Annotated in this window: 82 protein-coding genes, 5 pseudogenes and 1 riboswitch (1 of these 88 running past the window's edge); of the genes and pseudogenes, 60 read left to right on the top strand and 27 right to left on the bottom strand. The window is 44.7% G+C overall.

The window, feature by feature from the left end; translation table 11 throughout:
• A protein-coding gene (locus tag NST40_RS08155) for a phage holin family protein (RefSeq protein WP_036683548.1) crosses the window boundary here: on the bottom strand, positions 1-32 show its beginning. It extends 316 nt beyond the left edge of the window; 32 of the gene's 348 nt are visible here — the first part of the coding sequence; the start codon lies at positions 30-32; its stop codon lies beyond the left edge, outside the window.
• A gap of 152 nt (positions 33-184) precedes the next feature.
• Here NST40_RS08155 and NST40_RS08160 point away from each other — a divergent pair, with 152 nt between their 5' ends.
• The 3 genes from NST40_RS08160 (at position 185) to NST40_RS08170 (ending at position 3760) form a co-directional block, all read left to right on the top strand.
• A complete protein-coding gene (locus NST40_RS08160) occupies positions 185-2551 on the top strand; it encodes an endonuclease MutS2 (RefSeq protein ID WP_076277654.1) in 2367 nt (788 codons plus the stop codon).
• Positions 2552-2582: 31 nt separating this feature from the next.
• Positions 2583-3002: a DUF350 domain-containing protein gene (locus NST40_RS08165; RefSeq protein ID WP_036683543.1), complete on the top strand. Its 420-nt coding sequence runs from the start codon at positions 2583-2585 to the stop codon at positions 3000-3002.
• 212 nt (positions 3003-3214) lie between these two features.
• The gene (locus NST40_RS08170) at positions 3215-3760 is read left to right on the top strand and encodes a hypothetical protein (RefSeq protein WP_081387621.1); all 546 of its coding nucleotides are present in this window, start codon (positions 3215-3217) and stop codon (positions 3758-3760) included.
• A gap of 439 nt (positions 3761-4199) precedes the next feature.
• On the opposite strand, the gene NST40_RS08175 is transcribed toward NST40_RS08170, so the two are convergent.
• Positions 4200-5450 (bottom strand): FAD-dependent oxidoreductase, encoded by a 1251-nt coding sequence (locus NST40_RS08175; RefSeq protein WP_076277655.1) that lies wholly within the window; start codon positions 5448-5450, stop codon positions 4200-4202.
• Between the two features lie 176 nt (positions 5451-5626).
• On the opposite strand from NST40_RS08175, the gene NST40_RS08180 reads away from it, so the two are divergent.
• The 11 genes from NST40_RS08180 to NST40_RS08230 all read left to right on the top strand — a co-directional run bounded on the left by NST40_RS08180 (position 5627) and on the right by NST40_RS08230 (position 14223).
• Positions 5627-5860 carry a spore coat protein gene (locus NST40_RS08180; protein ID WP_036683535.1) on the top strand — a complete coding sequence of 78 codons (234 nt, stop codon included), beginning with the start codon at positions 5627-5629 and terminating at the stop codon, positions 5858-5860.
• 30 nt (positions 5861-5890) lie between these two features.
• Positions 5891-6274, top strand: coding sequence for a spore coat protein (locus NST40_RS08185; RefSeq protein WP_076126401.1), 384 nt, complete (start codon positions 5891-5893; stop codon positions 6272-6274).
• A 257-nt stretch (positions 6275-6531) separates the two neighbouring features.
• Positions 6532-7032, top strand: a complete 501-nt coding sequence (locus NST40_RS08190; protein ID WP_036683529.1) for an Lrp/AsnC family transcriptional regulator — start codon at positions 6532-6534, stop codon at positions 7030-7032.
• A gap of 13 nt (positions 7033-7045) precedes the next feature.
• The gene (locus tag NST40_RS08195) at positions 7046-8266 is read left to right on the top strand and encodes an aminotransferase class I/II-fold pyridoxal phosphate-dependent enzyme (RefSeq protein ID WP_076277656.1); all 1221 of its coding nucleotides are present in this window, start codon (positions 7046-7048) and stop codon (positions 8264-8266) included.
• Between the two features lie 251 nt (positions 8267-8517).
• On the top strand, positions 8518-8706 hold the full coding sequence (locus NST40_RS08200; RefSeq protein ID WP_232061510.1) for an aspartyl-phosphate phosphatase Spo0E family protein: 189 nt from the start codon (positions 8518-8520) through the stop codon (positions 8704-8706).
• A 171-nt stretch (positions 8707-8877) separates the two neighbouring features.
• Positions 8878-9444 (top strand): cob(I)yrinic acid a,c-diamide adenosyltransferase, encoded by a 567-nt coding sequence (locus tag NST40_RS08205; protein ID WP_076126402.1) that lies wholly within the window; start codon positions 8878-8880, stop codon positions 9442-9444.
• A 1-nt stretch (position 9445) separates the two neighbouring features.
• Positions 9446-10432: an RluA family pseudouridine synthase gene (locus NST40_RS08210; protein WP_076219945.1), complete on the top strand. Its 987-nt coding sequence runs from the start codon at positions 9446-9448 to the stop codon at positions 10430-10432.
• Between the two features lie 193 nt (positions 10433-10625).
• Positions 10626-10991, top strand: coding sequence for an arsenate reductase family protein (locus NST40_RS08215; RefSeq protein ID WP_076219946.1), 366 nt, complete (start codon positions 10626-10628; stop codon positions 10989-10991).
• A 60-nt stretch (positions 10992-11051) separates the two neighbouring features.
• Positions 11052-11951, top strand: coding sequence for a 5'-3' exonuclease H3TH domain-containing protein (locus NST40_RS08220; protein WP_076126491.1), 900 nt, complete (start codon positions 11052-11054; stop codon positions 11949-11951).
• A gap of 163 nt (positions 11952-12114) precedes the next feature.
• Positions 12115-12996 carry an ROK family protein gene (locus NST40_RS08225; protein ID WP_051491338.1) on the top strand — a complete coding sequence of 294 codons (882 nt, stop codon included), beginning with the start codon at positions 12115-12117 and terminating at the stop codon, positions 12994-12996.
• A 210-nt stretch (positions 12997-13206) separates the two neighbouring features.
• A complete protein-coding gene (locus NST40_RS08230; protein WP_076277661.1) occupies positions 13207-14223 on the top strand; it encodes an HRDC domain-containing protein in 1017 nt (338 codons plus the stop codon).
• Positions 14224-14310: 87 nt separating this feature from the next.
• Here NST40_RS08230 and corA read toward each other — a convergent pair whose 3' ends face one another.
• The gene (gene corA / locus NST40_RS08235) at positions 14311-15246 is read right to left on the bottom strand and encodes a magnesium/cobalt transporter CorA (protein WP_036684479.1); all 936 of its coding nucleotides are present in this window, start codon (positions 15244-15246) and stop codon (positions 14311-14313) included.
• Positions 15247-15643: 397 nt separating this feature from the next.
• A riboswitch (SAM riboswitch) is annotated at positions 15644-15772 on the top strand.
• Between the two features lie 115 nt (positions 15773-15887).
• Between corA and metA the strand changes: the two genes are divergently transcribed.
• The 17 genes from metA to glnA all read left to right on the top strand — a co-directional run bounded on the left by metA (position 15888) and on the right by glnA (position 36310).
• Positions 15888-16808 carry a homoserine O-succinyltransferase gene (gene metA, locus NST40_RS08240; RefSeq protein ID WP_076126410.1) on the top strand — a complete coding sequence of 307 codons (921 nt, stop codon included), beginning with the start codon at positions 15888-15890 and terminating at the stop codon, positions 16806-16808.
• A gap of 36 nt (positions 16809-16844) precedes the next feature.
• Positions 16845-18017 (top strand): PLP-dependent transferase, encoded by a 1173-nt coding sequence (locus NST40_RS08245; protein ID WP_076103991.1) that lies wholly within the window; start codon positions 16845-16847, stop codon positions 18015-18017.
• Between the two features lie 627 nt (positions 18018-18644).
• Entirely contained in the window at positions 18645-19781 is a 1137-nt protein-coding gene (gene mqnC / locus NST40_RS08250) for a cyclic dehypoxanthinyl futalosine synthase (RefSeq protein WP_076184682.1), read from the top strand.
• Positions 19782-20309: 528 nt separating this feature from the next.
• Complete coding sequence (locus NST40_RS08255; protein WP_076218318.1) at positions 20310-21152, top strand: SPFH domain-containing protein; 843 nt, start codon at positions 20310-20312, stop codon at positions 21150-21152.
• Positions 21153-21163: 11 nt separating this feature from the next.
• Complete coding sequence (locus NST40_RS08260; protein ID WP_036684471.1) at positions 21164-21334, top strand: toxin-antitoxin system HicB family antitoxin; 171 nt, start codon at positions 21164-21166, stop codon at positions 21332-21334.
• A gap of 506 nt (positions 21335-21840) precedes the next feature.
• A complete protein-coding gene (gene thrS, locus NST40_RS08265; RefSeq protein ID WP_076135889.1) occupies positions 21841-23781 on the top strand; it encodes a threonine--tRNA ligase in 1941 nt (646 codons plus the stop codon).
• 136 nt (positions 23782-23917) lie between these two features.
• Complete coding sequence (locus tag NST40_RS08270; protein ID WP_254857054.1) at positions 23918-24766, top strand: 3D domain-containing protein; 849 nt, start codon at positions 23918-23920, stop codon at positions 24764-24766.
• Between the two features lie 146 nt (positions 24767-24912).
• Entirely contained in the window at positions 24913-25056 is a 144-nt protein-coding gene (locus tag NST40_RS08275; RefSeq protein ID WP_156113077.1) for a hypothetical protein, read from the top strand.
• A 236-nt stretch (positions 25057-25292) separates the two neighbouring features.
• Positions 25293-26369 (top strand): cell wall-active antibiotics response protein LiaF, encoded by a 1077-nt coding sequence (gene liaF, locus NST40_RS08280; protein WP_305953552.1) that lies wholly within the window; start codon positions 25293-25295, stop codon positions 26367-26369.
• A complete protein-coding gene (locus NST40_RS08285; protein ID WP_076126420.1) occupies positions 26370-27446 on the top strand; it encodes a sensor histidine kinase in 1077 nt (358 codons plus the stop codon).
• Between the two features lie 3 nt (positions 27447-27449).
• A complete protein-coding gene (locus tag NST40_RS08290) occupies positions 27450-28103 on the top strand; it encodes a response regulator transcription factor (protein ID WP_036684464.1) in 654 nt (217 codons plus the stop codon).
• 236 nt (positions 28104-28339) lie between these two features.
• Positions 28340-30013 (top strand): trypsin-like peptidase domain-containing protein, encoded by a 1674-nt coding sequence (locus NST40_RS08295; RefSeq protein WP_076126421.1) that lies wholly within the window; start codon positions 28340-28342, stop codon positions 30011-30013.
• A 105-nt stretch (positions 30014-30118) separates the two neighbouring features.
• On the top strand, positions 30119-30808 hold the full coding sequence (locus NST40_RS08300) for a response regulator transcription factor (RefSeq protein ID WP_076126423.1): 690 nt from the start codon (positions 30119-30121) through the stop codon (positions 30806-30808).
• Between the two features lies 1 nt (position 30809).
• Complete coding sequence (locus NST40_RS08305) at positions 30810-32276, top strand: HAMP domain-containing sensor histidine kinase (RefSeq protein WP_076126425.1); 1467 nt, start codon at positions 30810-30812, stop codon at positions 32274-32276.
• A 59-nt stretch (positions 32277-32335) separates the two neighbouring features.
• Complete coding sequence (locus tag NST40_RS08310) at positions 32336-33292, top strand: 4-hydroxy-3-methylbut-2-enyl diphosphate reductase (RefSeq protein WP_076126427.1); 957 nt, start codon at positions 32336-32338, stop codon at positions 33290-33292.
• Positions 33293-33555: 263 nt separating this feature from the next.
• Complete coding sequence (gene aroF / locus NST40_RS08315) at positions 33556-34602, top strand: 3-deoxy-7-phosphoheptulonate synthase (protein ID WP_339247457.1); 1047 nt, start codon at positions 33556-33558, stop codon at positions 34600-34602.
• Between the two features lie 283 nt (positions 34603-34885).
• The gene (gene glnA / locus NST40_RS08320) at positions 34886-36310 is read left to right on the top strand and encodes a type I glutamate--ammonia ligase (RefSeq protein ID WP_036684454.1); all 1425 of its coding nucleotides are present in this window, start codon (positions 34886-34888) and stop codon (positions 36308-36310) included.
• 136 nt (positions 36311-36446) lie between these two features.
• Here glnA and NST40_RS08325 read toward each other — a convergent pair whose 3' ends face one another.
• Positions 36447-37481 (bottom strand): LacI family DNA-binding transcriptional regulator, encoded by a 1035-nt coding sequence (locus NST40_RS08325; protein ID WP_076101584.1) that lies wholly within the window; start codon positions 37479-37481, stop codon positions 36447-36449.
• Between the two features lie 376 nt (positions 37482-37857).
• Between NST40_RS08325 and NST40_RS08330 the strand changes: the two genes are divergently transcribed.
• The 8 genes from NST40_RS08330 (at position 37858) to NST40_RS08365 (ending at position 47017) form a co-directional block, all read left to right on the top strand.
• The gene (locus NST40_RS08330) at positions 37858-39228 is read left to right on the top strand and encodes an extracellular solute-binding protein (RefSeq protein WP_076126433.1); all 1371 of its coding nucleotides are present in this window, start codon (positions 37858-37860) and stop codon (positions 39226-39228) included.
• Positions 39229-39355: 127 nt separating this feature from the next.
• Entirely contained in the window at positions 39356-40249 is an 894-nt protein-coding gene (locus NST40_RS08335; RefSeq protein WP_076126435.1) for a sugar ABC transporter permease, read from the top strand.
• Positions 40249-41085 (top strand): carbohydrate ABC transporter permease, encoded by an 837-nt coding sequence (locus NST40_RS08340; RefSeq protein ID WP_036684447.1) that lies wholly within the window; start codon positions 40249-40251, stop codon positions 41083-41085. The genes NST40_RS08335 and NST40_RS08340 overlap by 1 nt, the downstream gene beginning before the upstream one ends.
• 29 nt (positions 41086-41114) lie before the next feature.
• Positions 41115-43853: a cellobiose phosphorylase gene (locus NST40_RS08345; RefSeq protein WP_076218320.1), complete on the top strand. Its 2739-nt coding sequence runs from the start codon at positions 41115-41117 to the stop codon at positions 43851-43853.
• A 111-nt stretch (positions 43854-43964) separates the two neighbouring features.
• Positions 43965-44852, top strand: a complete 888-nt coding sequence (locus NST40_RS08350; RefSeq protein ID WP_341001599.1) for a hypothetical protein — start codon at positions 43965-43967, stop codon at positions 44850-44852.
• Between the two features lie 106 nt (positions 44853-44958).
• The gene (gene serC, locus NST40_RS08355; RefSeq protein ID WP_076141387.1) at positions 44959-46047 is read left to right on the top strand and encodes a 3-phosphoserine/phosphohydroxythreonine transaminase; all 1089 of its coding nucleotides are present in this window, start codon (positions 44959-44961) and stop codon (positions 46045-46047) included.
• Positions 46048-46171: 124 nt separating this feature from the next.
• Entirely contained in the window at positions 46172-46636 is a 465-nt protein-coding gene (gene trmL / locus NST40_RS08360; RefSeq protein WP_076135879.1) for a tRNA (uridine(34)/cytosine(34)/5-carboxymethylaminomethyluridine(34)-2'-O)-methyltransferase TrmL, read from the top strand.
• Between the two features lie 126 nt (positions 46637-46762).
• The gene (locus NST40_RS08365; RefSeq protein ID WP_036684437.1) at positions 46763-47017 is read left to right on the top strand and encodes an AbrB/MazE/SpoVT family DNA-binding domain-containing protein; all 255 of its coding nucleotides are present in this window, start codon (positions 46763-46765) and stop codon (positions 47015-47017) included.
• 347 nt (positions 47018-47364) lie between these two features.
• Here NST40_RS08365 and NST40_RS08370 read toward each other — a convergent pair whose 3' ends face one another.
• Entirely contained in the window at positions 47365-48429 is a 1065-nt protein-coding gene (locus NST40_RS08370; protein ID WP_143761961.1) for a phosphodiester glycosidase family protein, read from the bottom strand.
• Complete coding sequence (locus NST40_RS08375) at positions 48426-48833, bottom strand: hypothetical protein (RefSeq protein ID WP_036684435.1); 408 nt, start codon at positions 48831-48833, stop codon at positions 48426-48428. Before NST40_RS08375 ends, NST40_RS08370 begins: the two co-directional genes overlap by 4 nt.
• A 284-nt stretch (positions 48834-49117) precedes the next feature.
• Between NST40_RS08375 and NST40_RS08380 the strand changes: the two genes are divergently transcribed.
• The 3 genes from NST40_RS08380 to NST40_RS08390 all read left to right on the top strand — a co-directional run bounded on the left by NST40_RS08380 (position 49118) and on the right by NST40_RS08390 (position 51306).
• Entirely contained in the window at positions 49118-49774 is a 657-nt protein-coding gene (locus tag NST40_RS08380) for a response regulator transcription factor (protein ID WP_076103988.1), read from the top strand.
• Positions 49775-49918: 144 nt separating this feature from the next.
• Positions 49919-51136 carry a PLP-dependent aminotransferase family protein gene (locus NST40_RS08385; protein WP_076277658.1) on the top strand — a complete coding sequence of 406 codons (1218 nt, stop codon included), beginning with the start codon at positions 49919-49921 and terminating at the stop codon, positions 51134-51136.
• A gap of 8 nt (positions 51137-51144) precedes the next feature.
• On the top strand, positions 51145-51306 hold the full coding sequence (locus NST40_RS08390; protein WP_179087044.1) for a hypothetical protein: 162 nt from the start codon (positions 51145-51147) through the stop codon (positions 51304-51306).
• Positions 51307-52109: 803 nt separating this feature from the next.
• Here NST40_RS08390 and NST40_RS08395 read toward each other — a convergent pair.
• Together NST40_RS08395 and NST40_RS08400 are read right to left on the bottom strand one after the other, a co-directional pair.
• Positions 52110-52298, bottom strand: a pseudogene (locus NST40_RS08395) (DUF2161 family putative PD-(D/E)XK-type phosphodiesterase); the annotation flags it as partial.
• Positions 52299-52554: 256 nt separating this feature from the next.
• Positions 52555-53082: pseudogene (locus NST40_RS08400) on the bottom strand (DUF2161 family putative PD-(D/E)XK-type phosphodiesterase); the annotation flags it as partial.
• A 194-nt stretch (positions 53083-53276) separates the two neighbouring features.
• Between NST40_RS08400 and NST40_RS08405 the strand changes: the two are divergent.
• The 4 genes and pseudogenes from NST40_RS08405 (at position 53277) to NST40_RS08420 (ending at position 60457) form a co-directional block, all read left to right on the top strand.
• Positions 53277-55171 (top strand): annotated as a pseudogene (locus tag NST40_RS08405) (PrkA family serine protein kinase).
• Between the two features lie 554 nt (positions 55172-55725).
• On the top strand, positions 55726-56652 hold the full coding sequence (locus tag NST40_RS08410; RefSeq protein WP_248547664.1) for an AraC family transcriptional regulator: 927 nt from the start codon (positions 55726-55728) through the stop codon (positions 56650-56652).
• A 391-nt stretch (positions 56653-57043) separates the two neighbouring features.
• Positions 57044-59743 carry an S-layer homology domain-containing protein gene (locus tag NST40_RS08415; protein ID WP_342410588.1) on the top strand — a complete coding sequence of 900 codons (2700 nt, stop codon included), beginning with the start codon at positions 57044-57046 and terminating at the stop codon, positions 59741-59743.
• A 330-nt stretch (positions 59744-60073) separates the two neighbouring features.
• Positions 60074-60457, top strand: coding sequence for a GNAT family N-acetyltransferase (locus NST40_RS08420; RefSeq protein WP_342410589.1), 384 nt, complete (start codon positions 60074-60076; stop codon positions 60455-60457).
• A 61-nt stretch (positions 60458-60518) separates the two neighbouring features.
• Here NST40_RS08420 and NST40_RS08425 read toward each other — a convergent pair.
• The 7 genes and pseudogenes from NST40_RS08425 to NST40_RS08455 all read right to left on the bottom strand — a co-directional run bounded on the left by NST40_RS08425 (position 60519) and on the right by NST40_RS08455 (position 67341).
• A pseudogene (locus NST40_RS08425) lies at positions 60519-61908 on the bottom strand (SpoVR family protein).
• Between the two features lie 87 nt (positions 61909-61995).
• A complete protein-coding gene (locus tag NST40_RS08430; RefSeq protein WP_342410590.1) occupies positions 61996-62208 on the bottom strand; it encodes a hypothetical protein in 213 nt (70 codons plus the stop codon).
• Between the two features lie 119 nt (positions 62209-62327).
• Entirely contained in the window at positions 62328-62864 is a 537-nt protein-coding gene (locus tag NST40_RS08435; RefSeq protein WP_076195279.1) for a TetR/AcrR family transcriptional regulator, read from the bottom strand.
• Between the two features lie 149 nt (positions 62865-63013).
• A complete protein-coding gene (locus NST40_RS08440; RefSeq protein ID WP_076278199.1) occupies positions 63014-63649 on the bottom strand; it encodes an FMN-dependent NADH-azoreductase in 636 nt (211 codons plus the stop codon).
• A 263-nt stretch (positions 63650-63912) separates the two neighbouring features.
• Positions 63913-64732: pseudogene (locus tag NST40_RS08445) on the bottom strand (SpoVR family protein); the annotation flags it as partial.
• Between the two features lie 627 nt (positions 64733-65359).
• Positions 65360-66373 (bottom strand): bifunctional glycosyltransferase family 2/GtrA family protein, encoded by a 1014-nt coding sequence (locus tag NST40_RS08450; RefSeq protein ID WP_341001608.1) that lies wholly within the window; start codon positions 66371-66373, stop codon positions 65360-65362.
• Complete coding sequence (locus NST40_RS08455) at positions 66370-67341, bottom strand: phosphodiester glycosidase family protein (RefSeq protein WP_076277545.1); 972 nt, start codon at positions 67339-67341, stop codon at positions 66370-66372. Before NST40_RS08455 ends, NST40_RS08450 begins: the two co-directional genes overlap by 4 nt.
• A gap of 158 nt (positions 67342-67499) precedes the next feature.
• On the opposite strand from NST40_RS08455, the gene NST40_RS08460 reads away from it, so the two are divergent.
• The 5 genes from NST40_RS08460 to NST40_RS08480 all read left to right on the top strand — a co-directional run bounded on the left by NST40_RS08460 (position 67500) and on the right by NST40_RS08480 (position 72721).
• Positions 67500-68216 carry a response regulator transcription factor gene (locus NST40_RS08460; protein WP_076277544.1) on the top strand — a complete coding sequence of 239 codons (717 nt, stop codon included), beginning with the start codon at positions 67500-67502 and terminating at the stop codon, positions 68214-68216.
• Positions 68216-69151 (top strand): sensor histidine kinase, encoded by a 936-nt coding sequence (locus tag NST40_RS08465; RefSeq protein WP_076301345.1) that lies wholly within the window; start codon positions 68216-68218, stop codon positions 69149-69151. Before NST40_RS08460 ends, NST40_RS08465 begins: the two co-directional genes overlap by 1 nt.
• A 117-nt stretch (positions 69152-69268) precedes the next feature.
• A complete protein-coding gene (locus NST40_RS08470; RefSeq protein WP_076126453.1) occupies positions 69269-70189 on the top strand; it encodes an ABC transporter ATP-binding protein in 921 nt (306 codons plus the stop codon).
• Positions 70173-70874 (top strand): ABC transporter permease, encoded by a 702-nt coding sequence (locus NST40_RS08475; RefSeq protein ID WP_232061220.1) that lies wholly within the window; start codon positions 70173-70175, stop codon positions 70872-70874. Before NST40_RS08470 ends, NST40_RS08475 begins: the two co-directional genes overlap by 17 nt.
• 209 nt (positions 70875-71083) lie before the next feature.
• Positions 71084-72721 carry an ATP-binding protein gene (locus tag NST40_RS08480; RefSeq protein ID WP_076218404.1) on the top strand — a complete coding sequence of 546 codons (1638 nt, stop codon included), beginning with the start codon at positions 71084-71086 and terminating at the stop codon, positions 72719-72721.
• A gap of 64 nt (positions 72722-72785) precedes the next feature.
• Here NST40_RS08480 and NST40_RS08485 read toward each other — a convergent pair whose 3' ends face one another.
• The 6 genes from NST40_RS08485 to NST40_RS08510 form a co-directional block, all read right to left on the bottom strand.
• Positions 72786-73637, bottom strand: a complete 852-nt coding sequence (locus NST40_RS08485) for a DegV family protein (RefSeq protein WP_076126458.1) — start codon at positions 73635-73637, stop codon at positions 72786-72788.
• Positions 73638-73795: 158 nt separating this feature from the next.
• Positions 73796-74659, bottom strand: coding sequence for an AraC family transcriptional regulator (locus NST40_RS08490; protein WP_179087039.1), 864 nt, complete (start codon positions 74657-74659; stop codon positions 73796-73798).
• A 145-nt stretch (positions 74660-74804) separates the two neighbouring features.
• The gene (locus tag NST40_RS08495) at positions 74805-76487 is read right to left on the bottom strand and encodes an alpha-glucosidase (protein WP_036684397.1); all 1683 of its coding nucleotides are present in this window, start codon (positions 76485-76487) and stop codon (positions 74805-74807) included.
• An 88-nt stretch (positions 76488-76575) separates the two neighbouring features.
• Positions 76576-78894: a glycoside hydrolase family 65 protein gene (locus NST40_RS08500; protein WP_076277542.1), complete on the bottom strand. Its 2319-nt coding sequence runs from the start codon at positions 78892-78894 to the stop codon at positions 76576-76578.
• 319 nt (positions 78895-79213) lie between these two features.
• On the bottom strand, positions 79214-79870 hold the full coding sequence (pgmB, locus tag NST40_RS08505) for a beta-phosphoglucomutase (protein ID WP_076218408.1): 657 nt from the start codon (positions 79868-79870) through the stop codon (positions 79214-79216).
• 222 nt (positions 79871-80092) lie between these two features.
• Positions 80093-81139, bottom strand: a complete 1047-nt coding sequence (locus NST40_RS08510; RefSeq protein WP_076218409.1) for a LacI family DNA-binding transcriptional regulator — start codon at positions 81137-81139, stop codon at positions 80093-80095.
• A gap of 687 nt (positions 81140-81826) precedes the next feature.
• On the opposite strand from NST40_RS08510, the gene NST40_RS08515 reads away from it, so the two are divergent.
• Complete coding sequence (locus NST40_RS08515) at positions 81827-89563, top strand: pullulanase (RefSeq protein ID WP_342410591.1); 7737 nt, start codon at positions 81827-81829, stop codon at positions 89561-89563.
• 163 nt (positions 89564-89726) lie between these two features.
• On the opposite strand, the gene NST40_RS08520 is transcribed toward NST40_RS08515, so the two are convergent.
• Positions 89727-91472, bottom strand: a complete 1746-nt coding sequence (locus tag NST40_RS08520; protein ID WP_076277540.1) for an alpha-glycosidase — start codon at positions 91470-91472, stop codon at positions 89727-89729.
• Between the two features lie 879 nt (positions 91473-92351).
• Here NST40_RS08520 and NST40_RS08525 point away from each other — a divergent pair.
• The 6 genes from NST40_RS08525 (at position 92352) to NST40_RS08550 (ending at position 100803) form a co-directional block, all read left to right on the top strand.
• Positions 92352-93683, top strand: a complete 1332-nt coding sequence (locus tag NST40_RS08525; RefSeq protein ID WP_076126469.1) for a maltose ABC transporter substrate-binding protein — start codon at positions 92352-92354, stop codon at positions 93681-93683.
• A gap of 107 nt (positions 93684-93790) precedes the next feature.
• Positions 93791-95104, top strand: a complete 1314-nt coding sequence (locus NST40_RS08530) for a sugar ABC transporter permease (RefSeq protein WP_036684375.1) — start codon at positions 93791-93793, stop codon at positions 95102-95104.
• Positions 95101-95943, top strand: a complete 843-nt coding sequence (locus tag NST40_RS08535) for a sugar ABC transporter permease (protein ID WP_076126471.1) — start codon at positions 95101-95103, stop codon at positions 95941-95943. The genes NST40_RS08530 and NST40_RS08535 overlap by 4 nt, the downstream gene beginning before the upstream one ends.
• A gap of 97 nt (positions 95944-96040) precedes the next feature.
• Entirely contained in the window at positions 96041-98095 is a 2055-nt protein-coding gene (locus NST40_RS08540; RefSeq protein WP_341001615.1) for a methyl-accepting chemotaxis protein, read from the top strand.
• Between the two features lie 166 nt (positions 98096-98261).
• Entirely contained in the window at positions 98262-99179 is a 918-nt protein-coding gene (locus NST40_RS08545; protein ID WP_076277548.1) for an AraC family transcriptional regulator, read from the top strand.
• Positions 99180-99297: 118 nt separating this feature from the next.
• Positions 99298-100803: an alpha-glucosidase/alpha-galactosidase gene (locus tag NST40_RS08550; RefSeq protein WP_076277539.1), complete on the top strand. Its 1506-nt coding sequence runs from the start codon at positions 99298-99300 to the stop codon at positions 100801-100803.
• A 1335-nt stretch (positions 100804-102138) separates the two neighbouring features.
• On the opposite strand, the gene yhbH is transcribed toward NST40_RS08550, so the two are convergent.
• From yhbH to NST40_RS08570, 4 genes are all read right to left on the bottom strand, one after another.
• On the bottom strand, positions 102139-103302 hold the full coding sequence (gene yhbH, locus NST40_RS08555; RefSeq protein WP_036684553.1) for a sporulation protein YhbH: 1164 nt from the start codon (positions 103300-103302) through the stop codon (positions 102139-102141).
• Positions 103303-103476: 174 nt separating this feature from the next.
• Entirely contained in the window at positions 103477-105162 is a 1686-nt protein-coding gene (locus NST40_RS08560) for a DUF11 domain-containing protein (RefSeq protein WP_076277538.1), read from the bottom strand.
• Positions 105159-111896, bottom strand: coding sequence for a hypothetical protein (locus NST40_RS08565; protein WP_342410592.1), 6738 nt, complete (start codon positions 111894-111896; stop codon positions 105159-105161). Before NST40_RS08565 ends, NST40_RS08560 begins: the two co-directional genes overlap by 4 nt.
• A gap of 118 nt (positions 111897-112014) precedes the next feature.
• Positions 112015-112659 (bottom strand): methyltransferase domain-containing protein, encoded by a 645-nt coding sequence (locus tag NST40_RS08570; RefSeq protein WP_076219343.1) that lies wholly within the window; start codon positions 112657-112659, stop codon positions 112015-112017.
• A 205-nt stretch (positions 112660-112864) separates the two neighbouring features.
• Between NST40_RS08570 and NST40_RS08575 the strand changes: the two genes are divergently transcribed.
• Positions 112865-113353 carry a hypothetical protein gene (locus NST40_RS08575; RefSeq protein ID WP_076219342.1) on the top strand — a complete coding sequence of 163 codons (489 nt, stop codon included), beginning with the start codon at positions 112865-112867 and terminating at the stop codon, positions 113351-113353.
• A gap of 912 nt (positions 113354-114265) precedes the next feature.
• On the opposite strand, the gene NST40_RS08580 is transcribed toward NST40_RS08575, so the two are convergent.
• Positions 114266-114727 carry a hypothetical protein gene (locus tag NST40_RS08580; RefSeq protein ID WP_076124771.1) on the bottom strand — a complete coding sequence of 154 codons (462 nt, stop codon included), beginning with the start codon at positions 114725-114727 and terminating at the stop codon, positions 114266-114268.
• A gap of 170 nt (positions 114728-114897) precedes the next feature.
• Here NST40_RS08580 and NST40_RS08585 point away from each other — a divergent pair, with 170 nt between their 5' ends.
• Complete coding sequence (locus NST40_RS08585) at positions 114898-115281, top strand: DUF423 domain-containing protein (protein WP_076124773.1); 384 nt, start codon at positions 114898-114900, stop codon at positions 115279-115281.
• Positions 115282-115343 lie beyond the last annotated feature (62 nt).

Here is a 115343-nt window from a genome sequence, read left to right on the forward strand (position 1 = left end):
ACAAAACGACCAACATGACTTAAGAAATTCACTGTACTAACCTCCTTTGGCCCATGCTAAGGATATGTGCAGTTCTTATTGTGACCTTATTACGTGATTCTATGCTTAAAAATAAGACCCAAATAGCGAAATTGACCTGAATTCTGTATAATGGAAACATCTATGAAGGGAGCTGTGACTGTAATTGGACGACAAAATTTTGCATACGCTTGAATATCGCAAGATTTTAAATAAATTAATGCAATATACGCAAACCCCCATGGGAAGATTAGCTGCGGAGCAGCTAAGGCCCTCCGGCGATTTCGAAGGTGTGAAGAAGCTGCTTCAAGCCACGGATGAAGCGGCTAATGTGGATCGCCTGAAGGGCATTCCTTCGTTCGGCGGGGTAAACGATATTCGAGCTGCACTCAAACGTGCTTCTATAGGCGGAATGCTGGGAACAACTGAGCTGCTGGCCGTTGGAAATACCATTGGCGGCGCACGCAGAGTCAAACGTTTCCTGGCAGCTATGCATGAGGAAGAAAAGATTGAGCTCCTGTTCTCACTGAGCGACGTTTTATCGGAGCAAAAACATGTGGAAGATGCCATCCGTTTATGTATAGACGAGAATGCTGATGTACTTGATACAGCTAGTTCTGAGCTGGCTAACATTCGCCGTGAATTGCGCGGAGGAGAGACCAGAATTCGTGAGAAGCTGGATTCGATGATTCGTTCGTCTTCTGTAGCGAAAATGCTGCAGGATCAGCTGGTGACCATTCGTGGTGATCGGTTTGTTATTCCTGTAAAAGCAGAGTACCGTGCCCATTTCGGTGGTATCGTACATGATCAGTCTGGATCAGGAGCGACTTTATTTATCGAGCCAGAGTCTATTGTGGCGATGAATAATAAACTTCGTGAAACACGGCTGCGTGAGGAACGGGAAATCGAGATCATTTTACACAGGCTGACGGCACTTGTAGCCGACATTGCGGAAGAAATGACCTACGATATTGATATTCTGGGAGAACTGGACTTCATCTTCTCCAAGGCGCGTCTTGCTCGTGATATGAAGGCTACTCAGCCGCGTATGAATGACCGCGGTTATCTTAAGCTGCGCAAAGGGCGGCATCCGCTTATTCCATCGGAGCATGTGGTTCCTTTGGACGTGGAGCTGGGCAATCAATACAGCTCAATTATCGTAACCGGACCGAATACCGGTGGTAAGACCGTTACCCTCAAAACCATCGGCTTGTTGAGCTTAATGTCGATGTCCGGCTTGTTTATTCCAGCAGAGGAAGGCAGCCAGATGTGTGTGTTTGATGCCATTTATGCTGATATTGGCGATGAACAGAGCATTGAGCAAAGTCTGAGTACCTTCTCTAGTCATATGACTAATATTATCTCCATTCTGCGTAGAATGACTCCTAAGAGCCTTATTCTGCTTGATGAGGTGGGGGCTGGAACCGACCCGGCAGAAGGCTCTGCGCTGGCAATTGCCATTCTGGAGCATATTCACCGGATCGAATGCCGTATGGTCGCAACAACACATTATAGCGAACTGAAAGCATACGCTTATGAGCGTAAGGGAGTCATCAATGCCAGTATGGAATTTGATGTCCAGACCCTTAGCCCAACCTATCGCTTGTTGATCGGCGTACCCGGACGAAGCAACGCCTTTGCGATTGCCGAGCGTCTAGGCCTGCCTCATGCGATTCTGGAGCATGCCCGCGGCGAAGTGAAGGAAGAAGATCTGCGCGTGGAGCATATGATTGCTTCTCTCGAAGAGAATCGGCTGGGAGCGGAACAGGAGCATGAACGTGCAGAGGGCATCCGCCGCGAAGTGGAGGAGCTGCGCAGCAGACAACAGCAAGAGCTTGAGAAGCTGGAAAGCCAGCGTGAGAAACGCCTCGAGAAGGCTGAGAAGGACGCCAGCGCGATCCTGGACAAAGCACGTAAGGAAGCTGAGGGAATTATCAGTGATTTGCGCCGCTTGGCTATGGAAGAAGGAGCTTCAGTTAAAGAGCATAAGCTGATTGAAGCGCGGCGACGTCTGGATGAAGCTGAGCCATCACCGCGCAAGAAGGCTGTTACCCGCAAGACTACCAAGGCTCCACGTACAATTGGTCCTGGAGATGAAGTGAAAGTCGACAGCTTGAACCAAAAGGGCTTTGTGGTGGAGCTAAGCGGTACTAAAGAGGCGCTGGTGCAGTTTGGCATTATGAAGATGAAGGTAAGGCTGGATGATTTGGAATTGCTCTCCTCGAAGGCAACAGCTGCGCCAACGGCCCTTCGCCATGCGACAACCGTCAAACGTTCCCGTGATGAGAACATTCGCAGTGAACTGGATTTGCGCGGGACTAACCTGGAGGAAGCTATCATGGAGACAGATCGTTTTATCGATGAAGCCTTTTTAGGTAATCTGGGTCAGATCGCCATCATTCATGGTAAAGGAACGGGTGTGCTGCGTACAGGAATTCAGGAATATTTGCGTAAGCACAAGCATGTGAAGAGTTATCGGCTCGGGAATTATAACGAAGGCGGCGCGGGCGTAACTGTGGCTGAGCTGCAATAGCGGGATTTCCCGGCAGAAAGAAGGGGAAAGCGTGCAAGAAGATATTGATCTTTTGCTGGGTCATCCGCTAGGTGCCTTGCTTGGCTACTTTGCAGTGGCGATTCTTGGGCTGGTTGTATTTCTGTCTTTTTTTGAAATGGTAACGAAATATAATTGCTGGGAAGAAATACGTAAGGGAAACCTGGCAGTGGCAATGGCGACAGGCGGTAAAATCTTCGGAATTTGCAACGTACTGCGTTTCAGTATTGAAGCTGGTGTTTCAATTTACGAGACAATGAAGTGGTCCGTCGTCGGTTTTTTGCTGCTGCTGCTTGCCTATTTTTTATTTGAATTTCTGACCCCTGTATTCTCTATTGACGAGGAGATCGCTGCGGATAACCGTGCTGTTGGACTTATTGCCATGCTGATCTCGGTATCGTTGTCTTATGTAATAGGTGCGGCTATTTTTTAAATCCGTCCTTATAAGGACACCCTGCAAAGGATTATGGATCTGGACAAGCTTTGAATTGAGCAGTCCCACTCTTTGTGGGGTATCTTAGGAGGAAATCATGAAGATTCTCACCCGAGTTCTGTTTCTGTCAGCGATTGCTTTTATAGCAGCCGGTATTATTTATTTAATGATGAATTAAATTTAAAAGTGAAAGTATGAAGGAGATTATAAAGATGGAAACAACTGTATGCCCTTGGTGTCATACTGAAATTGTATGGGACGAGGAATTTGGACCTGAGGAGAATTGTCCTCACTGTAACAATGAGCTTAGCGGATACCGTACGGTCACTGTTGGGATTGACGGCATCGAAGAAGAAGAAGTAGAGGAAGTCGTAGAGGAACCCAAACAAGAGGTTGTTAATGACGATGATCTTTGGGGAGCGCCTGATAAAGACAGCGTAGTTCCAATCTATAATACGCTTAATCAATTCGGCGATGATTATGACTTGAACAAGTACGAAGAGAGTGTCTCAGCTATTCTGGCCATTCAGGAGGAAGCTCCGGAATGTACTCAATGCCATGAGCTTACGATCCTTGCGGGTAAGCAGCCTGTGAGCGGCTTTGAGCCGTCTGCTCCAGCTACACTAGGTAAGTCGGTATTAACCGCTCCATTCTCACTCAATGTTTACGTATGTCCTTCCTGCTTCCATGTTCAGCACAGTCTGGCACAGGAAGATCGGATTCAGCTCGTACGCAATTTGAGCAACGCTCAGGCGTAAGAATAAGTATATAAAAAAAGGGGCGGTCCCATAAGCTAATAGCTGCTGGGGCGTGCCCCTTCTTTTTTTGGACCTTACTTGACCGTTGACCGTTGTCGGAAGCGTGCGAATATGTAATCACTGTCGGATGCGCATAGTAACCCGCTAACGGACACAACCGGCCTTAATCGCACCATTATCCGATATTTGGAATGCTATCGGACTCGAGTGCAGCTATTGGCTTGAAAAACGCCTATATATGGGCCTCTTTCCAAGGATAGCATCACTGGAGTCCGAAACCTTGCATTAAAGGCTAAAAACATGTAAATAACGTCAACTGTGTCCGTAAGCTCCATGGGATGATGGATTTATGATTGAAGCAGGGAAAATAAAAAGCGGGGTTGTCCAAAAAGCAGTGAAGCGGCTGCGAGGGCCAGCCCCGTTTTTATTATCTACAAAATCAGTTCTGTTTCATCACGTCCAAACTCTTAGAAGGAGAGGGTTTGGCTGACCGGGTGAGTGAGAATAAATCTAACTCAGGCCGATGTTTGCCGGCAATCGTATCCGTTAACAACTCCGCAGCGATCATACTGTACACCGTCCCATTGCCTCCGTAGCCCTCGATGAAGTAACAGTGAGGGAACTTTGGATGTGGGCCGATATATGGAAGCCCATCACGAGTAGAACCGAACACAGCACCCCAGGAGTACTCCAGCTCAATGCCTTTAATTTCTGGAAATAAGGCTTCAAGCTCTTCGAGCAATTTTTGACCTTGAGAAATCACTCGGACCTCACGACGTTCGGGGTCTGTCAGCTGCTCATCCTTACCTCCTGCAATAATCCTGCCTTCAGGGGTTGTCCGAAAATATAAATAAGGGCGGGCTGTCTCCCACAGCAGGCTACGCTCATGCCACTTTGGAAAATCCTTTAGAGGTTTGGTCATCACTGCATACGTGTTGATCAGCTCAGCGCCCCGGTCTTTTTTGAATTCCTGTGTTTCATAACCCATTGCAAAAATAACGTCCTTGGCAATAATCCGGCCACTTTCTGTATGGCAAATCACACCATCCTCAGTAAACTCATAATGTTTCGCTTCGCTCTGTTCAAAGACGCGGACGCCATTCGACGCTGCCTTGGCGATTAGGCTGTGCACCGTTCGATAAGGATTCGCTTCGGCATCCCCACGGGAATAAAGTCCTGCTGGTTTTGAAAAAGAGTACAGAGCTGCAATCTTATCCTCTTCCCAAAATTCAGAATCGAAGCCATTAGCCACGAGATTCTCATATTCTTCCCGCAATGCAGGTACATCCGCAGGAGTGCTGGCATACAAAAGACTGCTGCGAGGAATGATCTGCGGATCGATATCGAGCTTGTCCGGCAGGTCCAGAATGTTCCTTACCCCAGCCTGGCATAACTGATAAAAGAGCAAACCGTTCTTTTGCCCAAAGGTGTTCATGCATGAGGTTAACGATTTATCGTTGGAAATCTGCAGGAGTCCAGTGTTAGCATGCGAGCTGCCGCTGCCGACCCGTCTTTTTTCGATCAGAACAGCATCCGCTCCAATTAAGGACAAGCGATAGGCGGCCATTGCCCCACCCATTCCGGCGCCTACAACCAGGCAATCACAATGAATAGTACCTTCTAGAGAGGGGTAAGTTGGAGGGTTCTGTAAAGTGCTTGACCAAGGTGTATTTCCACTATTTAAATTCATGAATTGTTCGCTCCTTCATTCGTGCCGTGATTTAGTATTGGCGGCATTTTATCGTCTCATTCGCGGTATGTTCTTATTTCTGTCATAACTCTCTAGTGCCTTCCGGCAAATAAATCGCGGGCATAGGCGGCATACTAAAGCCTGTATGAATCAACTACAAGGAGGGACTACAACAAATGCAATCAACGCAAATGCAAGCGCTAAGTGGTAAGGAATTGGAATATATCGCTGACTCCATCTCTAATGAGGACTTGCTTCTTAAGCAATGTGCAGCAACAGCTGCGACAACACAGAATCAACAAGTTCGTCAAATTTGTATGCAGCATATGCAAAATCACACCAAACACATGACTGAGCTCACTCAGTTAATCCAACAACATCAACAATACGCGCCAACAAGCCCACAATAATTGCAATATTAATTCTAAGGAGGTTATTTAATGAACGCGCAAAATACTGGGGCATTTATGCCGGATGAGGATTTACTAAACACCATTTTGTGTGATTTGAAGCGGACCGTACGCGAATATGCTACAGCTGCTACAGAATCAGCATGTCCAGCCGTTCGTAGGGTTTTTAACACTATGACCATGGACACTTTGCAACTCCAAGGTGATTTATACACGCATATGTCTCAACTGAATATGTATCCTGCACCTGCAAAAGCATTGCGCCAAGATGTGGACAAGCAGCTTCAAACCGCACAGCAAATGCAACAGCAAACCGGGCAATTTGTTCAACAAAAAACCGGGCAATTTGGCGCATACGCTCAGAATGCTCATATCCCGGCTAACGGACAACATCAGCCTTCCCATTTAATGTAACCATGATGGTTGGCGAATGAAGCAAATCACTTCATGTGTGGAGATAACGCCCGTTTTTACTGGTTAAATCCGGTAGAACGGGCGTTTTTTCTATTTTTTTGTGTATGTTCTATGTAAACTCTGCCTTTCATGGAAGCTCCTATGGGGTTATTTTGTTTGCAGAGATGCACATTTCATGTCATATTAGTATTAAACTCTTTTCGCGGGGCGACGCATTAATAGCGTACCGTCATTGGCGAACTATCCGGAGGGAAGGCATGAAGGAAATGAACGAGCTTAAGAGGAAAGTGCTGGAACTGCTTAAGGAAGACGCGAGAAGATCTACTGCACTCTTAGCAACGCTGCTTGGCGCGGAAGAAGAAGATGTGAAGACTGCGATTGAGCAGTTGGAGAAAGATCATGTCATTGTAAAATATGCCGCCGTTGTAAACTGGGATAAAGTGGACGATGAGAAGGTAACCGCACTGATTGAGGTGCAGATTACGCCTGAACGAGGGCGTGGTTTTGAAGGGATTGCCGAGCGAATCTACCTGTATCCACAGGTCAAATCAGTTTATCTGATGTCTGGTGCTTATGATCTTCTGGTGGAAGTGGAAGGCCGGAATTTACGTGAAGTGGCCAATTTTGTATCTGAGAAGCTGTCTCCAATTGATTCAGTACTTTCAACCAAAACGAATTTTACCCTTAAAAAATACAAACAGGACGGGATCATCTTCGAAGAGCATGAGGAAGACAACCGTCTGATGATCTCTCCATAAAGGAAGTAATCATATGATCACGAATAAATCGCAGCTAACTGGAGAAGACAGCAAATCAATGGATTCTTATTTGGCCCCGTTGGTACAGCAAATTCAGCCTTCGGGTATCCGCAAGTTTTTTGATCTGGCTGCAGGCAGTAAGGATATCATCTCTTTGGGAGTCGGAGAGCCTGACTTCAAGACCCCCTGGCATGTCAGAGAAGCTTGCGTCTATTCGCTGGAAAGAGGGTTTACAGGGTATACATCCAATGCAGGGATGCCTGAACTGCGGGAAGGGATCGCGAATTACTTGCACAGCCGTTTTGCTGTGGAATATGATCCTGCCAATCAAATTATAGCAACCGTTGGCGGAAGCGAGGCCATCGATTTGGCACTACGTGCGCTGATTTCACCGGGGGATGAAATTCTGATTCCGGAGCCTTGTTATATCTCTTATTCGCCGATCACCGCGATTGGTGGAGGAATACCTGTAGGTATTGAAACGGTTGGTGAGAATAACTTTAAACTTACTGCGGAAAGCTTGGAAGCCAAAATCACTCCGCGCTCCAAGGTTCTGATTTTGTGTTACCCAAGTAACCCTACGGGAAGTGTAATGACCCGAGAAGATTGGGAGCCGATTGCTAAGGTAGTAAAGAAACATGATCTTATAGTGATTTCAGATGAGATTTATGCAGAATTGTCTTATGGCATTAATCACGTCAGCTTTGCCTCTTTACCAGGCATGATAGACCGTACGATTCTGGTTAGCGGCTTCTCCAAAGCTTTTGCAATGACCGGATGGCGGATGGGGTATGCTTGTGGTCACCCGGATCTTATCGCTGCAATGCTTAAGATTCATCAGTATACTGTGATGTGTGCTCCTTCTATGGGACAGGTGGCTGCACTTGAAGCGCTGACCAATGGGATGGAAGAGAAGGACCGGATGGTGGATTCCTATAACCAACGGCGGAGGTTGATCGTCAAGGGCCTACGCGATGCAGGGCTAGAGTGCCATGAGCCGCAGGGCGCCTTCTACGCTTTTCCAAGCGTGCGCAAGACAGGGCTGACTTCTGATCAATTTGCTCAGCGGCTTTTGCTTGAATACAAGGTTGCAGCTGTGCCTGGAAGTGTCTTTGGATTAGGTGGAGAAGGCTACTTGCGCTGTTCTTACGCCACATCAGTATCCCAACTGAACGAAGCAGTAGAACGCATTGGTGCTTTTGTCACAAAGCTTACACGTGAGAGAACGGATTAGTGAAAATTGAACTATAGCCGATCATACAATCCTATGGTATTATTTTACTTTGAGAGTAATTAGCCCCTATAATAGAACTTAAAAGGATTCATTTACTCTGGAACTAAGGCGTTGCTTTGAAGTTGCTTTATTTAACTTTTATGCTCTTTTGCAGCACGCGCTCAATAATACTTTTGGGAGGGATGATTGTGCTTAGCGCCGATTATTACTTACCTTCCTATGGTGGGAAATGTTTCTCTGGAAATGGGAAAATACCCCCCAAGGGTGATGCTTCTGCTCGCATACTCTCTCTGGAAGATGAAATTAGAATACTCCGCAGCAAGATGGAGCAGCTTTTCCTGCAGGAAAAATCATTCACTTCGGATAATGTGATTGAAATTAGCAGTTTATTGGACCTCAAAATAAATGAGTATATGAAGGGGCGTCCAGCTGGAAAATAGTGCTGCTGAATGCTCTTGAGAGGACCCTAGGGTCCTCTTTTTGTTGTGCACTCTTACTAATGATGGTGTTTTTGTTTATACTCTTAATTTGCTATCTTTATTGCCTTCCTTATAGCAGAAAGCTTAAACTATCAGTATATGTTTTTTAAGAATGGATAGGAGGCTTAAACCATGGCGATTTATACACGTACGGGTGATGCAGGTCAGACCTCAGTGATTGGCGGCCGGGTCGGCAAGGATGATGTCCGCGTCGAGGCCTACGGAACGATCGATGAGCTGAATTGTTTTGTAGGGCAAGCACGAAGCCTGATGGAAAGTGATAATTTCGACGATGTCCGCGAGCAATTGCTCGAAATACAGCATGAGCTGTTTGATTGCGGCACGGATTTAGCATTTGTTAGACTTGCTGATGGTGGTCAATATATGGTGACAAGTGAGATGGCTCAGCGGCTGGAAGGCTGGATAGATACTCTACAAGAGGAGAATCCGCCACTTGAGAAATTTATCCTGCCAGGAGGTAGTCAGCTGGCTTCGGTTCTACATGTATGCCGCACGGTTTGCCGTCGTGCAGAACGCCGGGCGGTTACCTTAGGGCGAACTGCGGACATTAACCCAGAAGCGGTGATTTATCTCAATCGATTGTCGGATTATTTTTTTGCTTTGGCTAGAACGGCTAATACACGGTCAGGGATTACTGATGTAGAATACATCCGCAGTAAAAAGGTGTTCCGAGACTAATATGACAAGCTATTATTCACCCATTACTTATATCATACCGCCTGAAGAGGATGACTTCCTGCTGAAGACCATCCTGCACAAACGGATGGATGTCTCACGCAAGCTGCTCTCTCGCCTGAAGCAGACGGAGCAAGGCATTACATTAAACGGTGAACGTGTATACATTAGTGTGCATGTAAAGGCAGGAGATACCGTGCAGATTCGCATGGAAACGGAGACTTCGGATGATATTTTGCCGCAGCCGATTCCATTTGAGATTTTATTTGAAGATGAACATCTGCTAGTGGTTAACAAGGCAGCGGGAATTATAGTTCATCCCACACATGGACATTACACCGACACGCTTGCCAATGGTGTGGTTTATTATTGGGCACAGAAGAATGAACGCTTCCGTTTCCGGCCTGTTCACCGTCTGGATCAGGAGACCTCCGGTGTGTTAGTGATCGCCAAAAATCCTTACAGCCATCAGCATATTTCCGAGCAGATGATCGCCGGTACTGTGGATAAGCGTTACGCTGCATTTGTTCACGGGGTTCCTGCGGAGTTATCCGGCGATATCGACGGCCCTATCGATCGTGATCCTGAGGAGCCACATCGGCGTATCGTGACACCGGATGGATATCCTTCCCTAACCCGATATGAGGTTAAGCAGGTGTATTCAGCTGGCTCTAGAGTTGAACTAAAGCTGGAGAGTGGGCGTACGCATCAGATTCGGGTCCATATGACCTCAATCGGCTGTCCGCTGATTGGGGACAGCATGTACCGTCATGAGCTGTACAATCTACCAGAATTGACTTCAACTCAAAGCGAGCAATTGGAGACCGTTGCAGCACTCGATGCTTCCATACCGCGTCAGGCACTGCACGCAGTGCGTCTGACGTTCAAGCACCCTGTGCTTTTGCAAGAAATGATTTTCGAAGCCCCGTTGCCACCTGACATGGCAGCCTTGGAGAAAATATTGGAGCAAGGTCCGACAGCGGATTTGTGATAAAATTATAATTCAGGCGATGGAGTGGCGAAGGGGAGGATTGGAACTGTAGGAGCGATAGCGACCGCCTTTGTCTGCGGATTTCAACCGTGTTTAACGGTAAAATTGAAGAAATCTGTAGACAACAGCGGCCGGAAGTTCAAACATTCCCCGTAGTTACGATATTATTAGCCGATTATTAAAGGAGCACAGCATGAGCAAATTAAAAGTATTTCAATATCCCAAATGCAGCACCTGCCGCAGCGCAGTAAAATGGTTGCAGGGACAAGGTCATGAGCTGGAGCTTCAGCACATCGCAGAGCAGCCACCTACGGTGGACGAGCTGCGTGAGCTGCTCGCGAACAGCGGCCTTGAGCTGAAAAAGTTTTTTAATACAAGCGGTGAAGTATATAAATCATTAGGTCTGAAGGACAAGCTTCCCCAGCTTACGGAACAGGAGAAGTTAGAGCTGCTCTCAAGCCACGGGATGCTGATCAAACGCCCGATTGTCACCGATGGAGTTAAAGTTACGGTGGGATTCAAAGAAGACCAATATGCCGATACTTGGGCTAATGTTTAATATCAATACAACGATCAAGGGAGAGGTTTATAAGTGAGAACAGATACAACGGGCCGGGTAATGCTTGTAGATGGAATGGCTCTGCTGTTCCGGGCCTTTTATGCGACCTCTTATGGAGGATATATTCGCAAGACAAAGGAAGGTTTACCGACGAATGCGGTATATGGATTTTTGCAGTATTTTTTTGATGCAGTAAGTACGTTTGAGCCTTCTCATGTCGTATGCTGCTGGGATATGGGTAAAGGAACGTTCCGTACCGAGAAATATGATGGATACAAATCCAACCGGATCGAAGCTCCGCTGGAATTAATTCCGCAATTTGATCTAGTAAAAGAAGTAGTGGCTGAGCTAGGTGTGCCAAACATCGGTCTTGCCGGCTATGAAGCAGATGATTGCATTGGTACGCTAGCATCCTGTTACAGCGATAATTCTGAGGTTTACATTCTGACGGGTGACCATGATATGCTGCAGCTTATTGATGAGAATGTTAAGGTCGTCATTATGAAAAAAGGACGCTCCAACTATAAAGTTTATGACCTTGCAGAATTGCTTGAGGATAAAGGTCTAACCCCTAGACAGGTTATTGACCTGAAGGGCTTTATGGGCGATACAAGTGATAATTACCCTGGTGTAAAAGGGATTGGTGAGAAAACCGCGCTGAAGCTGTTAACGGAATACGGTACAGTTGAAGGTGTAATTGAGAATCTTCACTTGCTCCCTAAAGGTGTACGGTCCAAAATTGAAGCCGACCTTGATATGCTGCATCTATCAAGAGAGCTGGCTGAAATCCGTTGTGATGTGCCTGTGGTCTGTGAGCTGGCGGAAGCTTTATGGCAATTACAACGGGAAACAGCCGCGCGTAAATTTCAAGAACTGGAATTTGGCAGCCTGATGCATTTGATCGCTGAGGTGCAGGACGAACGGGGAATTGTACAGATTGAGTTAGGTGATCTGGGTTAAGGAGAGTCTCCCTTCATGCAAAAAAGCATGAAGGGAGTTTTATTATTGTGATAGCGCTTCATCCAACGTATAATAAGGGCTGTTGATTGTTTTATTTTATATTAATTTTTATTTTCAAACTGGATGGCGGATTATTGCTTAATGGAGAAGGGAGATAGTTGCTATGAAGTTATTGGGAGCGATTGAAGCAGGCGGAACGAAGTTTGTATGCGGAATTGGTTATGAGGACGGTACCATTCTGGACCGAGTTAGCTTTCCGACAACAACACCGGAAGAAACGATGGGACTCGTAATCGACTATTTTAATGGGAAGAATGTAGAAGCTTTTGGTATTGGATCGTTTGGACCGATTGATCCCGTGCTGGACAGCCCTACTTATGGTTACATAACAACGACACCAAAACCTCACTGGGGACAATATAATTTGGTAGGTACAATGGCTGAGCAATTTAACGTGCCGATCGGTTTTGATACGGATGTGAATGGTGCAGCGCTTGCGGAAAGTAAATGGGGAGCGGCTAAAGGTCTGGACAGCTGCCTTTATATTACGGTTGGGACAGGCATTGGAGCGGGAGCAGTAGTTGGAGGTCAGATGGTGCATGGATTGTCTCATCCAGAGATGGGACATATTCTAGTTCGCAGACATCCAGAGGACACGTTTGAGGGCTACTGCCCTTATCATGGCGATTGCCTTGAAGGGTTAGCCGCAGGTCCGGGGATTGGCAAACGCTGGGGACAACCAGCAGGCGAGCTGCCTGTTGACCATCCAGCTTGGGATATGGAAGCTCATTATCTTGCACATGCACTTATGAATTACGTGTTGATTCTGTCTCCCGAAAAAATCGTAATGGGCGGTGGTGTCATGAAGCAAAGCCACTTGTTCCCGCTAATTCGTACCAAGCTGCAGGAGCTGCTGAAGGGTTATGTTCAGCATCCAGCGCTCAATACCGACATCGATAATTATGTTGTGCCACCGCAGCTTGGAGATAATGCAGGACTTGCAGGTGCGATTGGACTGGCAACTTTAGCTTTGGCAAGGAACTAGTATAAAAAGATATTGACTGTTAGGAAATATATGGTATTGTAGGATCTAACAGTATAGCATTTAATGAGGGAGCACCTCTTTCACGTTTATCGTGAGAGTGGTGCTTTTTTGCGTTTTCCGAGTCTGACAGTGTGGGATTCACATCAGCGAATAAGTAGCTCAGACCGGTAGGTATAGTGCTTGCTGAAGACTAGAAAGGCAGGGATGAATATGCAAATTGTATTTATGAATCGCTTATCCAGAATATCTGGGGTGGATCAAGAGGTGTTCGCTCAGCTATGGATTGGAGAGGAAGAAGGAGTGTGGAGCCTGGGCTGGCGTGATTTTTCAGGCGGTGAGGAAACACAGGAGCATTTGTGGTACGCGGGTGGTTCATGGAATGAAATGCTTTGTGTTTACAGGCATGAGCTGGCGGTGAAGATGGGGGATGGCTATCGGCCGTTGATTGATGGCGTATTTCATGAAGAAGACGGCCTTACCGGGCGTAATCAGGAGCAGCTAAGGCTGCAATATTACAGTGAATATAATGGGAACGAAGCTATTTATGAGGAGTTATGTGCTTGGCGCCGCAGCCGAGCTTCTAGTGAACGGAAAGCCCCTTACATTCTTGCCAGCAATCGTTTGTTACGTTTGATAAGCACTTTCTTGCCGCATACACCAGAGGAGCTGCTGCAGATCCCTGGTGTAGGGGAAGGAAAGGCAGCCCAATATGGCACGGATTGGTTGGCTATAACCTCTACGGCTGCAAGGGAACATTCCTTTCCTTTGAATTGGGTACACCAAGAAATTGAGGAGGATTCTTTTGTATCCTGGCTCTATAAACAGAAAGAGGTCAAATATAAGAAACAGCTAGAAAGACTGCGATTACGGCGAATTCTGCTGCAAGGGATCGAGAATGGGTTAGGGTTAGAACAGCTTAAGGTGAACAGTGGAGTGAACCGTCGCGAACTGATTGAGACGGTAGAGGAGCTGGAAAGAGAAGGTTATTGCGTGGAGAAATTGATCGAGGTAGAACTGAAAAATGTGCCGCATAATGAGCAGGAGGCGATATGGAATGCCTATGCAGAGGTAGGAGATCTTTTTCTAAAGCCAGTGCTGCATAAGGTGTATGGGGAGGATTTTTCAGCAGCAGAAGGGCTGGATAGCTATTATGAACGTCTGCGGCTGATCCGCATTCGTTTCCGGCGGGAGCAAGCTCCTAAAGTGGGCATGGCGACCAGTTTCTAGTAGCTTTTTTATCATATCAAAAAGACGAAGGCTTCCTTACACCATAGGGTTAAAGGGCCTTCGTCTTGCCTATTCGTCCGTTTATTTTCATAGCCATTCTTTCTTGCGGAATACATACAGCATCCCACAGCCTAACGTCAACATTAGACCTATAACGGCAAAATAACCGTATTTCGTATGCAATTCCGGCATATGATCAAAGTTCATCCCATAGATTCCGGTAATTACGGTCAAAGGCATGAATATCGTTGTAATCGCGGTAAATACTCTCATAATTTCATTGGCGCGGTTGGCGATACTGGATTGGTAGGCCTCACGTAAGTTGCCCATGAGATCGCGGTACGTCTCAAAGGTTTCGGATATTTTAACTGCATTTTCATAAATGTCGCTAAAGTATTTCTGCAGCTGATCATCAATCAGACGGAGGTCTTTTTTATTCAGGGTATTGATAACCTCTTTCTGAGGTCCCAGCATCTTCTTTAACCATAAGATCTCACTTCGCAGACCGATAATCTCACTCAGATGAGATTTCTTGGTATGCATTAGGATATCCTCTTCAAGCTTCTCAATCCGGGCTTCAATTCGGTCACCTACGGAGAAATAATTATCTACGACAAGGTCGATAAGCAGGTAAAGGAATTGGTCGGGTTCGCTAACCTCTTGTTCCCATAACATGGGCTTCAGTACGCGTAGCTCGTGAATCTTTTGTTTCGTTACAGTAATAATATAATGTCTGCCCAAGAATATATTGAGCGCCCGCAGGAAGATTTCCTCATCATCAAAGCGGATGCTGTTTACAACAATAAAGTAATGACTTTCGTATATTTCGATCTTTGGACGTTGATCCTCTTCACTAAGGCAATCCTCAACAGCGAGATCATGCAGGTTGAACAGGGGCTGAAGCAGCTCCAAATCCTCCACATCTGCATCAATCCAATAGAACCCTTCTGTTGGGGGTGTCAATGTTTCATCAATTTCATCAATAGGTGTAAAAACCCCTGCATTCACCAGCCGGATTTTCATCTGATTCCACTCCTTCTATCCCCGGGTCTTCACCAGGGACTGCTAATTAAGCACAGAGAAAAAAATCAGCTTGGCCGGCGTTACAATCAATACAAGAGGCCGAATGACGATTCGAGGGCATGAAGAAGAACTGCTCCCGCCGCCGGCAAGCTGATGATTATCCTGTGTGGTTGCTCATTCTGTACACTTAATTGCGAGCTCGGGTCGCCTTCCATTCTTCTTCTCACCTCTTCTTTTCGTTCAGGTATGAAATACTTGTCTAGTATAACAACGGAGTATGCCTCTTTCAAGCAAATTTATTGTTACTTTGAGGCTACTTCAGCATTGTATGGACTTGACGAAAAGGAGGTTCATGATTTAAAGTAAATTTTAAAGAAATTTAATTGAATACAGCTAAATCTTATCAAGAGCAGGTGGAGGGACTAGCCCTATGAAACCCGGCAACCGGCGTGTGAACGCACGGTGCTAATTCTTGCGGAACTTTGCTGACGACTAACCTCGTCCAAAAGTTTCTGGCAGATGAGAGAGGCGCATATGACTGTAGATATGACCTTTCTCGTTTTCCGAGAAAGGTCTTTTTATTGTTCAGAAAGCCGCGATGTGACAACATAACCTAAATACAGTTAAGGAGTGGAAAGACAATGCCAATTAAAATTCCCGACAGTTTACCAGCAAAAGAAATACTATCCGGTGAAAATATTTTTGTGATGGATGATAGTTTGGCTTTCCATCAGGATATCCGCCCACTAAGGATTGCTATTCTGAATCTCATGCCGACTAAAGAAACGACGGAGACTCAATTGCTGCGTTTAATAGGAAATTCACCGCTACAAGTTGACGTTACCTTGCTGCATCCACGCTCACATACTTCTAAGAATACTTCTGCTGAGCATTTGAGAAGCTTTTACAAAACTTTTGACGAGATCAGCCACCGCCGTTTGGATGGTCTTATTGTTACAGGAGCACCCGTAGAGCAAATGGAGTTTGAGGAAGTATCCTATTGGGAAGAGCTAAAAGAGATTTTTGAATGGAGCAAGGATAATGTGACCTCGACCATGCATATCTGTTGGGCGGCACAGGCAGGGTTGTATCATCATTTTGGTGTTCGTAAAGTGGCTTTGCCTGAAAAATGTTTTGGAGTATTCTCCCATACGATTAATCAAAATAACATTAAATTGCTGCGCGGCTTTGACGAGGTATTCCATGTACCGCATTCCCGTCATACCGATGTCTCCCGCGAAGATATTGAGAGCAATCCAGATCTGCAGATTCTGGCGGAATCCGAAGAAGCTGGTATGTATCTAGTAGCTACGACCGACGGCAAACAAATATTTGTGACCGGACATTCCGAATACGATCCATTATCCTTGAAATGGGAATATGATCGTGATTTGGAGAGGGGCATGGAGATGGCCTTGCCGAAACACTATTTCCCTAAAGATGATCCAGAACGAACACCTCCTGCAGTGTGGCGTGCACATGCCAACTTATTATTCTCTAATTGGCTCAATTACTATGTATATCAAGAGACACCTTACGATATCGACCCGATTGTTTATTAAGATCAGCGCTACATTACAATTTAGGAGGCATTTATCATGGACGACAAACTTAGGATTGAAAGCAGACTGGCACAAATAGGTTCACAAGAAGATCCGGCTACCGGAGCCATTAATTTTCCTATCTATAATGCTACGGCATTCCGTCACCCGAAGCTTGGGCAGAGCACAGGTTTCGATTATAGCCGTACCAAAAGTCCAACCCGTTCCGTACTAGAGAATGCGGCTGCGGAATTGGAGTCTGGTGATGCAGGTTTTGCCTGTAGTTCTGGGATGGCAGCTATTCAAACCATATTTACTCTGTTTGGGCAAGGCGATCACTTGATCGTTTCGCTGGATCTTTACGGCGGGACCTATCGTTTGTTGGAACGAATTATGTCCAAGTTTGGAATCACTGCTTCCTATGTAGACACGAATGATTTGGATGCGCTTGAGGCTTCACGTCTTCCAAATACGAAGGCGATATTTATTGAAACGCCAACGAATCCTTTGATGATGGTTACGGATATTGCGGCCGTAGCTACTTGGGCCCGTCATCATGGGCTGCTCACAATTGTAGACAATACACTGCTGACTCCATTTTTCCAGCGTCCTCTGGAATTAGGTGCAGACATTGTAGTCCATAGTGCTACCAAATATTTGGGCGGACACAATGATGTTCTTGCTGGTCTTATTGTATCTAAAGGGGCTGAATTATCCGCTGAAATAGCGATTCTACATAACTCTATTGGCGCTGTGCTTGGGCCAACAGACAGTTATCAGCTGATGAGAGGCATGAAGACACTGGCCCTGCGTATGGAACGGCACGAGAGTAATGCGCTAGCAATTGCCCGCTATCTACAAGAGCATCCGGCGATTGCGGAAGTGTTCCACCCAGGCCTGCCGGATCATCCGGGATATGAAATCCAGAATCGCCAGTCCTCGGGCAATACCGGAATTTTTTCTTTCAAATTAAAAGATGCCAGATACGTAGAACCTCTGCTTCGTCATATCCGGCTTATTGCCTTCGCGGAGAGCCTCGGCGGGGTTGAATCGCTAATGACCTATCCTGCAGTACAGACGCATGCCGATATTCCTGTGGAAATTCGGAATGCGGTGGGTGTAGATGATCGATTGCTGCGCTTCTCGGTTGGCATTGAACATGCGGAGGATCTAATTGCTGATCTTGGTCATGCTTTGGAGGCTGCGCGGGCGGAAATCGAAACGAAGTAAAAGTAACGGCAACCCAGATCGGCACCGAATTGCTGGAAAATATCGAGGATCTATCTCAACGTTGATTTAGAGCTGGTGTTGGACGCAGGATGAAATAGAGCTGTCTCATAAGCCGGGAATTGGCTGCTGGGATAGCTCTTCTTTTTGGACTTTTTGCTATTGGACACAGCTGACCTTAGACACAGCATTATTACACATTTGGAATGTTAACGGACTCCACAGCAGCTATTGCGCTAAAAACCTGCCTTCATGAGTCTCTTGTCAAGGAATAGCGTCGCTGGAGTCCATAACTATGCTCCAAAGGCTAAATACTAACTAATAACGTCATCTGTGTCCGGCAGCCTCCAGGAATTTTGATTCACCGGGTGCAGGCAGCAATGTAAGGACTCTTTCTGCTGGATGGTATCTTGCTAAGAAAGTAAAAAGTTTTTCAAGCTGTTCAGATTGTGATACGATGAGGAAATGAACTGTTCATTTATTAAAATATAAGGTATAAGTTACATACTGTACTTTATCCTTATGTTACTACGAGAAACGGTTGTTATCTCTAAAGGACGACAACGTTATTTTTCTTGTGATTTTGTGAATCTACCATATCCCTAAGGGTTTAAAAGGAGGATGCGAACGATGAGTACGATAGATCTTATTTTGGATAAAGCCCTGCGGGGTGACCGTCTCCAATTGGAAGATACCATCCGACTATTCGAGAGCAACGAAATTGAGAAAATGGGTGCTGCTGCAAACACTATTATGGAACGCTGGCATCCGGACCCGTTAGCCACATTTGTAATTGGCCGTAATATTAACTATACGAATGTATGTGATGTGTACTGCCGTTTTTGTGCTTTTTACCGCAGACCAGGCTCGGATGAAGGCTATGTGCTGCCAGATGAAACGATTTATCAAAAAATTGCTGAAACGATTGCTGTTAATGGTACAGAAATTCTTATGCAAGGTGGAACTAATCCTAACCTTCCATTTAGCTACTATACAGATATACTGCGCGGAATTAAGCAACGTTTCCCTGAGATTACAATGCACTCCTTCTCTCCTGCGGAGATTATGAAGATGAAAGAAGTATCAGGATTACCACTGGAACAAGTGGTTCGTGAAATTCATGCTGCGGGTCTGGATTCCTTGCCAGGCGGAGGCGCAGAAATTCTTGATGACCGTACACGCCGCAAAATCAGCCGGCTAAAAGGCTCGTGGCGCGAGTGGATGGATGTAATGCAGACAGCACATAAAGTGGGTATGAATACAACAGCAACAATGGTGATTGGGCTTGGAGAAAGTATGGAAGAACGAGCTTTGCACTTACTACGTGTACGTGAGGCTCAGGATGAGTGTATTGCCAACAAATATGATTCTGAAGGTTTCTTGGCCTTTATCTCATGGACATTCCAGCCGGACAATACCAACCTGAAGCTGGACAGACAAACGCCTGAGGAATATCTGAAGACGGTAGCGATCAGCCGCCTTGTGTTGGATAATATTAAGAACTTCCAATCTTCTTGGGTCACTATGGGGCCAGAAGTCGGCAAGCTCTCCTTGCAATATGGCTGCAACGATTTCGGCAGCACAATGATTGAAGAGAACGTAGTATCTTCAGCGGGTGCGACTTATAAGGTAAACATCGAGTCGATTACTCAGCTGATTCGCGAAGCAGGCAAAGTTCCAGCACAGCGGAATACACGTTATGATATTCTGCGGGTGTTCGATGATCCTAATGCGAAGATTGATAATGATTTTGTAATGCAGAACTAATATATATTAATTATTAATCAACGCTTGATGCTTGTTAATCCTTAAGTGGATTACTGAGCATCAAGCGTTTTTTTGTAAGGTTAGGATTACGATCATTAGTAAGCCTTATTGCAGAACACATCTGAATCTTCGCTTGTTATATCATCCGCTAGGCGTACGGACTCAGTGGACCTTAATTGCAAATTCAGCGCTTCTTGAGTCGGGGTTCGGACCCCAGCGACGCTATTCCTTTAAAAGAGCCTCATATAGGCTGGTTTTTAGTGCAATAGCGACTGTGGGGTCCGATAGCATAGGGAAAATCGGAAAATGTGGCGTATAAGAGCATCAGTGTCCGATAGAGCAGATGTATACGAACACTATGAACTAATGTTAACTACACAAACGAGGGTTGGTGTGGAGTACGCCTTTTAACGAAGCTTTATATAAATGTGAGCATAAAATTATTTTTATTTCTTTTTATCCATTCACATTATTATCCAAAAGTGATATCATAATCATATCAAAAGAATATCTAGTGGGGGTGCTTTTATGAAAGAGAAAACGCTTCGTCCTATCAGTGGATTTTGGGTTCTCGCCTTAATTGCAGTTTGTTTAGCTGGGGGAATTTATGGTGCGGTTCAAGAGTATGTCGCAGTGCCAGTCATTCTGTTCGTTGTAGCTGGGGTATTATGTACAAGTGTTACGGTTGTGCAGCCCAATAAGTCGGTTGTAGTTACCTTTTTCGGGCAATATGTAGGGACTATCGTTACAAGTGGCTTGTTTGCAGTCATTCCGTTCAGTTTGCGCAAGACGGTTTCCCTCCGCGTACGTAACTTTAACAGTGTCAAGCTGAAGGTTAATGATGTGGAAGGTAATCCGATTGAAATTGCTGCAGTTATCGTATTTAAGGTAATTAACTCTGCAAAAGCGCTTTTTGATGTAGATAAATATATGGCGTTTGTGGAAATTCAAAGTGAAACAGCGCTGCGTCATGTGGCCAGTAAATACCCGTATGATAACTTCAATGAATCGGGCATGTCCCTGCGGGCCAACGCAGATGAGATTGCTAAAGAATTGGCAACCGAGCTGCAAGAACGTTTGTCGATATCTGGTGTAGAGGTCATTGAAGCCCGGCTCACACACTTGGCTTATTCCACAGAGATTGCCAGTACAATGTTGCAACGTCAGCAAGCATCTGCAATTCTGTCCGCTCGTCAAATCATTGTTGAAGGCGCCGTGGGCATGGTCGATATGGCGATTAAACAGCTTAAAGAGAGTGGCGTGGTTGAGCTTGATGAGGAACGCAAAGCGGCGATGATTAATAATCTGATGGTTGCGATCGTGTCGGAGCGCGGAGCGAGTCCGGTCATTAACGCCGGCTCGTTGTACTAAGGCGGTGCATCATGGCGGCCAAGAAAAGCTTTCCACTGCGGATTGATCCGGATTTACATGAGGCGCTGGAACGATGGGCGGGAGAGGAATTTCGCAGCGTAAACGGACATATCGAATACTTGTTGCGTGAGTCTTTGAAACGTGCAGGCCGCTTACCTGAAAAAAAACGGCGAGAGGAATAACCATAGAAGGGCTGTTTCAGCATCCATGTATTGGCTGCCAGAACAGTCCTTATGTGTGTCTTCTGCCTGAGCTTCTATCATTTTGGACCCTTTTCTGACTTGACTGTCAGAGAGGACAGATTTATAATTACTCCATAATTCACGTTAACAGCATTGACGAAGATATGAGTTGATTGTTCTGGACCGTTCAGAGAGAGGAAACTTAGGCTGAAATTTCCTCCGGCATCCTGCTTTCGATTTACCCCTTTGTAGCTGCGGTTTTGAATTCCCTGCAATGGGATAGTAAGAGCTGCCGGTTCATGGTCGTTACTCCATGCTTACGAAGGATTCTATCTTTGCTCCGCTTGAGGTTTCAAGGGAGGCTAGAGAGAATCGAATTTGGGTGGAACCACGGGTGTAATCGCTCGTCCCTTTGCGGGACGGGCGTTTTTTTGTGTGCGTGGATGTTATTGTTCCGCAAAGGTTAAAGGGCCGTTAGGCTTAATTATATGAAGGAGGAATTAGCAATGTCAGTAAGTATTAAGCTTCCGGACGGTTCTGTCCGTGAATACGCAGAGGGTAGCAGTATTGATGATGTAGCAGCTTCTATTAGCAGTGGCCTGCGCAAAAATGCAGCAGCGGGGAAATTGAACGGTATCGTAGTAGATTTATCTACTCCCCTTGAAGAGGGCGCACTGGTAGAGATCGTAACTTTGGATTCACCTGAAGGTCTGGAGGTTATGCGTCACAGTACAGCTCACTTGATGGCTCAAGCGGTTAGACGTTTGTTCGGAACAAAAGAAGTTAAGCTTGGTGTAGGTCCGGTCATTGAAGATGGCTTCTACTACGATATGGATCTGGAACATCCTCTAAATCCTGAAGATTTGCTCAAAATCGAAAAGGAAATGGACCGCATAATTTCGGAGAACCTGCCGATCGTGCGCAAAGAAGTAAGCCGCAAGGAAGCCCTTGAAATTTTCGGTGAGCTAGGTGATCCTTACAAACTGGAATTGATCGAGGCATTGCCTGAAGATAGCGTGATTTCTATCTATGAACAAGGTGAATTTTTCGACCTATGCCGTGGACCGCATGTGCCGTCGACTGCCAAGATCAAAGTCTTTAAATTGATGAATGTAGCCGGTGCTTACTGGCGCGGCGACAGCAAGAATAAGATGCTTCAACGCGTATACGGCACAGCTTGGATTAAAAAAGCTCAGCTTGATGAGCATCTTCGTCTGCTTGAAGAAGCGAAGAAACGCGATCACCGGAAGCTTGGTAAAGAGCTTGAAATCTTTACATTTAATCAATTGGTAGGACAAGGCTTGCCAATCTGGTTGCCTAAGGGTGCCAAATTGCGCAGTATTTTGGAGCGTTATATCGTAGATCTGGAAGCAAGTCTTGGCTATCAGCATGTATACACACCAGTTCTGGGTAATGTTGAGCTGTACAAAACTTCAGGACACTGGGAGCACTATCAAGAGGACATGTTCCCTAAGATGACTATCGACAATGAAGAATTTGTTCTTCGTCCAATGAACTGCCCGCATCACATGATGATTTATAAGAGCTCGATGCACAGCTACCGTGATCTGCCGATCCGTATTGCTGAGCTTGGTATCCAGCACCGTTATGAAATGTCAGGCGCATTGACTGGTTTACACCGTGTGCGCTCGATGACTCTTAATGACTCCCATATTTTCTGCCGTCTGGACCAAATTAAAGGCGAGTTCATTCGTGTAATCGAATTGATTAAACAGGTATACAGTGACTTTGGTATTAATGACTACCGTTTCCGGTTGTCCTATCGTGATCCTAAGGATACTGAGAAATATTATGCGAATGACGAAATGTGGGAAACTGCACAGCGGATGTTGCGTGAGGTTGTAGAGGAAGCTGGACTGCCGTTCTACGAAGCAGAAGGCGAAGCTGCATTCTATGGTCCTAAACTTGATGTGCAAATTAAGACTGTATTAGGTAAAGAAGAGACTCTGTCTACTGTACAAATCGACTTCTTGCTGCCTGAACGTTTTGAACTGGAATATATCGGCGATGATGGTCAAAAACACCGTCCAGTCGTTCTGCACCGTGGAATCTTGGGTACAATGGAACGTTTCGTTGCCTTCCTGTTAGAGAACTTTGCGGGCTCGCTGCCGCTTTGGTTATCTCCACAGCAGGTTAAAGTAATTCCTGTATCGACAGCGTTCGACGATTATGCCAAGGAAGTTACAGACAAGCTGCGTCGCCGTGGTATCTCTGCTGAAGCAGATCTCCGCAATGAGAAGCTGGGTTATAAGATTCGCGAAGCTCAGCTTGAGAAACTGCCATACATGTTCGTAGTTGGCGAGAATGAGATGAACGCTCAGACGGTTTCCATCCGTAAACGCGGGGAAGGCGACATTGGAGCTAAGCCGCTTCAAGAAGTGATTGAGCTCTTGTCTCAGGAAATTGCTGATCGTGTGATCTCCTAGTTTCTTGTAATTAACAACACCAAAATTACGTCTAAATAAGACCTCTGTTATATGCCAATGAGGATCAACTTCTGATCTTCATGTATAAAATTTTGTGAATCGGGAAACCTTCGCTAATAAGGGGGAGGTTTATCACATGAACAAAATGGGCATATTTCAGAGGTTTTGGTGTCTTTTTGTCACCATCGTTTTGCTATTGACCGCTGCTGGAATCATTCCAGAATCTAAGCAACAGGCAGTAGGGGCCATTGGGACAGGAGACACTTTACAGCACACGGGTATTAACAAAACGCTATCGAACGAGTTGCAATATACCAAGGCTAATTCTGTGTTTATGAGAACTACAGATGATAAGGTCATTCTTACGACTGGCCGTGCCACACTTATGTCAAACGAGGCGCATTCCGTCGCACCTGTATTACCTGCAACAACAAAAAATAAACCAGCAGCGACGAAGGCACCGCAGAGCACCAAAGCTCCAACCACTAAAGCAAACGGTGGCAGCGGATCTTCCAAACAGTTACCAAATTCTATTCCTGTAGCCGCACCTGCGGAAGACCAGATCATTACTTCAATGAAAGTGATGGCGACTGGATATACTGCGGGTTATGAATCTACAGGTAAAACATCTAAACATCCCGAATATGGAATTACCTATTCAGGGGTAAAAGTGCGCAGAGACAAAAATACAGTCTCAACCATTGCTGCTGACCCTAAGGTTTTGCCGCTGGGGAGTATTCTTTATATACCGGGCTATGGATATGCCATAGTTGCTGATACGGGCTCGGCTATTAAAGGGCGGAAGATTGATCTGTATTTTGCTACTACGAAACAGGTGTATAAGGAATGGGGCAAAAAATCAGTTGTAGTTCAACTCATTAAGCGTGGTAACGGGACTTGTACGGAAGTCATGCTGAAGAAGCTGAGCCAAGCGATTGAGACTTACAAAGCAGTACCGCAATCCATGCTCGAAGAATCCATTTAAAGGGATTGAACTTATTTTCACTTGGTCATGCATAATAGTGACATCACCTTGCCATAATACGGACTGGGGCAAAGCAATTGCCTCTTCCGAGATGTTCTCTTAGTAAGCATATTCTATGCTGCATAAGAGAAAAGGAGGTGAATTCCGTGGCCAATAACAAGAAATCTAAAGTACAAGAAAATTACAAAACACCAAATGAAAAATACAATGCTGAGTTTGCTGTTGAGAATGACGGCGCTACTAAGCAAAGTGGAAATACTTCTAAACCAGCTCAGAAACCGCAACAATAATGCGCTGACTGAAGCAGAAGACTGCTGAAAAAAAGAGACTGTCCAATTCAGTTAATTACTGAGGGACAGTCTTTTTTCATATATAATGAAGTAAATAGAATTTTATCCCATTCATCTCAGTCTAGAGACCGAGGGGAAGTTCCTTCTCTCGCCGCTGTTTCTCAGTACTTCATTCCTGTAGACTAAGGCTATAAGATTGAAGAAGAGAGCGTTCCACTACTTTAAAGGGGAAATGAATGATGAAAAGAAGGTTCACCAGCCAGGTTTTAGGCGGCCTGATCCTGATAGGGATTGGAGCTATGTTTCTACTGAGACAATTAGGTTACACTGATTTCAGCTTAGGTTACCTGATTTCGAATTATTGGCCGGTAATTTTGATCCTAATGGGAATGAACCGGCTTTTAGGTACAGGGGATGGACAATCCAAAGGTTCTTCACCTATCGGCGGCTTTTTCTTTCTGGCGATCGGAGTGTTTTTCCTTGGACGGAATTTAGATTGGTTCGATATTTCGGCCGGGGATTTTTTCAAAATGTTCATTCCAGTTATGTTGATTGGCGGCGGACTTTATGTGATTTTTAAACCACGCGGTTCAGTACCACCTGTGCCACCAGCTCCACCGTCACCACCAGATCACTTTCCTTCAGGAAAAAGCTCACTAGATGTGGAGCCGCCCAAACCACTGGATTCCACACTTGATGAACAATTTGAGCAAAAATTTGGCAAGGCTTCTGGTCAACGCGACTGGAAGGACTATCTTCAAAAAGATGAAGAAGACGATGAGGACGAAACAGGATCTTATAAGTCCAGCGCTGAAGCACGTTGGCAAGAGAAGCAGGAACGACACGAGCGCAGACGTCAGGAACGTCATGAGCGTCATGCACATAGACATGGTAAATGGCATGAGGAATTCCATGAATCAAATAATCAAAAGGAATCGACCAATCGCTCTGCTTTTATCGGAGATGTCCACATGGGGCGCGAGCATTTCCAACTGAAGAACACGAATATCTCGCAGTTTATCGGCGATACCGTACTGGATCTGACGAATGCACAGATTGCTTATGGCGAAACGAGGATTAATATTTCCGCTTTTATAGGCGACATTAAAGTGTACATTCCGAATGATATGGATCTTGGCATCTCGGTGAACAGCAGTTCTTTTATCGGGGATATGGAAGTTCTGGATCAGTCTCGCAGTGGTTTTATGAGCAGTGTACAGTGCAAGACTCCTTATTATAAAGAAGCAGGCAAAAAAGTCCGTATAAATGTAAGTGCATTTATAGGTGACATTAAAGTTAAAACGGTGGGTTAGATGGGGACAATCTTCAGTAATACCAAATGGTTGCTGTTGTTTTACTTTTTGCTCACTGGAGCGGTAAGCGCAGGATTGATGTATGCAGGCACTTGCCTTGGTTATATCGAAGTGAAGGATTATCGGATGTGGCTGTACTTATGTCTCGGGATTGTGTTGTTCACTGTAGTTATCGGCTATATGGCAGGCCAGCGGATTCAGCGCCGGATTGATCATCTGGATCTGAATATGCTGCAGGTCGCCAAAGGAAATCTGTCCGTGCGGATGCCAGAAAGTGACGATCAGTCTTTTGCCCGAGTGTATCACGAGTTTAATGTCATGATGGATACGGTCGAGAATAAGATGCAACTGCTACAGCGATTGGGTGAACAAGAGGTTATTGAGAAGGAACAGGCAGCGGAGAGTGCGGTGTTGGAGGAAAGAAGGCGTATGGCCCGGGATCTGCATGATACGGTGAGCCAACAGCTTTTTGCCATCCATATGTCGGCTTCTTCGCTGCCTAAAGTGCTGAAGGTCAATGAAGCTCAAGGTCAAATGGTCATGGACCAGTTGATTACAATGTCTCAGATGGCACAAAAACAAATGAGAGCGTTAATTGCACAACTGCGTCCGGTGGAGCTGGAAGGTCGAAATCTGTTCGAGGCGCTGGAAAAATGGTTTCCCGATTATTGCCGCCAGAATGGCTTAAAAGGAATGAAGGAGCTCGAACTTCAGGGCGAGTTATCGGAAGCAATCGAACATCAGCTGTTCCTAATTATTCAAGAGGCGATGGCGAATATCGTGAAGCATGCCGGGGCTAGACTGGTGAGTCTATCGCTGCGTGAAGGATCAAGACAAGTTGTGCTGAGTATCAGTGATGACGGTCAAGGTTTTGAACATGTGCAGCAAAAACAAGGCTCCTACGGTCTCACCACCATGCGCGAACGGGCGGAGAAACTGGGTGGGCAAGTGGAGATTATTAGCCGCAAGGGTGCGGGAACGACGATCCGTGTACATATTCCTAAGTTTGTTCAAGGGAACCCAGAATTAGAGCAGAATAGATCGTTAGGAACAGATACACAGGACGAGGAGGAGTAGAGCATGAGTGTCATAAAAGTGTTGCTCGTAGATGATCATGATATGGTACGGATGGGCCTCAAAACTTATCTAATGCTGGAGCCTACATTCGAGGTCATCGGTGAGGCGGCGAATGGACAAGAGGCGCTGGAGATGCTGCGTGCTGGTGGACATGAAGGTCTGCCTGACCTCGTGCTGATGGATTTGATGATGCCAGTGATGAATGGTGCCGAGACCACAAGAGCAGTGCTGGCTGAATTTCCTGGCCTCAAGATCGTGATCCTCACCAGCTTCCTGGAGGATGATCTTGTTGTAGATGCTATAGAGGCTGGTGCAGTCAGCTACGTGCTCAAAACAGTGTCGGCAGAAGAGTTAATCTACGCATTGCAAGGGGCTTACCGCGGCATGCCAGTCATGACGGGTGATGTGTCACAGGCGCTGACCCGTGGTATTCGCCAGCGCACCGTGCAAGGTGATTCCTCCGGTTTAACAGAGCGTGAGAAGGAAGTCCTGCTGCTTATAGCTGAGGGCAAGACCAATAAGGATATCGGTGAGGAGCTGCATATCAGTATCAAGACAGTGAAGACGCATGTCAGCAATCTGTTGATGAAATGCGAGCTTGATGACCGTACCCAGTTGGCTATTTACGCTCATCGGAAGGGCTGGGCTCAGGGGTAGGACTTGTAGACTAAGGTGCATTACTATTTGAAATGGTTTTAGAAGCTCGGGCCGCGATGTTTTTCGCGCCCGAGCTTCTTTTTTTACTTTCCTGCCTAATCTCCTCCCATTTGCCTATATCTTTTATCTGCGCTTAAATTGTTTTTAATGTGACCTTAAGGTTTAAAGTACAAAATAAGAACATGAAAACAAATTAATCCTTGTCACGGCGACAGGAAGCAGGAGGAAAGATAAACATGGACGATAACAAAAACAACTTCAATCGCGACAATGGACCAGCACCAGATCGGGAATGGGACAATAATAACAATAGCAGCAATAATAATAATTCATCTGAAGCAGGATCATCATCATACTACTATTCTTACGGACCTTTTAAATCTTTGAACAAAGATGAGAATAACGCTGACGGCGGCGCACAACACTACAATCGGATGGAGCCAGAACGTGTCGAGGTTACACCTCCACAGCCTGTAAAGCCATTACCTTATAACACATCGCTTCGCACCACTGGCTATGATGGCAATGGTGGTGGCCGCGGAGGAAATGGCGGTGGCGGTTCTGAAGGTGGCGGCGGCTGGCAATATAATAAAAAACCAAAAAGCTCGTTAAAAACAGTGCTGGTATCATTCCTAGCCGGTATGGTCGTTCTCTCGGGCTCAATGTATATGGCAGACAGAGGTAACTGGTTTACGGGAGATACAGCTACAACGGTTGCTAGCTCCGGAACGAATGGAACGGCGAAGACAACGGGCGAAAGTGCAGGTGTTGCGCCTTCTACTTCTACTACATCCTTGGTGACTGGATCTCGTGATGTGACAGGTGTTGTTGATGCGGTGGGACCAGCAGTTGTTAAGATTGAGACACTAGTTAAATCTAATTCGCGTAATGGAAGCTCATCCAGCCCGAATCTGAGTGATCCCTTCTCACAATTTTTCTTCGGGGATCAATACAGTGGAAATGGTTCTTCCCAAAATGAACAGGATTCCAAATCAGGCTCGGATTCTTCATCACAGCTTATCCCTTATGGAATTGGAACAGGCTTCATTTATGAGAAATCCGGCTATATTTTGACCAACCAGCACGTAATTGACAATGCCGATGTAATCCAAGTCACCGTGGATGGCGTAACCAAGCCTTATGAAGCGAAGCTGCTAGGTTCTAGCAAAGATCTGGATTTGGCTGTGCTTAAAATTGAAGGAGATAGTGATTTCCCTACAGTAGCACTGGGAGATTCGGATAGCATAAAGGTAGGTTCAGAAGTGGTTGCTATCGGTAACCCACAAGGCTTTGATCATACTGTAACTTCCGGTGTTCTTAGTGCAAAAGGACGCAGTATTGATATTAACGAAGAAGATGGCAGTGGAACACGTAATTACAAAAACCTGCTGCAAACCGACGCTTCTATCAACCCGGGTAACTCAGGTGGGCCGCTGCTCAACATGAATGGGCAGGTAATTGGGATGAACGTAGCCGTCAGCACGGATTCTCAAGGTATTGGTTTCGCAATCGCTGTGAATACGATTAAAGAAGTCGTAGATAAGCTGGAAGCCAACCAAGCCATTCCGAAAGAGCCGGTACCTTTCATTGGTGCAACTCTTATGACGATTACAGATGAGGTTGCTAAGCAAATGGGTACGGATATTAAAGAAGGTTCTGTGGTTGCAGATATCATCTATAAATCCCCAGCGTATACCGCTGACCTGCGCCCTTACGATATTATTACCGGTGCGAATGGAACGAAGTATGCAACCAACCAAGATCTGATTACTTTCATTCAAACGTTAAAAGTTGGTGACAAAGTAACATTAAATGTTGTGCGCGACGGTAAAACCATGGATCTCTCAGTAACCATCGGTAACAAAAATGATTTTGATACAACGACTACACAACAAAGTCAGCAGCAATAATACCGGACGGTAAGTCACACGGAAGGGGCGACCCTTCCGTTTTTGTCTAATTGTGATGTAAACTGCTACAATATATAAAAAGAACTGAACAATGGGGGCTGCTTGATGCGACCGAATATTCTAATTATTGATGATGACGAAAAGATTATTTCTATGCTGCGTAGAGGTTTAGCTTTTGAAGGTTACGATGTGAAAACAGCGGTGAATGGAGCGGATGGATTACGGGCAATCTTGAGCAGTGATCCGGATGTGGTAATTTTGGATGTAATGATGCCTCAGGTGGATGGCTTTGAAGTATGTCGCCGCTTGCGGGAAGGGGGCAGTAATGTTCCTGTTCTCATGCTTACCGCGAAGGATGAAATTGAGCACCGTGTAAAAGGGCTTGATCTGGGTGCGGACGATTATCTGGTTAAACCTTTCGCGCTGGAAGAACTGCTTGCACGTGTACGTGCGCTGCTTCGGCGTAAGAGTGAGCAAAACGAAGGTGGAGAGCAAGCGGTTTCTTATGAAGATATTACGCTGGATGTGGATTCACGTGAGGTTACCCGCGCCGGTAAAAGACTGGAGCTAACAGCGAAGGAATTTGAGCTGCTTCATCTTTTTATGCAAAATCCGAAACGTGTGCTTTCACGGGATCTGATCATGGATAAAATATGGGGTTATGATTATAGCGGTGAATCTAATGTGCTTGAGGTATACATAGCTATGCTACGTCAAAAGACGGAGGAGCATGGCGGTAAACGCCTCATTCAAACGATCCGGGGTGCCGGTTACATTCTAAGAGGTGACAACTAACATGTCTATAAGATTGCGGCTGACTGCTTGGTATTCAGGGATTTTGGCCGTTATGCTGCTGGCCTTATCAGCCGCAATTTACGGTTTTGTTTATTTTAATACTTATGGGGACTTGAAGGATCGTATACAAAAACAGGGTGAGCAGCTTGTAACCAATCTCAATCCTAACTGGGCGTATGACGGTTCATTGCAAAGTGTGAGCATAAACCCCTTCTTCGGCAACAAACTGGAGGAAGCTAATATTCTGGTGCAAACCTATATCTATAATAATGAGAACCTGCAAAAGTCAGAGAACTTGCATTATCTAGATATCCAATTCGATGTTCCGAAACTGGAAGATATTGATAAAGCTCACGGGTTCAAACAGACTACGCTTGGCGGATATCATTTGATGGTTTATCAGATACCGATATATGACTTGAATAAGAGTCCTGTGGCCCTTCTGCAGGTGGCAACACCGTCAAATTCGGAAGACAAGCTCTTGGAGCGTTTAAAAAATATACTACTCGTAGGTTCTTTTGCTACCCTGATCGCGGCATTTACCTTCGGTTTGTTCCTTGCGCGCAAATCCATGAGTCCAATCGGCAAAGTAATTGAAGCTGCGAATGGGATTCAGACGGGGAATGATTTAAGCTCGCGGATTGAATACGATGGGCCGCCAGACGAGATAGGAAGACTTATTGAGACCGTTAACAGTATGCTTGGGCGTATGGAAGGGTTCTACACAGAGCTGGAGGATTCGTATGCGGCTCAGCGCCGTTTCGTTTCAGATGCTTCACATGAGCTTCGGACACCGCTCACTACGATCCGCGGAAATATTGATCTGCTGCAAAAGGTTTGGGAGATGGAACCCGGAGAAGGGAAGATGAGTGAAGCTGAGATTCGCCAGCTATCGCTTGAATCGGTGCAGGATATCGCAGACGAGTCTAAGCGTATGAGCCGCTTGGTAGCGGATATGCTCTCGCTCGCGCGTGCGGATACTGGACGTACTTTTGATATAGAGCCCGTGGCACTGGAACCGATGATGAATGAGATTGCGCGCCGCGCCTCTTTCCTGCCCCGTCAAGCCGAGTGGGTTACAGGTGATATGTCAGTCTTAAATGGCAAATATATAGTTGGGAATAAAGATTATTTACAGCAAATGCTCTTTATTTTTATTGATAATGCTTTTAAGTACACGCCTTCAGGCATCGTGAGTTTGGATACCCTCTTCTATCAGAATCAGATTGGCATTCGGATCACTGATACAGGGATTGGTATGGATAAAGATGAGGTTCCATATATCTTTGACCGTTTCTATCGTGCAGATGAATCGCGTGGAATTACGGAAGGGATTGGGCTTGGCTTATCCATTGCTAAGTGGATTATTGACGAGCATGGTGGATCTGTGGAGGTTGTTACACGCCAAGGTGAGGGTACCACTTTTGTCATCTGGTTGCCTCTTCTCTTTGCTCCGCCGCTGGAATAGGGTATAATTTAGAAGTGTCCTATTACAGAGGTCAATGAAAGCAGAAAGCTGGTGAACTCATGGAAGTCATTAAAATCTCTCCCCGGGGATATTGTTACGGAGTTGTCGATGCAATGGTTATGGCACGGCAGGCTGCGCAAAATCTCGATCTTCCCCGGCCGATTTATATACTGGGTATGATTGTTCATAACAGTCATGTCACGAATTCGTTCGAAGATGATGGCATTATTACTTTGGACGGACACAATCGTCTGGATATTCTGGATAAAGTGGATAGTGGGACCGTCATATTCACTGCACACGGGGTTTCTCCTGAGGTACGCAAGATGGCTAGGGACAAGGGTCTAACTACGGTCGACGCCACCTGTCCTGATGTCACGAAGACCCATGATCTTATTCAGGAAAAAGTAGATGACGGTTATGAGGTCATTTATATCGGCAAAAAAGGCCATCCGGAACCGGAGGGTGCTGTGGGTATTGCCCCTGAGCATGTGCATCTGATTGAAAAAGAAGATGAGATTGCTACGTTATCCATCTCTTCTTCACGTATTGTCATTACGAATCAGACTACTATGAGCCAGTGGGATATTAAACACATCATGAAAAAGCTTCTAGAGACCTTCCCAGGTGCTGAAGTGCATAATGAGATATGTATGGCTACTCAGGTACGTCAAGAGGCTGTGGCGGAACAAGCGGGGCAATGTGATCTGGTGATTGTTGTCGGTGATCCGCGAAGCAACAACTCCAATCGTCTGGCACAGGTGTCGGAAGAAATCGCTGGGGTTCCTGCCCATCGTATTTCTGATGTGTCTGAACTCCAAACAGAATGGCTAGAGGGTGTAAATATCGTCGGGGTCACTTCTGGCGCGTCCACACCTACACCTATCACCAAAGAAGTGATTAACTACTTAGATCAGTATGATTCGGCTAATCCGGAGACGTGGGAGATCAAACGTACAGTGAATATGGCGAAGCTGCTGCCACCGGTTAAGAATAAAAGTGCAAGTACTACTTAATGTAATGGGCTAAGCTCGAACTTATATATTATGAACGCTACAACAAGAGCGCTTAACTTCGTCAGTCGAGGTTAAGTGCTCTTTTTTATCGAAAGAACGCTTCCGGCATAGGAATTAGAATATAGATTGACTATAATCGTTTTTTGAGGTAAAATTGCTTTAGTGATTAAAAGCATAAAAGCTTAAAAGCGAACACGCGTCGTAGCGCGATAGTATTTAGCGGAATTATTATAAATTTTAAATGTAGAGAGGGAGTTATAAATATGATCGTCATTACATCAAATCAAACACCGGAAGAGCAGGTTAAAGATATAATTGCCGTAATCGAAAAAGAAGGCTTGCAGGTGCATCTCTCCAGAGGAGCAGATCACACGGTGATAGGTTTAGTGGGAGTCGTCACTCCTAAGCTCGCCGAGCATTTGCGGCAAATGAAGGGTGTAGAGAACGTCGTGAAGATCTCCAAATCCTACAAGCTGGCCAGCCGGGATTTCCATCCTGAGGATACGATTATTGATATCAAGGGTGTGAAGATTGGTGGAGAAAACCTGGTGATCATGGGCGGACCTTGCGCCGTTGAGTCTCCAGAGCAGATTGATGAGATCGCCCGGCTTGTTAAAGCGTCTGGTGCTCAGGTACTTCGTGGAGGCGCGTTTAAGCCCCGTACAGGACCGTACAGCTTCCAAGGCGTAGGTGTGGAAGGTTTGACTATGATGGCTGAAGCAGGAAAGCGTCATGGGCTGTTGACCATTACAGAGGTTATGACACCAGAGTATGTTGATATCTGTGCGGAGCATGCGGATATTCTGCAGGTGGGTACACGGAATATGCAGAACTTTGATTTGCTGCGCAAGCTGGGGACCTGTGGCAGACCTGTTCTTCTAAAACGTGGCTTCAGTGCGACCTACGATGAGTTGCTCAATGCAGCGGAGTACATTTTGGCAGGCGGTAATAAGGATGTAATGCTCTGTGAGCGCGGTATTCGCACATTTGAGACCTACACTCGTAATACGCTGGATCTATCGGCTATTCCTGTGCTACAAAGCTTAAGCCATCTTCCAGTAATCTCTGATCCAAGTCACGGAACCGGTCGTCGTGAGTTAGTTGAGCCTATGGCCAAAGCTTCTGTTGCTGCTGGCGCAAATGGTCTAATTATTGAAATGCACACAGATCCGGACAATTCCATGACAGGTGATGGTGTTCAATCGTTATTCCCTGATCAGTTTGATAACCTGCTTAAGGATCTGGAAAAGCTGGCTCCAATTGTTGGACGTAAGTTTTCAACTTCGCCAGAAGCGGTTTCGGTCCTATAAAATTTAATCTAATAGCTTCCTCGGAAGCCCTCTTAACCCGCGACCTAGTGGGAAAAGAGGGTTTTTTTGGAGTTGGATAAAATAAATGTGACATGGAAATATGCGAAAATAACAGATTTCACGAAAGCGTTAGAATATCTTACATTGCTGAAAGAAATACCTGACATAAGCATTGACGATGTTAGGTATGAGATTTATAATTACGACAGCAAAAAAAATTAAAACAAGAACATTTGCATACTGTGAGCGGCCTAATGTTCGGAACTTGGGGGAGGAAAAATTCATGTCGGTTGAAAAAGTGTTGCAAACAATTAAAGAGAACAATATCGAGTGGGTAGATTTTCGATTCGTAGATTTAGGTGGTCGTGCCCACCACATCTCTCTGCCAGCTTCTGAAGTGGAAGATGAAACTTTTGTAAATGGGGTAGCATTCGACGGTTCTTCCATCAAAGGTTTCCGTGGTATTGAAGAATCAGACATGGTTATGATGCCTGATCCGAATAGTGTATTCATAGATCCGTTTACAGCTCATCCAACGCTGAACGTGATGTGCGACATTTTCACTCCTGATGGCGAACGTTATGAGCGCGATCCTCGCGGTATTGCTGTGAAAGCAGAAGAATTCCTGCAAAAAAGCGGAGTAGGTACATCTGCATTCTTCGCGCCTGAATCAGAATTCTTTATCTTTGACGATGTTCGTTACGAAAGTGGCATGAACAGATCCTCATTCTTCGTAGATTCTGAAGAAGCGGCTTGGAATACGGGTCGTAAAGAAGAGGGCGGCAACTTGGCATTTAAAGTTGGCGTTAAAGGTGGATATGTTCCTGTAGCACCAGTTGACTCCCAACAGGATATCCGCAGTGAAATGTGCCGTCTGCTCGCTGAAGTTGGACTACGCATTGAACGTCATCACCATGAAGTAGCCACTGCAGGTCAAGCGGAAATTAACTTCCGTTTTGATACCTTGAAGAAAACTGCTGATAATCTCATGACTTATAAATATATTGTACAAAACACTGCACGTCAGTATGGCAAGGTAGCAACCTTCATGCCAAAACCGCTGTTCGGTGATAACGGTAGCGGAATGCACGTGCATCAATCCATCTTTGACGGAGACACTCCTTTGTTCTACGAAAAAGGCGCTTATGCTAACCTGAGCGAAATGGCTCTTCATTATATCGGTGGTATTTTGTACCATGCACCAGCATTGATCGCTTTGACTAACCCAAGCACCAACTCCTTTAAACGTCTGGTTCCTGGCTACGAAGCACCGGTTAACTTGGTTTACTCCAAAGGAAATCGTTCTGCAGCAGTTCGTATCCCGGTAGCAGCTGTGACACCAAAAGGCTGTCGTATCGAATTCCGCACACCGGATTCCACAGCTAACCCTTACTTGGCATTCTCCGCAATGCTGATGGCAGGCCTGGACGGAATCAAGAACAAGATTAACCCGCAAGAACTGGGTTATGGTCCTCTGGATAAGAACATCTATGAATTGTCTGATGCAGATAAAGAAAAAATCCGCAGCGTTCCAGGCAGCCTGAGCGAAGCGCTTGATTCTTTGGAAGCTGATTACGAGTTCCTAACAGAAGGCGACGTATTTACTAAGGACTTCATCGATAACTATATTGCTCTGAAACGTTCTGAAGCACAAGAGGTTGCCATTCGTGTTCATCCACATGAATACGCCTTGTACTTCGATCTATAAGATTCCTGCTATTATAATCTTTATAATAAAAGAAGCTGTCTCAAAAGTAGTGAATTCTACTTGGGGCAGCTTCTTTTTTATGAATCAGGAAAAGTAATGGATTTTACTGTGCCCTATGACTATATGCTAAGAAAGACTACACTAGCCCCCGTTCAGGAGCGCCGCAGGACTCTCTAATGATAAGCTCTGGCTCCACGCTGAAAGAACTTGTGCCGGATTGGTTGTTTATTAGATCATATAGCATTAGCGCTGCTAGGCGGCCGATCTTATCTTTATTTTGGCGGATGGTAGTCAATAGGGGGGTTGTATAATTGCAGGCCTCGATATCATCACAGCCAATAATTGCGACAGTTTCAGGAACGGCGATAGAAGCCTCTTTAAGAGCACGCATCGCCCCTATAGCAAGCTGATCGGACGCCGCGAAGATCGCTCTAGGTAAATTTCCATTCTCAATCATTCTACGCATCGTCTCATACCCGCTGGCCTCAAAGAAGTTACTTCCGTTTAAGAACCAATTCTCGTTAATAGGCAGTCCTAAATCTTCAAGAGCTTTGCGATAACCACTTTCGCGCATATTGGAGATGTCTGAATCTGAGGAACTGCCGATATAGCCAAGCTCTCGATAGCCCAGTAAGTAAAAGTGTTCCACCACTTTGGAGGACATTTTGAAATTATCCGACATGATAAAACCAGAGTTGTCACCGGTCAGCTTTAAATCTACGCCGATACACGGAATTGCACTGTTGTCTAGTTCGCTGATAGAGGTTTCTAGCTCCTGTCCGGATAGAAGCACACACCCATCTACATTAAAATGCTGGCAACGGGCAAGATAATCGTTAGTATCGCCACTTTGGAATTTTTCATTGGAAAAAAAGATAAGGTCGTAACCTAGTAGTCCCATTTGTTTTTTGAATGAATTTAGCACCTCAATGAAAAAAGGGTGGGTAAAGTCGACATTCAGCATTCCGGCAAAAATCACTCCGATTAGATTGGATGATTTCGTAGCCAATGTTTTAGCTGAATTGGAGGGGGTATATCCAGTTTCTTTTATAATTTGTTGAACCCTTGTCTTGGTATCTTCCGAAATATCACTGTAGTTATTAATGATTTTGGACACTGTCGAAACAGAAACTCCAGCAATTTTCGCTATATCTTTGATGCTGTAGGCCAAATTAAGTCCCCCTTATAGTGAAAAATGTTCCGTAATATATGTTTAAAATCTACTCAAGGCTATTTTTTATGACTTGAATTTATGATTTACGAAATAGTTTCGTTACTTATTTTATAGTTCAATAAGATTATAGTCAATGGAATGTTTACTCTTAAACTAGGATTATGCTTGGTTTTAAAGGTTTTTTTGAATATTCGGTTCAAAAAACGTTTAAAAACGAACAAAGAAAAAAGACTTTACAAAGACAAATAACGATGTAATAATAAAAACACCGAAACCGCTTTCTGTGATATCGTCCTTACTGTTTCGTGATTTTCAGAAATTAACATGTGGTTTCGTTAAAAGGGTCATAACAAATTATCTGGGGGGTAACAAAATGGTAAAGAAGCTTTCTGCGGTATTGTTGAGCTCAGCGCTAGTGCTCTCATTAGCAGCATGTGGAAACAGCAATAACAACGCGAATGGTGAGGCTACTCCGGGCAGCGGAACAAACAAGCCTGCATCTGGTGATAAGAAAGTGATTAAGATCTTACACTGGAAACAAGAGAATATTAACAAGGTCATTACAGAAATTAATAAAAAGTTTGAAGAAAAATATCCGGAATACAAAGTGGAGTACACAACCACGGGTCCGGATGATGAATTCAAACAAGCACAAAGAGCAAGAATTACAGCTGGTGACGTAGATGTTCTTGCCGATCTATCCGGTATGAGATTGTCCCCGAAAGATTGGACACCAGGTGCGAAAGTGCCAGACTGGCAACAATGGATTGATTCCGGACTGATTGCTGATCTGAGCAACGAAGCTTTCGTTAAAAACTACAATGCGAATGATATTGCTAAAGCCGGCACTTATAAAGATAAAGTGTATGCAATCCCAACCGGTAAAGTAGCAATGTCAGGATTCTTCTATAATAAAGAAATTTTTGAACAAAACGGTCTGACTGTACCTACAACTTGGACAGAGTTCATTAGTGTTCTAGATACATTGAAAGCTAAGAGTATTGTTCCAATCGTAGTGGCTGGTAAAGACGTATGGCCATTGAAACTGCCAGTGTTCGGTTTGCAAGCTAAGATTCTGGGTGGCGGCAACCAACAACAATGGATTGAGGGCGTTTGGAAGGGAACTTCGGCATTTAACGATGCTGAGGCTGTAGAAGTATTGGAGAAAATGAAGACGCTTCAAGATAACTACATCATCGACGGTTTCTTGGGTATCGACTATGCAACAGCACCTTCGTTTTTCGCAACAGGAAAAGCAGCTATGATTGCTGACGGAACTTGGGATGCTCCTACGATCGCGGCAGCAAATCCAGATGTGAAATTTGGTTACTTCCCAATCCCAGCTACAGAAGATGCTGCTAAGAATAATTCTCTTGTCGGTAAATACGATGTAACTTGGTATGCAGCAGAAAAAGGCCCGAACAAAGAAGGCGCTTTGAAATGGCTGGAATTCTTCTCTGAACCAGAAAACTACACAGAATATGTTAAAGCAGCAGGATTCTTGCCTACACAAGACAATATTGCCACTGAAAGTGATTTTATTGACAAAGAACTTGCTCCATACATGACTGGAGATTTCGAGCTTGCTTATGAAATTATGATGATTAACCGTGACAACGTTGGTGAACACATTGCAGCTGAAGGCGTTCACACTGAGTATTTGGCACCAGGCGGCGAGTTTAAAACCGCTAAAGAGCTTGCAGACGTACAACAAAAAGAATGGGAAGCAGCAGCACCTAAATAAGTAGCTATCCCAATAAATAAAAAAGAATCTACAACATACTGTACACCAAACATGTTTTACAGCTTCGGGGTCTGTTTTGTGCAGGCCCCGATCATTTTATTGAATTAGGATTGGGTAGGTGAGAGAAATGTATCCGTTCGGGAAAGGTTTTAAACGATATATACCGCTTCTGCTGCTAATGATTCCATTATCATTGTATGTAATTTTCTATTTTGGCCCATCTATGATGACGGTCATCTATTCATTTACAGATATCACTAACGTTCCTGGAAGCAAGATGAGTTTCGTAGGCCTTGACAATTATTATGATGTATTTTACTCAGGAAATTCAGGCGAGCGTTGGGATTCCATTATACGTACTATTTATTTCATGGTCATTGTAACCATTGTACAGAACGGTGTCGGTCTGCTTATGGCCGTAGTTATCAATCAGAAGCTGAAAGGCGATTATTTCTATCGCGCGGTATTCTTTTTACCGGTTGTGCTTGGTGTGGCGGTAGTTGCACTGGTATGGGGCATGATGTTCGATCCGCTGAGTGGTCCGGTTAACCAACTGTATGATTCTTTGTTCGGTTATAAAGATATGTTCTTTGGAAGCTTCACTCATGCGTTCGGTTATATTATATTTACGCAAATTTGGATGTATATGGGATATTCGATGTTGATTTTCCTTGCGGGACTACAATCCGTACCGAAAGATTTGTATGAGGCTGGATATATAGACGGAACTACGAAGTGGCAATCTTTTAAAAATATCACATTCCCACTTATCGCTCCATCCTTTACGATTAACATTATTTTGTCTATTATCGGTGCGATGTCCACCTTTGATATTATTCTCGCAACTACGGACGGTCGCTTTAACACAAGAACGATGGCATATGACGTTTATAAAGAGACGTTCCGTGGTTCTCTACAGATGGGACTTCCTTCCGCGCTTTCCGTGGTTCAGTTCCTTATGATTCTGGTGTTTGTAGTATTTGCAGTGAAACAAATGCGTAAGAGAGAGGTGGAATATTAATGAAGGATTCCAAAACCGCCAAAACTCTCTCTTATATTCTGATTGCAGTGTTGCTTGTTTTGTATATCATGCCGTTGTTATTTGTAATCAATATTTCATTCAAGTCCTTTACAGAATATCTGTTAGATCCTATCGGTCTCGTAAAAAGTATTCAATGGGATAATTATAAAGAAGCTTGGCTACAGGGTAATTTCTCTAATTATTTCTTAAACAGTCTGCTGTATACAGCCGTAGCAACAGTGCTGACCCTAATTGTTTCGTTATTCGGGGCCTTCCCGGTGGCGAGAAATTATGTGAAGTGGAGCGGATTTATTTATTTGTTCTTCTTGATGTCTCAGTTCCTGCCGAATCCAATGGTCGCACAGTTCAAGCTGATGCTTACCATGAAACAGGAGCTAGGATTTGTAGGTTATGACACGAAGCTGGGTTACATTCTCCTTAAAACAGGCGGAACGGGTATCGTGTTCATGATGTTTGTAGGTTACATCAAAGGAATTAGCCGGGAGATGGATGAAGCAGCAGGTATGGATGGCGCTGGATATATGCGTTATTTGTTCCAGATCATCATGCCACTTATGAAACCAGTAATTGCTACAGGTGTTATTCTAACAGCAATTAGTATCTGGAATGACTTCGTGGGGCCGGTCATGTATTTACCGAGTCCAGAAAACTATCCAATCACCTTCGGGCTTAAAGAATTCCGCGGTCAATACGGAAACAACTGGCCTATGTTGGCGTGCGGGATCATGATCGTATCTGCACCGCTTATCATCCTATACACCTTCATTCAAAAGTATATCGTTGACGGTGCATTGGCAGGTGCGGTTAAAGCTTAAGTAGTTGTGTAAATGAGAGGATGGAGAGAATGGATCGTAATAAAATTCATGGCTTCGAATTCACCGGAAATGATGGGGAATTCAGGCTTCAGCAACCGGATCGCAGCAGTTTTCTATATTTCCCTCTAGTGAATGAAGGGGGAATGATGTCGACAGTAACTCCAAAACTTCATGGTCAGGTTACCACAGGTCATAATTCATTTTTAACACCGCCATTATCTGTTGAAGATTTACATAATTCGCGGGCTTCCCGCAACTTCTGGGTATACGTAGACGGCAAGGGAGCTTGGTCGGCAGTGGGGAACTCCGCTAAGCAAAATGCCGATTTTTATACATCGTCTACTGATGAAGCAGTACTAGAGGCTGGTTTCTTGTGGCAACGCGTAACGCGTTGTAACGCAGAGATGGGTGTTAAAGCAGAAATCACCAGCTTTGTGCCAAGTGGTAATGATAAAGTCGAATTAATGAAGGTTACGTTGACCAATACAGCAGCAGAGGCTATTACGCTGACACCGACAGCGGTAGTTCCGATTTACGCGCGTTCGGCGGATGATCTGCGCGATCATAGACATGTAACCTCCTTGCTTAACCGGATTTATACTTCACCCTATGGTGTTGAGGTTCAGCCTGCGCTCTCCTTTGATGAGCGGGGACACCGCATCAATCACACTTCTTATGGAGTATTTGGTGCAGAGGGTGACGGCAGTCAACCTGCGGGGTTCTTTCCGGTGCAGGAGGAGTTCATTGGAGAAGGTGGAAGCCTGGATTGGCCGGAAGCTGTTATCCTGAACAACACGCCGGAGATTGGCAAGGGCGGAGGCGTACAAAGAGAGGGATATGAGGCTATCGGGGGTCTTCGTTACGAAACGCTTACTCTGTCTCCTGGTGACAGCCATTCTTATATAGTAGTTATGGCGATCCATAATGAGAGAATTGACGTGGATGCTTTGATGAACAAATATGGTACATCTGAAGCTTTTGATCATTTGCTTGAGGAGACTAAAGCCTTCTGGGCAGATAAAGTGAATATGGTAGAATTTCATACCGGTGATTCAGATGCTGACCAATGGATGAAATGGGTTACGATTCAACCCGTGCTGAGAAGACTTTATGGTAACTCCTTCTTGCCTTATCATGATTATGGAAGAGGCGGACGTGGCTGGCGGGATCTTTGGCAGGATTGTCTAGCACTCCTTATTATGGAACCGGCTGAAGTACGGAGCTTACTGCTGAACAACTACGCTGGGGTAAGAATAGATGGTAGTAATGCCACTATTATCGGTCAACAGCCTGGTGAATTTATTGCCGACCGTAACAACATCCCGCGGGTGTGGATGGATCATGGGGCTTGGCCGTTCTTAACTACTATGTTATATCTGGATCAGAGTGGTGATCTTGATTTCTTATTGCAGGAACAGACGTATTTCCGCGATACCTTTATGAGTCGCTGTAAGGAACGTGATACTTCATGGGATACCTCGCTAGGAAGTGATCTCAGAACAACTTCTGGTGAGGTTTATAAAGGTACGATTCTGGAACATATCCTGCTGCAAAATCTGGTTCCGTTCTTTAATGTTGGAGAGCACAATAATATCCTGCTGGAGGGTGCAGACTGGAATGATGGTCTTGATATGGGCGCAGACCGGGGTGAGAGTGTAGCTTTCACAGCATTCTACGCAAGTAACTTATTGGATATTTCTCGTGTGCTGCGTACGCTAAAGACTTCTAAAGGGCAAGAGACAGTTGAATTGGCAGAAGAAATGAAACTATTGCTAGATTCGCTTGGTGAGCAAGTGGATTATGAATCTGTATCAGGCAAGCATGAAAGACTTAATCAATATTATGCTGCCGCTCCGAACAAAGTTAGCGGTATTCGTGCAGCACTCGACATAGAGACAGTAGCGGACGATCTGGAACAAAAAGCAGAGTGGATCTTTAATCACTTGCGCCGCAATGAGTGGGTGGAAAGTGAACAAGGTGGAGGCTGGTTTAACGGTTATTATAATAATGATGGAGAACAAGTGGAAGGGGAATTCGCAGAAGGCGTTCGAATGACGCTTACAGGTCAAGTATTCCCGCTGATGGGTCATGCAGCTGCGCCAGAGCAAATTCCGCATATCATTGCCGCCGTGGATCGTAATCTACTGGATGACAAAATTGGGTACAGACTTAATTCCCGTTTTGGAGGCATCCAGCAGAATCTGGGTCGTGCCTTTGGCTTTGCCTTTGGACATAAAGAGAACGGTGCTATGTTCAGTCACATGACCATCATGTATGGCAATGCGTTGTATAAACGCGGATATGTGAAAGAAGGACATAAAGTATTAGAATCTCTGTATAGCTTAAGTACTGACTTTGCAAAAGCCCGCATATACCCAGGAATTCCTGAGTATATTAACGAGCAAGGCAGAGGGATGTATACGTATTTAACAGGATCAGCAAGCTGGCTGCTGTTAACTATGGTTACTGAAGTATTTGGTGTAAAAGGTAAGCTAGGCGATCTTTTGTTGGAACCGAAGCTTGTTAAAGAGCAGTTTGATTCCGAGGGAAAGGCCTCTATTAAGACAATCTTCGCGGATCGCGAGTTTGAAGTGGTCTATAAAGCCACAGGAAGCTTAAACTACGGGGAGTACCAAATACACTCTGTTACCCTGAATGGCAGCGAGGTGACGCTGCAGCGCGGCTCAGGAAGTGCGATTATTCCGCGTGAAGAGTTGCTCTCTCTGCAGACAGAGAAATGCCACTTGATTGAAGTGACATTGGCGTAGCTTTATACGATATTTTAAGACGTCTGCACCGTTATTCATAGCGGCTGCAGACGTTTTTTTCAATAATGAATATTTATTCATTGTAACAATGAACGAAAGGGCGCGTTAGGTATGGGTTGCAGACTGTCAAATGGCATATTAACTGTCGATATCGCTGATATCGGAGAGTATAAGGGCACTCGTTTTGACTGGACAGGATTTATTACACAGGTGACATTAGAAGAGGGGAAACATACGTTTTGTGTGCCGGAAAGCTTGAAGCCAGGCGAAGGAACTGGAGGCAAGGGGCTTTGTAATGAGTTTGGCATTTCCCGGGCAATTGGATATGATGAAGCACCAATCGGAGGCTGGTTTCCAAAAATCGGAGTCGGATTATTACAAAAAGGAAATTCCCCATTATACAGTTTCAATGAGGAGTTTCCCTTAACCTCTTTTAGTAAGGATGTCGAAGCAGGGAATGATGCGGTCACCTATACGATCCACCCAATGGAAAGCAACGGATATGCTGTGCAGCTAACCAAAACGATTTCTTTACAGGGGGATCTATTAATAATTGCATATGAATTGCATAACAAAGGGCAGAAGCCTTTCCATACGGAGGAATATATTCACAACTTCATCGGAATCGACGGGTTGAATATTGGGCAGGATTTCGAACTGCGTCTTCCGAGGGAAATCAAGGTAGTAGAACCAGAATCCTCCTATACGAAAGAATTGCTAGAGGTATCCGGGAATACCCTTACTTGGTCAAAGGAACCGGATAAACCCTTTTATTGCAAGTTGAGCGGTTGGGAAGGTCAGGAAAATGAGTTCACCTGGGAGTTGGTTCATAAGCCTAGTGGAACAGGCGTGCGAGAGAGTGGGGACTTTCCAGTAGAACGTATGGCCCTGTGGGGAGAAGGTCATGTAGTCTCTCCTGAAGTATTTGTGAACATTAGTCTTTTACCGCGTCAAAGCAAGAGCTGGCGCCGATCTTACCGGTTTTTCACTGCGAAATGAGTACCGTCTTAACCTTTTATGTGAATAATTATACTTGCTGGTGCGGGAGAATATTGCTATCATAACCATATCCATATTGATAGGAGAGAAAGGGTGGGGAGCAGTTTTGAATAAGAGAGCATACAATTTTAATGCCGGACCGGCAGCATTGCCGCTTACGGTACTGGAACGCGCACAAGCGGAGTTTGTTGATTTCCGGGAAAGTGGAATGTCTATCATGGAGATGTCGCACCGTGGTGCCATTTACGAATCCGTGCATAACGAAGCGCAGGAACGTCTGCTTTCGCTCCTCGGCAATCCGAAGGGCTATAAGGTATTGTTCTTACAAGGCGGAGCAAGCACGCAGTTTGCAATGATCCCTATGAACTTGATTTCCGAAGGCCAAGTAGGTAGCTATGTAATGACAGGTAGCTGGGCAGATAAAGCTTATAAAGAAGCCAAATTGGTAGGAGGCGCTCATGTTGCTGCTTCTTCCGAAGATAAGAAATTCTTGGCTATACCTGAATTAAGTTCGATCAAAGCTGCGGAGAATGCTGCTTACCTTCATGTTACTTCCAACGAGACCATTGAAGGAACGCAATATGCAGAATTTCCGGATGCAGGCTCGATTCCGTTAATCGCGGATATGTCCAGTGATATACTTTGCCGTCCAATCGATGTGAACCAATTCGGAATGATCTATGCCGGAGCACAAAAGAACCTTGGACCTTCAGGCGTGACTGTAGTTATCGCGAAAGAAGAATTGCTTGCAGAATCACCTTCTAACATTCCTACTATCATGCGTTACAGCACTCATTATAAGAATAACTCTCTTTACAATACACCTCCATCTTTCTCTGTATATATGGTGAACGAAGTATTAAAATGGATTGAGGAGCAAGGCGGCTTAGCTGGCATCCATTCCAAGAACCTTGAAAAATCGGGTCTGTTATATGATCACATCGATGGAAGTGACGGTTTCTACCGTGGTGTTGCAGAACAAGGCAGCCGCTCTATTATGAACGTTACTTTCCGGATGCAATCAGAAGAACTCGAAAAGCAGTTTGTCAAAGCTGCTGAACTGGAAGGTTTTGTCGGCTTAAAGGGTCACCGCAGTGTTGGGGGCTTGCGTGCTTCCATCTACAATGCAGTTCCTTACGAAAGTGTAAAAGCACTATCCGATTTCATGAACCATTTCCGGCAAACTCAAGGTTAATGAATTCTATCTATAACCTTCCGCCTTCTTGGTGGAAGGTTTTCAGTTTGTTTGGAGAAGCTATGGTTAGGCACTAGAGTAAAACATCTGGCTATTAAGCCTTTAGAGAGGAAGGAACCATATAATGGCACTCCATATCGTATTAGTCGAGCCGGAAATTCCGGCCAATACTGGCAACATTGCGCGTACTTGCGCCGCTACCGGCACTCATCTTCACTTGGTTCGTCCACTCGGATTCCGTACAGACGATGCTACATTAAAAAGAGCAGGATTAGACTATTGGCATGCTGTTACTATTGAATATCACGACTCCTTTGCTGAGGTTTTGGAGAAATATAGCGAGGGGCGTTTCTTTTACGCAACGACGAAAGCAGAGAAAAGATACAGCGACTTTGAGTTCCAAGATGGCGATTTTTTTGTTTTTGGCAAGGAAACGAAGGGACTTTCTGCAGAGATTCTAGAAGCAGGTAAAGAAACAAAAATGCGCATGCCAATGAGTGATGCTGTGAGATCTCTGAATTTATCCAATTCGGCAGCAATTATTGTGTACGAGGCGCTTCGACAATTGGATTTCCCTAATCTTATTTAAAAAAAGACAAATTTTTTATTTTTTTCAGCAGGATTCGACAATTAGGTAACGAAATATATTGAAAGAGCCGAAATAAGTAGTAGCTACTAAATAATTTTTCTTGAACAGGAGAGGTGTACGTTAGTTATGAAACCTGCTGGTGTAGTTCGCAAAGTGGATCAGTTGGGTAGAATTGTTCTGCCTAAGTCCCTGCGTAAAAGGTATCAGATGAATGAAGGCGACCCGGTTGAAATTTTGGTACAGGGTGACCATATCATCTTGGAGCGTTACCGTCCAAAATGTGTTTTCTGTGGATCGATGGATGGTGTAAGCGAATATAAAGATCGTTATATTTGTTCTGCATGCCTTTCGGAAATGACTCAATTGCCAAGACATGCCTAAGAAGTACATATTTTGAATTTTGACAGCCAAGAGCTTATAAAAAAACTGTCCTCTTCGTAGAACTCTTCTACTTGGGGGGCAGTTTTTTTATGTATACAAAAAATGCCCCCGCACCAAGTGGCTGCAGGGACATATCGGCTTTATAGGCCTTTTGTTTTGTCGTCGTTGTAAGATGAGGTAAGGATGCCGACCGTAAATAACACAAATACGAACATTACGATCCAAAAGGTTAATGAGAACGACATACTGGCACCTCCAATAGCGAATGTATTCGTTATCAAGATTATAACCTGCAATTTAATAAAAATAAACGCAAATGTGATATGTTACATAGACAATTTACTATATTATTTAAAAAACAGAAAATTCGTGGGCACAGCTCTTAGATTTCCATCAGATGGTTTATTGATAACTCTTCCGTTAAAGATCAATGAGGAAGAGCCACCACCATCTAAATTATAAGCATCTACGAGACCCATATTCGATAATTTGTTCTGAATCTCCTCCAGCTGTGCACCAGAGCTGCCATACTCATTATATCCATCCGCTACAAAAAGCAGGATCTGATCATCTTTATATTTGCCGATCACGGTACGTGGTGCCCGATTAGGGGATGTTTTCCACTTTTCGGGTATGGGTGTTTTGATGTTGTTTTTAAGGAGGACAGGCACAAAGGTGGCGCCGAATACCGGATCTAGCTGATCTAATTGTGCGCGACTGTAGAATTTCCCGCCGATTAATTGCCCGGATTTGTTCAGCCCAACAAAACTTAGGTCCTTGTACGTCGGCTCAAAACCGTATAAATACTTTCCATCTACTACAGTTGTGCTTAAGGGATAACGTTTTCCGGATTGATCTGCAAAGCCGCCCGCATTAATACCAGCAATGGCACCATTACGCTGTACGGCATGCATAGTAGTTTCCGCACCGGAGGCTGTCTCCGCCAAGCTCATCTTCATAGCGGTCGGGTCCTTCAATTTGATTTTCAACGCATAAGCTTTGTAGTTTCCTGGATTCAATCGATATAACTCAACTCTTATACGGTCGCTAGTAACGATCTCTGAAGGTATACCAAGCTTGGCTGAAATCCTGCGGTTATAGATCAGTTCAGGCCGGGTCGCCTGAGTCTGTGCTGTTTCGACCAGCTTATTCATCGTAGTGGTAGTCTCTTTATATAGCTTGGCACTAGCACTGACAGCATCAATGGTGTAAGCTGCGGAGGCCTCTGCCAGCGTCAGCTCTTTTTTTAAGGAAGCTGTTTCATTCACTGGCCCAGCGCTTGGTGTGAATTGTCCTACATCAAGGTCTAGCTGTAGCGGTGGTCGATACCACGACATACAAATAAACAAGCCTATGAACGGTGCAGTTAGAAGCATGAAGAAGCGGTTTACTCTTTTGACTGGCGTCATCATTTGATCAGATCCATTTCTTTCTTCAAAGCTTCTAACTGTTTGCTTACCTCACTCAATTGCGTATATAGCTTGTTGCTGTTATCTGTCTTGGCACTAGCATTATCTTTAGTGAAGGTTAATAGTTCGTTAAAGCTTTGCACTGTATTCTGCAATTCCTTCACTTCTTCAGAGAGAACGGCAATTTTTGCTTCATAGTCGGTCTTCAAAACGGTAAGCTGCTGCTGGCTCTGAGTACTAAGTTCGGTAAGCACCTGTTGCTTCAGATGGTTCGTGTAGCTGTATACAGCATATACGCCGAGTCCGATCATCATAATCCAGAACAGTAAAAACCATTTTACGGAAGGGCCGTTTCTCGCAGTAGTAGAGCGCGAGCGTACCGGGGACGTTTCCGCTAGCGGTTGCATTTTATCACCTCGGGTTGGTCTTTTTTTCAAGTCCCCATTCTATCAGACTTTGACAAGATTCGCAAAAATGTAAGAGAGTATGAAAACTAGAAAAAGTAATTGCATCCTATTAAACTACTGCGATACAATTTCTATAGATTGGAATTCTGATAGACGTACACAAGGTAACCAGCTAGAGATTATACAGACAAGTCATCATACAGCCTTGCTTGCGTTTTAACCGGAAACGCTGCGGCGCTTTCCTTTCTAGATGATTATATATAGAGCAGGGGGTCAGGGCATTAATGATGAAGGTTTGGCAGGTGGTCATTGTGGGGTGTCATCCTACAAGTATGCTGGGGACAAAATTGATTTTGGAAGAGGAAGAGGGGCTTAAGGTTCTGGGAATGTATTCCACTTGGGACGAAGGCGCTACCATCGTAAGGGGAAAAAATCCCGAGCTAGTGCTAGTAGATTATCATATGCCTGAGGGGAATATTGAGAGTGTGCTGTTAAATATGAAAAAAAGCTCACCAAACTCACATTTTGTCGTGATGACAGACGAAGACGGGCGAGAACTGCTTCAGCCCCTCGTAGAACTAGGAGCCAGCGGGATATTCTCGAAGGGAGCTTCTCCCCGTCAGCTTTTACAGCTGATCCTGGGTTTACGGGAGGGTTTTCTTTCAATGCCGTTGGAATGGATTGAAAAAGGAGCTTGGCCGATTTCGACATTTAAAGGATTAGATGATGTTCTGCAACTGACGGAGACAGAGATGTTTATCATGGAGCGAATTGTTCAAGGGATTACCTACGATAAAATTGCGCTTGAAATTGCGGTAAGCCGTCGGTCCATTGATAATTATTTGCGCAAAATCTATGTAAAGCTCGATGTTTCGACCCGGGCACAAGCGATTGAGAAATTCGCGCTCTTCTCAAGACAAAACAGGCAAATCTACGCCTAACCCACGCTTTACGACATAATGACGTATGGGGTGGAATATTCTTGGAGTAGAAGTAAGAATATCATGTTGAATGGGTAACCATCCCATCCTTGGATGAGGATGACGAAGCCGTTTCTACTTGGTAACAGGGAAGGGGGATTTCGCATGATTTATGAATTTTCTGCTCGCGCACACACATTGTTGTCGTCATCGCTTCTTAGTATCCGCACCCAAACACGGAGAAGCTCCATGATATCGCTAGCTGAAGAATTACCAGCGGAAGAACTATTCCCATTGTCACTGCTTGCTGAAGCAGCATCTACGGTGATTTCAGCAGATGCGGGAGCACTGCAATATGGTGATCCTGCAGGGTACGGACCGCTTCGGGAGTGGCTTGCAGGGGATTGGCTTAAAGAAAAAGGGGTAAATGTTGTTGAAGGTGGAGTTCTGCTAACAACGGGTAGCCAGCAAGCCATTGATTTGTTGTCGCGGGTGTATATTGATCCAGGAGATCGTGTATTAGTAGAAAATCCGACCTCTCCAGGATTTTTGCAGACTCTTCGGATGCAGGGGGCCGTTATTATTCCTGTACAGGGTGATTTGGACGGGCTTGATCCGGAGCATTTGCGGAGCCAGATCGAGCTGCATAAGCCGAAAATGCTGTTCGCAACCCCTAGCTTTACCAATCCAAGCGGCATTTTATGGAGTTTGGAGAGACGCCGCGAAGTATTGGATTTATGTATCGCATATAACATCTTGATTGTGGAAGATGATTCTTATGGGGATTTGCACTTCCAGAAGCAGGGTGAACACAAGGCTAAAAGATATCCGTCTTTGTATGCACTGGAAAATATCAGCGATGGCGGACACGTACTTTATATCGGTTCGTTCAGCAAGACCGTTGCGCCCGCGCTGCGGACGGGCTGGGCGGCAGGCAGCCGAGTCTTGATCAGAATGATGTCTGCGGCTAAGCAGATGGCCGATTGGCAGTCGAGCGCATTAAATCAGCGGCTGCTGCATCATTTATTGGATGTGTCTGCGTTTGATCTGCGTGAGCATATCGCGCAGCTGAATCGAGAGTATAACACCCGTCTGAAGCTTATGGTGGAACTGCTCAAGCGGCCTGCTTGGAAGGGCAGCTCCTATGACCTTCCATCAGGAGGCATGTTCCTGTGGGTCGCACCACCAGAGGGAATGGATGTTATGGCGTTGCTCAAATGTGCGCTAGGTAAGGGAGTGGCTTTTTTGCCAGGTCCGTTATGTAGTGTAGATGGAGTCAGCAATCACCTTCGCCTTAACTTTAGCCATCCCGGCCGTGATGAGCTGCTGCTTGGCATGAATCTGATGAGCGAAGCGGTTAAGGAGTTCACAGCACGGAGTTAGGTAGTGGAATGAAAGTTGGGAATGAAATGATTGAAATGAATGACATGATGAAAACACAAGACACTTTTAGAGCTAAAACAAGGACAGAATTACAAGTCGGGCAAGATGAAGTTCGTGATGAGAGATTAATTAGGGAAATCCTCCCTAAAACTGGTCGATTTGAACTCTAAAATGGACTGTTTAGGGAATTTCTCCCTAAAAAATCAAGGGATTCCCCGTTTTAGGGGTAAATCTGGCGAAAATCAGGGAGGAATTCCCTAAAATGCAGTTTTTAGCGTGTGAATCGAAGAATATTGGGGAGGATTTCCCTAATAACTTAGTGTGCCTTTTTCGGAATGGTGTTTTTAAAGCTTATTTTGCTTTGAATGATTCAGCAAGAGTAGCTTGTTAAAGCAAGAGTAGAGAAAATAGTAATTAGTAAATAGCGCTCGTGTTCGAAGATTGTAAATAAGTTAGTTAAGTACAGTCAAGTAGAGCTGGATGAGGTACGCATGAGACATGAACGTGATACGAGTGAGATATGAACGTGGTACGAATGAGTTACTAATGTGATGAGAATGATTTACGAACGTGGGAAGAGCGAGTTAAACACGCGGGAAGAATGTAATTCGAATAGTAACGTATGAGTACTAATGAGATATGAGTAAAATAAGACATGGTACGTATGAGATACTAGTGTGTTAAAAATGTAATCTAAATGTGATATGAGTGTAGTAAGAGCTTGGTACGCACCAGATAATAATATGTTAAGTGTAAGTTAAGAACATGGAATGCACAGAGATAGGATTTAAATAAGATTAGACATACGAAAAAGCATCCCGTAGTTGGGATGCTTTTTGGCGTTATTTACACATGTTATGTGTGCATCAGAATAATAAGTTTAAAGTCTGAGTAAATGATTAGAACCGAGCTAAAAGAATAAGACCCGACTAAAAAGAAATAGTCGATAGAAGTACTGTCCAGGCTAGGTTAGCTAATTAATGGGATGATTGCTGTTATTGGGTACGCCGCTTGTTATCGCGGCATATTCCACCAGCGCCGCATGACCGGCTGGGGTTAGGGTGTAACGCCCACGGCTTACCCGGTGAAACCAGCCGTAGTAGTTATTCTGAAGCATAGCGGCGGCGGTGGGTACGCCGCTACGCTTCCGCAGCTCGGCCGGAGTGATGCCGGCCGAGCGGGGAGCGCTTCCTGCGGCCAATACGGCCGCTGGAAGCGTGCTTGAGGCAGCGCTAGGGGCACCGCTTCGCGTGCCTACCGCCGCTGCCTCCCGTGCTGCCGTGTCCCCGGCAGCACGGCTCTCCGGCGCTGAGCTCAGCGCCGGAACCTGTTCAGCGGTGCCCGCCGCTGAACGTTTGGCAGCTGCGAGCGAAGCCTTCGCAGCTGCCTTCTCCAGCGGCGGCGGCGTCCGCCTCCGCTGCTTGCAGAGAAAGCGCGACACGCAGCGCTTTCTCGCGGTAGGCTGTCACGAGCTTGACGCGCGTGCTGCCGCCGGTGTTGTAGTCTCCGCTGCGCTCGCGGAACTCATAGAGCAGGCGCTCGCGCCGCCGCTTATTGCTGCGCTGCGCAGGCGGCTTCTCGTCTGGCTCTACGAGCACCTCGACCAGCGGTGCTTTGGTCTTATAAAAGATAACAGTGATCAGCCCAAGACCGAGCCGGCGGCATAACCCGCTAAGCTCGCCCCAGCGCTGGTTCACCGCTCCTTTTTTATCACGGACACGTTCCACTGCAAGATAGACGGTGGGACTGAGCTTCAACCGTTCTACCCCTTGCAGCAGCAAGGCGAGATTGAATGATTTTTTCATCTCCACGATCAGAGGATGCTCAACGTCCTCCCGAATCCCCACCAAATCGCAGGTCCGAACCTCACCTTTGATGCTGTAACCCTGCTTTTCAAAAAAAATCTTCAAAGGAGCATACAGCTCCGTTTCATGTCGTACCGCCATCTTGTCACTCCCGTAGGCCTTTATTTTCGGGTTTCCCAATAAGGTTTTACAGCCATTTTCTGATTCTCTATTATAGCACAGTAAAAAAGAGGTCAACTATTCCGCGCTTGCCGCATAGGTATGTAATACACTTTTTAACGCTATAGGAGAGCAAGTAGAAGAGCAAGTAGGAGCGCAAGAGGAGGCAGCGAGCAATGGACATTTTTGAGCGTATAGCTTCGTATCGGGCTGAGAACGACCGGTTGGCGTGGAGCGGCACCTTCAAGCAGTATATAGAACTGTTGAGAAAAGACCCCTCTCCCGCAAAAACCGCTCACTCCCGCGTTTATGACATGATTAAGTCGCACGGCGTAGAGGACATAAACGGACGCAAACGGTATAAGTTTTTTGAACAGGAGATTTTTGGACTTGATCGTGCAGTCGAAAAGTTGGTCGAGGAATATTTTCACTCTGCAGCACGTCGGCTTGATGTTCGCAAACGGATTTTGTTATTGATGGGACCTGTCAGTGGGGGGAAATCGACCCTGGTCACGCTGCTTAAACGTGGTTTGGAACAGTACTCGCGGACAGATGCGGGTGCGGTATACGCAATAGAAGGCTGCCCGATGCATGAGGACCCGCTGCATTTGATCCCGCTGGAGCTCCGTCCGGAGATTGAGAAGGAACTTGGTGTACGGATTGAGGGCAACTTGTGCCCATCCTGCCAGATGCGTCTAAGAAATGATTATGCTGGTGACATTGAGCAGGTTAAGGTGACGCGTGTTATTCTGTCAGAAGAAGAGCGGGTAGGGATTGGTACTTTTAGTCCCTCTGATCCGAAGTCTCAGGATATCGCCGATTTGACAGGAAGTATTGATTTTTCGACCATTACTGAATTTGGTTCGGAATCTGATCCGCGCGCTTACCGTTTTGATGGGGAGTTGAACAAAGCTAACCGTGGGCTGATGGAATTTCAGGAAATGCTCAAATGCGACGAAAAGTTTTTATGGAACCTGCTGTCACTGACGCAAGAAGGCAATTTTAAGGCTGGCCGCTTCGCGTTGATAAGTGCGGACGAAATGATAATTGCTCATACAAATGAAACCGAGTATAAGTCGTTTATTTCTAATAAAAAGAATGAAGCGCTCCAATCCCGTATGATTGTTATGCCTGTTCCGTATAACCTCAGAGTTTCGGAGGAGGAAAAAATCTACGCGAAGCTGATCGCCCAGAGTGATATGAGTCATGTGCATATTGCACCACATGCGCTGCGTGCCGCCGCTATTTTTTCCATTCTAACCCGTCTTAAAGAAAGCAAAAAACAAGGTATGGATCTGATCAAAAAGCTGCGGATGTACGATGGCGAAGAGGTCGAAGGCTATAAAGAGGCCGATCTTAAAGAGATGCAAACGGAGTATTTAGATGAGGGCATGTCCGGAATTGATCCGCGTTATGTTATCAACCGCATTTCCAGCGCTCTGATCAAAGGAGATCTGCAGTGCATGAACGCACTGGATGTCCTGCGGGCGATAAAGGATGGCCTGGATCAGCATCCATCGATTACAAAAGAGGAGCGGGAGCGTTATTTGAACTTCATCTCCATTGCCCGCAAGGAATATGATATTTTAGCGAAAAGCGAAGTACAAAAGGCATTTGTCTACTCCTTTGAGGAATCTGCGAAGACACTTTTTGAGAATTATCTGATAATATCGAAGCTTTCTGCAATTGGTCGAAAATTCGTGATCCGCTGACGGATGAGGAAATGGAGCCGGATGAGCGGTTAATGCGTTCGATTGAAGAGCAAATTGGAATCTCTGAGAATGCAAAAAAAGCGTTCCGTGAAGAAATCCTGATCCGGATTTCCGCGTATTCACGCAAAGGGAAGAAATTCGAGTACAACAACCACGACCGCCTGCGGGAAGCGATTGAGAAAAAGCTGTTCACAGATCTCAAAGATATTGTCAAAATCACCACCTCGTCCAAAACACCTGATGAAAGTCAGCTCAAACGAATTAACGAGGTATGCGCCAGACTTATTGATGGACATCACTACTGCCCAATTTGCGCCAACGAGCTGCTGAAATACGTGGGAAGTCTGCTTAACCGTTAAAAAAGAATTCATTTATGCGGGGTGTTCCAAAAGCCATGAGAATGGCTGTGGAGCACTCTTTTTTTGCCCTTCCATGTTGTATTTTCTTCCTTTTACCCTCCTAATGTTAATCTAAACGCCGCAACCCGTCTGACTAATTTGGCTGTTGTGCGTAAGAAGTTGCTAAAGGACACAGGTGACCCTAAACGTAGATTTTGAGCATATTTCGCAGGCTATCGGACCCCATGGTCGCTATTAGCAGGAAAAACCCTAAATATGAGCCGTTTTTGACTAATAGCTGCACTGGAGTCCGAAACTCCGCTCAAAAGGCGATGTTTTTGCAATTAACTTCATCTGGGTCCTTTAGTCAGTCGTTGGGAGCAACAGAACTGAAGAGTAAGTAGTTACGTGGATCCAGCATTGTCTACTTCGAGGCTTACCCAAAATGATGGTGACTAAGAATACGCAGAGTTGTGATCCTTTTGTAAATGGAGGATCACTGCTCTGTTTTTCTATACAGGCAATAATGCAGCTCAGCAAAACAGGAACAGTCCATTTCCAGCGCAGTTGATATAATGAAATCACCGTACGGGGAAAGGCTGGTGCTGCACTTGAATTACAGTAAAGATATAGAAAAATGTGTTGAATATATAGAAGCTCATATTAAAGAAAATATAACGGTTGAAGAAATAGCGACGGAGGTCGGATATTCGGTGTATCATTTTTGCCGAGTGTTTAGCTTGTGCAAAGAAATGTCTGTGATGGAATATGTGCGGAGCCGAAAATTATCCTTAGCCTCAATTGAATTATTTGCTGGAAAAAAGATCATTGATATTGCGCTGGACTATGGTTTTGAAACACAAAGTGGCTTTACTAAAGCTTTTCGCAAAACCTTTGGTTATAGTCCGACACAATATGCGGCACGGATGGATGGGTTTAGTAAAGGAAATTCAATATTTGATATCGGAGGTTATATTATGAATCCTGTTTTTGTTCGTAAGCCTGCTTTTAAGGTGGCTGGTTATGGTATCCAAACTAATGTTGCGGGTAGTATGTACACTAAGGATATTGCTTCTTTTTGGAGCCATTATGAGGGTGAAAACCTGGAGTCCAAAATGTATAAAATACTAAACCCGCCTAAACACGGAGAAGTTGGTTTATGTATTCCGTCTTCAGATAACGGCAATGCCACCTATCTTTTGGGTGTTATTGTTGAGGACTACTCCAAGGTAGAAGCTGATATGTTGACGATGGATGTGCCAGAAGCCGAATATGCCGTGTTTACAACACCTCCAGTGGATACTTCAACGGATACAGAGCAAATAGAGTTTGCCCAAGTCATAAAAAGCAGCTGGAAGTACATCTTCGAAGAATGGTTTAAGGACAGTGGTTACGTTTATGACGAGACTAAGCTGGATTTTGAGTTTTACGATGAACGCTGCCATTCGCGGCCAGATACAGTGATGGAGATTTACGTTCCTGTGAAAAAGTTGACTGAATAGTCGATAAGGGCAAAGACCGCGCGGTGATAATTGTAATTTCAGAAATGTTTGGACTTTAGGTCGCTGACAAAGGCGAACGCTACGCGCCTACATTTTCAAACTTCCTTACGTTACGTTCACCTGAGCATTTGCCATGTGCAGTTATTAAGTTGATATGAGGGTGTCGATGGAGGTCCGCAACGGTTAAGTTGCGGGCTTTTTTTAATGATTAAAAGGACTATCCCTAGGTGGATTTTTTAGACATAAAATCTGCTTACTCTCGACAAAAAGAGACACCCATGTAAAAAACAATATGATATGATCTCTATGAATTATCTAGCACTATTGTACTAGAAGTTAAGGGATTAGAAGTGGTTCGTAGTTCATTTCGTAGATAAGTAGGAGGAGAAACGTGGTTATTAAAAAGATTTTATCTAAAAAAGCTATTGTATTCATGCTTATTGTTTGTTTAACATCATTACCTTTAGGTACTGTTTTCGCAAGTGAGGTTTCAGATATTCAAGGGAGTTGGGCGGAAGCGCAAATTTCTAAATGGATGGAGAAGGGGCTAATATCAGGTTATCCAGACGGGGGTTTTAAACCTGACCATTCGATTACTAGGGCTGAATTGGTTGCATTAATCAATAAGTCATTTGGATTTGTTGAGTTGGGGGAGCGTTCTTTTAAAGATGTAAAAGCTTCAGATTGGTATTATTCTAGTCTTTTAGCGGCAAATGCTGCTGGTTACATACAAGGTTATTCAGATGGATCCTTTGGACCTAATAAAAAGGTAACACGTCAAGAGTTTGCAGTGATTGTTAGTAAATTACTAGCACTGCCTTCCTCCGATTCTGCTAATAAATTTAGCGACACATCAACAAGCCCTTTATGGAGTAAAATAGCTATCGGCTCTGTATACGATAAGGGTATTATGTCGGGTTATTCGGACAACACCTTTCATCCAGAATCGTTTACTACTCGTGCTGAGGCTGTTGTAATTTTGGACAGATCTTTAACAATCAAGGGTGAATCTTCAATTGGAACCCTCTCTTACGATATAGCGGGTACTTATGGTCCTGCAACAGGGGAAGAGAAAGTAAGCCAAAACGTAATCATCAACTCTTCTGATGTAACTCTACAAAACATGACGATCTTAGGGAACTTATTATTAGCAGAAGGAATTGCTGAGGGAGAAGTGTTTTTAAAAAATGTTACTGTTAACGGTGTTACTACGGTTAGCGGTGGGGGAGCGCATAGTGTTCATTTTGAGAATGCTAGACTAACCTCGGTGATCATTGATAAGAAGACAGGGATTATTAGAATTGTTGTTGAAGGCTCTACAGTTATTAGTGATATTCAAGTTCAATCCCCTGCAACAATCCAATCTTCTAGCGGGGCTACTATTCATACAGTTACTCTATCCAAAGCGCTTCCTAAAGACTCGCAGATGAGTTTGCTTGGAAGCTTTAAGAATGTAATTGTTTTGGCGCAAAATATCAATATTGGATTGCCACAAGGCAGCGTTCAAAATTTTAGTTTTAATAAAGATGCAAGTGGAAATAAGCTAAACAATGGGGCTAGTATCCTTTCTTTGATTATGAACGCTAGCACGAATGTTGTAGGGAATGGGACTATTGATCAAGCGGTTATAAATGCATCTGGAATTACTATGGAACATGCTCCACGCAATTTAGAAGCTGGAAAAGATGTCCCATCAAATGTGAATGTGAATATTGGTGGTGTAAATAGACCGGCAGCAACACCTACACAGGCACCAGCAGTAACAACACCAATTTCACCAGTGTCCCCGGGAACATCAGATGGAACAGTAACGCCAACAGCGACACCAGCGGCAACGCCAACAGCGACACCAGTGGCAACGCCAACAGCGACACCAGCAGCAACGCCAACAGCAACGCCAACAGCGACACCAACAGAAACACCGACAGTCACGCCATCAGCAACGCCAGACGTGACTCCACTGCCAACGTTGTCTCCAATTCCGACAATGGTGCCGACTTTTACTCCGGAACCGACACCGCCAGGGCCAACACCGCAACCAGAACAGTATAATGTAAATGGAACTATTATACGTGCAGATGGGAAGGGAATATTTAAAGAGGGTATTCTTTATATAAGTAAAGTTCAAGATAATATGACTATTGGTTATGAGACTAAATTGGTTGACGGGAAATTCAGTATTAATTTGTACGATGGGGATTACCAGATCACAAAAGTATCTGATTTGAATTCTTCAGATTTTATTTCGCTTTTCTATACCTTTAAGATATCTGATGAGAAACCTATTCCTAGCTCGCTTGATATTGTAATTCCAGAGGGGCATGAAGGAACTATAAAATATCAAGATGGTACCTCAATAAGTAATGGTTCGTTATCAATTTTAAGAATAGAACCTAATTTATCTGTCGGGTTCAGTGCGCCGATCAAAGATGGTAAATTCACTTTGTATTTACCGGATGGAGACTATCTAATAAAAAACCAGAATAATTATGCTACTGAAGAGCAAATTTCACTATATTACACATTCAAAATTGTTAATGGGCTGACTGAGCCAAGTCAAATTGATATAGTCATTCCTTCAAAAATCAAGGGGACTATAGTTAATTCGGAAGGGGTAGCAGTTCCTTCTGGAACACTTATGGTGCATAGAACAGATACTCCAGAATTAAGTATTTATTATGCTCAAATTTACGGGGGGAATTATAGCTTATTTTTACCTGACGGTTCTTATCAAGCCGATGGTTTCTATCCTGTTAATATGTCAAGTCGGATTTCAATTGACTATAGATTTACAGTGAATAATGGAAAGACCACACCAAATCCATTAGCCATTACAATACCGAAAGGATACAACGGAACGATAAAAAATGCAGATGGAAGAATCTTTAGATATGGATCGATAACTGTTTATAAAAATAATGAAGATGGTTCTCAGTCTTTTTACACAGCCCCTATATTCTCAGGGGAGTTTAAGTTGTTTTTGCCAGAGGGTACTTATCAAGTGAATAGTTTATTTAACGGTGAAGATCAAATCCCATTTAACACTATACCTTCACCATTGCTAAGGGTCAGTCTGACCCGAATCTATTAAATATTCTAGTGCCATAATGAACTTCGGCTTTATTTACCGGAAGACTCTTAATAAAATATATCAATTGTTCAAACAATGCTCAGTCTTATCATCTTAATCTTATCGGGTATATGATTGAATTTGCACCCCAAAACATTGGAACCTCCATATGGAAACCAATGATACTTTTGGGGTGTTTTTTTATCTAATCAGTTTATGTTTGACGAGTATCATCTTCCGTAGTGTAATAGAGTCAATTAGAAAGGTAATTCGAAAATAACGGGGAGTGGGGCAGATGATTAGAGAAGCGAGAGCTGATGACTGGAAGACATAGCGGAATTATTAGAACAGTTGGGATATCCGGATACAGAAGTGTTCATGCAAGAAAAAATAGAAAAGCTAATCCTGCATCCGGACGAGGAATTATTGGTTTTTGAGGAAGATGATAAAGTGGTGGCTTGTATTTCCATGCATTACATACCCCAATTAGGTCTGGTAGGAGAGACTGCAATTATAAGTTATCTTGTGGTGAGTAATTCCATTAGGAGCAAAGGAATTGGACGAAAGCTTGAGGAGTATTGCGCTGATTCAGCTAGAAAAAGAAACTGTGATAAAATTCAGGTTCATTGTCATTCTAGAAGAACTGATGCGCATAGATTTTATGCCCGGCAAGGATTTGTTGAGGCTCCAAAATATTTCTCGAAGTCGTTAAAAGAATCTGAATCCTCATTTTAGTCATAGCAAAAAGCGGCAGACCAGGGTGTTAATACCCGTTTAGGTCTGCCGCTTTTTTAGTTTAAATAAACTTCCGCTGCACCTTTTTGCCATCGTATGAAAAACGCGCCTTTTTGTCTTCCACAACCGTCTGTAGATGAACCGTCCGCCCCCATAAAGAGTAGATGTGAGGGAGTGTGCGCTCCAGATACTTCAGATCCAGCTCGATGCTTTCATAGCGATGAGTTATAAATAATTCACCATTCTTCTCGAAGTCTGCGTCCTCAATGACCAAGTAAGGAGACCCGCCATTGACCCGGGCGAGCACCAGTTGATCTCGTACATTTTCCCATGCTTTATCGGTGATTTTCCATTCGGGGCCTTTTTCTCAAAAACATAAAGATCGAGGTCGTTCACCAATTCCTTCGACAGATAGCTGCGGATAAAGGAGGTATCGGATTCCAACTCACGTACTTCAAAGATTTTCTCACGGTCCCAGCGGCGTTCGATGTCTTCAAAGATTTTCAGCCCCAGATAGTAAGGATTCAGGCTTTGCCGTGAGGGCTGCACGACGGATGAATTCAATTTTGCATATTCCACAGTTTCCTCTTCGGTCAGATCTAGTTCGCGAACGATGCGCTGATGCCAGTAGGAAGCCCAGCCTTCGTTCATGATTTTTGTCTCCATCTGTGGCCAGAAGTAGAGCATTTCGTCATGGAGCATCGTCATAATGTCACGCTGCCAATCCTCCAAAACAGTGGAATATTGCTGGATAAACCAGACCATATCTTTTTCTGGCTCAGGGGGAAAGCACGGTTTCCAGAGGTTGCTTCCTGTGGCCCGGTATTGCTTTTATCTAAATTCCATAATTCGTCATAAGGATTGGATGATTTCGAGCCGCCTGGAGGGGCGTCTTTGAGCTCCTTCATCTTAGCTTCCAGTAGGTGAGTTTTGCCCAGCTTGCGTGGCTGGATCAGACTGGGGTCTATATGCTCCTGGATAGCCAGCACTGAATCGATGAAGCTCTCCACAGCATCAGTTCCGTAAGTTACAGAATAACCGGCAATCCGATCTGCTGTAGCTGACATGCTCTCGACCATATCTCGGTTGGACATGGAGAAACGCATATTATTTTTGAAAAAATCACAGTGCGCTAGCACATGGGCAACGATCAGCTTATTCTGAATCAGTGAATTTCCATCCAGCAGGAAGGCATAACAAGGGTTGGAGTTAATAACGAGCTCGTATATTTTGCTCAGTCCGAAATCGTATTGGGATTTCATTTTATGAAAGGTTTTTCCAAAACTCCAGTGTCCAAATCGTGTAGGCATTCCATAAGCGCCGAATGTATAAATAATATCTGCGGGGCATATTTCATAACGCATGGGATAAAAATCTAAACCGAAGCCAGTGGCTATTTCCGTAATCTCGGCAATGGCCCGCTCTAGCGCATTAATTTCTTCGCTTGGCATGAATCTTTCTCTCCTTCCTACTCTGGGCACCGCCTGTATGGGGCAGAACCTATATGAAATGCGGATACCTGTATCGAAAAATGCTATTCATACTATGTATATGGGAGGAGGGGAGGCAATATGACGGGGAACTATCGTAGCCACCACCCAAACGTATTTATAAATAGATGATTCCTCATTCAGAAATTCGGCGAATTCTTCCTCGCAGTCACTGTATGTGGAAATTCCATCCTTGCGATCCTTCTGAGCTTGCTGAAGTTGAGACAGGACACCTTTATTGTTGAAAATGACTGAAGTCATTCGCTTCTTCTCCAACAAAGATAATACAAACGAAAAGTATAACAGCGAGAGAGATTTTCAAGGCATCTTGAAGTAAAGAAGAAACTATGGGGTGGAGAATTTATAGAATGGTTTCTATACTAGCCTAAAATGATATTTGTCAAACGGTTTACCGCCGTATGCAAAGTTTCTTTCCCCTCTACACAAGCCATTGCAACCCCGTAGATGCCCCAACTCCAAAATGTAGCCAGTAAATAATGTTCTTCCTTCACACCATGCTCTTTATCTAATAAAGCTTGAAGTGTTTCCGTCAATCGTTGTTTAATTTCATAGTCCATTTTCGATTTGAATTCTTCAAGAGCATGTTGACATTGTAAGGATAAATTTATTTGAGAACTCATAATAGCTTGGAGGGACATAATAATTGTTTGTTCATTGATGACTTCTTGTAAGGCTACTTCATTAAAAATTTCTTTCGTAAGAACTTCTCTTTGAATCACATCGATTAAATCGTATTTATCCACAAAATGATAGTAAAATGTTGAACGGTTAATCTCTGCTTCTTGTGTAATATCACTAATGGTAATATCACTAAAATCTTTTTGTTTAATCAGTCTCATAAAACCATTCATGATATTTTCTCTTGTTCGTTGAATCCGTGGATCTTGTTTTTTCATTTGTACCTTCCTTCTTAAAATACTAATACTTTTTGACACTTGTTGGATTAATGGGTGACCCCATTATAACAGAAAAAATCTTCGAAAAAAACACTTCATGGTCCATTTTTTGTATGGACTACGAAGTGCAGTATAAAGATAATAAACGATTAGAAGCTTTGTGCTAATTGCTTGGCACGCTCGATGCCTGCTGCTTTAATTTTCTCAGCATTATTTGGCATTTTAGCTTGACCTTCAATAAATAAACCTTCATATTCAGTAATACCCATGAAGTTCATAATATGTTTTAAATATCGGTCGCCTAGCTCTTCATCTGCTAAATGACCTTCTGAATAAAAATCACCGCGAGCTTGAATATGAAGCACTTTCTTATCATGAAGTAAGCCAACAGCACCAGTCTCCGTATATCTAAACGTCTTACCAGGTACAGCTACGGCATCGATGTATGTTTTCACAACGGATGGGAATGAGAAGTTCCACATCGGCGTTACGAATATCATTTTATCCGTTGCAATAAATTGATCGAGAATTTCGTTTAGGCGACTAACTTTCGCTAATTCCTCAGTTGAAAGAGTGTCAATTTGCTGTCCTGCACGAAGTTTCCCCCAACCACTCATAACATCTGCATCTAAATTTGGAATATCTTCTGTGAATAAATCCAATGTCACGATTTCATCCGTTGGGTTTGTCTCTTTATATGTTTCAATAAATGCCTTTCCTGCTGCCATACTAAACGAACGATTTTCGTCATTTGGATTTGCTGTAATAAATAATACCTTAGTGATAATAATCTCCTCTATTCTTTTATGTTTACAACAATTGTTGTTAAAGTTAGTATAAAACGATTAATCTACTAAACAAACCATCAATTTTATTGAATTGTTGCAAATCCAACACTCAGCTAGCATTGATTGAAATAGTTTTGGAAAAAGAGAAGCGGCCAATCGGACACAATCCACGAAGGGGATGAATCTGAAATAAAAAAGCTCTCCATAAACGATGCTTCATCGTTTGTAGAGAGCCTTTTTGCGTAAGCACCTTAGCTGACCGAAGCCCAGCCTTCGTTCATGATCTTCGTCTCCATCTGTGGGCAGAAGTAGAGCATTTCGTCATGGAGCATCGTCATAATGTCACGCTGCCAATCCTCCAAAACAGTGGAATATTGCTGGATAAACCAGACCATATCTTTTTCTGGCTCAGGGGGAAAGCACGGTTTCCAGAGGTTGCTTCCTGTGGCCCGGTATTGCTTTTATCTAAATTCTATAATTCGTCATAAGGATTGGATGATTTCGAGCCGCCTGGAGGGGCGTCTTTGAGCTCCTTCATCTTAGCTTCCAGTAGGTGAGTTTTGCCCAGCTTGCGTGGCTGGATCAGACTGGGGTCTATATGCTCCTGGATAGCCAGCACTGAATCGATGAAGCTCTCCACAGCATCAGTTCCGTAAGTTACAGAATAACCGGCAATCCGATCTGCTGTAGCTGACATGCTCTCGACCATATCTCGGTTGGACATGGAGAAACGCATATTATTTTTGAAAAAATCACAGTGCGCTAGCACATGGGCAACGATCAGCTTATTCTGAATCAGTGAATTTCCATCCAGCAGGAAGGCATAACAAGGGTTGGAGTTAATAACGAGCTCGTATATTTTGCTCAGTCCGAAATCGTATTGGGATTTCATTTTATGAAAGGTTTTTCCAAAACTCCAGTGTCCAAATCGTGTAGGCATTCCATAAGCGCCGAATGTATAAATAATATCTGCGGGGCATATTTCATAACGCATGGGATAAAAATCTAAACCGAAGCCAGTGGCTATTCCGTAATCTCGGCAATGGCCCGCTCTAGCGCATTAATTTCTTCGCTTGGTATGAATCTTTCTCTCCCTCCAGCTTGGGCTTATGCTGCAACCTATTCTGACAGGGCTGCAAAGGTTCCGCGACAACGTCCGGGACTATTCCATTTAAATATATGGGAGAGAAGATGAGTGTATGACGTTCTGAATTTCTGAGTGAAAATAATGTGATTTTGTATACATTATTGGAAGGAAGCACTAGCTTTTTTTGTATGCGAATTCTATCAACGGTATCCTTCTCGGTGAATTCGGACTCAGCTGACGTTATTTGCAAATTTCCAGCGTTTTGAGCAGGGTTTCGGACCCCACAGATGCTATCCCACAAAAAGAGGCTCATATGTGGTGCCTTTCTTACCAATAGCGGCAATGGGGTCCGTTAGCATACCAAAAGTGGAATAATACTGCGATTAGTGTCATCTGTGTCCGATAGGTGCTCAATAGGTGCCCAATAGGTGCTCCATATGTGTTCGAGGAGCAGTTCCATAGGTGCCCGATAGAAGCTCCACAAGTATCCGATTAGTACTCAATAAGTGTCCGAAAAGTGCTCCACAAGTGTCCAATTATTGCTTCACAAATTCCCAATTGCTCACCACACAAGCATAAGCAGTCGAGAGAACGTAACCTTCCCCAGAGTACCCAAACCCTCAGTACACAAACCTCCGTTGCGCCCAATAGCTGAATAGGAAGATTGAAGCCTCGGTCAGTAGCTTGGCGGCGACAAGCGGAATAATCAGCTTTTCATTATAGAAATAGAGTAGCCCATAGTTGAACAACAATACGAGGATCACCAGCGCAAAATATTTGGGAAGCGATGCCTGAATCTTGGAGCGTTTGCCGTCTGTGAAGACATATTTTCGGTTCATAGAATAGTTAAAGACAGAGCTGCACAATCTCGCGGCCGCGACGGACAGGAATAGGTTATGGCTGAGCCTCTGAAACAGGAATAAGAGTGTGAAGTCGAGCAGGGCTGACAGCAGCGAAGAAGTGCTGAACATCAGTATCGGCAGATAAATCCGGAAGGAGTCCATCAGAGGCCGGAAATGGGATGATTTATTATCGTCCAGATAGACGGTATCGATGTACTCTTCCGTAATGGTGTACCCCTCTTTATGGGCAGTCAGCAGCATGTTCATTTCATATTCAAACCGTTCGCCGGGAATCTGGCATAGCCAATCAAGCATTGATAGGGGGTAGCCGCGCAGACCAGTCTGTGTATCATAAATCTTAGTGCCTGTAGTTAAGGAAAAGACCGTCCGGGTTACCGAGTTGCCGAAGCGGCTGCGCAGAGGAATGGTTCCGGTGAACCGGCGGCTGCCGAGTACGATTCCCGGGGTAGTCTGGTTCCGCAGAGATTCAACGATTCGGTTAATATCATAAGGCAGATGTTGGCCGTCGCTATCCGCGCAGACTACATAATCCGGCAGACCAGTCCCCTGAATATACTGGAACCCTGTCTTCAGAGCACATCCTTTTCCGAGGTTGACTTCATGGGTTAGGACAGTGCAGCCGAATGCTTCTGCCATATCGAAGATTCCACGGTAGTGCGGGCCGCTGCCGTCATCCACAAGAACAATAGGTTCGAGCTGGAAATTATGCAGCTGTAAAATCAAATCGAGCAGTCGTTCATCTGGCTCATAGGCTGGGATCAGTATAGTCATGATGTTGCACCCTCCTTGATATAAAGAATGTCGCTGACGCCCCGCTCCTTGTTTTTGCCCTGCGGATTATTTACGACCCGTCCCATGAAGTACATAGTGGATGAACCACCGCCGTCCAGATTGTAGGCTTCTGTGGCGCCAAGGTCGGACATTACATCAGCTAGCTCAGTAAGGGTCATCCCACGGCTGTACCCTTCATTGCGCCCGTCAACTACGACAAACACATAATGGTTTGGTGCGATCATACCAACTGCGGTGCGGGGATTCGCGTTCTGGATGGAATGGTTGCCGAAGTTGGTATCGATTTTGACATTGCTGAAATCACTGGCAATCTCCCCGTCCTGAATCAGAATCGGACCAAAGGAAAGGGTATCGGTGGCCCCTTGCGCCAGAAGTTCAGAGGAAGAAATCTCTTCCTCGTTATAGGTTTGCATTGTCCCATCATCGAACAGCGCCATTGCATCCCGCACAGGATCATCACGATACACCGTGCCGTTACGGATTATCACTCCGTCATTGCGGAAGCCATAGTAATCACCATTGATGGCAAAAATCGCATAGTTCGCGGAAGCAATGTCCGAGGTATCCTCAGTGATGTTTGTTCCAAAGCTGTTGTCGGCAAAAGCAGTGCGCAGACTGCTCGCTTCCTTGAGGACGATATCAGCGACAAAATAAGTGATCTGGTCTGAACCGGAACCGGTCTGCACTTGGTCGATCTGGATCTGAATATCATCGCTGGAGTAATTCCAGTCGTCAGAGGTTGCGTTAACTTCGGCAGTTGTAACGGCTGTAGCTCCTGAGCTGCTAGTTGTAGCTGCATCATCCGCAACTACGACTTCGACATGTTCGATTAAGTAACGATCTGCCAGACTATATATCACTGTGCCGAGAAGCAGGAGGACAATGATCATCACGATCAGCAGCTTTCGTTTGAAGCTCCAGGCTTGCTTACTTCTCTTGTTCAACATTGAAGCATCACCTCATTTTGTAAGTTGTTAAGGCCATAATACCTGGGCTACCTTTAATGAAACTGAAATTAAAGCTGAAATAAAAACCGAAATAGTAAGAGCTCCGGGAAATTGGTATAATTTAACGAAGAGGTTTTCGACTACGGGGAGGTTTGGACATGCCACAGCGTGTGCTGCTGATTGAGGACGACGAAGCAATCAGTGAAATGGTCAGGTCTTATTTGGTAAAAGAAGGTTATGAGGTTGAAGCTGTATTTGACGGTGAAGTAGCGGAGAGAACATTTCGGACCGGTGGTCCATTTGATCTTGTACTGTTAGACCTTATGCTGCCGAAGCGTAGCGGGACTGACATTCTTCAGACTATTCGTGCGGAGAGTCTGGTTCCAGTGTTGATCATGTCCGCCAAAGACAGTGATGTAGATAAAGCGCTTGGGTTAGGCTTTGGGGCGGATGATTATATTACGAAGCCCTTTTCTATGATTGAGCTAGCGGCTAGGGTGAAGGCAGCGATCCGTCGTGCAGGTTATGCATCTCCCAGTATCCAAGTGGAAGATCAAGCTCCGGTGAAGCAAATGATCTCCATTGGCCGATTGACTGTAGATTTAGATAACTTCTCTGCGTTGAAGAACGGGGAAGAAGTAAAGCTAACGTCGAAGGAATTTCATATTCTTAAGCTGTTTGTGACGCATCCGGGCCGAGTATTTACCAAAGCGCAGATTTATGCGAGCGTATGGGAGGATGATTATTTCGGGGATGAGAACGTCATTAATGTACATATGAGAAGATTGCGTGAAAAAATAGAAGACGATCCCTCCCATCCCGAATACATTAAGACGTTATGGGGCATCGGGTATAAGCTGGGAGAACAGCTATAATGATAGCGGTGCTAGGTGTTGTCATTGTGCTCTTACTCGCCGTCATTGTGTGGCAATATCAGAATTCGCGTAAAGCTTCTAATGATTTGCGATATATGCATGACAAGTTAAGCAGCATTATGGAGGAAGGCTCACATGAAAGATTGCTGCTGTTCAGCGGTAATTTGGAGCTGCAGAGCGTGCTGATTGACCTGAACCGGCTGCTGGATATCAATCATAAAGGAAGCATTGAGCGCGTTAGGCTGGAGAAATCCATGCGTAATATGCTGTCTAATATTTCTCATGATCTTAAGACTCCGCTAACGGTTGTGCTTGGTTATATTGAGACCATTCAACAGGATGAGCATTTGCCGGCCGGGGAACGGGAACGAATGATGAAGATGATTCATCAAAAAGCCCATGAAGTGATCCAGCTGATGAACAAGTTTTTTGATTTGTCCAAGCTGGAGTCTGGGGATCGGGAAATTGCGCTTTCACGAGTTGAGGCAGGTGAAGTATGCAGACGCAACATCCTTTCTTTCTATGATATCCTCAGCGCTAAGGGCAGTGAGGTGGAGATTGAGATTCCGGATGAGGCTGTTTACTTCATGGGAAATGAAGAGGCTCTTGATCGAATATTGTCCAATCTGTTGTCGAACGCAATTTCTTATGGCGACGCTGGGAGCGTATTAGGATTAAGGCTCTATAGTGATGAGAACAAAGTATACATAGAGGTGTGGGACCGGGGAAAAGGCATCAGTGAAGTACACCAGGATAAAGTATTTGAGCGTCTGTATACGCTGGAAGATTCAAGAAATCGGGCTTATCAAGGCAGCGGTCTAGGTCTGACGATCACCAAAAGATTAACGGAGCAAATGAATGGAACGATTACACTGGTTAGTCAGCCGTATGTGAGAACGGTGTTTACCCTTACTTTTCGCAGATTACGCTTCTAAGGAATAGAATTGTGCGCAGCTTAAGATTTTCGTAAGAAACGAGTAATAAAAAAGAAAATTCTGCTGTGTACAATAAGAACTAAGGAAGACGAGACGAAAACAAAGGGGAGCGCGGAATTGACTACAATACTTCGGACAAGAAATTTAACGAAAACCTATCAAGGTAAAGAAGTCGTCAGCAATGTGAATATGAATATTAAGCAAGGTGAAATTTACGGGTTTCTTGGACCCAATGGTGCTGGCAAAACTACCGTGATGAAAATGGTCACGAACCTCGTTAAACCTACGAGTGGAGAAATTGAATTTTTTAATGAAAAAATGACTGAGCATTCTTACGAAATGCTGAAGCGGATGGGCTGCATCATTGAATATCCAGTGTTTTATGATAAATTGACAGCCAAAGAAAATCTGATTTTGCACGGAGAGTACATGGGCTATTATGATCCGCAAGCGATTGGTGAAGCGCTGGAGCTGGTAAAGCTCACAGGTGTCGATAAAAAGCCGGTGAAGCAATTTTCACTTGGGATGAAGCAACGTCTGGGTATTGCCAGAGCCTTCATGACGAAACCTGAGCTGCTCATTTTGGATGAGCCGATTAATGGGCTAGATCCTGTGGGAATCAAGGAGATGCGTGAAGTGTTCCGGATGCTTAGCCGTGAATATGGAATGACGTTACTTGTATCTAGTCATATTCTGGGGGAAATAGAGCAGATTGCTGATACGATCGGTGTGATCCGGCAGGGTGCTCTGGTAGAAGAAGTGGCGATGGATTCCATTCGTGGCCAAAATACTGAATATATCGAAGTGGTTACGAATGAGATTAATAAAGCAGTGTATGTGTTGGAGCATAAGCTTGGGCTTAATAATTTCAAAGTGCTGGACCATATTACAGTTAGAATATATGACGGTGGAATCTCACAACGTGATCTGAATAAGGCGTTAGTGCTAGCAGATGTGGAAATTGAAAGTATCAGCAAAAAACAACATACGCTGGAAGATCATTTTCTGCAATTGATTGGGGGTGAAGGCATTGCTTAAATTAATATCTTTGGAAATTCGGAAGAATAAGCTAAAAACGCTTCTTACAGGTGCAGCAATCGTCAATCTTGCGATTCTTGCGTTTATGATTATGGTTTTATTCGTTGATCAAAATGAGAGCGAACCGTCATTTGCTTCTTATGCAGAGTTGTTTGAGGGCGTGTTCGTTTTTGTAAAGGCTGCTTATATTATTTTCGCTTCGGTTATTATTAGCAAGCTGGTGATTGATGAGTATAAGAACAACACCATTACTCTTCTCTTCATGTATCCTATCTCACGTAAAAAGCTGATGACTGCGAAAATATTGATAGTGTTCGCCTTCACATTTGTTGCCATAATCGTGGCAGACATTGTAGTCGGCGCTATCCTAATAGGATTCAATTCCTTTGCAGGGCTTATTCCGGGTGAACTGACCCTTCATGTAATCACTTCAGAGCTGATTAAGTTAGGCGCAAACGCTTTTTACGCAGCGGGTATTGCTCTAATCCCATTGTACTTTGGAATGAAGAAAAAATCGGTCCCTGCCACCATCGTCTCAGCTGTGTTAGTTACCTCCTTAATTTCTGGGGGATTTGATCAAGCTCGCTTAGGTAATTTAGCGGCGGTGTCGATCTCACTTGGATTGCTAGGAGCAGGTATTGCCTATATGGCTATTCGCAACATTGAACATAAAGATATAGCCTAATAGATTCGGAATTCACCCCCTTTTATAACCCTTTTGTAACGATGAAAAAGCATCGTGATTGGGGTTATAAAGGGGGGATTTGACGTTTATCTACGACTGATTTCCGTAATTTTGATATAATAGATATGAAATATATTTTAAATTTTAGATGAACATTGCTCGTTTAGGGGTAATGATAATGGATGAGAGAGCCTGAGGGGATGTGAACTGTGGATAAAGACTGGACGTCCATTCTGAGACGGTTGCTTTCGGAAGAGAGCGCTTATAAATCGTTATATGACCAACATCCTGATTTGATATTCGTTCTGGATAGACAAGGTCGCTGCGTAGGAACCAACCGAACTTTTCATCTAGGCTTGAGCGCAGAAGCGAAGTTGCAAAATACAAGTCCGATATCAGCAAAGAGAAAAAATCTTGGCAATATTGCTAGTTTTGAGGCTGCTCTGCAGGGGAACTCCTCAAGCTTTGAGCTACAAGATTTAGAGAATCCCAAAAAAGGCTCGGATTGCGTAGGCGTTAAACTTTTACCCATCAGAACGGAAGAAGGGATCGCCGGGGTATTCGCGATTACCCAAGTGGCTAACGGAAGCGCTCTTTTACATGCGGAATTGTTACAAGACTGGCTAGATGAATTAGCGGACACCTTAGATACTGAATTACCTATCACGGGCGAAGTGGAGATAAGCTCCAAAGATAGCTCAATAGTAGCTGTGAAGGATAAACAATCGAGCCTCATTCTGAATTCCGTCTCCGCGGGAATCTTTGTGCTGGATACAACGGGGCGTGCTCTATTTATTAATCGTGAGGCAGCGGATATGTTAGGCTACCAACCAACAGAATTGATGGGTTTGAAGCTTATGGATTATATCCATCATATCCAAGGTGATGGTTCGCGTTATTCGACACCTGATTGCCAGATTAGTCTTACGATAGAGGATGGAGTCATCCGCAAGAAAGATGATGAGATCTTCTGGCGTAAGGATGGCACCAGTTTTTTTGTTAATTATCGGGTAGCACCTCTTATTGATGAAGGGCTGATCGCAGGTGCGGTTATTGCCTTCAGTGATATTACGAATGAGCGAGAAATCATTCGTGCGAAAGAATCAGCAGAGCAGGCAGCGCAAGCCAAATCTGATTTCTTAATGATGATGAGCCATGAAATTCGGACGCCGATGAACGGGATGATCGGAATGGCTGATCTATTGTTGGATACTGAACTTGGAGAAGAGCAGCGAGGTTATGCCGAGATTTTACGCAGCAGTAGTTATACGTTATTACAGATCTTGAATGATATTCTTGATTTCAGCAAAATGGAAGCAGGTAAAATGTCACTGCAATCCGAGAAGTTTGATCTCCGCGAGATGATCTCAGACGTCATTGATTTATTTGCACCGAAAGCGGAAGAGAAGAAGCTGGCATTACGTTGGTGGATGGATACTAGCGTTCCAACCATAATCATTGCTGATCCGATCCGCTTGCGGCAGATTGTCGTGAATCTGGTAGGCAATGCGCTGAAATTCACGGAACGTGGGAGCGTGACCCTATCGGTGAAGAACATTCCACTATCTGATGAACAAGAATTTTTGTTGGAATTTTCAGTGCGGGATACAGGTGTAGGAATTGCCGGTAACAAACTCAATCTATTGTTTCAATCTTTCTCACAGCTGCATCCGTCCATAAACCGTAAATATGGAGGCACAGGCTTGGGACTGGCGATTTGCAAGCAGCTTGTGGAGCTGATGGGTGGGACGATCTTTGTAGAAAGTGAAGAGAATCACGGTTCTACGTTTCGTTTTATGTTGCCTTGCAGAGCAGAAGATATAGAGCTGGAAGTAACTTCAAACTAGGGGGGTTACACACAAATCTCCGGTCCATTTGCTTAAGAAGCAATGGCCGGAGATTTGTGTGTTATTAGTCCTGAAGCATATACATGAGACCTACAGTATGCGGCCCACAATGGCTGCCAATTACACAACCCGCATGGAGGATTGCTATTTCATTAACTTGAGTTTTCTCTCGTAGTGCTGCCTCCAGATAGAGCGCATCTTCTTCCGCCAAGGTATGGACCACGATGAGTAACTCATTATCCATTCGATCGACATGAACCAAAGCGTTCTGGAGCATTTGTTCCACAGCTTTTTCTTTTTTGCCACGGATTTTGCTGGTAGGTATGATGCTTCCATCTACCAGTCTAAGAACAGGACGGATTTTGAGCAGACTACCGATGAAGTTCTGCATGCCTGAACAGCGTCCACCCATATATAAGTAATCTAGCGTATCCACAACGAATTCAGTTTCCACAAGGCTGCGGCTGTGCTCCAGCATGGCTGCAATCTCTACGGCAGAGTGGCCCTTTTCAGCAGCTCTGACAGCCTTCATAACAAGGAGGGCAATGCCTCCGCACAAGGTTTGTGAATCTATAACCTGTACGCGTCCCTCAGGAAATTCCCCGGCAGCCAAAAGTGCATTCTGATATGTAGAGGATAGTGAGGAGGAGAGACTGATATATACAATATCTTGTCCGCTGCTAATCACGGGTTGAAATGCAGCAATGAAATCTGCTGGCGAAGGTGCTGCCGTTTTCGGCAATACTCCACTAGCGGCTACACGGCGATACACTTCCTCGGGTGTAATATCTTCACCATCTTTGTAGGTACCTTCTTCAAATACAACATAAAGAGGAACGATGCCGATGTCATAAGTATCCTTCCAGTTTTGAGGTAAATCGGAAGTGCTGTCTGAAAATATTTTTACAGTAGACATGAAATTCTCCTTCACCGATAATTCGGATGACAATAATCAATAATCATTATAGAACTACATAATCTATTTATTATACCAAGACTATGCCAATTCTCAAAATGAAATAGTAGGCAATCACAAGAAAAAAGACTATCGGGATTTCGATAGTCTTTTTAGTTCTATTCTTTTTTCGTAACAGGGATCCATATCTCACAGCGATAGTCCTCTGCGTCTGGTCTCCCTGGAAGATATAGCTCAAACTCAGGTCCGCCTGTGTGCTCGTAGCCTGTGGAAGGGAACCACTCCTGGAAAATGCGTGCCCATACCTGCTGGATCGCATCAGGCATCGGCCCTACTGAGGTGAACACAGCCCAACTTGCAGCTGGGATTGTTGTAGAAGCAAAGCCCTGTGCATCAGTCTCTGGAGTAGCTTCGACAGCGATCCAATAGGAGAAGGTTTCTTTATCATGGTTCATGTCAGAGCAGATGCCTAATAAATCCTTATCTTCACCGAGCTCAATCAGCTTATCCGACGTACCATTTTCATTAGCTTCTATCCACAACTGAGGGATGCGGCGCAGATTCTCCCCATCCTTCGTTGTCATTTCCTCTACTAGTCCGATAACATTAAAAGCGTCTCTTTTCTCAATTCTGTAGTCCATTTCTTTATCTCCCTTCAGTGATAGATGGAAGGAGAGTCTAGGGAAAGCCTTGAGCTGTACCCCTGACTCCCGCGCAGCAGAAGGAGTAATTCCATGTGCCTTGCGGAATGCTTTGGCAAACGACTCGGGCGAGTCATATCCGTATTTCAGTGCAACATCCAGCACTTTAACTTTAGAAATAGCAAGCTCCTGTGCAGCCAGAGTTAATCTGCGCTTACGGATATAGTCTTTAATAGATACTCCGGTAAGCATATTGAACATGCGCTGGAAATGAAAGGGGGAGGAGTAAGCAACCTTGGCGATTTCATCAATGGTCACAGATTCCTCCATCTTGCTCTCCATATAATCTAAAGCTTCTTTCATGCGGATAAGCCATTCCAAGTCCGTCATCTCCCTTTAAGTTCATACTATCAGGCTGCATTTGCAAAATCCTGTTATTCCGTGCTCTCTAATGACAGGTAGCAGGCAGAAGGATAATCTCATAAAAAATCATCCTAAATAGTATAACTCAGGAAGATAGACAAAGTTAGTCTTTCAATCGATACACTCTTGCTTCATAAGGTCGTAATAATTCCCGTGTGGGTGCATCATCAGGGTAATTTCCAATAATAAGTTCCGTAGCCTTACTTAGCTCTGCGGAAAGATCAACAGTCTGTGGAACCTCATTGAAATTGAGCAGCACTAGCCACTTCTCGTCATCCAGAGTACGCGTATAGGCATAAATATCCTCATGCTCTGGCAAAAGTAGCTTGTATTCGCCATAAGCCATGATCGGATTTTTTTTGCGCAAAGCAAGCAGCCTTTGGTAATAATAGAAGATGGAATCCGAATCCGCCAGGGCCTGCTCCACGTTAATTTCCTTGTAGTTCGGATTAACTTTGAGCCACGGCTCCCCTTCAGTAAAGCCGGCATTCGCAGAATCATCCCATTGCATCGGAGTGCGCGCATTATCACGGCCTTTGATATGAATAGCGTTTAGCACGCTGTTAGGATCAGCGCCGCCTTCGGTAACCTTTTCGCGATACATATTGAGGATTTCAATGTCTTTATAATGTTCAATGGCTGTGAACTTTACATTAGTCATCCCGATTTCTTCGCCTTGATAAATATAGGGTGTCCCTTTCAGCGTGTGCAGTAAGGTAGCGAGCATTTTGGCAGAGATCACACGATACTTACCGTCATCCCCGAATCTTGAGACCATACGTGGCTGGTCATGATTGTTAAGATAAAGACTATTCCAACCCTTATCCGCCAGACCCACTTGCCATTTATGAAGAATATCGCGCAGCTTCGACAACGTCCACGGGGCTACGTCCCATTTGCCGTCAGGACCCGAGTCCACATCCATATGCTCGAATTGGAATACCATTTGCAGCTCTTTGCGTTCCTCGTCCGTGTAAAGGATGGCATCTTCAACTGTAGCGCCAGGAGTCTCGCCGACAGTCATAATGTTATAGTTGGATAACACTTTGTCATTCATTTCATGTAAAAACTCATGAACACGTGGTCCATTCATATAATATTCGCCGCCCCAAGCAAGTTCCCCGGGAGCAAGGCCGTCTCTATGAGAGGAAGGGAGACCTTCCACTTTGGAAATCATATTGATTACATCCATTCGTAGACCATCCACACCCTTGTCGAGCCAGAAGGTGATCATCTTGTATAACTCCTCACGCAGCTGCGGATTCTCCCAGTTGAGATCCGGTTGCTTGCGCGAAAACAGATGCAGATAGTATTCACCAGTGGTTTCATCCAGTTCCCAAGCCGGGCCGCTGAATACAGAACTCCAATTGTTGGGGCGCTCACCATCTGGTCCACCCGGACGCCAAATGTAGTAATCGCGATATGGATTATCTTTTGAAGAACGGGATTCTACGAACCAAGGATGCTCATCTGAGGAATGATTGATTACAAGGTCCATCATTAGTTTTATGCCACGGGCGTGCAATCCAGTCAGTAATTCTTCCCAATCCTGCAATGTGCCGAACTCATCCATAATATCTTGATAATCGCTGATGTCATAACCGTTATCGTCATTTGGCGATTTATATACAGGTGACAGCCAAACTACGTCGACACCTAGCTTTTGCAAATAATCCAGACGTGAAATGATTCCTTGCAGATCTCCAATCCCGTCACCATTGCTATCTTGAAAGCTGCGGGGATAGATTTGGTAGACAACGGCTTCTTTCCAAAAGGTTCTGTTCATTCAAAATCACTCCTTATATAAGTTATCTTCCTAAAAAATAAAGAGACCCCAAAAGCATTAAGCTTCAAGGGTCTCTTGGGTGTAAGTTTTATACTGTGACGGAATTGCTATCAGCAGTGATGCTGCTTAGTCCGTTTACGGTATATTCTTTGTCGTAGATAGTAATAGAAGCAGGGATATCAGTTTCATTCGTAACAGTAACTTGTGCATCCGTAACGCTTACTTTCAGACGGGAGCCGCGGAACATGATTTTAAAAGAGTAAGCGGTCCAGTGACCTGGGTTAGATGGGCTTAGTGTCAATCTGCCGTCATGCACGCGGAGTCCGCCGAAACCATGTACGATTGACATCCAAGTACCAGCCATGCTAGTGCTGTGCAAGCCGTCTTCTGTATCATTGTTATAGTTATCAAGATCCAGTCTTGAAGTACGCAAGTACATTTCATAGGCCTTATCCTTATATCCCAGCTCACTGGCTAGAATGGAGTGGATACAAGGGGAAAGGGAGGACTCATGAACAGTGATCGGTTCATAAAAGTCGAAGTTACGTTTTTTGGTATCGAGATCGTAACGGTCACCCAGGAAATATAATCCCTGCAGAACGTCTGCTTGTTTAATGAAGCAAGAACGCAGGATACGGTCCCATGACCATTTTTGGTTAAGTGGCAGATGCTCACGTTCCAGATCTTTGACTTGAATGATCTCTTTGTCCAGGAAGCCATCTTGTTGTAAGAAGATACCCAGCTCTTCATCCGCAGGATAATACATCTTAGCAATGATGTCTTTCCATTTTGTAGTTTCGCTCTCTTGCAGCCCTAGTTTGTCAACTAGCTCAGCATAACGAGTAGGCTCATTTTCTTGCAAGTATGCCAGTGCTTCCATGGTATATTCCATAGTCCACGAAGCCATACGGTTCGTATACCAGTTATTATTAACGTTATTCTCATATTCATTCGGGCCCGTTACGCCGAGCATTACGTATTTGTCTTTGCGTGATGCATAGTGAACACGTTCTTCCCAGAAGCGGGAGATTTCCACGAGAACCTCAAGGCCATATTGTCCCAGATAAGCTTTGTCTCCGGTGTAGTTCACATAGTTGTAAATGGCGTAGGCAATGGCACCATTCCGGTGAATTTCTTCAAATGTAATTTCCCACTCGTTGTGGCATTCTTCACCGTTCATCGTAACCATTGGGTATAGCGCACCTTTTTTGAATCCAAGCTTACGGGCATTTTCTTTAGCTTTCTCTAAGTGCTTGTAACGGTAGATCAACAAATTGCGGGCAATGGAGGAGTCCGCCGTACTGAGATAGAAGGGAACGCAATACGCCTCTGTATCCCAGTAAGTGCTGCCGCCGTATTTTTCACCGGTAAAACCTTTCGGGCCAATGTTCAGGCGGTCATCTTCACCATTATAGGTTTGATTGAGTTGGAAAATATTAAAGCGAATCGCTTGCTGAGCCGAAACGTCACCTTCAATGATGATGTCGCTTTCTTTCCATTTTTCTCTCCAAGCTTCAATTTGTTCGGTCAAAAGAGTTACAAATCCGGCTTCCTTAGCAGCTTGCAGAGCAGTTTGGGCGGCGTCGACCAATTGTCCCAGACCGTGATTCCGAGAAGTAACATTGGCTACATATTTATAAATGACGATTTGATTGCCCGCTTGTGCGGTTACGTCCAGTTTGCAGGCTACATATTTCTCTTGTTCGATCGCTTCTGCTTCGGCAGTTACCTTCTCACCATTGACAAGGATATCAAAAGCCATAGCAGAGGTGACATGGAAGTCGAGTTTCTTAGTCTTAAGAGTGAGATGTCCATGATCAGGTCCCGCTTGTTTCTCAACTTCATTCCAGAATTTCTCGTCATAGTTGGAATCCTTGTTCTTCACATCACCATCAAGATAAGGAGTAATCGTAATCTTGCCTGAGAAATTAACAGGAATGATGGAATAGCGAATCGCGCCGATTTCTTGACGAGTCATGCTTACGAACCGGATACTTTCTACTTTAACTTCCTTACCATCTTCGAGAGTGGCAGTGAAGCTACGGGAGAGCGTTCCTTCTTTCATATTAAGTACACGGCGGAATTCGGAAACGGTGCACTTTGCCAGATCAAGGGGGGTACCCTCGATATCAATGTTGATACCGATCCAGTTCGTGCTGTTAAGTACTTTGGCAAAATATTCAGGATAGCCGTTTTTCCACCAGCCGACACGTGTTTTGTCAGGGTAGTAGACGCCCGCCATGTAGCTGCCTTGCAGGCTGTTGCCGCTATATTGCTCTTCGAAATTGGCCCGGCCACCCATAAATCCGTTACCAAGACTAAATACGCTTTCAGAAATTTCTTGCGTCTGTGGATCAAAGGATTCCTCAATAATGGACCATTCATCAATTGTTAAATATTGTTTCACGATAACCGCTCCTTTAAATATGTTAGGGGGATATATAAAATGAACAAATCTTTTGTTAAACTTCCGGTGATATAAAAGTGACTGCGATGAATCTTTGGACTTTCGATCGCTGTTATAATCAGATTTCTATATTTAAACCACATTTTGCAGATGAAATCTGATTATAAAGGCGAACGCTATGCTTCTACAGTTTCAAAATTCCTCTCCGTCACTTCATCACCAGAAAGTTAACGATTAATTATTAGTTCATTTAATCTCTGGTAGGAATGTCCATAACAACTCAAATCAGTACTATTTGAGTTCATTATGTTCACTATATTTATGCAAAAGATTCTTTGAGCATGGACACACTCATATGAGCGAGCGATGGAACCACAATATTCGCTGCACTGAGGGTTTCCGGCGAACCAATGCCAATACTGAACATACCGGCCCGGGTAGCAGCCTCAATTCCCGCTTCCGCATCTTCGAAGACTACACAATGTTCAGGTGCGGCATCCAGTGCTTTGGCTCCTAACAGGAACACTTCCGGATCTGGTTTAGCAGCACTAGTATGAGTTCCATCGATGATTGCATCAAAGTAAGGGGTTAATCCGGTATTATTCAAGATCGTCATAGCGTTTTTACTGGCAGAACCGAGAGCGACTTTGATGCCATTCGTACGGCACTCTTTTAGGAAATCAAGCGCACCTGGCAGAATCTCAGAACTGTCCATTTTCGCAATATATTCGACATAACGATTATTTTTCTGTTCCGCAAGCTTAGCTTTCTCTTCTTCAGCAATCGTTAGTCCACCGATTTCCAGCAAAATATTTAGTGAAGCCGTTCTGCTGACTCCCTTAAGGCGTTCGTTATCTTGTTCTGTGAAAAGAAACCCCAGTCCATCTGCAAGCTCTTTCCAAGCGATATAATGGTATTTGGCTGTATCGACGATTACTCCGTCCAAGTCGAACAAGCAGGCTTTAATTTCCGACATTGTAGTACCTCCTAAAAGTTTTGACAGCGTCGTGATCCAGCGGATGCCGTATTAGAATCTTATTAAACCGTTTAAACTTTGATTAAGATGTGTAAGTTTATCCTAACCTAAGATCCTAGAAATCACCCATAAAGAACTGGATCATTAAGTATTGTATGATTTAGCGCAAACGTTTGTACAGATTTTCAAAAAATAAATGAAGCGATTAAACGCTTCACTTATTCATTCGGTTTTATGCTTTGCCTGAGCGTGCATGGATGACTCTCTCACGATCAGACGATGGGGAATGACAAATCGGTTGGTATGACCTGAACCGTTATCCGGACTCTTGATATTTTGGATAAGTACTTGTGATGCGGTGTAGCCAAGATGATAAATTCCTATATCAATACTGCTGATCGGAGGACTAGATAATTCAGATAATGGAATATTGTTAAAGCTTACAATGGCGAGATCGTCTGGAACCTTGTATTTCAGTTCATTCAACCCGCGCAAAATTCCGAACGATACCATGTCATCCACCGCTACCAGCGCAGTGGGTCGATTCGGCAAATTCATGAAAAAGGACATCGCTCTATAGCCGCTATCCTGTAGAAATTCACCCTCTACAATCCATTCATCCCGCATTTCTAAACCGCTATTCTGCAATGCTTTACGATATCCGGCGAGACGGTCACGAGAAACGATTAGATTAGGTGGTCCACTTACGAAGCCAATACGTTTATGCCCCATGGAAATGAGGTGGTTCGTAGCATCATATGCTGCCATCACATTATCATTATCGACTGATAAAATATTCTCATATTTATCACTCCGGCCAACAAGCACGAATGGATAATCGTTGCTCTCTAGAAAATCAATAACGGCATCATCCGTACGAGAGTAAAGCAGAATAACGCCGTCAACACGGCGACCCTTCAGAAGTCGTGAAACGGCTTCCAGTTCTTCTTTCTCGTTCGCTCCGGAGCTTATCAGCACATCATAACCGGAACGGCTGGCTTGTGTAACGATCCCGCGAATTAATTCCATAAAAAATAGATTAGAGAACAGCTCTTCAGCAGGTTTAGGAAGACTGAAGCAGATGCTGTTAGTAGTTTTCGACACCAAGCTCTTAGCCATCATGTTAGGGGTATAGCCCATATCCTCCATAATAGCTTTAACTTTGCGGGAAGTTTCCAGGCTGATTCTGGGATGGTTGGACAATACCCGGGATACCGTGGAGGGAGATACTCCCGCTTTCTTGGCCACATCCTTAATGGTAACTGTCATTGAAACCTCCTTATGGAACCGTTTGCTTTACACAGTAATATTAATCTAAGAGTTCTAAATTGTAAATAGATAAAGTCATTCAAAAGGAGGAAATTGCTACTTTTGGAAGGAACACAAGAAATTTCAATGCAATATTGTTGCTTTTCACCAAAAAAGTATGAATGATTCGGGAATTTTGATCTTAATATGTATAAATGCGGTCTGAATTTTGTGAAAAGAGCATTCGCTGAATGCAAACGTATGGCTTAAAGGATGCAAGAACTTAGCTGAAAGGAAGGGAAGAACAAGTTTCGTTTTTATTGCGGCTTTAAATTGAGCTTTTATTTTAGAAAATACTGGTTGACAATACCGTAAATTCGGCATTAGTATGTAAATCAAAATACAGCAAGCGTTTTCATTGGGTATTTTTAGGTTGTAATCAGTTGCACTAACGATCGGGTTTTATGGACTAGTGTTTGTGCATAGCTTTTTGCAAACGATTGCACTAATTTCGACATGATGTATCAAGCTTTTACTTTGATAGAAGGATGGTGACAGCGTTGAATTGGCTTGACGAGCCCTACATATAGACCTTCTTCACCTTCAGAAGGAATTCGCATGATTTATAATCTCATAAATTGGTGGGGTTTGTAAAATCATGTATCCGCTTGCAAAAAGGAATTCATAATTATGGGAGGTTTTGCAAAAATGAAAATAAGTTTATGGGGGAAGAGGGCATTTGCGATCTTTATGATCATTGCTCTCGTGTTCTCTGGTCTTGGACTACATCCTGTTAATGTTACAGCAGCAACGACGAAGGTTGTGTTGGTCGGGGATCTGCAGTCTAAATTTACATCGACAGATGCGGAAACGCCGGGTAAGGATTGGGATGAGACATCGGTAGTTACCCAAATGACCTATTCAGATAATGGCCTATATTCTTTTACAGGCACTCTGCCAGCAGGAGAATATAACTACAAGGTTACTCTAAATGATTTATGGGATGAGAATTATGGATTCACAAGTTACACCAATCCTCAGGGGAGCAATGATGGGGAGAATATCCATATCAAGCTAGAAACAGAGACTGCCGTGACCTTTTATTATAATGACTTAACTCATAAAATAGCCGATTCCACGTATTACACACCGATTGCTTCCGCTAAATTACCAAGATTGACAGGAAACCTGCCGGCAGAAGCACTTACCACATTATCTGATCCTGATTTTGATGATGTTTACAGTACGGTGGCTACCCTTCCTAAGGGAGATTACACCTACCAAGTTTCTGTTCCAGGAGACGGTGAAGCCGGGGATCAATTGTATCCCGAAACTGCTAATAATCTGAGTCTTCCTTCCGATCTGCCGGTTACCTTTAAATTTAATCCACTGGATGGCAGTGTGACAGCTGAATATAAAATTCCTTCTGAACCTGTTGAGGTTACCCCTGTTCCGGCTGGACACATCCGTATTCACTACAATCGGACAGCTGGTGACTATGAGAATCAGGGATTATGGACATGGGATGATGTTCAATCCCCTTCGGCAAATTGGCCAACAGGTGCAACTTCATTTCCTGAAGGACAAATCGATTCTTATGGTGCTTATGTTGACGTGCCAGTGAAGGATGGGGCCAAGAAAATTTCGTTCCTTGTGGTAAACCGAGTCACTCAGGCTAAGGATGAAGGCGATAAACTCTTTGCCATTAACACGCCTGAGACGAATGAAATTTGGATCAAGCAAGGGTCAAATGATGTAACACCGTATGAACCAGTTGCACTTGCTCCTAATACAGTGCGAATTCACTATACCAGAGCTGATACAAATCATGATCAATACGGACTGTGGCTGTGGGATGACGTCGTAGCCCCATCCGAAAATTGGCCGTCTGGTGCCACTCCTTTTGTGGCAGATCAAACAGATCGTTATGGTGCATATGTTGATGTTCCGCTTATTGAGAACGCGAAGAAAATTGGCTTTATTGTGATGAAACCTTCGAACGGTGATAAGGACGGTGACAATAAAACCTTTAGCCTGCTGGATCGATACAATCAGCTATGGGTTAAAGAAGGAGACAACAATGTTTATGTTTCTCCGTTTGGAGAGACACCAATTGGCTTAGTATCCGCAGAGGTGTTGTCGACGAGCAAAATCCTTCTCGGCTTCACACTGACTGACGGTTTGGATCCAGCAGCCTTAAAGTCAGCAATTACAGTTAAGGATAAAGAGGGTGCTGCAGTCCCGATTTCTGCTGTAACCCTTACAAGCAAAACTTCAATCGAAGTGGATACAGAAGCTTTTGATTTGGAAAAAGTTCCGCTTAGCGTTACCTATTCAGGTAAAACAGTCTCCGCCGCAAGTGGCTGGAGAATGCTTGATGAAATGTACAATTATACAGGAGACGATCTTGGAGCTACGTATAATGCTGACAAAACAGCCACATTGAAATTATGGGCACCTAAAGCAAGCGGAGTCGTTGTAAATCTTTACGATAAGAATGACTCTAACGTGCAAGTGGGTAGTGTTGCTTTAACACTCGGCGAGCAAGGGGTTTGGTCAGTCCAGCTGAAGCCAGCTGATTTGACAGGCACAACGGCAACAGATGTAAGGGGTTTCTTTTATCAATACGAAGTAACGAATGACGGTGTAACCCATAAGGTCCTTGATCCTTATGCTAAATCAATGGCGGTATTCACTGTGGATACCACAGGTGCTGCTGGTGCCGGCGGGGATACAGTGGGCAAAGCGGCTATCGTTGATTTAAGCCAGACGAACCCTGATACCTTTGGGTATGCTGATATAAAAGGCTACGAAAAACGTGAGGACGCCATCATCTACGAAGTCCACGTGAGAGATTTTACATCAGATGTATCGATCGAGGATAGTCTGAGTGGGGAAAGATGGGGTTCTTATAGCGCTTTTGAAAAGAAACTTGATTATATTAAATCTCTTGGTGTAACGCATGTTCAGTTGCTTCCTGTGATGGCTTGGTATTACGGGGATGAGACGAAGATGGGGACTAGAGAGCCAGAGTATTCCGCAAAAAACAATGAATACAACTGGGGGTATGATCCTCACAGCTATTTCTCTCCGGACGGGGCTTATTCACAGAATCCTGCCGATCCAGAAGAGCGGATTAAAGAATTAAAAGGTTTGATTGATGCCGTGCATGAAGCTGGAATGGGTGTCGTTCTGGACGTAGTGTATACTCACATGGCTAAAAAAGAATTTTTAAACGACATCGTACCTAATTATTATGCCTTCCAAGATGCAAACGGCAACTTTATCGGGGGGTTCGGCAACAATTTAGCCACCAACCATAAAATGGCTGAGAAGCTGATGGTTGATTCGGTAAAATACTGGTTTGAAGAGTATAAGATCGATGGAATGCGCTGGGATATGATGGGCGATGCGACAGCTGATGCTGTTCAGCATGCTTATGATGCCGCGGCAGCAGTGAATCCGAAGGCACTCTTTATTGGTGAAGGCTGGAGAACATTCGGCGGCGCTGCGGCTGATCCTTCTCTCGCTGGGCAAGGTGCAGATCAGGATTGGATGGACAAAACGGATAGTGTCGGTGTTTTCTCCGATGAATTCCGTAATGAATTGAAGTCTGGTTATGGTTCCGAAGGTCAGCCTAGATTTATTACCGGTGGAGCACGTCCGATCGCTACAATCCTGGACAATATCAAAGCTCAACCTTCGAATACACCAGCAGATGATCCGGGTGATATCGTCCCATATATCGAAGCTCATGATAATCTGACACTTCATGATGTCATAGCACAATCGATCAAGAAGGATCCGGATATTGCTGAGAATGAGCTTGAAATTCAGCAGCGGATCAGATTAGGAAATATGCTCGTATTAACTTCTCAAGGTACAGCCTTCATCCATGCCGGTCAGGAATATGGGCGGACTAAGCAGTGGAAGGGCACAACGGATCCTGAAGATAAATTCACAGAGATGTTCGACAATAACAACCAATCGTTTGGCTATTTCATTCATGATTCTTACGATTCATCGGATGCAGTTAACATGTTTGATTGGACCAAAGCAACGGATGAATCTAAGTTCCCAGTACAGAACACGACAAGAAAATATACGTCGGGTCTGATGGAGCTAAGAAAATCAACGGATGCCTTCCGATTGGGCGATAAGGATTTGGTTGACTCTAACATTAACCTGATCCCTGCTCCAGAAATGAAGGATAACGATCTTGTCATCGGTTATTCCAACAAAGCAACAGATGGTACTGGCATCTATTATGTCTTCATGAATGGTGACAGCACAACTAGAAAGCTGACCTTATCTGAGGATTTGACGGGTGGTCAAGTGCTTGTGGACAACGATGAAGCTGGTGTTACAGCGATACCGGCTGCGCAGCAGACAGGTTTTATTTTGACAGCAAATTCAATTACATTAGAGCCTTTGACGGCTGTGATTATTCAAAAGGAAGCTGCACCAGTTACGCTGACCTCTTTGGAAACAGATAGTGCAAGCTACACGCTGGCAGCAGGAAATACGCATCAAACCGCTGTTTTTGCGAAATATGATGACAATAGCAGAAGTAATGTTACTAAGAAGGCTACTTACCTTTCCAATAAACCTGAAGTGGCTACAGTAACTGATAAAGGTCTAGTCAAAGCGGTTGGGCTAGGAACGGCAACCCTTACTATCTCTTATGAGGGTGTTTCCACAACCATCACCGTTAAAGTTACTGACAAACGTTATGTTCAATTCACTTATACCCGTAGCGATAAGGACTATAAGGATTGGAATATCTGGGTTTGGAACACCGGAGCTAAAAATGACCAGATTGATTTCACAACCTTTAAGAATGGCACAGCGAGCGTTCTGATTGAGGTTGCGGAGAATGCAACAAGCGTTGGATTTGTCCTGCGCAAAGGTACGGATTGGAACACGGGAAAACAAGACTACCCGGACGATCGTGTCATACCGTTGACCCCTGGTGAACCGTTCACTAAGGTATATGTAACCAGTATGGTTAAAGAGCTTGATATCAAACCAAGTATTAGCGGCCCTATTTTAAAAGATGGAACGATTACTTTCAGATACCGCGACGACGCTTTGTTCCGTAATGGAAATATGGACGCAATAACAGCTGCTAAAGTAAAAGTGAACGGCACTTCGTATCCAATGATCTATGATCCGGCTAACGAGTGGTTCACTTATACACTGGCTGATTTAAAAGAAGGTATGTATAAATATACTTTCTTGATTACTAAAGATGGCGTCACTACCGAAATTACAGATCCAAAGAATACGGTGAATGATGAATCTGTTATTGATTATCATCAACCTGTCGTTACGATTACGGCATCCGTAAGTCCAGAGGCAGTCACATCCAATCAGAATGCTGTTGTAAGCATCAACGCTTCCTCTTCGGAAGAAGTAACTTACTCTGAAGCATATATGGATTTAACCAATCTTGGAGGACCTAGCAAAGTTAAGCTGGATACGGAACTCTTGAAACAAACGGTTGCTGTGAAAGACACGGTGTCAGCGGGCATCAAGGATATTCCGATTACGCTCGTAGACCAATACGGCAATGCACATAAGGAAAAGGCTACACTTGAGGTAAAGGCAAGAACCTATACAGGGGATAAGCTGGATTTTGATTGGGATGAGGCCCGGATTTATTTCGCGCTTACAGACCGGTTTAAAGACGGTGACCCAACGAATAATGAGAATGTAAATAAAGATCATCTGGAAGCTTATCATGGTGGAGATTTCCGGGGGATGATCGACAATCTCGATTATTTGCAAGAGCTAGGAATTAACACGTTATGGATCACGCCAATCGTAGATAATATTGATTTTAACAAAGGCGTTGACTTTGGCAGCGAACAATATGGATACCATGGGTATTGGGCAAAAGATTTTACCAAGCTCGACGAGCATCTTGGCGATATGGCAACCTTCAAGGAGCTAATCGAAAAGGCGCATGACAAAGGGATCAAGATCATGGTTGACGTTGTACTCAATCATACGGGTTACGGTCTGAAAGCTGAGGATACCTATCCGACAATTACAGCTGAGGATAAAGCACGTTTCGAAGGGATGCTGCGCACGGATGGTGTATCCGCAGATACAGATCCAATTAAGGGTGAGCTTGCTTTCCTGCCAGATTTCAAGACGGAAGATCCAGCCGTTCGTGAAAAAATTATCGCTTGGCAAACAGGCTGGTTAGACAACGCACGTACGGAACGTGGAGACACGATTGATTATTTCCGTGTGGATACAGTCAAGCACGTGGATGATACGACTTGGAAAGCCTTTAAAAATGCACTGACAGCGATTGATCCAAACTTCAAAATGACCGGCGAATACTTCGGTGGAACCATTGATAACAATGGTGGAATGCTCGAAACTAGCCAGATGGATGGTCTGCTTGATTTTGGATTTAAAGATGCAGCCAGAGATTTTGCAAATGGTAAGGTAAACAGTGTGGATGCTTATCTGCAGGAACGTGAATTAAAGATCGACAATACGAAGATGATGGCTCAATTCCTGAGCAGTCACGATGAGAATGGTTTCTTGTCTGATTATGTGGGAGGCGATAAAGGCAAGCTGAAGATTGCTGCAGCTCTGCAAATTACCGCCAAAGGACAGCCGGTAATATACTACGGAGAAGAACTGGGGAATTCCGGAAGCAATGCTGGAAATATGTCTGAAGGTCAATTCAGTGAGAACCGTAAGGATATGCCTTGGGATCAATTGACGGCAGAGAAGCCACTACATGACCATTATCAAAAGCTGTTGAATATCCGTGCGAAGTACTCCAAAGTGTATTCCAAAGGTGCGCGCACGAAGCTCGCAGGTTCAGATGATTCAGGTTATTTAGCTTTCAACAAATCTTATGAAGATGAGAACGTAGTGACGGTAATCAATACTAAAACTAGTGGGAATTCTGTAACGATTCCAGTACCGTTTGCTGCCAATTCATCGGTAACCGATGAATACAGCGGTAAAACATACATGGTTTCCGAAGATCAAAAGGTAAATATTGATCTGCCAGGCAGAGATGATGGAGGCACGGTTATTTTGGCGGAGGTATCGGATGTTATACCGACACCAACGCCGACGCCGACACCAACGTCGACGCCAACACCAACACCAACATCGACGCCAACGCCGACGCCGACACCATCGTCGACGCCAACGCCGACACCAACGTCGACGCCGACGCCGACACCAACATCGACGCCAACGCCGACACCAGAAGTGACACCGTCGCCTGAGGTGACACCAACGCCAGAAGCCACAGCGGCACCAACCTCTGGAGTTGTTGTTAACCCTAGCCCTACGCCGCCAGCGGATACTCAGGTTGTGAATGAGGATAGCTTGAAGAATGGTAAAGAAGGCAAGGTGCAAATTGATGTTGCTGCCGGTAAGACAGCGGTACGCTTACCTTTACAAGCTGCACAAATACTAGGAACTAATGATCTTGTATTTAAAATGGGAGATCTGTTAGTTACTATCCCTAGCCAGCTTTTAAGTACATTGCCAAGTTTAGCTTCAGGTATTGATGGGGTAGGTGCCCAAATCTTGCTTGAACTGAACCCACTGGCGCAGTCTGCTGCGAAAGCCATAGTAGACGGTTTAAACAAAGACAGTGCTCATGGTAGCTCTCTTTCCGATGTATTTGAATTCAGACTTAGCGTGCTGATGAAAGACGGTACTCGGATTGTAATTAAGCAGTTCGATGAGCCGATTACGATCTCATTCAAGATTAAAGGGCAATTCAATAAAGACTTAATCGGAATCTATTATTTAAGTGATAATGGCGGGTTAGAGTACGTGGGAGGACAGCTGAATGGAGAGGTGATCACGGCACAAGTCACACACTTCAGTAAGTATGCTGTGCTTGAAATCGATAAGTCGTTCAAAGATGTTCCTGCAACCTATTGGGCATTTAAGGCGATTCAATCACTTGCCGCCAAACAAATTGTGTCAGGGGTTACTACCTCCGAGTTTGATCCAAAAAGTAATGTTAGCCGTGCGGAATTTACAGCACTACTAGTACGTGCACTTGGCTTAAAAGCGGAAGGGCAGGTCCTGTTTACTGACATCAGGTCAGATGCATGGTATGCCTCATATGTAGCCACAGCTACTAAGCTGGGTATTGTTAGTGGACGGAGTAATAATATTTTTGCGCCGAATGCATCAATTACCCGTGAGGAAATGGCCGTTATGGCGATCCGCGCACTTGAAGTGAAGTCTGGTAAGAAGCTTGAACCTGTAGCAGCCTCTACGGCATTTACTGACGCTTCAAGTATTAGCAAGTGGGCGGAAGCCTATGTGAAGACTGCAGCAGACTTAGGACTCCTGCAAGGCCGAGAGAACAAACGATTCGCTCCAAAAGCATGGATGACACGCGCAGAAAGCGCACAGGTTATTTATACGCTGCTGAGCAAGTAGGCTAAACTAAGGTGTGCTGAATTCTGGCACCCCTTAGTTTGAGCAGCGGTTAGCATTTTAGTATGCTCCAAAAGAAAACAGGGTATCCCGAAGCGATTATCGCTTGCGAGATACCCTTTTTTGTTATGCTGTATGGCCGGGCAGTGGGAAGAAAAGAAGTCTTTTAGATGATTGCTTTTAGGATAGCGAATCCATAGGCTGGCATCTTCACGTTCAGCTTGCTACGTTCTGTGCGTAGTGTTTCGCCTGTAAACAAGTTCTCCCAATCCCGCTCGTCTACGTCAATACGGAAGGTCTGAGCGGTCTCTTCACTGTTGATTAGTACCACAATCGTCTGCAGATCCAGCCGGCGCTCATAGGCTAGCTTGCTGCCTTGTTGTCCTGCCTCAAGGAAGGTAAATGTACCTGTGCGGAGAGCAGGGTGGTCATTGCGTATTTTAATAAGCTGACGATAGAACTCGAAGAGCTCTCGATCCTGCTTTTCAGGGTTCCACTCCATGCATTTGCGGCAACCAGGGTCACCTTCACCGTCCATGCCGATCTCGTCACCGTAATAGATGCAGGGAGTGCCCATAAAGGTGAATTGGAACAGTGCCGCTAATCGCATCTTGTTTTTGTCTCCAGCAGCCAGCGTAAGCAGTCGTGGAGTATCGTGGCTATCCAGCAGATTAAAAGCAACTTCACTAGCCTGCAGCGGGTAGCGTGATAACTGTTTACCAATGGAATTGGCGAATCCTTCAGCATCAAGAGTGCCATGCACAAAAAAGTCAAGGACGGCGTCAGTGAAAGGATAGTTCATAACGGCATCAAATTTATCGCCTTCCAGCCAAGGTGCAGATTCATGCCAGATTTCCCCCAATATGTAGGCCTCAGGATTAGCACGTTTAACCACCTTGCGGAATTCCCGCCAGAAATCATGATCCACTTCATTGGCAACGTCCAGACGCCAGCCATCGATCCCGACTTCTTTGATCCAGTATTCTGCGACTTTCAGTAAGTATTGTTTAACTTCAGGGTGTTCTGTGTTTAGCTTTGGCATTAGCGGTTCAAAAGCAAAGGTGTCATAAGTAGGGACACCGTTTTCAATCTGAAGCGGAAACTTACGAATATGGAACCAATCTTTAAAGGCGGAAGCCTCTCCTTTTTCTTGAACATCTACAAAAGGAGCAAAGGTTTTGCCAGAATGATTGAATACGGCATCTAGCAGGACACGAATCCCACGTTTATGGCAGCTATCGACGAGCTTTTTTAAAGTCTCAATATCTCCAAAATGCGGATCGACTTTCATATAGTCTTCTGTATCGTATTTGTGATTAGTAGTTGCATCAAAGATAGGTGTGAAATAAATAGCGGTGATCCCAAGCTCGTTAAGATGATCTAAATGATCAATAACCCCTTGCAGGTCGCCGCCAAAAAAATTGGTTGGTGTTGGTTCGGAGCCCCATGGCTGAACATTTTCCGGATCAAGGCTTGGGTCGCCATTTGCAAAGCGTTCTGGGAAGATCTGATAAAAAACAGCGTCCTTTACCCAGGCAGGCGGAGCAAATACATCAACGCGGTTAATGAAAGGGAATTCGAACAGCTTGTTTGGGTTTTCCGGCCGCACCGTTTGAAAGTCACTTTCGGTCATCCAAATTCGTTCGTTATCTTTTTGAAGTAAGAAGCCGTATTTCAAGCGGCGGTAGAGAGGTACTGAAGCACATTCCCAATAGTCAAACATAGCATCGGAGGTGAAGAGGGTCATGGGAATTAGCTCTTTTGTGGTATCCCAAGCATATTTATCTCCAGCAAAGGCGAACACTTCGGTTAAATCCCCTTTTTTAGCGCGTAGACGCAGGTGAATCGTACTTTCATTATAGGCATAAGACCAATTTAACCGCGGACGATGATACACTGCTTCCAGTAACATGATAAATCCTCCTAAAGTTTTGTTAGCGCTACTTCCTCGGATACTTCGGCAAAACCACATCGAAAGCATAGGCTAAGTTTTGTTAGCGTTACTTCCCCGGATACTTCGGCAAAACCACATCGAAAGCATAGGCTAAGTTTTGTTAGCGTTACTTTCTCGAAAGCATAAACTATTCCCGGACGATACTCCACAGAGCGCGTGGAATGTAGAATGTCGCTATTGTTATTGGTTGCACAGTTTTTTATGCAACATGCACTAAATCAGTAGCAGAGTAGCACATAACAAAGAGGCACAACCACCGCGAAGTAGCTTGCCCGAGGTTGTACCTTTGATAAGTAACATTGCCTTTTAATTATATAGAACAGGAGGCAGACAAGGGATGTTGTGCTTCATGCTGGACAGCCTCTTAACGTTTTGGATTATAGCATGGAATAAAAGGGCTTTCAATACTCTTGTTCAAACCATTGCACTAAATTTCACTAAAGTAAACGAGCATTGTGAAGGGCAATTTATGAGAAATCTCTTGAAATAGAGAAAATGTGGCATATTAGGGGCAAATAAAATAGATATTCCAATAATAAACACATGAATTATCGACTAATTAAAAGATATCATGTGAAAAATGGAGATATATGCCTATAATGTATATCAAATAATGGAAAATGACCCAATACAGTATATGCAAACGTTTTTAAAAACAATCGTTACTGTTGTATGATGTACTCATGAATGAAGCGCTTTCTTACCTGTGAAATGCAGATACAGAAGGAGCAAGCTAAAAGAAGAACTTTTTTTTTAGCCTTTCTGAAATCGTTTGCGCAGATTGCAGCACTACTATTTTCCATCTTACGTTTTTAAAAATTGGGAGGGGTTAAAGTAATGAAATTGAAAAAAATGATGGTTATCACCGCAGCTTTCTCAATGGCTCTGTCCGTTACAGCATGCGGTTCGAACAACAACAGTACGAATAACGGGGGCAACAACGCAGCAAAAGCAACTAATAATGCTACTACAGAGACTGCAGCGCCAGAGAGCACAGATGCAGCAGCAACAGATGAAATTGTACCTGAAGATGGCGCAACTCTAGTTGTATGGGAAAGTAAAGAAGAAAGACCTTTTGCAGATGAGATTGCTAAACAGTTCACAGCAAAATATAACGTTCCAGTCAAGGTTGAAGAATTGGCACCACCAGATCAAGTAACTAAACTTACTCAAGATGGTCCTTCAGGATTAGCGGCAGACGTTATTCTTATCCCTCACGATAACTTAGGTAAAGCGGCAAGCGCGAGCTTGGTTCTTCCTAACGATGTCTTCGGTGAAGAAACAAAAGCTAACAATACTGAAGCTTCGATTATCGGATCTTCGTACGAAGGCGAATTGTATGGTTACCCAAGAGCAGCAGAAACTTATGCATTGTTCTACAATAAATCGCTTGTTAAAGAAGCACCTAAATCATTTGATGATGTTCTTGCATTCAGCAAAACATTCACGGATAAATCGAAAAATAGATATGGGATTATGTGGGAAGTAGGAAACTTGTACTTCAACTACATGTTTATCGCTTCCGATGGCGGATACCTCTTCGGTAAGGATGGTACGGATAAAGATGATATCGGTCTTGCTAACGATGGTGCAATTGCAGGACTTAAAGAATTTGTGAAACTGAAGGAAGCATTGCCAATTAAGAGTGGTGATATCAACAGTGATATTAAACGCAGCTTGTTCAACTCTGGTGATGTAGCTATGGATATCACAGGTCCATGGGAGCTTGGAGGATACAAAGAAGCTCTTGGTGACAACCTTGGTATTGCTCCAATCCCTACAGTGAATGGCAAAACAGCAATTACATTCTCTGGTATTAAAATTTTCGCAGTTAACTCGTTTACTCAATATCCGAATGCTGCTAAATTGTATGCGAATTTTGCTTCAAGCAAAGACGCTCAGCTGTTACTGAACAAAACGATTGGTTCGGTTCCTACAAACAACGAGGCGCTTCTTGATCCACAGATCTCTAGCGATCCATATGTCTCTGTTTTTGCAGAACAAGCTAAGAACTCCCAACCGATGCCTTCTATTCCTGAAATGGGTAACGTATGGAGCCCAGTGAATGCTGCCCTTCCAGAAATTTGGGATAAAAATGGGGATCCAAAAGCAGCAATGGACAAAGCTGTACAACAAATCAAAGATTTGAATAACAGTGCATCCCAATAAGGATCATAATTCACTGTCTTAACAGCATACAGTGAATCAAGCTGCCCGCCGCATGTTTAGCGGCTGGCAGCTTCTTATTTTCACTCGGAGAGGAGAACGGAAGCGAAATGCAACGACATCGCACGAGGGCCGCAATACTGTCGACGATTTTTATGGGATTGGGACAAATATATAACCGCCAATTCGTTAAAGGAATATTATATTTAGCCGTAGAAGCTGTAGCCGTTTTTTATTTTATTGAGAACCTTGCCAACTCTTTATGGGGCATCGTAACACTAGGAGAGAATCCGAGTCGTCTGGTTAAAGTGAAGGGGATCGCCAAGATGGTTACCGGTGATCACTCGATTTATATCATGATCCAAAGCTTGATCACCATCCTTATTCTTATTCTATTGATTATCGCGTGGTATTTGAATATCAGAGATGCTTACAAGATTGGAGAAAAACGTGATAACGGTCTTCAGGCAAACACTTTTAAACAAAGTGTTCGTTATATCCTGGATTACAAGTTTGCTCAAGCGTTTCTAGTCTTGCCGGGCATTGGTGTTCTATTCTTTACGATTATGCCAATTATCTTCATGATCCTGTTGGCCTTTACGAACTATTCCGCACCTGATCATCTTCCACCCGCCAAATTGGTGGACTGGGTTGGATTTCAGACCTTTCGTAATTTATTGGTCCTTAAGACATGGAGCCACACTTTTTATGGTGTATTAACATGGACAATTATATGGGCAGTTCTTTCAACCATTACTACATACTTCGGAGGACTGTTGGTCGCTTTGCTGGTGAGTCAGAAGGGCATTCGCTTCAAAGGAATGTGGAGAGTAATTCTGATTGTGCCTTACGCGGTGCCACAGTTAATCTCGCTTCTGCTCATGCGCAACTTATTTAACGGTCAATTCGGGCCTATCAATCAATACATGGGGTATTTTGGATTGGATGGTTTACCGTGGCTGACTGACCCATTCTGGGCTAAGGTTACCGTAATTATCGTTAATATGTGGGTAGGTATTCCTGTTTCTATGCTGCTTATCATGGGCGTTCTGACTACTATCCCACGGGATATGTATGAAGCTGCTGAGGTGGATGGAGCATCGGGTTATCAGAAGTTCCGTATCGTAACGTTGCCGATGGTTTTGTTCTCTACAGCACCAACCTTGATTACGCAGTTTGCAGGTAACATCAACAACTTTAACGCGATCTTCCTATTAACTGGTGGTAGTCCGGTAAATGGTGACTATCAATATGCCGGTTCTACGGACTTGCTAGTAACCTGGTTATACAAATTAACGCTAGATCAGAATAAAAACAACATGGCTTCGGCAATAGGGATTATTATCTTTATCATTGTCGCTTCATTCTCCCTGTACAATTACCGCCGGACGAAGTCATTTAAAGAGGAGGATATGATCCAATGAGCAGAAAAGTCGCGAACTTTATTCGCTTAGCAGGTAGTTATATTATCTTGATTGCTTTGTCGATAGCTGCACTGTATCCTGCCCTTTGGATTCTTTTAGCTTCTTTCCGACCTGGTAAATCATTGTACAGCAAAACGTTTATTCCCGAGCAATTCACTTTATCACATTACAGAGAATTGTTCACATCACCCAGCTATATGTTTGGGACTTGGTATGCCAATACCTTGAAAATAGCTGTGTTCTCGATGCTTATCGGGGTAGTTCTTACTTTGTTAACCAGTTATGCCGTATCCAGATTCAGGTTTAAAGCGCGTAAAACAGCGTTATCCACCGTATTGATTCTTGGTATGTTCCCTGGTTTTATGAGTATGATCGCTATTTATATGCTGCTTAAAGAGTTTAATTTGCTGGATACACATATTGCGTTAATTATTGTTTATGCGGCCGGGGCGCCGCTGGGAGGGACCTTTATCGCCAAAGGTTTCCTCGATACGATTCCTCGTTCCTTGGATGAGGCCGCTCGTATTGACGGGGCGAGCAATTTCGGAATATTTATGCGAATCATCTTACCTTTGTCACGTCCTATGATCACATATATGGCGCTGACTCAGTTTGTTGGACCATGGGTGGACTTCATTTTTGCGAGACTCATTCTGCGGACTAAGGAGAACTGGACAGTTGCAGTGGGGATGTGGGATATGGTTAACACCAATCAAAACACTAACTTTACCTTGTTCTCTGCGGGTGCGGTTTTGATCTCCATTCCAATTATGATTTTGTTTGTATTCTTGCAACGTCTGCTAGTAGATGGCTTGACAGCAGGAGCTAGTAAGGGGTAAACCCATTCGCTCGCTTCATGCTAATAAATGATCAGGGTACAGCCTTTATACAGAAATGGAGGGCTGTACCCTTATTTCGTCATGGGGAGTGAACTTAATGAAAAAGTCCTGGACTCTATATTTTAAATCTGTTGGAGTTAAACTGTTCGTTATTTTATTTAGTTCTATAGTTCTCTTATCCTCCGTGCTAGGATTGACTTCCTATTTTGCCGCTAAAAATATCATTACGAATGAGGTTGCTGCAGCCTCCACACAATCTGTAGTTCAGGCAGCGGACAAGCTGGATTTTGTGCTGGCAGAGTATGAGGCACTATCAAGGCAGTTTGCACTCGACTCTGTGTTAAAGGGTGATTTAGAAAAAATAAATAGTGGCGAGCTTACAACTGTGGCCAAAGCCGGTGCTGAAGATCGGATTCGCAGAAAGCTGGACTTGGTAAAAGGGTCTGATGAGCGGATGTATGGCGTCAGGCTGGTATCCAAGAGCTTGGTAGACTCAGAATCTTATAAGTCTGCTGGCATAAGTGGGATTCGTAGTGATGAAGGCATTTCCGCAAGATTAGAGCAAATTGCCGCAGCTAAAGGAGAGCCAGTCTGGTTTCCCGTTCGTGAGAAAGGCTTTTTTGATGCTTATACTGAGCCCTCCTTAACTATGGGGAGATTGCTACGTAATCTTTTACATCCCGAAGCGGAGTATTACATGCTAATCGAAGTGAAAGGGAAGGCCATGACTGAAATGCTGTCTAACCTTCAGATTGGGATGACCGGTGAAATTCGTATCTTGAGTGCGGATGGCAGCATTGTGTATGGTGCGGATCATGCCAAGCTGGGTCAACCCTCTTACATAAAAGTTTCAGAAGAACAAGGGAAAGAGCAAAATCATTCATTTACAGCGGAGGATGAGAACAGAAGTTCTCAGCTTGTTGTATACCAGCCCCTGGCGACTGCCAAGTGGATGCTTATGGGGTATGCTCCTGTCAGTGATTTTACTAAGTCTGCGGACAAGCTTTTATATATCACATTTTCTGTGGTGCTGGCGGCAGCCTTAATAGCACTACTAATTGGTTATATTCTTGTTCGATTGGTAGGGCGCCCGCTGGGTAAGCTGGCAATCTTGATGGAGGAAGGAGAGCGTGGGAACCTACAGGTACGAACCAATTTCAAGGGCAAAGATGAGATTGGCCGCTTGGGTCAAAGCTTCAACAAAATGATGGAGCAGATCTCCTTACTTGCAAGGCAGAGCGGGAATTCGGCAGATGAGGTCCTCCTTACTTCGGAACAATTAGTACAAGCATCAAGTACAATCTCCCTCCATGCCAGAGAGGTTGCGACCGCTACCGGTGAGATTGCAGCGGGGTCAGCCAGCCTCGCTGTTGAAGCCGAACGCAGTTATCACAATGTTGAGATTATCGGCAACAAAATGAGTGAAGTGACGGAAATAAATACAGTGATGGACCATTCAGCAGAACGGGTCATTGAGGTTAGCAATCAAGGTACAGAGCTGATGAAACTGCTGGTAGAGCAGAGTGAGTCTACGGTAGAGATGATCAATCGAATTCAAGATAATTCTACTAAGCTCAGAGAAAGCACTCATTTAATTCGCAGTATACTCAGCCCTATGATTGCTGTGAATAAGCAGACCAATATTTTGGCACTAAATGCTACCATAGAAGCAGTTAGAGCAGGTGCGGCAGGTAGAGGGTTCATAGTGATTGCTGATGAAATCAGGCAGCTCGCTAACCAGTCGAATGAATCGATTCAATCGGTCTCCAAGATCACGGAAGAGATTGGTCTACATATCGAGAACACCGTTAAGGATATCAATGAAGCCGCTCCTAAGTTCCGTGAACAAATCTCTTCTGTAAGAGAGTCGTCAACGATATTCGCGAGTGTCAAAGAGGAAATGGAACATTTCATGAGACATATTAGTGAATCTTCTGCTTCTGTCCTCGAACTGATTGAGTTCCAGCGTCAACTCGGTGAATCCATGGCCAGCGTAAGCTCCATCGTCCAGCAAACCACTGCTTCGACGGAGGAGGTAGCTTCTATGTCATCTCAGCAATTCACGGTTAGTGAGGAATTGGTTGCCCTATCGGAAAAGCTGGAGGGCTTGGCCGCCGATCTTAAGCACTCTTTGGTTTCTTTTCAAGTATGACAATATTATTCTAATAGAGACGGGCAATTTTCCAATATAATGGAGAGTTGCTCGTTTTTGTTGATTGATTGCTATCGGACGTTATCTTGTCTTCGAAGTGGCTAAAGAGATACACTTGTATTAAGTAATAAATGAAGAAAGTAGTGATCCATTGACGAACTTAAATCTGAGCCCCAGCGGGAGTCTTTTTCAGCAGGTTTTAATCGAGGGAGATTATAGTCCTCATTTTTTTGCTTACTATTATAAACAGTGGAATAACTACAATATGTCTTACCATCAGCATAATTCAACGGAAATCATGTATTTGATCTCAGGAAGTTGTATCGTAGATGTCCGTCCAAGCTCAGGAGGAGAAGAGAGAGTTCGGCTGAAGCGGGGAGAATTGATCATTTTAGACGCGAATGTTCCGCATAGGCTGATTGTTGAAGAGGGGGCACCTTGTCGGATGCTAAATGTGGAATTTGGGTTCATGGAATATAGAGGGGTTGCACCCTCTGTCGGCAAGCTAGCCCGTGAAGAAACGGCGCTCGCAGAAATGCTGCAGCTTCCTTTTTCCAGTTTAGTAATGCCTGATCCGGAGGAAATCTATCATGTTCTAAAGGGACTTGTGTTAGAGCTTGATCAGAGCGGCGGAAAGGGTGGAAGTATGGTTGATTTATTATTTTGTGAGCTTCTGTTGCGGTTATCCAGACTTCGGCAAGAGCAGCTTCATACCAGCCAACAGCCCTCGCAGCTTTATGTGCGCCGGAGCATTGAATTCCTGCATCAGAACTATGACCAGAACATTCAGGTTAAGGACATCGCTGCCGCAGTTAATCTGCATCCCGGATATTTGCATCGAATTTTTAAGAGCCATACGGGTCGGACGCTCAGCGATTACTTGAATATGCTGCGAATGGAGAAAGCGAAGATGCTGCTTGGGCAGAGCGACATCCCGATTGCTGAAATTGCAGATTACGTAGGAATTAGCAGCAGGCAATATTTTCACCTTCTTTTTAAAAAATTCGCCGATTGCACGCCTGTAGAATTCCGCAATTCCATTGAGCGTCACGCCTGGAGTTATGAAGAGCATGATTTTCAGTAGATAGGTTAGGATTTTTGACACCTTCTTTCAAAAGAGGTCATGATATTGGTTACGTTTTCCTTAGGTCCCTTGCTACAATGGACAGGAACAACCAATTCATTACCGGAGGATGATAACCATGTCATTTAAAGTGTCTTTTATAGGGGCAGGCAGCATTGGATTTACCCGTGGATTGTTGCGGGACTTACTAACTGTACCGGAATTTAAAAATATCGAAGTCTCATTTATGGATATTAACAGCCACAATCTGGAGATGGTCACGGAGCTATGCCAGCGTGATATTAAGGAGAATGGTTTAAATATACAAATTCAGGCGACAACGGATCGCAGAGAAGCACTGAAGGATGCCAAGTACGTATTTTGTACTATTCGGATGGGTGGGCTTGAAGCCTTTGCTACGGATGTGGACATTCCCTTAAAATACGGAGTCGATCAGTGTGTGGGAGATACTCTGTGTGCGGGTGGCATCATGTACGGGCAACGCGGAATTGCGGAGATGCTGAATATTTGCCGTGATATTAGGGAGATGGCAGCACCGGATGTGCTTTTGCTTAACTATTCGAATCCGATGGCTATGCTGACCTGGGCCTGCAATAAATATGGTGGTGTTCGGACCATCGGTCTATGTCATGGTGTACAGCATGGGCACCAACAAATTGCGGATGTGTATGGTCTTAAGAAATCCGAAGTTGATATTATCTGTGCGGGCATCAATCACCAGACCTGGTATATTTCAGCAAGTCATGAGGGGAAGGATCTGACCGAAGGTCTTTTAGAGGCTTTTGAGAAACATCCGGAATTCAGCCGTACGGAAAAAGTGCGCATCGATATGCTTCGTCGCTTTGGCTACTATAGTACAGAATCCAATGGACACTTAAGTGAGTACGTGCCATGGTACCGTAAACGCAGTGATGAAATTATGGATTGGATCGATCTGGGGAGCTGGATTAACGGAGAAACAGGCGGTTATCTGCGTGTCTGCACGGAAGGCCGGAATTGGTTCGAGACCGATTTTCCAAACTGGATGAAAGACCCGGCATTGGAGTATACGAAGGAGAATCGCGGGGAAGAGCACGGCTCTTATATTATAGAAGGATTGGAAACGGGACGAGTGTACCGGGGGCACTTTAATACAGTGAACAATGGTGTAATCTCTAATCTGCCAGATGATGCCATCATCGAAGCACCGGGATATGTAGACCGGAACGGGATCTCCATGCCATTGGTAGGTGAATTGCCGCTGGGTCCTGCCGCCGTATGTAACGTGAGCATTTCAGTGCAACGTCTGGCGGTTGAAGCAGCTGTACACGGCGATGATAAGCTGTTACGTCAGGCATTTATGATGGACCCACTCGTTGGTGCCGTATGTAACCCAAAAGAAATCTGGCAGATGGTCGATGAGATGCTCGTCGCAGGGGAACAGTGGCTGCCTCAATACAGCGAAGCTATTGCTAAGGCCAAGGAACGTTTGGCTTCAGGAGAGCTTATCCCAACGAACGCTAACAACGAGGGCGCTGCTCGCCTGAAGGTGAAGACGGTGGATGAGATGATGCAGGACCGGGGAGCAGCGAACAAAAATGCTGGTGAGTCTGATAAAGGCAAGGATAGAGAGAAGGTTCAATAAGGTGTAGCATTGAAAGCTTTTTAACTATAAATAACCTCCACATTCCAGAGTTTGGGATTGGAGGTTTTTTTAGGATGGAAGTCTAAGAGGGGAAAAACAAAACAGCAGTCATAGCTTACGAAAACAAGCTGACATGGGTGGGGAGTACAAGTTTATCGGTACCGATCCAAATTGTGAAATTAGGTTTATAGTAGGAGTTATTATGTAACTGAAAAAAGAAAGTTAGTTTAATTTCACTGGCTTATTTTTTTATCTATACCGTAGCGCCGAGGGCTACAGTAATCCCACACAGTTGCCCTACATACTATACTGACGCATTCCCTGATCTTGCGGACTCAGATGAGCAATTTGCCCATCCCTGATACTTGCGGACCCAGATGACGCTATTCGCCCATCCCCCGATACTTGCGGACCCAGATGACGCTATTTGCCCATCCCCCGATACTTGCGGACCCAGATGACGCTATTTAGCAATTTATCACCTTTGGAGCGTATTATCGGACTCCAGTGCAGCTATTGCTCAGAATGAGGCTCGTTTTTGGTGTTTTTCATGCTAATAGCAGCTATGGGGTCCGATAGCAATCCAAATGTGCGCTAAAGCTACTTATAAGGTCATCTGTGTCCGAAAGCGCCGATCCCCCAGTAATCCCTCAGTTGCCCTAATTGGATTTCCAGCGCATTCCCTGATCTTACGGATCCAGATGACGTTATTCGTCCATTCCCTGATCTTACGGATCCAGATGACGCTATTCGTCCATTCCACGATACTTATGGACCCAGATGACGCTATTCGTCCATCCACGATACTTATGGAACCGGATGACGCTATTCGCCCATTCCACGATACTTATGGAACCGGATGACGCTATTCGCCCATCCCCCGATACTTTCGGACCCAGATGACCCTATTTGCAAATTTATCGCCTTTGGAGCATATTATCGGACTCCAGTGCAGCTATTGCTCAGAATGAGGCTCGTTTTTGGTGTTTTTCATGCCTATAGCGGCTATGGGTTCCGATAGCAAGCCGAATATGCGCTATAGCTACGTATAAGGTCATCTGTGTCCGAAAGCGCCGATCCCCCAGAATCCCCCAGTTGCCCTACATACTATTCTGGCGCATCCCCGATACTTACGGACCCAGAGGGCGCTATTCGTCCATCCCCCGATACTTGCGGACCCAGATGACGCACTTTGTCCCTCCCCTGATACTTGCGAACTTAGATGACGCAATTTACGAAGTTTGTTGTTTTGTTCAAGAAGGAGCAACGCCAAAAACGCGGATGTCCCATCAGCCATTTTTGGCTTTTGGGATACCCGCGTTTTGGAGTGGGGGATTAAGAATTAACCGTACCCTTTGGACTAAAGAAGGTCTTCAGCGCCTGATACACTTCTTTTTTGTCTTTAATGACGTAATGCATGAATTGTTCGTGTTTCAGGTGGCGATAAGCTGACATCAAGGTACTGCTACGATTGTATTGGTTCACCTCACCGTAACCGAACATATTGCTTCGTTTCAGCAGTTCTCCGATCAGCTTCACGCAACGTTCGTTGTCGGAGGTGAGATTATCACCATCGGAGAAGTGAAATGGATAAATATTGTACTGCGCAGGCGGGTAGCGGCTATCGATAATTTCAATCGCCCGCTGATATGCCGAGGAACAAATCGTTCCCCCGCTTTCGCCACGGGTGAAGAAATCATGCTCACTGACTTCCTTAGCCTCCGTATGGTGGGCGAGAAAAACAATCTCTACCTTCTCATACTGGCGGCGCAGAAAACGGGTCATCCAGAAGAAGAAGCTGCGGGCGCAGTATTTTTCAAACGAACCCATCGAACCTGACGTATCCATCATCGCAATAATGACCGCATTGGAATGAGGTGTTCTAATATCATCCCATGTTTTGTAGCGCAGATCATCTGGGCTGATACTGTGAATGCCGGGATTTCCGCTGCTTGCATTGCGTCGGAGATTCTCCAGCAGCGTACGTTTTTTATCGATGTTGGACATCATCCCTTTTTTACGAATATCGTTAAAAATTATGGATTTGACCTCGATCTCTTCCTTATTCTTAGGCTTCAGATGAGGCAATTCCATATCCTGAAACAGAATGTCCTCCAGATCTTCCAGATTGACCTCTGCTTCCACGGTATCTTGGCCCGGCTGATCACCTGCTTTTTCTCCCTTACCGGGCTGTGCCGATTGTGAATCGCGCCCAAGCACATCGCCGACCTGACTTTCCCCGTCCCCCTGTCCTACATGCTTCTGTTTACGGAAGTTATAAATAATCCGGTATTCATCCAGACTGCGAATCGGAACCTTCACAATCTGCTTACCGCCTGACAAAATAATATTTTCTTCGGTAACGAGGTCAGGCAAATTATCCTTGATGGCTTCTCTGACCTTTTGCTGATGGCGTTCCTGATCCTGATGACCTTTACGATGAAGGGACCAGTCTTCTTTTGAGACTACGAAGGAAAAGGGACCGGATGATTGCGACAGGATGACCACCTCCCATGGAATATGAAATGTTGATTGAGGGAATTTTTTGCAAAGTATATATTTGGGTCCCCCGCAAAGTACCTGAGTACGCATAGAAAGCAAAGCCTCAATTTGTGGGGATGTTTTGGGGTTGTAACTAAAGTATATTCATGGGGATGAGGGATATGTGATTTCTTATTCACTGATCTCATCTAGGGTCAGCACATAGCTGTTAGATTGGCTTTCGCCAGAGTAGTTACGTCCATCCATATTGAAAGAGTATTGAGCATTTACGGAGCCCATAAGGAAACGACCCATTACCTGTTCACTCACCTGGACAAAATAATGAATGTTAACCATAGATGCAGCATTAACTACCCCCAGCGGCAAGGTGCCGGCAAATGAAGATTGTGGATTCGGAACTCCATCAATCACAATGCTGTTGGGATCAAGAAAACATTTTTCCGGGGTTAGCCGATTCAGAGATATTTCCGCAGGCCAATTTCCGCTATTGGTTAGTGAGATCCAGCATTGGACTCGCTCTCCTGCTTCTACGATAGTTGGTTTTGCATGGACTACGAGTGAAATGACAGGTGTGACTACTAGGGTGGTAACTGTATTGGAACGAGAGGTTTGCCGTACGGTCCGTCCGTCTGGAAGCACAAAGGTATACTGAACACTACCATGGTTTTGTACGGCTGCGATTTCATGAATGTTAATGGCTGCAGGTATACTCACTTGAAAAATTACAACTGCTGTAGTTCCGCCTCTTAAAGTACCTAACTGGATGCCTTCCGCTGGTCGTGCACCTTTTTGCAACACTCCATTTAAGAGAACACTATCCCATACGAAAAGAGTACCTGAAGGTATAGCATCTGTTAGGACTGCATTTACAGCCAGATTCCCGTTGTTCGTTACCGTAAGCTCATATCTCAAATTATCGCCCGGAGCTGCTGTAACATGATCCACTTTTTTACTAATGGTGACCCCCGCTTGGACAAGTGAGACAACCGCAGTGTTACTTTCGGTCGTAATTGTATGCTCATCGACTGAATAGGTGACAACCGCGCTGTTGGTTAAGGCCAACGAGGGAGAAAACTCTGTTACTCGGACACGAAAAGTAATATCAACGCTTAGGTCTGTGTCCAGGGAACCGAGTAATATCCCCTGTGCCGGGTCTGATTCTGGGTAATAAATCCCACCTGCGATGACACTCCCCGGTATAAACACCGCCCCGTCCGGAATAGAAATTATTGCACTGATTTGAGTTAAGAGGCTGTTTCCTTCATTTGTAAGCCGCAAGGTGTAAGTGACTACATCCCCTATAAAAGAAGTCGGAGTACTTGCAGACAAGGAGGTCGAGAGCTGGTAGGAGCGTAAAGAAACCTGTACGGAATTTGAAAATAGATCACCTTTAACGATTCTTCCCTCCGGTGTGGAAAAAGAAAAACGGCCTAGCGCTTTATTTTGCAGCACTAGGGAAGACGGCAGGGAAATGATGACGACTTGAAAGGCGATGCTCACTTGATTCTGCGGTGCAATAGAACCAAGGGGGATGCCTGAAGACGGTGTAGCCCCCGGAAGAGGCACACCGTCTCTGAGCACACTGTTGGAAATAAAGGATACACCTTCTGGAAGAATGTCAAACACCGTCAAAAAAGCATCTGTATTTCCATTATTACTGGCTGTAATGGTATACACCAAAGTGTCGCCTAAAGAGGCGTGGAGTTTATCTGTACTCTTCAGCAATGAAAGCACGGGGCCCACGACCGGGGTGTTAACGGTATTGGAATAGACAATTCCGTCAATACCCGCTGCCGAGTTGAAGAGTACCATGGACTGATTGGTTACGACAGGTTGGGTACGTGAGCCGGGAATCATAACGCTACTACCTGAACCTGGAAGGTAATGGTTGAAGAAGCACCTGCAGCAATTGTACCAATTGCGATTCCCGAAGCCGGACTGCCACTAGGACGTGGGGCTCCATCTACGGTAATGCTTCCCGTTACGAACTGGCTGCCAGCTGGAATAGGGTCAACCATGATGACATTATTAACTGGTGAAATCCCTAAATTGGTGACAACAATCGTATAGGTGATGATATCGCCAACAACCGCATCAATAGAAGTAGTGCTCTTAACCACACTTACGTCAGGTGAAGATACAGGGATAATTAGGACATTTGAGACAGAGGATCCCGTGAGTGAACGTCCATCTGGTGGTGTGAATGTGAAATTTGCTGTAGCTTGATTGACCAATTGCTGCGGTGAAGGCAGGGACGCAATAGTAACCTGTAAGGTAATCGTTACTGTTACTGTACTTCCCGGAGCTACCGACCCAATACTTAAGCCAGTAGCCGGATCTGATCCTGGTTGTGGTACCCCATTCACGAGCACGCTGTTTGGAACAAAGACAGCTCCGTTCGGAATGGTATCGGTGATAACTACATTTGCTATGAGGTTACCAGTATTCGTCACATTTAAGGAGTAAGTAATCGTATCTCCGACAGTTGCGGCGGTTCTGTCCGCCCCTTTGACAACTACAATGATAGGTTGATATACCGGAATAACAAGTGTATTTGAGAATGAAGATCCTGAGAATGCGCCGGAGGTGAAACTGACGGAAGCTTGATTACTAAGTGTTGCAGGATTAGGCAGCACATTGACAATCGTGTTGAACGAGACTTGGAAAGATGCTCCCGGTGCAAGTGTACCGAGCGAGACCCCGTTCGCTGGGTTCGCGCTAGGGCGTGGAGTGCCATCTACGGTCACACTGCCAGCGACAAAGCTAGAGCCTGCAGGTATTGGATCACTGAGGTTAACGTTACTGATATTTGCTATTCCGCTGTTGGTAACAGTGAGGTTATAAGTGATGGTATCCCCGACAACGGCATCGGTAGCTGTCGAAGATTTAGTGACGATAACGTTCGGTGAGGATACTGAGATTGTTGTTGTATTGGAATTGATCGAATTGTTAAATGTCCGTCCATCTGGAAGTGTGTATGCAAACGCGACGGAAGCTTGATTGAGCAGCTGTTGGCTTGCCGGCAATGTTGTGATAAGCACTGAGAACATTACAGACAGGCTTCCATTCGCGGAGATTACCCCCAGTGGGATCCCGGCAGCTGGGTCTGCTCCTGGAGCAGGAGCGCCTTGAATGAGTACACTATTTGGAATAAACGTTGTACCCGCTGGAATGGTGTCACTCAGGGTTGCTAAAGCTCCGTAGTTACCTGTGTTGGTCACATTTATAGTATAAGTAATCGTATCCCCAACGGTAGCATTGACTGAATTGGAGCTTTTTGCTGCTGCAAGGATAGGCAGATAGACAGGCGTCGTGACGATATTTGAGAAGGCTACATTTGAGACAACACCTGAGGTGAAGCTGACTGTTGACTGATTATTTAACAATCCAGTAGGCGGTAGTGAAACTACATTTACAGTAAAAGCAACAGTTACGGTTACACCAGGTGCTATGCTGCCTAGGGTCACTCCAGTAGCTGGGCTAACTCCTGTGCGAGGCACACCGTCCACAAGCACGCTGCCTGTCACAAAGGTGGTGCCGGCAGGAAGGGCGTCTGTGAAGACCACATTATTTACAGTGGCAATCCCGTTATTAGTTAAAGCTATGGAATAAGTAATAGTGTCACCGACTGTAGTTGATGTTGTGGTTGTAGTTTTAACTACAGCAATATTAGGTGAGGAGACCGGAATAGTGACGGTGTTAGAGAGTGCAGACCCATTAAGTGTACGTCCGTCGGGTAAGGTGAAGCTGTATGCTGCGGTTCCTTGATTGACCAGTTGCTGAGGACTAGGCAATGAAGTGATGTCAACCGTGAAAATGACTACGGTCGTTCCTCCAGGCTGTATTATTCCAGCTGCAATTCCGGTGGAAGGATCCGCTTGCGCTAAAGGGAGTCCATTAATGAGCACGCTATTCGGAACAAAAGCCGTACCTGCGGGAATATTATCCGTCAATGTTAAATTAGCAGCATAGTTTCCTGTGTTACTCACTGTCAGTGTGTAGCTAACGGCATCGCCAACCGTGGCATTGGCTGTACTAGCACTCTTGACTACGGCAATGTTCGGCTGGAACACAGGGACAGTAACGGTATTAGAAAAAGTGGAGCTTGAAATAACACCTGAAGTGAAGGTAACGGATGCCTGATTGATGAGTGAAGCTGTAGAAGGGACGGAGGTAACAGTAACACTGTAAGTAACCAGCGCTGATGCACCGGCTGCTAGAGTGCCGATAGATATCCCCGAAGCAGGATTCAAGTTCGGGAATGGAACTCCGTTGACAGACACGCTGCCTGTTACAAAAGTACTCCCTACCGGTGTAGGATCATTGAGTAAGACGCTAGTAACAGATTCTATACCATTATTAGTTATATTGACGTTGTAAGTGACCGTTTCACCAACAGCAACTGATGTTGAAGTAGTGCTCTTGGTAACGACAATGTTAGGAGCAGAGACTTGTAAAGTTACAGTGTTAGACACCGCAGTCCCAGATAACGGTCTACCGTCAGGCGGAGTAAAGGTAAAGCTTGCAGAAGCCTGATTACTAATCTGCTGAGGTGTTGGCAGGGAGATGATATCAACGGTGAAGCTGACTGCAATACTGGCACCAGGAGCGACATTTCCTACAGCTATCCCTGTATCAGGGGCTGATCCGGGTTGAGGCATACCACCTACAATGACACTATTAGGAACAAAAACTGTACCTGCTGGAATGTTATCAGTTAGCGTAAGATTTGCAGCCAGATTACCTGTGTTGCTAACAAGCACTGTGTAGATGACAGAATCACCGACAACTAAAGCATCGAAATCGCCGTCTCCATCAGCGGCACTTTTTACTAAGGAGATTTGGGGCTGAATAACTGGTGTAGTTGTGATATTAGATGAAGAAGAACCGGAGAATACACCGGATGTAAAACTGACAGACGACTGATTGTTAATCTGTGATGGTATCGGCATCGTTATCCTCACCTCGAATGTTACGGTAGCTGTGGCGCCAGGGCTCAAACTACCGATTGGAATGCCGGCGGACGGAACTGCTAGCGGCAGAGTAGTGCCACTTACAATTACGGTTCCGGGAATAAAAGCGACATTCTCAGGCAGAGGATCGCTGAGAATGATATTGCTTACTGTTGCAATACTGTTGTTGGTCAATACAGAGGTAAAGATAAGGATATCACCAGTAACAGCAGTAGCAGCGTTTACGCTTTTTACAACACTGACGTTAGGGGCGGACACTGGGACAGAGAGCGTATTGGACACTACATTTCCACCGAGCTGACGCCCGTCTGGAAGGGTGAAATTATATGTCGCTGAAGCAGAGTTCAGCAATACTTGTGATGGAGGCAGGGCTGTGATTGTGACCAGAAAACTTACGGTGACACTATCACCAGGAGCGAGCGGTCCAACTGGAATGCCAGTTGCCGGATTATATCCGGGCAAAGGTGTTCCTACAATAATGACACTATTCGTGTCAAACACGGCTTGGGGTGGCAGGATATCAGTTACTAATAGAGTAGCTGCAATATTCCCGGTGTTGCTGATCAGGATGGAGTATGAGAGAGATCCCCCTACAGATGCCTGTGCTGCATTGGCGCTTTTGACCATACTAAGGATGGGCTGAAATACAGGTGTTACTATCGTGTTTGAGAGCGAAGAACCGGTGAACGCCCCAGAGGTGAAGGAGGCGCTGGCTCTGTTTGTAAACTGTGCTGGACTTGGCAAGGAAGCAACATTCACTCTAAAAGACACCGTGACAGAGCTGCCCGCGGCGATACTTCCGATTGCTATACCTGTACTTGGGTTAGCCGCTGCAACCGTCGAACCGTTGACAGTCACACTGCCTGCTACAAAAGCTCCCCCCGTAGGAATAGGGTCAGAGACAACAACGTTAGTAACAGTGACGCTGCTTGGGTTGGACACTATGACTGAATAAGTAAGATTTTCTCCAACCGCTACATTAGTTAGATTTGCAGTTTTGGTTAGTGTAATGTTTGGAGCGGAGACCGGAATGGTTAGGGTATTGGATAGACTGGTCCCGGAGAATGATCTTCCACTTGGCAGTTGGTAGGTGTAATTGCTACTGCCTTGATTATTCAGAACAGGTGGAGCAGGTAGAGATTGTACAGAGACAAGAAAGGTCACAGGAACAGCTGCCCCAGAAGCTAAAGTGCCTAAGTTAATTCCTGTAAGTGGAGAGTCAGCAGGTCTAGCAACACCGTTAACAGTTACACTTCCCGAGACAAAGGCGCTTCCTGAAGGAATATTGTCGCTCAGGGTTACAGCCGCCCCGATATTCCCTGAATTCTGAACATTTAACGTATAAAGAATATTGCCACCTACAGTTGCACTGGAAACGTTCGAGCTTTTTGCAATTTGGATTACAGGCTGATACACGGGAGTTGTAGTCGTGTTTGAGACTGAAATGCCAGTAAAAGCACCCGAGCTAAAAGAGGCACTAGATTTATTCAATAGCTGAGCGGGACTTGGTAATGAGATAACGTTGACTTGAAAAGTGACGGCAACGGAGCCTCCGGGAGCGATGGTACCGACAGCAATCCCTGTTCCAGGATTAGCTGAGGGTTGTGATACACCGGCGACGGTGACACTTCCGGGAACCAGCGATGTACCCGCAGGTATGGTATCTGAGAGTGAAACGTTGGTAACTGCTGCAATTCCGTTGTTACTGATTACTGAGGTGTAGAGCAGTATATCTCCGACAGTTACGTCGGTGAATCCAGCGCTTTTGACTACGGTAACATTGGGTGTTGTAACGGGAATAGACAAAGTGTTGGACGAGGCAGAACCAGCTACCGTTCGCCCATCTGGAACTTGAAACGTATAAGCGGCGCTTGCTTGGTCAACCAACTGCGGCGGTGAGGGAAGACTATTCACGATGACCCGAAATTGAACAGTAGAACTGCCACCGGCGGCAACCGTACCGATAGCAATCCCCGTGGCAGGGTTACCAGCGATAGGATTTCCATTGACGGTGAAGCTGCCTGCGACGTAAGAGCTGCCTGAAGGAATGTTATCCGTAAGTGTTGTTACCGCGCCGATATTTCCTGTGTTCGTGATTTGAAGGGTATAGGTGATCTGATCTCCAACCGTAGCATTGGTGGTATTGGCTGATTTCACAATGTTAAGGACGGGTGAATATACAGGTAAGGTTACTGTATTAGATGGAATGACCCCCGTCATGATAGGGCCTCCGGCTACACTTTGAAACGTAAAGGCAGCGTTGGCAGTATTTGCGATATTTTGTGGACTTGGCGGCAATGAAGTGACTTTGGCTTGATATGTAACCGTTATTGAACTGCTTAAAGCTAATGAGCCTAATGGGATTCCTGCTGTAATATCAAAAGTAGGCCTTACGACGCCAGCAACGACTACGCTTCCAGTTACAAAAGTGGATCCTGCCGGCAGCGCATCTGATAAAACGACACTTGCTGCTCCCGCTGTTCCTGTATTACTGACAGTCACCGTATAAGTTACCGTATCACCGACTATGGGGCCGGCTACATTAGCGCTTTTAGTGAGGTTTATTTTAGGAGCATTGATATCAACCTGTATGGCATTACCGTTGAGTACATAAGCATCGCCTGAGGTGGTTAATTGTAATACGGCTGAAGATTGATTGTTTATCAGCCGTGCGGAGACGTCAACATTGGTAATATCCCAGCCTTGACGGCCGCCGATAATGTTGGTCCCTGGGTTTCCGTTTATTTGATTGCGGTTTCCAAAGGTACCTGTTGTGTTTAGATTACCTGCATCATTGTTAATCTGTGACGCAAAAAAGTTGTTGGCAAAGTTATTAGGTCCCGATAAAGCAACAAGTGTAGCCGAGGTTGGACCAAACAACGCTTGATCCCCCGAACGGTTGGCATCCCCCTCCTGTGCGCTGAATAACGCTCTGCCGCCAAGCGCACCTGTAATTGGTGTTGCGAAGCCTGTGATCGTAGTTGAAACTGGGGCTGAGGTTGCCTGTACAAGTATTGCACCTGCCCGTAGGGACATATTGCGAAAAGGTAAGGCTGTATTTTGGTAGATTACGCCTAATGTCCAGCCAGCATGGTTGGCCGTGGAATCACTAGGGATAACAATCGTACCCACTACACCGCCAGTGGTGTAGGTGCCGGCGCCGCCTTGTTGGATAATGCTGGTCACGTTGGCGGAACGAACATATGCTGATGCACCACCTCCCAAATCGACTACGTTGCTCGTTGCTGAATCGGGAGTAACGCTGAATGTAGTGCCAGCAGGATTTATTAGGGAGACAGGATTGTTAATGGCCGAACTGAGGTTAACGGTTCCGTTAATATAGGTACCGCCCCATATTAGTTCTGCATACAGCACTGTGCTGCCAGATGGTAGGACCAGTATGGCTGCTGAACTGTTGCTTGTATAAAGACTAGTAGTTCCGCTAGGATAGGAACCAAATGTCGATGAAGTATTAACAGTAGTAAAGCCACCGATGCTGTCTAGTGTCCCTGGCACTCCGATCGTATCGGAGCGGCTAAGTCCAAGCGTGTTGCCGGTAAATGTGATAGCACCGGTCGCATTGATCGTTGCCCGTACGACTAGTGGAATGATTCTCACCTCCTTCGAGGTTGATTTTGGCCAAAAGTGAACCGTCCTATAGTTAGGACGGCACAGTTAATACCTGTATGTTAGCCTATGATACAAAATGGGTATTAGTGTATGTCCCATCTTAAAATTATAGAAAAAAATGTCTGTTTTGTGATTTAAGTCTTCGTTCGACAAGAACATGAGGTTCAGGATAATGACTTCTGCTCATCAGCTCCAGCTCCTGATCAGTGATATTGTGCTTGATAACGACAAAATGGTACATGATTTCATGCACTACATTTGCTTGAAGGGTCTTTAGTATTTCTAGTTCTTCAGTTTCGTAAAGCGGATCTTCATAAGGGTGTTGATAGAATAACTCCATCCGCAGCAACCGATAATCGAAGGGTGGTGCGGGTACAGGGTAGTCTGGAATAGCTGGGCATACTGGACCGGATGGGGGTTGGAAGAAGGATCCTGTAAAATGCCGGGGGGTATATTCGTCAAACTTCTGCTTAAAGGAAGGATTGGACATATGGGCAAAGCTGTGGGCATAGGGTGCTAGAATGCAAACAACTGCTTTATGGATGCTAATTCTGTGAATTTCCGCCATGGCTGCGAATAAATTGTCCACATAAGGCAGTACACGGCTAGCCATAACTAACTCAGCGCTATTGTCAGGGAGAGGAATCTCTTGGCAAATATCACAGACAATATCTACAACAGGACCCGCGATCCGATCGATCCCGAGATAACCTGCTTCCTTATTAGATCCACAGCCGATATCGATTTTCAAGGGGCTCACTCCTTTCCTTTGGGATAAATCAGGCTCACACTATTGTATTAATACCGCTGTAGCCTGCATCCGACGGATGCCTAATAGAGGCTGGAAGTTATCTAAAATTACTTCATATGAAACTTTCATAGAGTGGTTAACGTTATAAGAGTATACTTATGAAGATGACTTTGAAAATAATCGCCACATAGAGGAGGCACTCAACATGAAAAAACAACGTTCATTACCCGCCATAGCAGCGATTGCTGCCTTAACATTTGCCTTAACCGCTTGCGGTGGGAATAATTCGGCACAGACTTCAGGAGAACCGACTGCAACACCTTCTCCAACTCCAACCGAGAGCGCAAGCACAGCTGAGCCTACAGAAGCTCCAAGCACTCCCGTACCCACTGAGAACCCAAGTACAGCCACACCAACCGAAAATCCGAGCACAGCTAAACCTAGTTCTACTCCAAAAGCTGAAGGTAAAACAATAAAATTGACGGCCGTTTATATCGGACAAATAGATAGTCATTCCGTTGAGATTGCGACAAAAGAAGGTCCAACCGCTTTTGAGATTTCAGCTGGGATGGAGAGTATACTTGATACTTTGAATTCCGATGATTCCGTAGTTATTGAATACGTGGAAAAAGCAGTGGAGGGCGATCCGTCTGTTAAGCAACGTGTGCTGACAAAGCTGGCTCTAGCGAAATAATTGAATGTATTAATTTGCAAATAGAGGGTGTCTCAGCAATCATATAGTGGTTGCTGGGACACCCTCGTATTTTTTAAGCATAGTTCTTGCTCAAACAATAAACTTAGTTTGGTCGATCACAGTCCGCATACCTAGCTGCATCCTTATGGATTAGGAGCTACACTATTGGATCTAGCTGCACCACTATGGATATAGCAACCCCACTAACGGAACTAGTAGCACCACTATGGATATAGCAACCCCACTAACGGAACTAGTAGCACCACTATGGATCTAGCAGTCCCACTATGGATCTAGCTGCCCCACTAACGGAACTAGTAGCACCACTATGGATCTAGTAACCTATATTGGACTCAGCATTATCGGACCCAGCAGCCCTAAAACGCAGCTTTTCCCCACATTTGGTTCGCTATAGGACCCCATCGCAGCTATTGCCATAAAAACCGCCCAATAGGATCCTTTTTCGATGCAATAGCGTCACTGGGGTCCGAAACTGTGCTCCAAAGGGCGAAAATCCGTAAATAACGTCATCTGAGTCCGCAAGCCGCGGATGAGGGATAGGATCTAGCATTATCGGAATTATCATCATCGGAATCAGTATTATCGGACCCAGCAGCCCTAAAACGCAGCTCTTCCCCACATTTGATTCGCTATCGGACCCCATCGCAGCTATTGCCATAAAAAGCGCCCAATATGATCCTTTTTCGATGCAATAGCGTCACTAGGGGTCCGAAACTGTGCTCCAAAGGCGAAAAAAACGTAAATAACGTCATCTGAGTCCGTGAGCCACGGATGAAGATGAGGACTCCCCAATGTAGATTTTAGATTCATACATAAATAAAGGTATCCTCACAACCCGCTCAAAGTTGTTGGGATACCCTTTTTAATGAAGTTAGCATGTTTAAAAGAAGCTTAAAGCGTTCCAGCATTGACTAGGAAGGTTGTAATAAGCAGCATAAAGAGTAAGATAATAACACCATTGACTATTGTGCCAATAATGCCAAACACCTTGCGACGTTTCCGAATGGAAAGCCCAATGATGCCGATGACTACACCGATTACATTAAGAGCAGCCAGAATAATAACCGTTAATCCTAGAAGCATTATGAATTGCGAGGACTGGCTTAATAGTTCGGAATTCTCATTAACCAATGAAGAAGACTTCATTATAATAGAGATAAAGATGGCTGCATAGCCGATGATCGACACGAGACAGATAATGAACGAAGCAATACCAGGTCCAGAATGTTGAAGATCATGTTCTACTTTTTGATGCGTAGATGATAAATCAGCGCTTGGGTAATCCGGATGAGGGTTGGGATTTCCCACCTCTGCCGCAGGTACGTCTGATTTTGACAGAGAATTTAAGTCCATGGTTTGCACTCCTTGAGAGATTAGAATGAAAATGTTGTTAATATCCACTTTTTCATATTGATGCTAAAAAAGCAACCCCTGAATGAGGCAAAATAAAAAATGACTGCTGGAAATAGGAACTGGCATTACGTTATGATAGAATGAGTCTAAAATTAAGGGGGTGTAATCATTTGCAACGGAAATTTATGGCCTGGGGGGCTGTGCTAGCAATGCTGGCAGTAGGAATTGGTGCTTTCGGTGCCCATCTACTAAAACCAGTGATCAGTGAAGACTATATGAAGGTATATGAGACTGGTGTGCAGTATCACTTGGTACATGCGCTGGGGGTAATTCTCATCGCACTGGCTGTGGGCCAATGGGGCGAAAGTGTCCGATTACGTTGGGCGGGCCGATTGTTAATTGCAGGTACCATTTTGTTCTCTGGCAGTTTGTATGTTCTGAGTATCTCCGGAATTAAGGTGCTAGGAGCGATTACACCAATCGGTGGGGTATGCTTTATAATTGGCTGGTTATGCCTTGCGATAGAGGGATTTTCACGTAAAACGTCGTCTTAGTTGTTAAAAAAAAGAAAGGCCAATAAGCACCTGTTCCCCAATGAGGGAGGGTGCTTATTTGC

This window comes from Paenibacillus sp. FSL R10-2778, from assembly GCF_038593035.1.
Lineage (GTDB): Bacteria > Bacillota > Bacilli > Paenibacillales > Paenibacillaceae > Paenibacillus_AQ > Paenibacillus_AQ odorifer.

Bases quoted from the DNA above. Each gene is read 5' to 3' on its own strand.
- trmL (WP_076135879.1), top strand. From the start codon at position 46,172: ATGGCACTCCATATCGTATTAGTCGAGCCGGAAATTCCGGCCAATACT.
- NST40_RS08335 (WP_076126435.1), top strand. From the start codon at position 39,356: ATGTATCCGTTCGGGAAAGGTTTTAAACGATATATACCGCTTCTGCTG.
- NST40_RS08215 (WP_076219946.1), top strand. From the start codon at position 10,626: ATGAGCAAATTAAAAGTATTTCAATATCCCAAATGCAGCACCTGCCGC.
- NST40_RS08295 (WP_076126421.1), top strand. From the start codon at position 28,340: ATGGACGATAACAAAAACAACTTCAATCGCGACAATGGACCAGCACCA.
- NST40_RS08205 (WP_076126402.1), top strand. From the start codon at position 8,878: ATGGCGATTTATACACGTACGGGTGATGCAGGTCAGACCTCAGTGATT.
- NST40_RS08285 (WP_076126420.1), top strand. From the start codon at position 26,370: ATGGGGACAATCTTCAGTAATACCAAATGGTTGCTGTTGTTTTACTTT.
- NST40_RS08305 (WP_076126425.1), top strand. From the start codon at position 30,810: ATGTCTATAAGATTGCGGCTGACTGCTTGGTATTCAGGGATTTTGGCC.
- NST40_RS08195 (WP_076277656.1), top strand. From the start codon at position 7,046: ATGATCACGAATAAATCGCAGCTAACTGGAGAAGACAGCAAATCAATG.
- aroF (WP_339247457.1), top strand. From the start codon at position 33,556: ATGATCGTCATTACATCAAATCAAACACCGGAAGAGCAGGTTAAAGAT.
- NST40_RS08380 (WP_076103988.1), top strand. From the start codon at position 49,118: ATGATGAAGGTTTGGCAGGTGGTCATTGTGGGGTGTCATCCTACAAGT.
- NST40_RS08330 (WP_076126433.1), top strand. From the start codon at position 37,858: ATGGTAAAGAAGCTTTCTGCGGTATTGTTGAGCTCAGCGCTAGTGCTC.
- NST40_RS08575 (WP_076219342.1), top strand. From the start codon at position 112,865: ATGAAAAAACAACGTTCATTACCCGCCATAGCAGCGATTGCTGCCTTA.
- NST40_RS08510 (WP_076218409.1), bottom strand. From the start codon at position 81,139: ATGACAGTTACCATTAAGGATGTGGCCAAGAAAGCGGGAGTATCTCCC.
- NST40_RS08375 (WP_036684435.1), bottom strand. From the start codon at position 48,833: ATGCAACCGCTAGCGGAAACGTCCCCGGTACGCTCGCGCTCTACTACT.
- NST40_RS08435 (WP_076195279.1), bottom strand. From the start codon at position 62,864: ATGAAAAAACAAGATCCACGGATTCAACGAACAAGAGAAAATATCATG.
- NST40_RS08540 (WP_341001615.1), top strand. From the start codon at position 96,041: ATGAAAAAGTCCTGGACTCTATATTTTAAATCTGTTGGAGTTAAACTG.
- NST40_RS08430 (WP_342410590.1), bottom strand. From the start codon at position 62,208: ATGACTTCAGTCATTTTCAACAATAAAGGTGTCCTGTCTCAACTTCAG.
- NST40_RS08410 (WP_248547664.1), top strand. From the start codon at position 55,726: ATGAAATCACCGTACGGGGAAAGGCTGGTGCTGCACTTGAATTACAGT.
- NST40_RS08535 (WP_076126471.1), top strand. From the start codon at position 95,101: ATGAGCAGAAAAGTCGCGAACTTTATTCGCTTAGCAGGTAGTTATATT.
- NST40_RS08185 (WP_076126401.1), top strand. From the start codon at position 5,891: ATGAACGCGCAAAATACTGGGGCATTTATGCCGGATGAGGATTTACTA.
- NST40_RS08385 (WP_076277658.1), top strand. From the start codon at position 49,919: ATGATTTATGAATTTTCTGCTCGCGCACACACATTGTTGTCGTCATCG.
- NST40_RS08225 (WP_051491338.1), top strand. From the start codon at position 12,115: ATGAAGTTATTGGGAGCGATTGAAGCAGGCGGAACGAAGTTTGTATGC.
- NST40_RS08455 (WP_076277545.1), bottom strand. From the start codon at position 67,341: ATGTTGAACAAGAGAAGTAAGCAAGCCTGGAGCTTCAAACGAAAGCTG.
- NST40_RS08515 (WP_342410591.1), top strand. From the start codon at position 81,827: ATGAAAATAAGTTTATGGGGGAAGAGGGCATTTGCGATCTTTATGATC.
- NST40_RS08210 (WP_076219945.1), top strand. From the start codon at position 9,446: ATGACAAGCTATTATTCACCCATTACTTATATCATACCGCCTGAAGAG.
- NST40_RS08450 (WP_341001608.1), bottom strand. From the start codon at position 66,373: ATGACTATACTGATCCCAGCCTATGAGCCAGATGAACGACTGCTCGAT.
- NST40_RS08190 (WP_036683529.1), top strand. From the start codon at position 6,532: ATGAAGGAAATGAACGAGCTTAAGAGGAAAGTGCTGGAACTGCTTAAG.
- NST40_RS08370 (WP_143761961.1), bottom strand. From the start codon at position 48,429: ATGATGACGCCAGTCAAAAGAGTAAACCGCTTCTTCATGCTTCTAACT.
- NST40_RS08170 (WP_081387621.1), top strand. From the start codon at position 3,215: ATGGAAACAACTGTATGCCCTTGGTGTCATACTGAAATTGTATGGGAC.
- NST40_RS08465 (WP_076301345.1), top strand. From the start codon at position 68,216: ATGATAGCGGTGCTAGGTGTTGTCATTGTGCTCTTACTCGCCGTCATT.
- NST40_RS08530 (WP_036684375.1), top strand. From the start codon at position 93,791: ATGCAACGACATCGCACGAGGGCCGCAATACTGTCGACGATTTTTATG.
- corA (WP_036684479.1), bottom strand. From the start codon at position 15,246: ATGAAAATCCGGCTGGTGAATGCAGGGGTTTTTACACCTATTGATGAA.
- NST40_RS08255 (WP_076218318.1), top strand. From the start codon at position 20,310: ATGAAAGAGAAAACGCTTCGTCCTATCAGTGGATTTTGGGTTCTCGCC.
- glnA (WP_036684454.1), top strand. From the start codon at position 34,886: ATGTCGGTTGAAAAAGTGTTGCAAACAATTAAAGAGAACAATATCGAG.
- metA (WP_076126410.1), top strand. From the start codon at position 15,888: ATGCCAATTAAAATTCCCGACAGTTTACCAGCAAAAGAAATACTATCC.
- NST40_RS08270 (WP_254857054.1), top strand. From the start codon at position 23,918: ATGAACAAAATGGGCATATTTCAGAGGTTTTGGTGTCTTTTTGTCACC.
- mqnC (WP_076184682.1), top strand. From the start codon at position 18,645: ATGAGTACGATAGATCTTATTTTGGATAAAGCCCTGCGGGGTGACCGT.
- thrS (WP_076135889.1), top strand. From the start codon at position 21,841: ATGTCAGTAAGTATTAAGCTTCCGGACGGTTCTGTCCGTGAATACGCA.
- NST40_RS08310 (WP_076126427.1), top strand. From the start codon at position 32,336: ATGGAAGTCATTAAAATCTCTCCCCGGGGATATTGTTACGGAGTTGTC.
- NST40_RS08230 (WP_076277661.1), top strand. From the start codon at position 13,207: ATGCAAATTGTATTTATGAATCGCTTATCCAGAATATCTGGGGTGGAT.
- NST40_RS08520 (WP_076277540.1), bottom strand. From the start codon at position 91,472: ATGTTACTGGAAGCAGTGTATCATCGTCCGCGGTTAAATTGGTCTTAT.
- liaF (WP_305953552.1), top strand. From the start codon at position 25,293: ATGATGAAAAGAAGGTTCACCAGCCAGGTTTTAGGCGGCCTGATCCTG.
- NST40_RS08390 (WP_179087044.1), top strand. From the start codon at position 51,145: ATGAAAGTTGGGAATGAAATGATTGAAATGAATGACATGATGAAAACA.
- NST40_RS08180 (WP_036683535.1), top strand. From the start codon at position 5,627: ATGCAATCAACGCAAATGCAAGCGCTAAGTGGTAAGGAATTGGAATAT.
- NST40_RS08290 (WP_036684464.1), top strand. From the start codon at position 27,450: ATGAGTGTCATAAAAGTGTTGCTCGTAGATGATCATGATATGGTACGG.
- NST40_RS08345 (WP_076218320.1), top strand. From the start codon at position 41,115: ATGGATCGTAATAAAATTCATGGCTTCGAATTCACCGGAAATGATGGG.
- NST40_RS08560 (WP_076277538.1), bottom strand. From the start codon at position 105,162: ATGATTCCCGGCTCACGTACCCAACCTGTCGTAACCAATCAGTCCATG.
- NST40_RS08525 (WP_076126469.1), top strand. From the start codon at position 92,352: ATGAAATTGAAAAAAATGATGGTTATCACCGCAGCTTTCTCAATGGCT.
- NST40_RS08580 (WP_076124771.1), bottom strand. From the start codon at position 114,727: ATGGACTTAAATTCTCTGTCAAAATCAGACGTACCTGCGGCAGAGGTG.
- NST40_RS08260 (WP_036684471.1), top strand. From the start codon at position 21,164: ATGGCGGCCAAGAAAAGCTTTCCACTGCGGATTGATCCGGATTTACAT.
- NST40_RS08350 (WP_341001599.1), top strand. From the start codon at position 43,965: ATGGGTTGCAGACTGTCAAATGGCATATTAACTGTCGATATCGCTGAT.
- NST40_RS08550 (WP_076277539.1), top strand. From the start codon at position 99,298: ATGTCATTTAAAGTGTCTTTTATAGGGGCAGGCAGCATTGGATTTACC.
- NST40_RS08245 (WP_076103991.1), top strand. From the start codon at position 16,845: ATGGACGACAAACTTAGGATTGAAAGCAGACTGGCACAAATAGGTTCA.
- NST40_RS08340 (WP_036684447.1), top strand. From the start codon at position 40,249: ATGAAGGATTCCAAAACCGCCAAAACTCTCTCTTATATTCTGATTGCA.
- NST40_RS08365 (WP_036684437.1), top strand. From the start codon at position 46,763: ATGAAACCTGCTGGTGTAGTTCGCAAAGTGGATCAGTTGGGTAGAATT.
- NST40_RS08300 (WP_076126423.1), top strand. From the start codon at position 30,119: ATGCGACCGAATATTCTAATTATTGATGATGACGAAAAGATTATTTCT.
- NST40_RS08220 (WP_076126491.1), top strand. From the start codon at position 11,052: ATGCTTGTAGATGGAATGGCTCTGCTGTTCCGGGCCTTTTATGCGACC.
- pgmB (WP_076218408.1), bottom strand. From the start codon at position 79,870: ATGTCGGAAATTAAAGCCTGCTTGTTCGACTTGGACGGAGTAATCGTC.
- NST40_RS08460 (WP_076277544.1), top strand. From the start codon at position 67,500: ATGCCACAGCGTGTGCTGCTGATTGAGGACGACGAAGCAATCAGTGAA.
- NST40_RS08495 (WP_036684397.1), bottom strand. From the start codon at position 76,487: ATGAACAGAACCTTTTGGAAAGAAGCCGTTGTCTACCAAATCTATCCC.
- NST40_RS08485 (WP_076126458.1), bottom strand. From the start codon at position 73,637: ATGTCTACTGTAAAAATATTTTCAGACAGCACTTCCGATTTACCTCAA.
- NST40_RS08175 (WP_076277655.1), bottom strand. From the start codon at position 5,450: ATGAATTTAAATAGTGGAAATACACCTTGGTCAAGCACTTTACAGAAC.